This window comes from Bradyrhizobium jicamae (assembly GCF_018130695.1).
Lineage (GTDB): Bacteria > Pseudomonadota > Alphaproteobacteria > Rhizobiales > Xanthobacteraceae > Bradyrhizobium > Bradyrhizobium jicamae_B.
In genome coordinates this window covers 1-111959 of the sequence record NZ_JAFCJX010000009.1, presented here as the reverse complement: position 1 = coordinate 111959, position 111959 = coordinate 1, and the positions used below count along the sequence as shown (strand labels likewise).

Genomic DNA, 111959 nt, shown 5'->3' with positions numbered 1-111959 from the left:
CCCGAGGTGAGCCATGGCCAGCGATCAGACCAGAACCGCGATCCTCGCCGCCGCCGAGCGGCTCTATGCCGACCGCGGCTTCGGCGACGTCACGCTGCGCGACATCGTCGCCGAAGCCAACGTCAACCTCGCGGCGGTGAATTATCATTTCGGCTCCAAGGACGAGCTGATCGCCGAGCTGTTCGTGACACGCTCGATCCAGACCAACCGCGAGCGTCTCAATGAGTTGAAGGCGGCGGAAGAACGCGGCGGTGGCCGGGCTGCGATCGACGACATCATGCGCGCGCTGGTCGGCCCGCCCCTGCGCGGCTGCCTCGGCCCGAACCGCGAGGGCTCGACCGCGGCGCGCTTCATGATCCGCGCGTCAATTGAATCGGTGCCGCCGATCCGCCGCATCAAGAACCGCGAGGTCGACCATTTGCGCAAATTCGCCGCCGCGATGCGCCGCGCCCTGCCCGGCCGCGACGAGGCCGAGCTCTATTGGGGCCTGCATTTTGCGCTCGCGATGGCCCACCACACCATCCGCGAGAAGGAACGCCTGCTGCGTTTGTCCGAGGGCAAATGCGATCTCGACGATGTCGCAGGAATCATCGACCGCGTGGTCACGGTGTCGGTGATGGCGCTGACGCATGGCGAGGCGCCGAGCAAGCCGGTCGTCCGGCCGATGGTCGCGCACGGACGGCTGACGCGGCAGGATTTGTGATCACACCATCGCGATGCAGTCGATCTCGATGTCGAACGGGCCGGTCCATTCCGGGATGCAGACGAAGATCCGCGCCGGCGGATTGTCCGGGAAGTAGCGGCGGTACACGGCGTTGACCGCCGCGAAATGCTTTGACGAGGTGCAGAACATGTTGCACTTCATCACATTGTCGAAGGTCGCGCCGGCCGCGGCCAGGCACAGCTTCATTTGTTCAAGCACGAGCTCGGTCTGCCGCTCGATCGGAACGCGGGCGATCTCGCCGGTCTCGGGATCGAATGGCGGCAGCCCCGAGACGAACACCATGTTGCCGGCCCGCGTCACCGGCGAACCCGGAGGCGATCCCCAGCGTTCGACATAGGTAGAGATCGGTTCGACACGGAGCGCTTCTCGTTTCATGGCCGGCACCTTCGAAGAGGGATCGATGGTGCGCAGCCTAGCGTGGACTCTCTATATCATGCTTCGAAGATGATCGAAGTGTGATTACAAAATCCCCTGCGCCTTCAGCCCTTCGACCTTGGCCTCGTCGTAGCCGATGGTCGCCAGCACGTCCTTGGTGTCGGCGCCGAGCAGCGGCGGGGCGCGGTAGTCGGTGATCGGGGTGCCGGAGAAGGTCAGCGCGTTGCGGATCAGCGAGAGGTTCGGCTCGAAGGGATGCTTGACGTTGACGCGCATGCCGCGCGACTGGACGTGCGGATCCGAAAACACCTGCTCGAAATTGTTGATCGGGCCTGACGGCACGCCCGCCTCCTCCAGCCTGTCCAGCCAGTAGGCCACCGGCTGCTTCAGGAACAGGCCGGCGAAGATCGCCATGATCTCCTTTCCATGCACGACGCGGTCGTTGTTCTTGACGAAGCGCTTGTCGGTCGCAAGCTCCGGCGCGCCGAGCACCGCGCAGGTGCGCTGGAACTGGCCGTCATTGCCGACCACCAGCATCAGCTCGCCGTCGGTGCAGCGGAACACGCCGGCCGGCATGCCGCCATTGCCCCAGGTGCCGCGCCGCGGCGGCGTCACGCCGTTGACGAGATAGATCTGCAGCCAGTGCGATAGCGACGCGATCACGGTGTCGAACAGGCAGACGTCGATGTGCTGCCCTTCCCCGTTGTTGGCATCGCGATGGTAGAGCGCCGAGAGAATCCCGATCGAGGTGTTCATGCCGGTCATGTAGTCGACGATGGAGGGGCCGACCTTCATCGGGCCCTCGCCGGGCTCGCCGTCGATATGGCCGGTGACACTCATCAACCCGCCCATCGCCTGCAGGATCGCGTCATAGCCGGCGCGCGGCGCGTAGGGGCCGGTCTGGCCGAAGCCGGTCACGGAACAATAGACGATGCCGGGGTTGATCGCCTTGATGGTCTCGTAGTCGAGGCCGTAGCGCTTGAGGTCGCCGACCTTGTAGTTCTCCATGAAGACGTCGGCGTCCTTGGCGAGCTCGCGGATGATCGCCTGCCCCTCGGGCTTGGCGATGTTGACGGTCACCGACTTCTTGTTGCGGTTGGCGCAGAGATAGAACGAGTTGTTGTTGTTCGCCTTGCCCTCGGGGTCTTCGAGATAGGGCGGGCCGAAGGCGCGGGCGTCATCGCCGCCGCCGGGGCGCTCGATCTTGATCACCTCGGCGCCGAGATCCGCCAGCATCTGGGCCGACAGCGGGCCGGCCAGCACGCGCGTCAAATCGAGAATCTTGATGCCCGACAATGGCAGAGCCGACATGAAAGCTTCCTCCGAATTCTTCATTCTGCGGCGCGGGATTAGGCGCCCGCGCATCTCTGCCCAGCGGATACACCATTTTCGGCAGTCGAGCACTGCATTGTCGGCATGAAGCCATCCGCCCTGCGGCGGAGCACCGACCCGGATCGGAGGAACCCAGGCTTTAGGACGCGATCGCCTGCCGCATCGGCGCGGTCGCCGCGATCAGCTTGTTGAGCTCCGGCTTGCAGCCGCCGCAATTGGTGCCGGCCTTCAGGCAGCGGCCGATGGCCTCGACGCTGTCGGAGCCCTTCTTGATCTCGGCGGTGATCTGGTTGCGCCCGATGCTGAAGCAGGAGCAGACGATGGCGCCCTTGTCCTCGCCGTCGCCGAACGGTTTACCCGCGAGCAGCGACATCCGCGCATTCGCCGACAACTCCTGCTCGGCGAACAGGCCGATCAGCCAGGCCCGCGACGGCAGCGTGTGGTTCGGCGCGATGAACACGCAGCCTTCGAGCCGGCCGTCGCGCACAGCGGCGTAGCGGAAGCGGCCGGCGGTCGGATCGCGATAGGCGATCCATTCGATCTCGACGCCGTCGAGCCCGAGTTGGGCCCGCGCCCAGTCGCGCCAGCTCTCGGGGCGCTCATTGCCGGTCACCTCGAGCCGCCAGCAATCGCCGGCCTTGCCGTGCACCCAGTAACCGCTGTCGGGACGCTTGATCTCGTTGCGGCTCAGGATGAAGGCCTGCCATTTCGGCTTGTAGGGATCGGCCTTGATCGGCGTGTGCTTCGACTCCGGCTGGCCCGACAAAGGATCCACCGCCGGATTGACCAGCGCGTTCACTCTGCCCTCGCCCGCGAATTCCTCGTTCCAGTGCATCGGCACGAACACGCAGCCGCGCTTCTGCTCCGCGGTCACGACGACGCGCGCCACCATCTTGCCCCAGGCGCTGGTCAGCAGCGCCAGCCCGTCCTGCTTGACGCCGGCGAGCCGCGCGTCCTCGGGATGGAATTCGGCATAGGGCTCGAAGATGTGCGACAGCAGGCGCGCGGTTTTGCCGGTGCGCGTCATGGTGTGCCACTGGTCGCGCACGCGGCCGGTGTTGAGCACCAGGCGATATTCGCGGCTGGTCGGATTGCGCGCCGGCCGCGGCACGATCGGAATGAAGCGCGCCTTGCGGTCCGGCGTGAAGAACTCGTTGGTCTGGAACATCCGCGCGGTGCCTAATGGCTGCGCCGCCGTCACCGGCCATTGCACCGGCGCCATCGCCTCATAGGCGCTGTCGTCGAGACCGGCCATCGCGGAGATGTCGAAGTCACGCTTGCCTGCGTTCTCGAAGCCGGACAAGTCGGCATGCTCGCGGAACACGTCGGCGACACCGGCATAGTCGAAGCCGGCATAGCCCATGCGGCTCGCGACGTCGCAGATGATCCGCCAGTCGGCGCGCGCTTCACCGGGCGCCGGCAGGAACGAGCGCTGCCGCGAGATGCGGCGCTCGGAATTGGTGACGGTGCCGTCCTTCTCGCCCCAGGCCAGCGCCGGCAGCAGCACATGGGCATGGCGCGTGGTGTCGGTGCTGCGCATGCAGTCGGACACGACCACGAGCTCGCAGGCCTCCAGCGCGGCACGAACACGATCCGCATCCGGCAGGCTGACCACCGGATTGGTCGACATGATCCAGATCGCCTTGACCTTGCCGGCCGCGACCGCATCGAACATGTCGACGGCCTTGAGTCCGCCCTTGTCCGCCATCACGGGCGCGCGCCAGAACCGCTGCACGATGTCGCGGTGCTCGGCCTTCTCCAGCTCCATGTGCGCGGCGAGCTGGTTGGCGAGCCCGCCGACCTCGCGGCCGCCCATCGCGTTGGGCTGGCCGGTCAGCGAGAACGGCCCCATGCCGGGCCGGCCGATGCGGCCGGTCAAGAGATGGCAGTTGATGATCGAATTGACCTTGTCGACGCCGCTGGTCGACTGGTTGACGCCCTGCGAATACAGCGTGACGACGCGCTCGGTTTTCGCGAACCAGTCGAAGAACAGGCTGACGGTGCCCTCGGTCAGGCCGCAGATCGCAGCCGTCCGCGCGACCGTCTGGCCGGCGACTTCCGCGAGCGCGTCGGCAACGCCGGTCGTGCTGCTGCCGACGAACTCACGATCAATCACATTGTTGCCGGCAAGATAGGCGAGCAGCCCGTTGAACAGCACGGTGTCGCTGCCAGCGCGCAGCGACAAGTGCAGATCGGCGCCTTCGCAGGTCGCGGTGCGGCGCGGATCGATCACCACGATCTTGCAGTTGGGGTTCTTCTCCTTCGCCGCCAGCATGCGCTGATGCAGGATCGGATGGCACCAGGCGGCGTTGGAGCCGACGAACACCAGCAAGTCCGCCTGCTCGAGATCCTCGTAGCAGCCGGGCACCGTGTCGCTGCCGAAGGCGCGCTTGTGGCCGACCACGCTCGAGGCCATGCAGAGCCGCGAATTGGTGTCGATATTGGCGGTGCCGACAAAGCCCTTCGAGAGCTTGTTGACGACGTAATAGTCCTCGGTCAGCAGCTGGCCGGAGACGTAGAACGCCACCGCATCCGGCCCGTGCTCGCGGATCACCTTGGCGAAGCCATCAGCGACGATGTCGAGCGCATCGTCCCACGTCGCAGGCGCGCCATTCACCATCGGCTCGAGCAGCCGCCCGTCAAGATCGATGGTCTCGGCGAGCGCCGAGCCCTTGCTGCACAGCCGGCCGAAATTGGCCGGGTGCTCCTTGTCCCCTTCGACGCTGACCGTGCCGTCGGCGCCCTTGCGCGCGACGACGCCGCAGCCGACACCGCAATAGGGACAGGTGGTCTTGACGGACATGCCCTGTGCTCAGCTCACCAAAGCGGGCTGGCGCAGCGACAGCCACACGATACCGTTCTCGACCTTGGTGGGATGCGACGCCGTGCAACCCTCGTCGGGCGCCACCGCCTCACCGGTCTTCAGCTCGATGACGAAATTGTGCAGCGGGCAGGTCACGCGCTTGTTGTGCACGATGCCCTGCGACAGCGGCCCGCCCTTGTGCGGGCAGCGGTCGTTGAGCGCGAACACCTCGTCGTCGGCGGTGCGGAACACCGCGATGTCGCCGCCCGCCGTGCGCACCACGCGCGAGCCGAGCTTCGGAATGTCGGTCAAGGCGCCGATCTGGATCCAGTTGGTCATGCGAGCTCCAATTCGGCAAGCGGGGCGAATTCATTGCGGTCGACGCCCTGGCTGGCGCGCTCGGCCCACGGATCGGTCTGGGCGAACTGCTGCGAATAGGCGAAGCGGCCGAACAGCGCCTTGCGGTTCGTGACGTCGTCGAGCACGCGCTTCCTGATCTGCTCGAGGCCGACCCGGTCGCACCATTTGTACATGCGCTCGAGATACCAGCCCTCCTCCCGGTACAGCTGGGTCAGCGCCACGATCACTTCGAGCGCCTCGTCCTGGGTCTCGACCTTGCCGAGATACTCGGTGCCCTTGATGTGCAGGCCCGCTGCTCCGGCGAAGTGGATCTCGTAGCCGGAGTCGACGCAGATCACGCCGACGTCCTTGCAGGTCGCCTCCGCGCAATTGCGCGGGCAGCCGGAGACGCCGAGCTTGACCTTGGCCGGGGTCCAGGAGCCCCACATGAACTTCTCGATCTTGACGCCGAGGCCCGTGGAATCCTGGGTGCCGAAGCGGCACCATTCCGAGCCGACGCAGGTCTTCACCGTGCGCAGGCCCTTGGCGTAGGCGTGGCCCGACACCATGCCGGCGTCGTTGAGGTCGGCCCACACCGCGGGCAGATCCTCCTTCTTGACGCCGAGCAGGTCGATACGCTGGCCGCCGGTGACCTTCACCGTCGGGATCTTGAACTTGTCGGCGACGTCGGCGATCGCGCGCAGCTCGTCCGGCGTGGTGACGCCGCCCCACATCCGCGGCACCACCGAATAGGTGCCGTCCTTCTGGATGTTGGCGTGGACGCGTTCGTTGATGAAGCGCGACTGCTGGTCGTCGCGGTATTCGCCGGGCCAGGTCGCGAGCAGATAATAGTTCAGCGCCGGACGGCAGGAATGGCAGCCGTTGTCGGTCTTCCACTCCATGAAGCGCATCACATCGGGGATGGTCTTCAGGCTGTTCTCGACAATGACGCGGCGGACGTCGTCATGGCTGTGATCGGTGCATTTGCAGATCGGCTTGACCTTCGGCGCCGCCGAATAATCGCCGCCGAGCGTGAAGGCCAGCACCTGCTCGACGAGGCCGGTGCAGGAGCCGCAGGACGACGACGCCTTGGTATGGGCGCGGACGTCGTCCAGCGTGAACAGCTTCTTCTCGGTGATCGCGTTGACGATCGTGCCCTTGCAGACGCCGTTGCAGCCGCAGATCTCGGTCTCGTTGCTCATCGCGGCGACCGAGTTCTGGCCGGCATGGCCGCCGTCGCCGAGATTGGCGGCGCCGAACACCAGGCGCTCGCGCATGTGGGAGACGTCGGTGCCGTCGCGCAGATGCTGGAAGTACCAGGGGCCGTCGACGGTGTCGCCATAGAGCACGGCGCCGACGATCTTCTGGTCCTTCAGGATGATGCGCTTGTAGACGCCGCGATGGGCGTCCTGCAGCACGATCTCCTCCTTGTCCGGGCCGGGTGCGAAATCGCCGGCCGAGAACAGGTCGATGCCGGTGACCTTCAGCTTGGTCGAGGTGACCGAGCCGTCATAGGTGGCAAAGCCCTTCATCGCCAGATGATTGGCGCAGACCTTGGCCTGCTCGAACAGCGGCGCCACGAGGCCGTAGACCTGGCGGCGATGCTGCACGCATTCGCCGACCGCGTAGATGCGGCCATCATAGGTCTGCATCGTGTCGGAGACGACGATGCCGCGCTCGCAATGCAGGCCGGCCTTCTTGGCGAGCTCGAAATTCGGGCGAATGCCGACCGCCATCACGACGAGATCGGCCGGCAGTTCGGTGCCGTCGCCGAAGCTGACCCCGGTGACGCGGTCGGTGCCGAGGATCGCCTTGGTCTGCGCCGGCATCTTGAACACCATGCCGCGCTCTTCCAGCGACTTGCGCAGCAGGCCGCCGGCCACCGGATCGAGCTGACGCTCCATCAAGGTGTCGAGCAGGTGCACGACGGTCACGTTCATGCCGCGCTTCATCAGGCCGTTGGCGGCTTCAAGACCGAGCAGACCGCCGCCGATCACCACGGCATGGCGGTGGGTGGTCGAGGCTTCGATCATGCGATCGACGTCATAGATGTCGCGGAAGCCGATCACGCCCGGCAGGTCCTTGCCCGGCAGCGGCAGCATGATCGGGTTGGAGCCGGTCGCGATCAGCAGGCGGTCGTAGGGCACGCGCTCGCCGGCGGCGGTGACGACCTCGCAGGTACGGCGATCGATCATCGTGATCGTCTCGCCCTTGCGCAAATTGATGTTGTTCTCCTCATACCAGTCGATGGTGTTGAGCATGATGTCATCGACGGTCTTCTCGCCGGCCAGCACCGGCGACAGAAGGATGCGGTTGTAATTGCCGTAGGGCTCCGAGCCGAACACCGTGATCTCGTAGAGATCGGGCGCGCGCTCCAGCAACGCTTCCACGGTGCGGATGCCGGCCATTCCGTTGCCGATCACCACCAGCTTCTGCTTCTTTGTCTTGTCGAGCATGGTCTGCCTTTCAATTCCGACAACACCGCTCACCGACGCAACAGGCGTCGTCGATCGGCGTGATTCAAGGTTTAAGGTTTTCGGAAGCCCATCCGCGGGCGCAGACCATCATCGGTGACAGTCGGAATTCCATTGCAGACTGATATTCAAAACGCGTGCCAACTCGGCACGGTCAAATCTGTCTGCAAAATCAAGGGGATTTCGGGGCGTTCGGCGGAAGCACGTACGTCTACGGAGCAGCGCGCTGGCCAAATTATGAGCCGGACCGATCATCTCTTGTGCACCCCAGCAAAAATTGAGCGCCACAGGGATCGTCGGCGCAACACCGATTCTCCGGCGAGGCGACTCGCGTGCGCGCGCTCAAAAAAACACCAGCCTGCGCGTTTGCAGAGCGGCGTTTGCTGCCGAGGGCAGCAATCACTGCTTTTACGCCGTGACCCCAATCAGGCCGCAACACCTTGCGATTGCAGGCAAAGCGCACGCGTGCGACAGGATGGCACAGATATTGCTGCACTCTCATCAATCGAGTGCGCCTCAACGACGAGAGCAGCTCTCGCTTTCACCAACATATCAACCCGTCATGCCAGCAACCAACGCGACATCGCGTCGGCGCTGGCTGTGCGATTGCGAGGCTTGCAATGAAGTTCGCTGAATTCAAGAAGGCAGGTCACTGGCCGACACTGCTGGCTGCGTTCCTGTACTTCGACATCTCTTTCATGGCGTGGGTCGCGCTCGGACCGCTGATCGTCTACATCGCGCGCGACATGAATCTGGCCGTGAACGAGAAGTTCACCCTGGTCGCCATTCCCGTGCTGGCCGGCGCGCTGCTGCGCGTGCCGATGGGCCTGCTCGCCGACACCATCGGCGCCAAGCGCACCGGCATCATCGCGCAGTTGGTGGTGATCGCGGCAACGATCGCGGTCTGGTACTCCGGCTTGCCGAGCAAGCTTGCGATCGAATTGTTCGGCCTCGTGCTCGGCATCGGCGGCGCGTCGTTCGCGGTCGCCCTGCCCCAGGCCAGCCGCTGGTACCCGCCGCAATATCAGGGCGTGGTGATGGGCATTGCCGGCGCCGGCAATATGGGCGTCGTGCTCGACACGCTGCTCGCACCGAGCATTGCCGAGCATTGGGGCTGGCAGGCCGTGTTCGGCTGCCTCCTGATTCCGATGCTGCTGGTGCTGGCCTATTACGTCGTCGCGGCCAAGGACGCACCGGGTGAGCGCAAGCCGATCTCGCTGAAGGCCTATGGCGCGCTGTTGAAGGATCCCGACAGCCGCTGGTTCATGTTCTTCTACTTCATCACCTTCGGCGGCTTCGTTGGCCTCGCCAACGCATTGCCGCTGTATTTCACGGTGCAGTATCATGTCTCCGGCGTCGCCGCCGGCATGCTGGTGGCGCTGATCGTCGCGTTCGGCTCGGGCTTCCGCCCGGTCGGCGGCATGATCGCCGACCGCATCGGCGGCATCCGCTCGCTGTCGATCCTGTTCGGCGTCGTGGTCGCGGCCTATGTCGTGATCGCCTTCATGCCGGAAGGCCCTGCCGCGGCAACGCCGGCCGGCTGGGCGCTGATGGAGCTGCCGCGCATCGCCTGGATCTCGGTGCTGCTGTTCTCGATCGGCACGCTCGCGCTCGGCATGGGCAACGGCGCCGTGTTCCAGCTGATCCCGCTGCGCTTCCGTCACGAGATCGGCCTGATGACGGGCCTCGTCGGCTGCGCCGGCGGCGTTGGCGGCTTCTTCCTCGCGCAGACGCTCGGCACCGCCAAGGGCTGGACCGGCGGCTTCGGCGCGGGCTTCCTGTTCTTCGGCGGCCTGGCATTGCTCGGCTTCATCGGACTTGCGATGGTCAAGGTCCGCTGGCGCACCACCTGGGGCGCCGTGTCAGGAGCGCGCGTCTAGTCGACCCGCGCCGGGATTGGTCGGGCGTGGCGAACGGGTCGCAGCGTGATTTGGGAGTGCGGGTCGGTTTCGCCAGCGAGACCGGCAAGCGCGAGGCCAATGAAGACTACGTCGCGGCCTCGCTCGGCCGGCCGGGCGCGCTGAGCCGCGACGTCGTGGCTGCCGTCGCCGACGGCGTCGGCGGCCACAAGGGCGGACGCGAGGCCGCGGAAGTCGCGGTCCGCAGCTTTCTCGACGCCTATTACTCGCTGCCTGAGACGCTCGGCGTTCGCCGTCGCGCCGCACGGGCGCTGGAGGCCGCCAACAGCTGGATCCACAGCCAGGGCCGCGTCGATGCTGCGCGCAGCGGCATGGCCTGCGCGTTCTCTTCCGTGATCCTGTCGCGGCGGCAGTGTCACGTCATCCATATCGGCGACACCCGCGCCTATCGCCTGAGCGAGGGACGGCTGGAGCAACTGACGCAGGACCACATCGCCGGCCGCGGCGATCTCGCCCACGTGCTGAGCCGTGCCATCGGCTTCGAGGAATTCGCCCGCTTCGACTACACGAGCGTGGGCCTGCGCCAGCATGACCGCCTGCTGATCTGCAGCGACGGCGTGCACGGCGTGCTCAGTGACCAGCGCATCCAGGACCTGCTCGGCGAGCGGACGCCGCCCGAGGACTCCGCGCGCACCATCGTCGACGCCGCGCTCGATGCCGGCAGCCACGACAACACCACGGCGCTGGTGCTCGACGTCGTCGACCTGCCGCCGGCCGATCGCGACGAGCTGACGCATGCGATCGCGACCTTGCCGATCCTCGATCTGCCCGAGAGCGGCGACGCCGTCGACGATTTCGCGCTCGGCGACATCCTGTCGGACGGCCGCTACAGCCGCCTGTTCAAGGCGACCGACAAGCGGCAGGGCCGCGAGGTGGTGCTGAAATTTCCGCATCCGCGCGTCGCCAGCGAAGGCTCCTACCGCCTCGCCTTCGTGCGCGAGGCCTGGGTCGCCGCGCGCGTGCGCAGCCTGTGGATCGGCGAGATCATCGAGCAGCCGGCGGATCGGCAGACCAGACTCTATTCGGCGATGCCGCTCTATGAGGGCGAGACGCTGGAGCAGCGCCTCAAGCGCGCGCCGCGGCTGTCGCTCACCGAGGGCATCGGCATTGCGACCAAGCTGGTCCGCGCCGTGACGGCGCTGCATCGCGCCGGCATCATCCATCGCGACATCAAGCCCGACAACGTGATCCTGCTGAAGGACGGCGGTCTTCGTCTGGTCGATCTCGGCGTCGCGCGCGTGCCGCTGCTGGAAGACTTTCCCGCCGAGGACATTCCGGGCACCGCAAGCTACATGGCGCCGGAGCTGTTCGGCGGCAAGGCCGGCGACGAGGCGTCCGATTTGTTCGCGCTCGGCGTCACCGTGTACCGCATGTTCACCGCCAACTATCCCTTCGGCGAGATCGAGCCGTTCTCGCGCCCGCGCTTCGGCAAGCCCGCGCCGCTGTCGCGCTACCGGCCGGACCTGCCGGCCTGGCTCGACGCGGTCATCGGCAAGGCGCTCAGCATCGACCCCGCGCAGCGCTTCGGCGACGTCATCGAATTCGCCCACGAGCTGGAAAACGGCGCCACCTGGGCCGGCCCCGCGGCAATCACTCGCAAATCGCTGCACGATCGTGATCCCGTGACGTTCTGGAAGGTGCTGTGCGCGATCATGGCTGTCATCATCGTGATCCTGCTCGCGCGGCATTAGGGCGGCCCCGACTTCGCCTAGCATCGCGCATGGCCGCCACCGAACTCGACACGCTCCCACCGCGCCTGCGCGATGCTGCGTATGCCGCGCTGACCGAGGTGCTCGGCTCTGCGCCCATGGAGGCGGTGATCCCCATTTCCGGCGGCATGACGGCGGCACGCTTGTTCCGGATCGATGCGAACGGCCATCAATATCTGTTGCGCCTTGAAGGAACGGTGAGCCCGCTGGAGCGATTGGGCTTCGAGCCGCTGGAAAGCCCGCTGCGCAATCCGCATCAATATGTCTCGCTGCGCATCGCGGCCGAAGCCGGCATCGCACCGCGGCTCCATCACGTGAATGAAACGTCGCGCGTCGCCGTGATGGACTTCGTTCGCCGCCGGCCGCTCGACACTTACCCCGGCGGCCTGCCCGCGCTGGCTAAGGCGCTCGGGGAATTGCGCGCGCGACTGCAGGCGACGCCGACCTTTCCGCATTTCGTGCTCTATCCCGATATCGTGGCCCGGCTCTGGGCCCATGTCTGCCGCACCGGCCTGTTCGCGTCAGGCGTGCTCGATCCCGCCACCGCGCATCTCGAACGCATCCGCACGGCCTATCTCTGGGATACCGGACACTCGGTCTCCAGCCACAATGATCCCGTCCCGGGCAACATCCTGTTCGACGGCGAACGGCTCTGGATGATCGACTGGGAGTCCGCCTACCGCAGCGACCCGCTGGTCGACATCGCGATCATCAGCGACGGCATCGCGCGGACACCGGAGCTCGAGACCATCCTGCTGCAATCGTGGCTCGGCCGCGCGCCTGACGACGCCCTGCTAGCCAGGCTTAAGCTCGTCCGCGCCCTTACCCGCCTCTATTACGCCGACGTCATGCTCAGCGCATCCGCAATTGCGCCGCGCGCTGCGCCTGACACGGATGTCGCGGCGCCGACACTTGCGGAATTCAGCGAAGCCTATCGCGGCGGCCGGCTCAAGGCCGGCACGGCCGCGAGCCTGCATGTGCGCGGGAAGATGTATCTCGCCTCGTTCCTCTCAGAAGTGGCGACGCCGGGATTTGACCTCTCGGTCTGACCGTGTCGTGTGACCGCCTACTTCGTCAGATGCGCCGACGCCACCGCCTTCTGGAACAGCGCATTCAGTGCGGCCGAGATGCTGCTGTCGCTCGACACCTCGTAATAATATCCCGACGTTGCGCAGGCCTGCATCTTGGTCGCGATCGAGCTGCGGAACGGCGCGATATAGGTCGTGTACCAGCTGTTGTTGGTGATCGCGAGATAGGTGGTGTAGAGCACCGCGATGTTGATGCCGCGCGCCTTGATGGTGTCGCAGATCGTCGTCGTCAGCGGCTCCTGGCAGCGGCCGCTCGAAGAGATCACCGTCTGGGTGCAGGTCGAGGGATAGTAGTAGTCGGCGACGCCATCGGCGACGAAGAACAGCCATTTCTGCGGCGACGAGGCGGTGCCGGTGCCCGAACTCGGGATCGTTGTGTTTGCGGACGCCAGCACACCGTCGAAATCGGTGCACATGTCGTTGTTGTAGTTGGTATAGGGGATCGTCATCAGGTCGAGCGAGGAGACCAGGGTCTTCACCGAGGACAGGCTCGAGGACAGCGCCGCGATCGTGGTCAGGCCGACCGCACTGCAGTCGGAGCCCATGCTGTAGACCGCCATGCGGAACTGGTTGCTGACCAGTTGGCTCGCAGTGGCTGTATCCGTCAGCGATTGGGTCGCCGTGCGCACCACGTCGATCCGCATCGTGATCCCCAGACTCTTGGCGATCGAATAGTAGCTGTTGGTCTGCAGCGTCTTCTTCGAGCTCGACGTGTAGGTGTCGTGGCAGGCGAAGGCGCAGCTGTCCGAGGTGGCGTTCTGCAGCGCCGTCATGTCGGCGGTGGTGGCCCCCAGCCCCTGCGAGGGCGAATTGTCGAGCACCACGTAGAAATCCATGTAGGTCGGCATCGACGCCGCAGCCGTCGAGGTCGCCGACACCGACATGGTCTTGAAGCCGAGCACCCTCATGAAAGTGGTGGTGATGCTCGCCGACGCCACGCCGACCACGGTGCGCGTGGTCACGCTGTCGGTGGCGGTGATCGTCACCGAGCTCGCCGTCATGTTGTAGGCGCTCATATGCCCGTTGAACATGTTCAGCGCGTCGGCCTGGACGGTCGCGGCGCTCTTGGAGATCTCGGTCGAGGCGGTCGCCAGCAGCACCGCCGAATCCAGCGACGCCTGCACCTTGGTCCGGGCCCGCACCGCCAGCGAGTAATCGACGGCGGCGCCGACGAAGGTCAGGATCGGCAGCAGCGCCAGCGCGAAGATGACCGCGATGTTGCCGCTGCGCGCGCGGCGGAAGCGCGACAGGCACGCGATCAGACGCGCCATGGGGAAAGGTGCTTGCATCGAATGGACGTACCGGTCAGGCTGTGTAGTTCAGCAGCAGCGAGGAGTTCGACGCGGCGCTCGTGCCGCCGTTGGCGGTGTAGGCTCCTGACGATCCCATCTGGTTCTGCAGCGCGCTAAGCAGCTTCTTCAGCAGCTGATCGATATCGTCAGACGAGGACGAGGAGTCGCTGGAGGATGACGTGCTTGAACTGGCCGAGGTCGCGTCGGTCGACGACGTGCCGTCGGAGGACGATGCCTCGCCGGGGCCTCCGGAGAAGGTGTTGGCGAACACCTGCTTCAGCTCGGTCGCCTGGTCGCTGGTCAGCTTGCCGTCGGAGACCTCCTTGTCGATCAGGCTGTCGATCTTCGACTGCGCTTCGTCCGGTGGCGGCGGCGCGCCGCCACCGGCGCCGCCGGCCTTCATCGCCGAATCGATATCGTCGAGCGCCGACGACAGCACGCTCTGGTCACTCGAGCTGATGGTGCCGGACGAGATTTCCCTGGCGAGCTCGGCCTTCAACAGGCTGAGCGGTGACGTGGCGCTGCTCGACGCAGCGGAGATCGTCGTCATGCTTTGCTCCTTGCACTCGACAACAATTGCGTTGTTGCAAACAGGCTAGGAGCCGCGTCGTTAACGATAACTTGTTTTACAGATTCAATCGGGTTTCAGTTGTTTGCCGAACCCGAAATGGAAAGGCGCCGTTACAAATTTCGCCGCGAGCCGCAATCGATCGGCGGCGAATGGCATTTTTCCGCGAGAGCCACGCCGGCCGTCTGATCGCGGGCGAATCGATCCGGCCCCGGCTGGCACAATATGTCTGGATGGAAAAGCTTGATTCGGAATGCTCCGAATATTTGTCACGCAGGCAATGCGCGTTCCGGCGATGCACAGCCAATTCTTTATCCCGCAGAGATCACCACAGGATTTCCACGACTCAGCGCCGACACAAAACGCAATGCGCTCGACGGAGCGCGAGCGCGTTGCTAAGCCGCTTGCCTCTGGGGGTTCGAGTCGAGACATGACCGTTGCGATCGAGATGGGGCAGACGACCGCGGGCGGTTCGGCAAATCTCGACCTCGAGGAATTGCTGGCGACCCGCCTGCTGGTGCAGGGCAACTCGGGTTCCGGCAAATCCCATCTGCTGCGCCGGCTGCTGGAGCAGAGCGCGCAATGGGTGCAGCAGACCATCGTCGATCCCGAAGGCGACTTCGTCACGCTGGCGGAGCGCTTCGGCCACCTCGTGATCGACGCCGAGGATCACACCGAGCGCGGCCTGCAGGTCGCAGGCGAGCGCGCGCGCATCCACCGGGTTTCTACGGTGCTCAATCTGGAGGGGCTCGACGCCGAGAACCAGATGCGGCGTGCGGCGGCGTTCCTCGGCGGTCTGTTCGACGTCGCGCGCGATCACTGGTACCCGATGCTGGTCGTGGTCGACGAGGCGCAGCTGTTTGCGCCCGCGGTCGCCGGCGAAGTGTCCGACGAGGCGCGAAAACTTTCGCTCGGCGCCATGACCAATCTGATGTGCCGCGGTCGCAAGCGCGGACTCGCCGGCGTGATCGCGACGCAGCGGCTGGCCAAGCTCGCCAAGAACGTCGCCGCCGAAGCCTCCAATTTCCTGATGGGCCGCACTTTCCTCGACATCGACATGGCGCGCGCCGCCGATCTGCTCGGCATGGAGCGGCGCCAGGCCGAGGCGTTCCGCGATCTGGAGCGCGGTCAGTTCATGGCGCTCGGCCCCGCCCTCTCCCGCCGACCGCTGGGCCTGCGGATCGGCGCCACCGAGACGGCGCCGCGCAACGCCACGCCGCGCCTGATGCCGCTGCCGGGCGCAACGCTGGAGGACGCCCGCGCCGTCATCCTGGCGGAGCCGCCGCCCGACAACATCCGACCGCAGCGCCGGTTGGCGCCGGACCTGCTGGGACAACTGATGGCGGCAAAATCCGCGGCGCTGGAGATCAGCCCTGATCCCGTCGCGCAGCCGCTCAGCGCCGAAGAAGTGGCGGCCCGGCGCGAACGGCTGGACCGCATCCTGTCCGCCATCCTGGCCGAGCCCGATGCCGGCTTCCGCGCCATCGGCGTGCTCTATCAGGAGTTCGTGGTGCGCTGCCGGATCGAGGGCCTCGGTGCCGATGTGCCCGATCTCACCGACTTCCGCCGCATGCTGACCCGCGCCCGCGCCGGCCTCGGCGCCGGCGAGGCCGAGGATGACGCCTGGCAGGACGTCTCGCTCCGCGCCGGCATCTTGCCCGAGGACATGCAGGGCGTCTTCATGATGATCGCGCGCGCGGCCAAGGAGGGCCAGCCCTGCCCGAGCGATGCCGCGATCGCGCGCGCCTATGGCACCCATTCGTTCCGCCGCGCGCGGCGCCTGCTGACCTATATCGAGGAACAGGGCCTGATCGTCTGCCAGATCGACGGCATGGGCCGGCGCATCGTGACGCTGGTCGAGCTCGCCTGGGCCACGGCGCCGGGCGCGCCGGATGCGGAGGAAGTGACGGCTTAGCGAGCTTGAGGCCGCGCGCTCCCCGCCCAACTAATCATGACGCGCCGTCTCGCGGTACGACACGATCGCCATGTGCACGAAATGCAGCTTGCCTTTCACGATCGGCGAAAGGTCGAAGGGATAGGCGTCGCCCTGCCCGACTGACCGATTGAGGTCGTTGAGCGCTTCCGAAATCGGGCTCCACGACGCTAGCAGCGCGTCGAAATCCGCCTCGCGATAGGGATCATGCAAGGTTTGGCGGGCACGTTCCGTCAGCAGCAACGGCAGCGATGCCGCGGTGTCGAGCGTCGAAACGATGTGCAGGAAGTGCGCGAAGGTCTCCGCCCAATCCTCCCACGGATGCGATGTGGCGTATTCGCTGATGAAGCCGTTTTGGTCGAACGAACGGTCGGCACGCGCGTGGTAAGTCTTGAGCGCGGCTTGATAGTCGACGCTCTCGTCGCCGAACACCGCGCGGAATGCCATGCTCAGCTTCGTCTGCGCGATCAGCAGGTCCCAGTAGAAATGACCGACCTCATGCCGGAGATGGCCGAGCAAGGTCCGGTAGGTTTCGCGCAGCGCGATCCGGCGCGACTCGCGCTCGGCATCGTCGGCCTCGACGAGATTGAGCGTGATCAGTCCGGCCGCGTGGCCGGTCATGATCGGGACGCCCGCAACATCCTCCGAGAGGATATCGAATGCGAGACCGGCGCCGCTGGTCGCCGTGAGCGGCAGCCCGAGCCGCACAAGATCATAGATCAGGCGGCGCTTGGCTTCCTCGACCTTCCGCCACAGGATGACGTTGCGCCGCGATCCGAGATTGGGAATGGTGCGGGTCAGGCGGCACGCGGCGCAGAACCCGGTGCGGTCCTCGATGGCCCAATTGCAGGCGATGAGATTGCGGTTTGCGCATGGCACGATGTCGCTCAGCGCGCACATACGGAGCCGACATGCGTCGAAGGCAAGCTCGGTGCCGCAACGGCCGCACCGTTCATCCTCGAATGATGTGGGCTGCTGGCACGTCGGACAGGGAAATCGCTTCATGCTTTCAATAGTCCAGGGCGACCAATAGTCGAGGGCTGCGACGCGATCGGGCCACTATCGGTTGGAAAATATGCGATGGCTCAATGACGGAGATCGCCACACGTTCCTCGCGCGATCAATGCCGACTCCCGATCGCCATCTTAAGCAGCCTCGCTTCTAGCCAACATGATCAAAGTGTAGGCATTCACCACAAAATTGACGGCACACGCCGTGGCCAATTCGGTTCGGCGCGGATCAAGCCTGCGAACCCCCACGGCCGCGCGCTGCCCCGAAATCTGGCTCGGTTCTTGCGTGCTTGTGTGCAACAGGCTCCCCGGGCGTGACCTCTCAAGCGTGATTCAATGGCTCTTCATGTCGCTCTGACCCACGAAACGCGCTACCGCTACGACCGTCGGATCAAGATGGGTCCCCAGGTCATCAGGCTCAGGCCTGCCCCGCACTGCCGGACTCCCATTCTCAGCTATTCGCAGACCCTCGAGCCCAAGGATCATTTTGTCAATTGGCAGCAGGATCCGTTCGGGAATTTCCTCGCGCGCATCGTGATTCCCGAGCCGACCGACAGCTTTGCGGTAACCATCGACGTCGTTGCCGACATGGCGGTGATCAATCCGTTCAACTTCTTCGTCGAGGACAGCGTCAAGGGATGGCCGTTCGACTATGGCGATGAGCAGCGGCGCGACCTTGCGGCCTATCTCGAGATCGAGCCGCCGGGCCCGCTGCTGCAGCGCTACATTGCGAGCATCGAACGCAAGCCGCAGAACACGATCGACTTCCTGATCGGTGTCAACCAAAGGCTCCAGAGCGACATCAGCTATCTCGTGCGGATGGAGCCTGGAGTCCAGACCCCGGAGCAGACGTTGCAACTCGCCTCGGGCTCGTGCCGGGACAGCGGCTGGCTGCTGGTTCAGCTGCTGCGTCACTTCGGCTTCGCGACCCGCTTCGTCTCCGGATATCTGATCCAGCTCACGCCGGACGTGAAATCACTGGATGGGCCGACCGGCACCGATGTCGACTTCACCGATCTGCATGCCTGGACCGAGGTCTACGTTCCCGGCGCCGGATGGATCGGGCTCGACCCGACCTCGGGCCTGCTGGCGGGCGAAGGACATATTCCGCTCGCGGCCACGCCGCATCCGACCAGCGCGGCGCCGATCAGCGGCGGACACGACAAGGCCGAGGTCGACTTCAGCTTCCGCATGGAGGTGAAGCGCATCCGCGAGACGCCGCGCGTCACCAAGCCGTACACGGAAGAAATCTGGAGCGACATCCTGGCCGCGGGGCATGCGGTGGATGAGAGGCTCGTGGCGGGCGATGTGCGCCTCACCATGGGTGGCGAACCCACCTTCGTCGCCGCCGACGACATGGAGGGAGCCGAGTGGAACACCGCAGCGGTCGGCCCGAACAAGCGGCGCTATGCCGACGATCTCGTCCGCCGTCTCGAACGGCGCTTCGCGCCGGGCGCGCTGCTGCACTACGGTCAGGGCAAATGGTATCCGGGCGAACAGCTGCCGCGCTGGGCGTTCGCGCTGTACTGGCGCTCCGACGGGCAGCCGCTGTGGGAAGACAAGAGCCTGCTGGTGCGCGAGACCGCCGCCACGGCCGCAACCAGCACCGACGCCGAACGCTTCATGGCAGGCCTCTGCAATCAGCTCGGACTGCCCGAGACCAGCGGCATTCCGGCCTATGAGGACGCCGCGCATTTCATGCTGGTCGAGCAGAAGCTGCCGATCAACGAAACGCCGGCGACCAACACACTCGAGGATACCGCCGAACGTGAACGCATCATCTCGGTGTTCGATCGCGGGCTCGGCAACCCCGTCAGCTATGTGCTGCCGATCCAGGCCTGGCAGACCGCCGATCGCGGCCGGCGCTGGGTGACCGAGCGCTGGGGCCTGAGGCGCAGCAAGCTGTTTCTGGTGCCGGGCGACTCGCCCGCCGGCTTCCGTCTGCCACTCGGCTCGCTGCCGTCCTTGCCGGCGGCGTCATTCCCGCACGTGTTGCCGCGCGATCCCTTTGCCGGCGCGCCGCCGCTTCCCGAACGACGGATCCTGATGCAGCGACGGCGCACGGTGGCGCTGGAAATGCCGTTCATCCCGACCTCGAGCCAGAACGAAGTCGCAGGCTCGGTGCGCACCGCACTTGCCATCGAGCCGCGCAACGGCCAGCTCTGCATCTTCATGCCGCCATTGTCGGACGCCGAGGACTATGCGGCGCTGGTTGCAGCCATCGAGGAGACGGCACGCGTCACGGCGCTACCGGTTCTGATCGAGGGCTACACGCCGCCATCCGATCCGCGCATCAACAGCGTCAAGGTGACGCCGGATCCTGGCGTGATCGAGGTCAACATCCACCCGTCCCGCAGCTGGGACGAAACCGTGACAATCACGACCGCGCTCTATGAGGAAGCGCATCTCAGCCGGCTGAGCGCCGAGAAATTCATGCTCGACGGACGCCACACCGGAACGGGCGGCGGCAATCACATCGTGCTCGGCGGCCATACGCCGGCGGACAGCCCGTTCCTGCGGCGCCCCGATCTGCTCGGCTCGATCATCGCCTATTGGCAGAACCACCCTTCGCTCTCCTACCTGTTCTCCGGCCTGTTCATCGGGCCGACCAGCCAGGCCCCGCGCCTCGACGAGGGACGGCACGAAGCACTCTACGAGATGGAGATCGCGCTCGATGCGCTGCCGCGTCCCGGCTCCAACCAGTACGTTCCGCCTTGGCTGGTCGATCGCATCCTCCGCAACCTGCTGGTCGACGTCACCGGCAACACGCATCGCGCCGAGATCTGCATCGACAAGCTGTTTTCACCGGATGGACCGACCGGACGCCTTGGCCTGGTCGAGTTTCGCTCCTTCGAGATGCCGCCGCATGCGCGCATGAGTCTGGCGCAACAGCTTTTGATCCGCGCGCTCGTCGTGATGTTCTGGGAGCGGCCCTACCGGCAGGAGCTCGTGCACTGGGGCACCAGCCTGCACGACCGCTTCATGCTGCCGAAATTCGTCTGGTCCGACTTCGGCTCCGTCATCACCGATCTCAAGGAGGCAGGCCTGCCGGTCGAGCTCTCATGGTTCGAGCCGCATTTCGAGTTTCGCTTTCCGCGCTGCGGCGTCGTCCACGCCGGCGATATCGAGCTCGAGATCAGGCAGGCGCTGGAGCCCTGGCATGTGCTCGGCGAGGAAGGCGTCATCGGCGGCACGGCACGCTACGTCGATTCATCTCTGGAGCGCGTGGAGGTCAAAGTGCGCGGCATGACCGGCAGCCGCTACGTGGTGACATGCAACGGACGCCTGCTGCCGCTGACACCAACGGGCACCCAGGGTGAGGCCGTTGCGGGCGTGAGGTATCGGGCGTGGTGGCCGCCCTCGGCGCTGCATCCGACCGTCCCGCCGCACGTCCCGCTCACCTTCGACGTGGTGGATACGTGGTCACAGCGCTCCATTGCGGGATGCCGCTATCACGTCTCCCATCCGGGCGGGCGCAACTTCGAAATCTTTCCGGTCAACGCCTACGAGGCGGAAGGCCGCCGCCTGACCCGCTTCGAGCCCTACGGACACACGGCAGGCCCGATGTCGCCGAGATCCGCGCCGATCAACCCGCAATATCCGCTGACGCTCGATCTGAGGCGGATGAACTGAGGGACGGGATTCTGGCTTGCCGAGCCGTAGCTCGCGACCGCAAAGCCCGCCTTCGCCGAAGGCTCCGGCGCTCCAGCCTTCTCTCGCTTCGCGAGCGAAGGCTGGAGCGGGTGAAGGGAATCGAACCCTCGTATTCAGCTTGGAAGGCTGCTGCTCTACCATTGAGCTACACCCGCGTCTGGCGATCCCCTAACACGGCCGGGCGGCGGCCTCAACCGGCTCCCCACGGGCTTATCGTCTTGACAACAAGCCTAGTTCCCGTGCCGCGGGCGGATTCGAGGGGCCCGGGACCGGCCCACTTAACGGCGGGGCATTTGCCGCCTATATTAAAGGCCCCCTTAACCAACGAAAGGAGGTGATCCAGTGTCTTTTACCAAGCGCTGTCACCTCGCTGGGATCGCCCGCTGAGCTCCGACTAACAGCTCGGCACCAGGGGCGCTTCCAGCCCTGGACCAGCGAGACAACAAAGCGGGCGCGACGGGGTTTTCCCCGCCGCGCCTTTGTCGTTTGTGAGCGCCTGCTCTTGATTCCAAATCAGCTTCAGGTTGCCGGGGCGCCCGACAGCACCTCGCGGATCTTCCGCGACAGGTCCGATTTCCGGTACGGCTTGCTCAGCAGCGTGATGCCGGGATCGAGGTGGCCTTCATGCACCGCGACGTTGTCGGTATAGCCGGAGGTGTAGAGCACCTTCATGCCGGGCCGGCGCTTCATCACGGCGTCGGCGAGCTCGCGGCCGTTGAGGCCGCCGGGCATGATCATGTCGGTGAACAGCAGGTCGAAGGCCGCGCCTGAATCGACCATGGCCAACGCCTTGATGCCGTCGCTGGCGACCAGCGTGTGATAGCCGAGGCTGCCGAGCTGGGCGATCACATAGCCGCGCACCAGGGCGTCGTCCTCGACCACCAGAATAGTTTCATGGCCGCGCGGCAGGTCCGGGATCGCAAGCGGCACCGCCTTCGCCGCCGCCTGCCCGGCCGCGCGCGGCAGATAGAGCCGCACGGTCGTGCCCAGCCCCTCCTCGCTCTCGATCCTCACGGCGCCGCCGGTCTGCCGGGCAAAGCCGTAGACCATGCTGAGGCCGAGGCCGGTGCCGCGGCCGACGCCCTTGGTGGTGAAGAACGGCTCGAACACACGGTCGCGGATGTCGGCCGGGATGCCCGAGCCGGTGTCGGTGACCGATATCATCACGAACGGACCCGGCTTCACGCCGCCGAGATCGATCGCGAGAGCCTCGTCGACGACGAGATTGGCGGTCGTGAGCGTGAGCTTGCCGCCGCCCTTCATCGCGTCGCGGGCGTTGACGGACAGATTGATGATCGCGGACGAAAGCTGCGAGGGATCGGCAAGCGCCGACCAGGCATCGTCGGCGAGCGCGGTGGCGATTGCGATCTGCTCGCCGAGGACCGGATTCAACAGCCGCGCGGTATCGGTGACGAGCCCATTGACGTCGATCTCGCGCGGCTGCAGAGGCTGGCGTCGCGCGAAGGTCAGGAGCTGCGAGGTGATGTCCGCACCGCGCGCGGCCGCATCCTCGATCAGCTGCGCGATCGCCGCGAGCTCGGGCTTGTCGGCGACGCCCTCGCGGAGGATCTCGATCGTCCCCGTGATCACGGTCAGCACGTTGTTGAAGTCGTGCGCGACGCCGCCGGTGAGCTGCCCGATCGCATCCATCTTCTGCGACTGGCGCAGCCGCTCCTCGGCCTCGTGCTGCTTGGTCAGGTCGGTGGCGGTGCCGCGATAGCCCATGAAGCGGCCGTCGGCGGCAAACACCGGCAGGCCGTTGACGCTGAGATGGCGCAGCCGGCCGGCCGAATCGTGGCGGGTGTACTGGAAATTGCGGAACGGCTCGTGCCGCTCCAGGGTCGCCATGTGCTCGCGCCATTTCTGCGACTCGGTGTCCTGGTCGAGCGCCACGTCGAGCCGGCGCTTGCCGATCATTGCCGCGCGGTCCATGCCGAACGCGGTGAGCCGATCGGAGACATAGGTGAAGACGTGATCTGGCCCGGTCTCCCAGAGCCAGTCGGACGCGGTCTCGGCATAATCGCGGAAACGCTGCTCGCTGTGCCTCGCGCTCTCCTCCGCCTCGCGCCGCACCACGAGATCCTGCTCCAGCTTGAGATTGGCCTCACGCAGGTCGCCATAGGCGAGCTGCAGCGTGGCGCACATCCGGTTGAAGGCATTGATGACGTGATCGAGCTCGTCGGCCGTGTGCGGCGGCTTGCGATCGAGCGTGAGCGGCGGCGGCGGCCGCGCCGGATTGTAGCGGCTGACGAACGCCGCGATGTCGGTCAGATGCCGCGTCACCAGCCAGTGAAACATGTAGAGGATGAAGAACGACACCAGGAAGGTCTTTGCCGCCTGGCTCGCCAGGATCACCAGCCCCCGGTTCAACAGCTGCCGATACACTTCCGTCAGCGTCGCCTCGACATGCAGCATGCCGATCCGGTGCTTGGTGCCTTGCCCGAAATAGTCGAGCGGATAATCGCGCGCGACCACGGACGCGGTGCCGCGCTCGCCGAGACTGATCAAGATCGCATTCGGCCGGGTCGAGCGCTCGCGCAGCTCGACCGCGCTGATGTCGGGCAGGCGCAGGATGCCGGTGAGCTGCAATTGCAGCTGGTTCTGGTCGAGATTCCACAGGCTCTCACCGATGCTGCCGAGATAGCTGCGGCCGACCTCGTCGAGCCGGCTCTCGATGACGTTGACCTCGTGATGATAGTCCAGATAAAGCTGCACCGCCGTCAGCGTCAGCGTGACGATCGAGCTGAACAGCAGCACCGCGGCAAGCAGCCGCGGACCGATGCCGCCGCCGAGCCATTTGAACATCCGCAGCAACGGCGGCCCGAGCACGGGCGGCGTCAACGGGGATCGGATGCCGTCGAGATCGTCCCGCGCAGCCGCTGATACCATCACCAGCTGGCGGCCGAGATCGCTATCGCCTCTATCGCCCACAGCACTCCCCTGACATCGCGGTACATTCCGCTGCGGCGCGCCCCTATGGCCACAGCCGTCCAACAAGCCTGCACTGTCCGTCTGACCGGCCCCGCCTGCGCCAGCTGCCCGCCAACCTCCGGGCGATGTCGATGGATGCGGGGTAATTGTCCGCCCAGCAGCAGGAAGCGCGGACAAATTAGCACCGCGCCCTGCAAAGGACATCAGTAAAACTCCGGAGAGCGCCGGCGCGAGCGCGCCCTTTTCCAACGGCAATTCGAAAGCTACACCATGTCCAGGTGATCGCGTCGATCCTCGAATCCGGTATTGGGCTGGGACAAACCAGGAGAAGCGTGATGTGGCGGGCAATTGTCGTCTGCATGGTGTTGTGCATTGGCCCGGCGCACGCGCAAACCGTGATCCGGCTGTCGCGAATCGCCGACATCCCCGACCAGTATGTCGGCGGCGAGATGCTGCGGGCGGTTTATGCGAAGCTCGACATCAAGCTCGAATTCGAGGACGTCCCCGGCAAGCGCGCGCTGGCGCTGAGCAGCAGCGGCGAGCTTGACGGTGAAATCCAGCGCATCGGCAATCTGTCGCGCGACTATCCGACGCTGGTGCAGATCACGCCGCCGATCAACTACATCGAGCCTTCAGTGTTCTCCAAGACGCTGCATTTCGACGTCCGCGGCTGGGACTCGATCCGCGACTTCAGCATCGGCATCGTGCGCGGCGTCGGCTCCTCGGAGGCCGGCACGCGCGGCATGGCTGATGTCACCGCGGCCACCAGCCTGGAAAGCTTGATCCGGATGCTGGATGCCGACCGCTTCGATCTGATGGTCACCGACCTCTTCAGCGGACGCGTCGCGGTGAAGAAACTCAACCTGGACTCACGCATCCGCGCGCTGTCGCCGCCGATCGAGCGCATCTACATCTACCACTACCTGCATGAGCGGCACCGCGATCTCGCCAAGCGCGTCGGCGAGGTGATCGGACAAATGGAGGCGAGTGGTGAATTGGCGCGGTTGCGCGAGAAGCTGGTGAAGCAGGTGTTGGGGAGCAGTGAGGCGATCAAAGCCATAAACAGAACAAACAGCCAGAGACCGCTCATGGCGTGGACGCCGAAAGGCGCGTTCAGAAGCCGAACAGGCTGAGCCAGCGCGGACGCCGGCCACGGCGGCTTTCGACGATGCGCTCACCGCCGTTGAGGGCGGACGCGCCGTAGTAGCGATGATGGTTGGAAGCGGCGCGGCTGGCGGCATCGTGCCAATCGCCGGTTTGCGATGCAGGCGCCCGTTCGGCGTCGCAGATGATCCTGACGTAATTGTTCGACATGACGCTCTCCGTGCCGTGGTGCGCAGGTTCCTGCATTCTGCCCATCAGTCGTGCAAGCTTCGCGGCGGGTTCGAGTCTGGTTCGAACTATCGTGTTTCCGGACGGTTTCGCGGATGGGGCGGCCGCGACACAAAGGCGCGATCGATGCGGGGCGAAATTGACTTTGTCGGATTCGGCCCAGCCTGTACGTCCTTGGGACTGGAAGACTGGAAAACCGGAGGAAAATCGATGCTTTATGCCATCCTGGCCTACCATGTTGAGGCCGAGGTCATGTCCTGGACCGCCGAGGAAGACGCTTCCGTCATGACCGGCCTCAAGCAGGTCCACGGCCGGCTGGCCAAGCAACTCGGCCCGGCGGCACGGCTTGGCGACACCGCAAAGGCCAAGACCCTGCGCGGGCCCGGGCAAGGGATGGTGATCGACGGCCCGTTCGCCGAAACCAAGGAGCAATTGCTCGGCTTCTACGTGGTCGCCTGCGCCGACGAGGCGACTGCGATCGCCGCCGCACGCGACCTGCGCAGCGTCAACCCGTCGGCGGTCTACGAAATCCGCCCGGTCAGGGTGTACCTGCCGGGGACTGCGTTGCCCACCTTGGAGGAACACAAGTAGCGGCGCGCGCATCAGGAACGGGTTCGTCGCCGATGTGTTGAACGATATCCCACATTCCCAACAGCCACGCGAGGCAGCCATGGAGCACCTTCGCTACCCGAACGAAAGTGCCGAATATCGTGCGGCGCGGAACGCGCTGCTCGACGAAGAGATCGCGCTACGGGCGCACATCGAAGCCGTCGCGGCCAAGCGCCGCGCGCTACCCATCGGTGGCGAGATTCCGGAAGACTATGTGTTCGAACGGATCAGCGGCGATCAGCGGCCCGAGAAGATCAAGATGTCCGAACTGTTTGGTCGGCACGACACGCTGATCCTGTACAGCTTCATGTACGGACCAGAGCGCGATCTCCCCTGTCCGGGCTGCACGCATCTGCTCGACGGCATCGACGGCGCGGCCAGGCACATGGACCGACGGGCCGCGATGCATGTCGTCGCGAAGTCGCCGATCGCGCGTCTTGCCGCTTGGGCGCATGCACGCGGCTGGAATCACCTGTCGCTGTTGTCGACAGCCGGCAACAGCTATGACGCGGACTATTTTGGCGACACGTCGAAGTTCCCTCTGGCCATGCGCGCGCAGCACAAGGTGCCGGATGGTGAGAACTGGGACGAGACGATCTTCAACGTGTTCCGGAAGACGGGCGGCGTGATCCGTCACTTCTGGGGCTCGGAGATGAGCTTTGCCCCATCCGCGCCCAGACAGCACCACCGCGCCGGCGATCTCGCTGATCCCCTGTGGGGACTGCTCGACATGACCCCGGAAGGCCGCGGCGACTTCTTTCCGAAGGTGAACTACGACTAGCGGCCGTCAGGCCGCCAGTTCGGGCCGCTCGATGTGCGACAGGCGCGCTTCGTCCATGAACTCGAACGCGCCGTCCTTCTCGACGGCATACATCTGCTGGCCATCCTTGCTGACAAAGACCGCCCTGACGACGCCAAGCCCGCCTTTGTCCTTCTTGACGACATCGCCGCGCGTGAATTTCGCCATCGTTCAAGTCCCTTTCAGCTCATGCGACCGACTCTGCACGAGGACGAAATCCTCGCGCGGAGTTGGTTAACGAGCTGTTAACACGAGACACTGCGAGTCGGTTCAATCAATGTTGCTTGCATGGGAACCCGTGTTCCAGCAGCGAATCCGAATCACCGAATCGGTTCCCGAGGGCTCAGGGATAGACCTTGCCGGGATTCATGATCCCGTTCGGATCGAGCGCGTGCTTGATGGCCTTCATCAGGGCGACACCCTCGCCGTGCTCGGTCTGCATGTGAACGATCTTGTGCAGGCCGATGCCGTGCTCGCCCGAGCAGGTGCCGCCCATCGCAATGGCGCGGCGCGAGGTGCGGAACGCCAGCGCCTCGGCGCGCTCGGTCTCATCGGGGTCGTTGGGATCGTAGAGGATGCCGAGGTGGAAATTGCCGTCGCCGACGTGGCCGACGATCGGCGCCAGCAGGGCGGACGCGACGATGTCGGCCTTGGTCTCCAGCAGGCAGGCCGGCAGCGCCGAGATCGGCACGCAGGCATCGGTACCCATGTTGCTCTTGCCGGGTGCGAGCGCCCTCACCGCCTGATACGAATTGTGCCGCGCCTTCCAGAGCCGATTGCGATCCTCGGGCCGCTCGGCGAATTGAAACGCGCCGCCGCCGTTCTCGTCTGATATCGCCTGCATCATCTCGACATCCTCGCGCACGCCGTTCGGCGAGCCGACGAATTCGAGAAACAGCGTCGGCGTCTCCGCATAGTCGAGCTTTGAATAATTGATCGCGGCGCGCATCTGCACCTCGTCGAGCAGCTCGATGCGCGCGAGCTTCAGGTTCGACTGCAGCGCGGTTACCACGGCGGCCACCGCGCCTTCGAGCGAAGCAAACTGGCAAACCGCCGCGACGATCGATTCCGGCAGGCCATAGAGTTTCAGCTGAATCTCGGTGATGACGCCGAGCGTACCCTCGCTGCCGACGTAGAGATGGGTGAGATCAAGCCCGGTGGAGGATTTTCGCGCCCGGCTGCCGGTGCGCACGATGCGGCCGTCGGGCGTGACCACGGTCAGGCCAAGAATATTCTCGCGCATCGTGCCATAGCGCACCGCGTTGGTGCCGGAGGCGCGCGTCGAGGCCATGCCGCCGATCGAGGCATTGGCGCCGGGATCGACCGGAAAGAACAGCCCGGTGTCGCGGATCTGCGCATTCAGCGCCTCGCGCGTCACGCCGGCCTGCACCCGGCAATCCAGCGACTCCGGTGAAACGTCGAGGATCCTGTCGAACCGGCTGGTGTCGAGCGAGACGCCGCCGGCCAGCGCCGCCAGCTGGCCTTCGAGTGAGGACCCCGCGCCGAACGGCGTCACGGGGACACGATGCTCATTGCAGAGCGAGAGAACGAAGGCGACTTCTTCATTGGTCTCGGGGAACACCACGAGATCGGGCATTCCGACCGCCGGCAGGCCCTCGCCGTGACTGTGCTGTTCGAGAACAGACTGCGAGACCGAGACGCGCGCGCCGAGGCGCTCGGTCAGCTTCGCCCGCAGCGCGGCGATGGTGTCAGGCTCCGGGCGTGGCAGGGCGTGCGCGTTCATGGCGTTCTCCGTGGTGACCCTGCCTCCATCTGCACCACGGCGAGGCTGCGTTCAAGCCGAGACCGCGGCGTGGAGGCAGGAAAAGCAGCCTCGAACCTCGCGCTCTATTCCGCAGCTTCGCCGTGACCGAGATAGGCGCCCATCAGCCGCGGATCGCGCGCGACCTCGGCGGCGCTTCCCTCGACGACGACGCATCCCGAGCTGAGCACATAGCCGCGGTGGGCGACCGACAGCGCCATGCGGGCATTCTGCTCCACCAGCAGGATCGCCGTGCCCTGCCTGTTCACCTCGACGAGCTTGCCGAACACCTGCTCGACCAGCAGCGGCGCCAGGCCCAGCGACGGTTCGTCGAGCAGCAGCAAGCGCGGGCGGCTCATCAGCGCCCGCGCAATTGCCAGCATCTGCTGCTCGCCGCCGGACAGCGAGAATGCGAGCGACGCCGACAGTCGCCTGAGGTTCGGAAACAGCGTGAGCATCTCCTCGATCAATCCCGCGAGTTCGGCCTGCGGCCGCCCATACGCGCCGATCTTGAGGTTCTCGATCACGGTCAGGCCGCCAAACAGGCGCCGGCGCTCGGGCACCAGCGCCAGCCCCATGCCGACCAGACGTTCGGTCGGCTCCCGGGTCAGTTCATGACCGTTGAAACGCACCGACCCGGAGGCCTGCGTGAGCCGCGCGATGGCTTTCAGCGTCGAGGATTTTCCGGCGCCGTTGTTGCCGAGCAGCGCCACGAACTCGCCCACGCCGACCTTGAGCGAGACCCGCCGCACCGCCTCGATGTCACCGTAGCGAACCACGAGGTCCGAGACGTCGAGCAGCGGCGCGCCGGTCCCTTCGCTGGCCCGACCAATCTCTGCGTGGAGTTCCACCTCGCGTTCGGCGCGGCCGAGATAGGCCTCGATCACGGCGGCATTGCTTTGGATTTCACCTGGCGTCCCCTCGGCCAGTACCTTGCCGAAGTTGAGCACGGTGATCCGGTCGGCGAGCGTCATCACCACTTCCATCTCGTGCTCGATCAGCAGGATCGTCATGCCCTGCGCATGCATCTGGCGGATCACCTCGATCAGCCGCGCCGTCTCGGCGTGATTGAGACCGCCATGCGGCTCGTCCAGCAGCACGAGACGCGGTTCGAGCGCCAGCGCCTTGGCGATTTCGAGCAGCCGCCGCTGCCCCTGCGGCAGCGACGCCGCGCCGGTATCGGCGACGTCGGCAAGGCCGACGAACCTGATGATCTCGTCGACCCGCCGCGCATTCGCCTGATCGAAGCGCCAGGGATGGGACCGCCCATGCCGCGCGGCCAGGACGTTCTGGCGCACGGTCATCGAACCGAACAGCCGGGTGTTCTGGAACGTCCGCGCCAGCCCCATGGCTGCGAGCTGGTGCAGCGGCTTGGAGGTCACGGCGGCGCCCTCGAAGCAGACCTCGCCTTCGGTCGGCGTGTAGATGCCGCTGATGATATTGAAGAGCGTGGTCTTGCCGGAGCCGTTCGGACCGATCACCGCATGGATCGTGCCTTGCGCCACCGAGAGCGAGACATCTTCGAGCGCGGTCAGTCCGCCGAAGCGTTTGGTGACGCCGGAAAGTTCAAGCAGCGCGTTCATGACGGGTCACATCCGATCGAGCGTAGGATTTCTCGCGCCGGCGAAGATTTCGGAACACGGAGAGAACCAATCCTGCGAGACCTGCGGGGAAGAAAGTGATCACCAGGATCACCATCGCTCCGAACACGGCGAAGTAGTATTCCTGCATGAAGCGCAGCAGTTCGGGCACGAATGTGTAGAGAATCGCGCCGAGCACGGCGCCAAGCGAGCTGCCGAGGCCGCCAACCACCGCCATGGCGAGATACGAGAAGGTCGACTGCCAGGAGAACACATCGGGGCTGATGTAGCCGCGCAGCAGCACGTAACAGATGCCGGCAAGACCGCCATAGGCCGCGGAGATCACGAACAGCATGATCTTCAGCCGTGAAATGTCGATGCCGACGGCCTGGGCGGCCAAGGGATCGTCGCGCAGGCCGCGGATGCGCAGGCCCAACGGCCCGTTGGCGATCCAGACCTGCAGCAGATAGGCGGCGGCGACGATGGCGAGCAGCACCCACAGCATCTTGTCGTTCTCGCCCGCGAGCCCGATGCCCGGGATCGCAGTGATGCCGTTGGCGCCGTTGGTCAACCCCTCCCAGTTCACCAGCAGCCGCTCGACGATGAGCGCGAAGGCCAGTGTGCACAGCGCGAGATAATGGCCCTTCAGGCGCAATGTCGGCCAGCCCAGCGCCATGCCCACCGCAGCCGAGAGCGTGACCGCGCCGATCGCGGCGACCGGCACCGGCATGCCGGCGGCCTGCAGCAGCGTGAAACCGTAGGCACCGATGCCGAAGAACGCGCATTGCGCCAGCGACATCTGTCCGCCGAAGCCGAGAATGAAGTTGAGCCCGAGCACCAGCAGGATATTGATCAGCGTGACGTCGGCCACCTGCAGGTAATACACCGACAAGAAGCGCGGCAGGATGATCCCGCACAGAACGCAGACGCCGATCACCAGCGGGGCGAGCGTGCGCATCGGCAGATTGGCTTGATGGCCGGTCATCACGGACGCTCCAGCTCGAGTTCGCCGAAGATGCCTTGCGGGCGGAACATCAGCACCGCGATCAGCACGCCGAATGCGATCACGTCGATGTATTCCGACGAGATGTAGAACGATCCGGCCGACTCGATGACACCGAAGATCAGCCCGCCGACGAGCGCGCCGGGTATCGAGCCGAAGCCGCCGAGAATGGTCGCCGCAAAGGCGCGCAGCGACAGATTGACGCCCATGTCCGAGGAGACATAGGACAGCGGCGCGACCAGCCAGCCGGCGAGTGCCGCCAGCATGGTGGCGTAGGCGAAGATGAAGGCGATGATGCGCGCGGTCGGGATGCCCATCAGCCGCGCGGCTTCGGCGTCCTGCGCAGTGGCGCGCATCGCCCGCCCGAGCGCCGTGTGCTGGAACAAGCCGTGCTGGATCGCCATCATGACGGCGAGGGCCGCCAGGATCACGAGGTACTGGGCGTAGATCGTGGAGCCGAACAGGTGCACCGACGTCGTCCCGAGCGGGCCGGCGAAGTTCAGCGGCTGCGGTCCCCAGACGATGACCGCGATGTTCTGCAATGCCATCGACAGGCCGAGCGTCGCCACGATCGCCGACAATTGCGGGGCGTTGCGCAACGGATGGTAGATCCCCCACGCCAATGCCGCGCCGAACAGGCCGAGGATCACGAGCATGGTCACGAGATTGAGCCATAGCGGCATGCCGAGGCGGTTGGCGAGCCATCCGACCGACACGAACGCACCGAGCATCACGAGGTCGCCCTGGGCGAAGTTGACCAGCGACACCGCATTCCAGATCAGCGTGTAGCCGAGCGCAACCAGCGCATAGGCCGCGCCGACCGCCAATCCCACCAGAACGATTTGAACAAATGTCTGCAACATCGTGCGATCCCTTGGCGGCCCGTCCGCTGGACGATCCGGCGGCACAGTCCTCAGCTGCTGATGACCTTGACGATCTCGGGCTTGCCGGCGGCGACCCGGGTGATGATGCCGGAATGGGTCATGTCGCCATTGCCGGTCCAGCCGTAGCGCGTGACAATGCCCGGGAAGTCGCGGATCGCGGTCAGCGCCTGCTGAATCCCCTCGCCGCTGATGGTCTCAGCGCGCTCCATCGCCGCGATGATCAGCTTCGCCGCGTCGTGGTAGACGGTGGCGTAGAGCTCGGGCTCGTCGCCGGGATAGGCCGCGGCATAGAGCTTCTTCCAGCTCTGGACGCGCTCGTCGGGATTGTCGTTGACGAATTCGCCGATCGCCATGCAGCCGTCGGCGCCCTCGCCGGCAAGACCGAGGAAGATCGGCTGGGAGAACGCCGTGTTGCCGGCGATGCCGAACTTGGCACCGAGAGTCTTGCTCTGCTTGGCGATCAGCCCGGCCGGCTGATCGTCGGTCCAGACGATGATGCCGTCGACACCGGCCTGCTGGAAGGCGAGGATCTGCGAGGTGTAGTCCTTGGTTGCATCGGTGTGGGCCTGGACCAGAACCGGCTCGATGCTGCGTTTGGACAGCGATGCCTTGACCACGGCGATGCCGGACTGACCGAAGGCGGTGTTGACGTAGCCGAGTCCGATCTTCTTCCACTGCAGGTCTTCGACGACATACTTGACCAGAAGATCCGCGCCGATCGCGTCGTTCAGGCGCACGCGAAACACCCACGCGCTGCCCTGCTGCGTCACCACCGGCCCGGTCGCTCCCGTCAGGCACGGCACCTTGTACTTCGCCAGCAATGGCACATTGGGCAGGATGCCGGGCGTGTAGTGCGGGCCGACCAGCGCCACCACCTCGTCCTGGGTGGCGAGCTTGGTGACGGCATTGCCGGCCGCAGTCGGATTGGGACCGAGATCGTCGGCGATGCGCACCTCGATCAGGCGTCCCTTGATGCCGCCCTTGTCGTTGGCCTGCTTCACCGCGATCGCGACGCCGTTCTTCATCCACTGGCCGTTCTGGGCGAACTGCCCGGTCATCGGGCCGGAAATTCCGATGCGGATCGGATCGGCGGCGCGCGCACGGCCGACGATCGCGGGCATCGCGAGGGGCGCAACAGCAAGACCCTTGACCAGGCTGCGTCGAGAGAAGCGCAAGGCAGAGACCATGGCAGTTTCCTCCGGTGGTTTTGCAACGCCGCCTCGTCCGGGCGGCTGACATCGAGAGCGGGACCGGCTCAATTGCCGGCGCGAAGCGGACGCAGGCCGAAGGCGCAGGCTGCCGAGAGCAGTGCCATGGCGACCATGTAGCCGGCGACCCATGATGGCGAGCCGTGCTCGGCCAGCAGCGCGGTGGCGACCAGCGGCGAGAGACCGCCGCCGAGGATTGGACCGAGCTGCTGCACGAGCGACAGGCCGCTGTAACGTATCCGCGCAGGAAACAGCTCCGAGAAATAGGCGCCCTGCGCGCCATAGACCGAGCCATGGCCGATCGCGAGACCAAGCGCGATCGCGAGCCAGATCATTCCGGTATGTCCGGTGTTGAGCATCTGGAAGAAGACCAGCGCCAGTGCGACCTGGAAGATCATGCCGCCGACATAGACCGCACGCCGCCCGATCCGGTCCGACAGCGCGCCGAACAGCGGCAACGTCAGGCACTCCAGCGCGCAGCCGACGAGAACGCCGTTGAGGATGGTCTGGCTCGGCAGTCCGAGCCTGGTCTTGCAGTAGGTGATCGCAAACACCGCATAGATGTTGAACAGCCCGCTCTCCGCGATCTTGGCGCCAATCCCGAACAGGATGTTGCCGGCGTGGTTGCGCACCGCCTCGACCACCGGCGCGCTCGCTGCGCCCTCCTCGCTCAGCACGCGCTTGAAGGCCGGCGTCTCCGCGATCTTGAAACGGATGAACAGGCCGATGCCGACCAGCACGATCGAGAACAGGAACGGGATCCGCCATCCCCAGGACAGGAAATCCGCCTCGCTCATCGACGTGGAGAGAATTCCGAGCAGCGCGATCGGGATCAGAAATCCGCCGGGCACGCCGACATGCACCAGCGAACTGAAGAAGCCGCGCCGGTCGGCCGGCGCATGCTCGACGGTCATCACCATGCCGCCGCCATACTCGCCGCCGATCCCGATGCCCTGCAGCAGCCGCAGCCCGATCAGGCAGATCGGCGCGAACACGCCGATCTGCTCGTAGGTCGGCATCAACCCGATCAGGAATGTGCCGAGCCCCATGATGAGGATGGTGAGCAGCAATGCGGTCTTGCGGCCGACCCGATCGCCGAAATGGCCGAACAGCACGCCGCCCAGCGGCCGCGCGCAATAGCCGACGAAGAACGTCGCGAAGGCCAGCAGCGATCCGACCAGCGGATCGGAGCTCGGAAAGAAGATCTTATTGAACACGAGCGCAGTCGCGGTCGCATAGAGCGTGAAGTCGTAATACTCGATCATGTTGCCGATCGCGCTCGCGACGGCGACCTTGCGGATATCGCTGGACTCGCGCCCCGCCGACGAGGCGACGGCACTGTCCGCTGTTGCGGATCCGATGGATCCAACCATTCCGCTCATGAGAATTTCCTCCGGCTTCGGCGGGCGACCATCCACGCCTTCGGACTTATGTCCGTATTGCGGACATCATGAGCAACGACTTATCCCACATGTCAAGCCTCTTTTTTCTTCCGACGACCATTCTTCACGGCATAGCAGCTGCATCGATAGCGCAGATTTGCGTCATCTTGACGCCGTACGATCATTCATCGTATTTGATTGTCCACATTCCGGACAATTAAAGGAGGATAACGTGCCAGCAAAGATCACCGGGATCATTCCGCCCCTCACCACGCCGTTCGATCAGAACGGCGACATCGACGAAAAGGCGTTCCGCCGACAGGTAAAATTCCTGCTCGACAAGGGCGTGCACGGCGTCTGCGTCGGCGGCAGCACCGGCGAAGGCCACACGCTGACGGCCGACGAGTTTCGTCGCCTGATCGAGGCCTGCGCCGAGGAATTGAACGGCAAGGTGCCGCTCGTCGCCGGCATCATCGCCAACTCGACCCGTGAAGCGATCGCGCGCGCGCGCTCGATTGAATCCGTCAACGTCGCCGCGCTGCAGATCACGCCGGTGCACTATCTGTTCAAACCGGACGAGGACGCGACCGTCGGCCACTTCAAGACGCTGTCGGAATCGGTCAAGCAGCCGGTCATCATCTACAACGTCGTGCCCTGGAACTACCTCAGCCCCGCGCTGCTGCTGCGCATCATGCAAGAGCTGCCCGGCGTGATCGGCGTCAAGCAGAGCGCCGGCGATCTCAAGCTGATGGCCGACCTGCTGCTCGGCGTCCCCGAGGGCAAGGTGGTGCTGACGGCGGTCGACGCGCTGCTGTATCCCTCCTTCGCGCTCGGCGCACATGGCACGATCGCGGCGAACCCGGCGGCCGTTCCGGGCCCGTGCGTGGCGTTGTGGAACGCCGTGCAACGCGGCGACCATGTGACCGCGCTCGAGATCCACAAGCGCCTGCTGCGGTTCTGGAACACGATCGTCGGCGACAATTTGCCGGCCTGTGTCAAGCACGCCCTCACCCTGCAGGGTTCGCCGAGCGGTCTGCCTCGGCAACCGATGCCGGCGCCAACCACCCGGCAGAAGGAAGCGATCGCCGCAGCCCTCAAGCCGCTGCTCGAGGTCGAAGATGGCCAGAGGCTGGTCGCAGCCGAGTGAGCATTCGCCAGCGGGCGCGGCCGCATTGCCGCCGCGCCCGATTCCGTTTAAGTCGGGTGTGGTTCGTGGCTGGCGTCTCGCATGGCCGCGTCACCTGGAAGGTCCCGACATGACCAGCGCCGACGGCAGTCGACAAAGCGTGAAGTCGCTGTTCAAGATGCTCGAGGTGCTCGAGGCGTTCTCCTCGACCGATCCCGAGCTCAGCGTCGTCGAGATCGCGCGGCGCACCAGCCTGCCTCGCACCACCGTTCATCGCATCGTCGACAGCCTGCGCAGCGTCGGCTTCCTCGAACAGGATGCCAGCCGCGACCGCTACCGGCTCGGCCTGAAGCTGTTCGAGCTCGGCGGCAGCGCGCTGATGAACCTGCCGCTCTATCGGGAAGCCCCGCCCTTCGTCGACACGCTCGCCAAGCTCAGCGGCGAGGACGTGCATTTGTGCATCTTCGACGGCGCGCAGATGGTCTTCGTCAGCCGCCGTAACCAGATCGCGCGCCCACACAACACCGTCATCACGATGGAGAACTCTCCCTGCCATTCGACCGGCGTCGGCAAGGCCGCGCTGGCTTTCCAGAGCGAGGCGGCGATCGACCGCGTCATCCGCGGGGGCCTCGCCCATTTCACGCCCAAGACGATCACCGATCCCAAGCGGCTGAAGGCCGAGCTCGCCGCGATCAGGGCGCGCGGCTATTCGATCGACGACTGCGAGCACGAGCCCGAGCTGCGCTGCGTCGGTGCGCCAATCCGCAACAGCGCCGGCCACGTCTTCGCCGCGATCAGCGCCAGCGGGCCGAGCAGGCGCGTCACGCCGGAACGGGTGCCCGAACTCGCCCGCATCGTGATGACCCATGCCGAAATGCTGTCGATCCGGCTGGGCTATGAACCAACGCCGCAAAGCCGAGCCGCAGGACCGGCGCCCGAACCCAAGAGGCGATCGGCTTCGCCGACGAGCCGCGTGAAGAAAGCGCGCGCGTCCCTGCGCGCGTCAGGCTAGAGCATGATCCGGAAAAGTGCGAAGCGGTTTTCCGAAAAGATCATGCTCAAACAAAGGGCTAAAGCGCGATGACGATTCAACGTAATCGCATCGCGCTTTAGAGTCCGAGCCGGTCCCGCACCCTGCCCGTCAGCACGGCCGCGGTGACGCCGACCGGCCAGAACGCGTGGAACGGGATCGGATTGATACCGGTCACGGGCATGTCGATCTCGGCCTTGGCTCCGCCGATCAGACGACGCGCGAGCTGCGCGCCCATCGCGGTCGACAGCGCGACGCCGCGGCCGTTGCAGCCGAGCGAGATCATGAGATTCTCCGCGGGCTCATGCACGTGCGGATAATGGTCCTTGGTGATCGCAAGCCGGCTGTTCCAGCCATGGGTCCAGCTGACGCCTTTGAGCTGCGGCCACAGCCGCTCGGCGTAGCGGATCAGATAGGCGACGTCGGACGGGCTGTTGATCCAGCGCATCGGGCCGCGGCCACCCATCAGCAGGCGATTGCGCTGGTCGATGCGGTAGTAGACCGTGATGTGGCCGCTCTCGTAGAGCACCGGTCGCGATGGCATGATCGACTGCGCGACCGCGTCCGAGAGCGGCGCGGTGCAGGCGATCGACGAAAACACCGGCACGATGGTGCGGCGAAGCGCCGGCCAGAGATCGTCCGTAAAACCATTGGTCGCGAGCAGCACCTTGTCGGCATGCACGACCGCGCGCGGCGTCTCGATCCGCCATTTGCCGCCGTCGCGCTTGAGCGAGAGCGCCGGCGTCTCGCCATGCACCGCCACGCCTGCGCTGATCGCGGCACGCGCGAGACCGCGCGCGTAGCTCAGGGGATGCAGATCGCCGCCGCGCGCATCCAGCATGGCGCAGAGATAGCGATCGCTGCCGGTGATCTCCCGCGTCTGCGCGGCGTTGAGAAGGCTCACTGGCATGCCGCGCGCGATGCACTGCCTCGCGGTCGCCGCAATCGCCGCCGCGCTGGCTTCGTTGTAGGCGGCGCGCAGCGTGCCGTTCTGCCGGGCTTCGCAGGGGATCTGGTAGCGACGGATCAGATCGTGGGTGAAGGTCGTGGTGCCGTAGGAGAATGCGATCATGCGGCGGCCGAGTTCGGCGCCGAAATCCGCCTCGATCTGATCAGGGTCGTGCTTCAGCCCGGGATTGGTCTGACCGCCATTGTTGCCGGAGGCACCCCAACCCGGCTCCTGCGCTTCCAGCACGGTCGCCTGGACGCCCTGCTCGGCCAGATGCAGCGCGGTCGAGAGCCCTGTGAAGCCGCCGCCGATGATCGCGACCGGCACGGTTTCGTCTGACGTCAGCGGCGGTGTCGGCGTCGGCGGCACCGCGGTGTCGGCATAGAGGCTCGGCGGCAGCGGTAAACGGGCGGGTGCGGTCATGGCCAGGACTCAGAGCGGATGCAGCACGCGGCGCAGAAAATCCTGCGTGCGCGGGTGCTGCGGCTGGTTGAGAACGGACTTTGCGGCGCCCTGCTCGACGATCACGCCGCCGTCGATGAACAGCACGCGGTCGGCGACGTCACGGGCAAAGCCCATCTCGTGGGTGACGACCACCATGGTCATGCCGTCATCGGCGAGCTTGCGCATCACCGACAGGACGTCGCCGACCAGTTCCGGATCGAGCGCCGAGGTCGGCTCGTCGAACAGGATCGCCTTCGGCTTCATCGCGAGCGCACGCGCGATCGCGACGCGCTGCTGCTGGCCGCCGGACAGCTGCGGCGGATGGACGTTTTCCTTGTCGGCAAGCCCGACCTGCGCCAACAGCGCCCGGCCGCGCTCGCGCGCCTCGGCCGGCGGCTCCTTCTTTACATAGAGCGGGCCCTCGATGACGTTCTCGAGCGCGGTGCGATGGGGAAACAAATTGAAGCGCTGGAACACCATCGACACCTGCGTTCGGAGCGCGACGATCGATCGGTCGTCACGATCGACCCGCGCGCCCTCGATCCTGATATCGCCGCGGTCGTAGCTCTCAAGCCCGTTGATGCAGCGCAGGATGGTCGACTTGCCCGAGCCCGAGGGACCGATGATGCAGACCACCTCGCTCTTGGCGACGGAGGCGGTGATGCCTTTCAGCACCTCGACCTTGCCGAAGCTCTTGTGGACGTCGGACAGCTCGATCATTTGTGGTTCGCCTTCTTCTCGAAATGGCGAACCAGCAGGATCAGCGGAATGCTCATGGTGAGGTACATCAGCGCGACCAGTGTGAACACGCTGGTGTTCTTGAACGTGGACGACGCGATCAGCTTGCCCTGCAGCGCGAGCTCGGCGACCGTGATGGTCGAGGCCTGCGACGAATCCTTCAGCATCATGATCATGACGTTGCCGTAAGGCGGCAGCACGATCCTGATCGCCTGCGGCAACACCACGCGGCGCATGGTCAGCCAGCAGCCCATGCCGATGGTCTGCGCCGCCTCGATCTGCCCTTTGTCGATCGCCTCGATGCCGGCGCGGAAGTTTTCCGCCTGATAGGCCGAGTATGCGATGCCGAGACCAAGGATCGAGGCCTGCAGCGCCGTCAGCGCGATGCCGAAGTCGGGCATCACGAAGTAGAGGTAGAACAGCAGCACGATGATCGGGATGCCGCGGATCACGTTGATCAGCGAGGACGACAGGCCGACCAGCACGCCGATGCCGGACACCCGCATCAGCGCCCAGAGCAGCCCGAGCACGGTCGACAGCGCGAGCGAGCCGAAGGTGACGATGACCGTCAGCCAGACGCCCTGCAGCAGGATCGGCACGAACTCGACGGCATCGCTGTAAAACTTCTGCATCGACTCAGATCACGCGTTCGCCGGGCATCTCAGGAGGCATCGGCCTTCTGGCCCCACTTCTCCAGGATCTTGCCGATCGTGCCGTCCTTCTTCAGCTTGGCGAGTGAGGTGTTGATCTTGGCCAGCAGTGCGCCGTCGGATTTGCGGACACCGATCGCGACGGTGCCGACGGTGACGGGCTTGTAGGAATCGACCAGCCGCACCTCGGCGAAATTGCCCTGCTTGAGGTTGTAGGCGAGGATCGGATAGTCGGCGAAGCCGGCCTTGAGGCGGCCCGCATTCACGTCGCGCAGGATGTCGGGAATGGTGTCGTAGACCTTCACCTCGGAAAACAGCCCGGTCTTCTTCAGCGCGTCGACGAAGGCGGTACCGACCTGGGCGCCGACGGTCTCGCCCTTCAAATCCTCCTGCGAGGCGTAGTTCTTGCTGTCGGCCTTCGGCACCACGAGGCCTTCGCCATAGGTGTAGACCGCGTCGGAGAAGTCGATCACCTCTTTCCGCGCAGCGGTGGCGAACATCGCGGCCGAGATGACGTCGATCTTGTTCGAGGTCAGCGACGGCACCAGCGCCGAGAACTGCATCGGCTCGATCTGCACGGTGAAGCCGGCGTCCTTGCCGATCTCGGTGATGAGATCGACCATGATGCCCTGGATGCTATTGGTCTTGGTGTCGAGGAAGGTGAAGGGAATGCCCGTCGGCGTCGAGCCGACCTTGACGACCTGCTGGGCCGACGCCGGCGCGCTGGCGGCAATGGCAAGCGCTGCGAACGCGGCCTGGACGAGACGCTGAAACGACATCGCAAACCCTCCTGTGATGCCGGTTCAGGCGCGCCCTGCTCATCCACTGCGACAAGAGGTTGCGGGCGGCGCCAATCCGGCCTATTTTCACCAATATGAAATTGTGGTCACGAAATCGCACGCGATGCAAGCGATTTTCATGCACATGAAGGAAGCGGCCTGACGTGAGCGGTGGCAAAAGAATACGCAAACCGGCCGGCGGCAGGCCAGCCAAGAAGCGCAAGGCCGCCGCCAAGCCGGCGGCGAAGCCCGCCGAGCCGGCGATGGATCTCGCCGTCGGCCGCCGCATCCGCGAGTTGCGCCGGACACGCGAGATGTCGCTGGAGACGATTGCTGATCGTACCGCGCTCTCGATCGGCTTCATCAGCCAGATCGAGCGCGGCCTCTCCTCCCCGTCGCTGCGCGTGCTCGCCACGCTCGCCGACGTGCTCGGTGTCGGCATCGCCGCGCTGTTCGGCGCGTCGCCAAGTGACAGCAACGGATCGAGCGGCGTCGTGACGCGTCAGCCGCAGCGTGCCGAGCTCAAACTGTGGCGCACCGGCATCTCAAAACAGCTGCTGAGCCCGGCCGGCGCCGACAACCGCCTCAACCTGTTCCTCGTGCATCTGGACCCCGGCGGCAGCACCGGCGACGAGCTGTACACCCATGACGGCGAAGAGGCCGGCCTGGTGCTCGAAGGCGAAATGATTCTGACGGTCGATGCCGAGACCTGGACGCTGCAGACGGGCGACAGCTTTCGCTTCGCGAGCCGCCGTCCGCACCGCTTCTCCAACCCGGACAAGGATGCAAAGGCCGTTGTGCTCTGGGTCAATTGCGTCACGCAGGCGGGTTAATTCTGTCCGACGCGTTGGCCTGCGGCCGATGCGACCTCACGGATCGCACCGATCAGCACCGCATTGAACGCAGCGGGATCCTCGATCTGTGGAATGTGTCCAACATCCTTCATCACGTGCAGCGACGCCGATGGGACCAGCGCGCGCAGATCATTGGCTTGCGCCAGCGGCGTGACGTCGTCGCGGTCGCCCCAAATCATCGCAACGGGCACCTTGATCTTCGAAACATCGGCGCGCGATGCGCTCAGCGCCGTGCGGTCGGAGCCCGCGAAATAGAGCAACCAGTCGGCGATACAGAGCGTGGTGCCGCCGACGCGCATCGGCGCCTTCAGGATATCGAGCGTCTCGTCGCTCGCCGCCTCCTGCCGGTAGATCAGTTTGGAGAGCAGGAAGCGCGTCGCCAGCGGATTGGTCGCCGTCGCCGACACCAGCAGCTCGCGCAACGGCGCAAGCTCGAGGATGGCCGGCGCGTCGGATGGTGGCTGCGTCAGACCGAGCGCCGCGTCGACAAGGACGAGCCCGATCACGCGATCCGGATGCTGCAGGACATATTCGAGTGCGGCCCCCGCGCCGAAGGAGTGGCCGACGATAACAGCGCGCCCTGCCCCGAGCGTCGTCATCATGCCGTCGATGCGCGCGGCCTGCTCGGAACGGGTGTAGCCGCCCCGCCGGTCGGAATAGCCGAACGGCGGCAGGTCCGGGGCGATAGGCCGATAGCCGTCGTTCTTCAGCGCAGCCGTCGTGCGCCACCACAATTTGCTCCAGGCGGCGGTGCCGTGAAAAAGCACCACGGGAATGCCGTTGGCCGGTCCGGGGTCCAACACGAACATCCGTCCATGGCCGCTCTCGACGAATTTGCCGTCAGCGGGTGCCGCCGCTGAGGCGGACTCGGATTCTCTCAGATGCGCCGCGACACGCAGCGCGCCAAGGCCCGCGACGACGACGCCGATGAGGATGACAAAGGCGCGCGCGATGCGGCGGAGCCAGCGCATCATCGGCGGCCACATCCGGCCGTCAGCACCGGCCAGACCAGCCAGGCGCCGTTCTGGTAGAGCGCCTTGACGGTGTCGGTGCTTCCCGTCCGCATCGCGAGGAAGCCGCGGCCGGAGGCGAGCAGATCGCCGTCGGCGCCGGCAAGCCGGCCGGGATCGCCGAATGCGACGACCACGGTTGGCGTCACGACCAGCGCAGCCGCTGCCATTCCGACGAACCAGACCGTGAGCACGGCCGCGGCTCCGCCGGCAAAGCGCAGAAGACGATGGCGTGCCCTAATAATCATAGGCGTGTTCGAATCTGGCTCCCTTCGCCTCGACCGCGGCCGGCAGCGCGGCCACGGCCGAAACCTCGGTATCATACCCCACTCTTCGCCATCCCGGCATCGACTGTACGTCGGTCTGAAAGATCGGCTTTGCGCCGTTCGCCGGCGGCAGGTTTCCGGGCGGAACCAGGACCGTCGTCAATATCCGGGTATTGCCGGCGATCTCGGCAAAGGCGAGACCTTTGGCGGCGAGCTCGCGGATGATCCCGGTGAACTCGCGGTAGCGCGGCGTGACCATCAGCACGCCCTGTCGCCCGTCGCTGGCGCGCACCTCGCGCGCGGATTTGATGCGGGCATCAGTCGGCAACCCCTGTGCCGACGGCGCCAGCACGACACTGCCGATCTCGAGATCGGCCGGCGACAGACCAGCGAGCGCCTCGATCCCCTTCGCATAGAGCGACTTGACGCCGTATTGCAGCGACAGCGAGAAGCGCCGCTCGATCGAACGCAGCGAAAACTCGAACGGCACGTCGTGCCAGAGCGCCGACAGCTTATCGGCAAAGGGATAGCGGTACCACGGCGTCTGCTCGAGGAACTTTGCGTAGTCGTCGAGCAGCGCCAGGTTGAAGTCATCCTCCTTGGTACGAACAGCGCCGCGCCAGGCAACCGTGAGCGCACCGATGGTGCGCTCATAGAGCCCCTGCACCGCCATCTCGGCCATGAAGCTCGAGCCGATGATGTAGTCCGTGATCATCTGGTCCTGCGTCGGCGGCCGCGCCAGCGAGGTCGACTTGCGCGCGCCGCACAGACTGGACCAGAAGCCGCCAATGCTGCCGAAGTAATCGAACGAGGATTCCGAGGACGCGCGCGTGACGCCCGCGAGATCGGAATAGGCGTAGACGATGTACCATTCCGGATAGGTCAGGAAGCTGTCGCCTTCCGCGCGCCTGTATTTGGCATCGTCGATGCCGAAGCCCGTGCCCGCGTTCGCAGCCGAGCTCTCGGGCTTGCAGCCATACTGGACGTTGAGGATCTGCCAGGCGCAGGCCACGACGAAGACGACAAGCGTCAGACCGATGACGGCCGCGATGCGCCGGAGCCACTTCATGCAAGGCTCTTTCGCGCCGAAAATCCGGTCGCGATGCCGAAGGCGCCGAGCACGAGATGCGGCACGCTGGAGGCGATCTTGACGAAGGTCGAGGTCGAACGGATACCGTCGATGAAGATGCTGAGGTCGAGATAGCCGGAGCCCGTGAACACGCCCATCACGCCGTCAAGGAAATACAGCGTCCCGAACACCTTCAGGAAGAAGATCGACGCCGAGCGCGAGATCAGCGCCGCTGCGAGCGCCCATGCCGCGGAGGCCAGATGCAGCGCGTCCTTGTAGATGTCGAGATGGAACAGGCCGAACACCCGCCCCTCTGCATCCATGAAGGCCGGGATGTAGTCGGTCGCCGCGGCAAACAGCAGCGCGGCTCCAAGCAGGCAGGCGGCCAGACGAGATCGGTCCATCATTCCATCCTCAGGCGAAATAGGCGTCCCACATCGTGTTGCGGAACACGAGCTGTGGGTCGAGCTTGCGTTTGGCAGCGACGAATTCTTCGGAGCGCGGATAGATCGACCGCACCTGGTCGCGCCGCGCATGCAGGCGGTACGGCAGATAGAACGCGCCGCCGAGGCCCTTGATGCCCTCGATCAGCGCCTCCGTCATCGTCATCATGTCGACCTCGCCCTCGGGGCTGATCTCCTGCGAGAACGACATCACCGCGGCGATGCGCTTCTGCGGCGCATAAGCGAGCACCGCAGTCGCGTCGGCATCGACATAGCGCAGGGTGACGTTGAGGAATTCGGCCTTCGCCTTCGGAATGACGGCGCGGCAGAGATCGACGAAGTCCTTGAACCGATCCGGCGGCACGAAATATTCGTGCAGGATATCGGTGCGGGTGCGATCGCCCGAGGCCAGATTGACCACCGGCTCGACCATCAGCGTGTTGCGCGTGGCGGCGCCTGCGATCGTCGGGCTGATCGAGGCTTCCATGAACCAACGGAAATCCTTGGCCCATTCGTGGCCGGTCTGCAGCCGGTAGACGTTGCGCGAGAAGCCGGTCAACGCGCCGTGATCGACCACGGCCGGCAGCGGCGACGGCTGTGTCGCGGCCGGGCGATAGGTGATCAGCAAGGCCTCGTCGAACAGGGCCTCGCGCGCGACCGAGAGCCGGCCATAAGCCATCTTGACCGCAGGATCGGTCTCGACCGCCTTGAGGAAGGCGTCGGCAAAGCGCGACGGGTCCATCCGGACATAGGTCGGTTCGAGCGACACATTTGGCACCATGTCGAGCTCGGCCTCGACGATGGCGCCGAACAGTCCGTAGCCGCCCATCGCCAGCGCGAACAGCTCGGCGTTCTTGCTGCGCGAGCATTCGACGAGTTGCCCGTCGGCCATCACGATCTTCACAGATCGAACCGTCGCGCCGAACGGGCCGTAGCGTGTCGGCCAGCCGTGTGAATTCACGCAGAAGGTCGAGCCGACGCCGAAGTCGCTGTTGGACTGCATCACCGCCGGCGAAAAACCCTGCGGATCGAGCGCGCGGATCACCTCGAACCAGCGCATGCCGGCGCCGACGCGATAGGTCATCGCGGCCTTGTCGAGCTCGATGTGGCCGCCGGTCAGCGTGATGGCGACGCCGTCCCTTGGAATTGATTGGCCGCCCATCGAGTGACGCGCCGTGCCGATCGCAAACGGACGTCCCTCCGCGGCCGCGGCGGCGATCTCCTGGCGAATACGGCCGACCACATCATCGGTCGGCGCCGCCTTCAACGCGATGTGCCGCGCCACCGAGGTCGGGTTGAGGCGGCTGGCATCGTTGATAACAGGCCTCGGAGCGAACTCGGCGCGGGCCGGCATCGCGCCCGTGACCGCCAGTGCCAGTCCTCCCTGGAGGACGGATCGTCGCGACAACGTCAATGAAATTCCTCGATCAGAATCGCCTCGGCCGATACTACCGGAAAAATCGCTCGCGCGGCGTGCCGAGGCCTCTGTTCCAATCAGGCGGAGGCCTGCGGCGCAAAGCGCCGCAGGGCGAAATGGGTCGGGATGAACGCGAGCAGCGGCAGGCCGATCATCAGCCCGGCGAGCCAGACCAGCGGCGGCACGAAGCTCTGTGGCGCCGTATCGCTCATGCCGAACACATAATTGATGTTGACCGGCGTCATGCCGGGATCAGGCCGCGGTCCGGGCATCACGAAGTAGCAGAGCAGCAGCAGCGCCCATGCCAGCACGCTCCAGTTCAGGAACGCGCGGCGGTCATAGCCGAGCCGCCAGACCAGATACAGCAGCAGGAACGGCAGCCAGCCATGGAAACCGGACAGGAAGCGCAGGAAGAACGAGTGCTCGGAGATGAACATGTAGTCGGTCATCCCGGTCGGCGACAGCCCGGCGAAATGCGCGAGATAGTCGACCACCCAGAACGCCTGCGGCAGCAGCAAACCGACCGCACACATCGAGATCAGCAGCGCGCTTTCGCTCCAGATCCCGATCAAGGTGAGGATCAGGCTGACGTCGCAGAAATAGAGGAAATTGGTCGGGCCGTACCAGTAGGTATAGACCGGCACCAGCACGGCCATGAAGGCGGTGAAACCGATCTTGACGGGAAGCGGGATGCGCCCGGACGACGGCGCGGCGGAAACGGCAGCAATGGACATGGCGGCAACCCTTTTCGAGGCAACCAGCCATCCCTACGCGTGATCAGGTAAACAGAGCTTACCTCCCGCAACCTTCAATTGAAGGCAATTCCGCCATTCGCCCCGATTTTGGTTAACGCCGGTAAACCCGGCGGCGACAGAGCCGTCACACCGTTCTGCCCTGCTCCATCGCAAGCTCGGCCTTCAGGCTGTCGACGTCCCGATAGATCGAGGCAACCGCCAGCACGCGGCCGTTCTGCTTGTAGCGCAACAGGCAATCCCGCCGCTTGATGTCGCCGTCGACCGCGATCTCGTCCCATTTCTCGGCGTGGCCGACATAGTTGATCGGGACGTCGTAATGCTGGCTCCAGAAGAACGGCACCGCATCGAATGCTTCACGCCCGCCGAGCATGTTGCGCGCGGCGGTCTGGCCCTGGCGTTCGGCGACCACCCAATGCTCGACGCGGATGGTCTCGCCCGAATGCGGATCGGGCCAGCGCGCGATGTCGCCGGCGGCGTAGATCCCGGGCGCGCTGGTTTCGAGCTGCGCATTCACCGCGACGCCGCGATCGATCCTCAAGCCCGCCTGCTCGGCCAATGTCAGCCGCGGACGCACGCCGACGCCGACCACTACCAGGTCCGCCTCCAGCGTTCCGCCACTCTTCAACGTCGCTCTCTTGCCGTCGATCGCGGTCACGGTGTCGCCGAGATGGAAGATCACGCCGTGCTCTTCGTGCAGGTTGCGCACGAAGTCGCCCATGTCGGGGCCGAGGATACGTTCCATCGGCCGCGCCTCGGGCGCGACGACGTGAACCTCGATGTCGCGGGCACGCAGGGATGCGGCGACCTCGAGGCCAATGAAGCTCGCGCCGATCACGATCGCACGCCGCGCATCCCCGGCAGCGGCGATGATGGCGCGGCTGTCGGCGAGCGAGCGCAGGATATGAACATGAGGCTGATCGGCACCGGGGATCGGCAGCCGCACCGGCTCGGCGCCGGTCGCGAGCAGCAGGCGGTCATAGGGCACAGTCTTGCCGCCGGCGAGCACGACCTGGCTTGCCTTGGTGTCAACAGCGGTGACGTCGGTTGCCAACCGCAGATCGATCTTCGCATCGGGATAGAATTCTTCCGGCCGCAGCGGCACCCATTCCTCCGGCGCGCTGCCGGCGAGATAATCCTTCGACAGATTGGGACGATCGACCGGCGCCGCCGCATCATTGCTGAGCATCGTGATGCCGCCTTCAAACCCTTCCCGCCGCAGCATCTCGGCCGCGGCAAAACCCGCGGCGCCGCCGCCGACGATGACCATGCGCTTCGGCGCGTTGGCTGGGGCTTTCTTCGGTGCCGCCTGCTCCTGCTTCTTGCTGACGACGATGCGGCCGTCCTTCTGCTCGACAGCCCAGACCGCGAGCGACGACAGCGCCGGTGCACGCGTGGCCTCACCGGTGCGCAGATCGAAACAGGCGTGATGCCAGGGGCAGCGGACGGTCTCACCGACCACGAGCCCATCGGCGAGCGGGCCGTGGTAATGGCTGCAATAGGCATCGATGGCGAATATCTGCGCACCCCTGCGCACCAGCAGCACGTCGTCCTCGCCGACATGGCCGAGCAGCATGTCGTCCTTGAAATCGCCGGCGTTGACGCCCTGGGTGAGATCGGGACCGGCAGGCGCTTTTTTCTCGTCAGCCTTTTTCTCGTCAGCCATGGCGGCGTCCTCCCTTGCGAGAAGCCCCTCAGCCATCAAACCACGCCGCAGCGATCCGTTCCATCGCAAAGCGGTCACTCATAAAATTCCGCGATAGCTCCTAGAAGCAAGTGCTGATATCGCGCGCGGACCGGATCGGCTAAGACCAGTGCCACCGTCCCTTCTCCCAAATGGAGTGTCCCGATGCGACTGCCTGCGATCATGATTGCGGCTGCCCTGACTACATTTTCCGCACAGGCGGCCGAGCTCACGGGCACGCTGGCGAAGGTCAAGGAGACCAACAAGATCATCCTGGGCATCCAGGAGGCCGCGGTCCCCTTCAGCTATCTCGACAACGACCAGAAGGTGATCGGCTATGCCGTCGACATCTGCATGAAGATCGTCGATGCGGTGAAGCGCGAGATCAACGTCTCCAACATCGCGGTCGAGACGCTGCCGGTCACCTCCTCCAACCGCATCCCGCTGATGGTGAACGGCACCGTCGATCTGGTCTGCTCCTCGATGACCAACAATGCCGAGCGGCAGCGTCAGGTGTCCTTCACCAACTCGCATTTCCTGTCGGCGACGCGCTTTGCCGCGCGCAAGGCCGACAACATCACCACCATCGATCAGCTGAAGGGCAAGACCGTCGTTGCGGTCGCGGGCTCGACCAACATGGTGCAGCTCAACCAGGTCAACACCGCGCGCAACCTCGGCATCACCGCGGTGCCTGCCAAGGATCAGGCCGAAGCGTTCCTGATGCTGGAGACCGGACGCGCCGCGGCTTACGCGCTCGACGACGTCCAGCTTGCGGTGGCGATCGCGCGATCCAGGGATCCCGCTGCCTACATGATCAGCGAGGAAGCCTTCTCCAAGGCCGAGCCTTTCGGGATCATGCTGCGGAAGGACGATGCGCCGTTCAAGGCCGTGGCCGACCGCGCCACATCAGCACTCTATGGCAGCCCCGAGATCGAGACGCTCTACAAGAAATGGTTCGAGCAGCCGGTTCCGCCGAACGGCCTCAACTTCAAGGTTCCGATGTCGGCCGTGCTGCGCAATGCCTTCGCGCACCCTTCCGACAATCCGGATCCCGCAAGCTACGAGCGCTGATGCGGCGAGTTACAGGCTGACGGTGATCCCGCCGTCGACATAGAGCGTGTGGCCGTTGACGAAGGACGAGCCGTTGCCGGACAGGAATACGGCGGCGGCGATCAGCTCGTCGACATTGCCCCAGCGGCCGGCCGGCGTGCGCTTTTCCAGCCACGCCGAGAATTCGGGATTGTCGACCAGCGCCTGGTTCAGCGGCGTCTTGAAATAGCCCGGCGCGATCGCGTTGATCTGCAGGCCGTGTTTGGCCCAATCCGTGCACATGCCCCGCGTCAGGTTCTTGATCGCGCCCTTGGTCGCGGTGTAGGGCGCAATGCCCGGCCGCGCCAGCTCGCTCTGCACCGAAGCGATGTTGATGATCTTGCCCTTGCCGCGCGCAATCATGTGGCGTGCCACGGCTTGGCCAACATAGAAGGCGCTGGAGACGTTGGTGCGGAACAGTTCCTCCCACTTCTCGGCCGGAAAATCTTCGAGCGGCGAGCGAAACTGCATGCCGGCATTGTTGACGAGGATGTCGATCGCGCCGATCGCCTGTTCGACCTGCGCAACGCCGTCGCGGACCGAGTCCGGCGCGGTGACGTCGAAGCCGGCGACAGCGACCTCGTGCCCGGCGCTCTTCAAGCTTGCCGCTGCAGCGTCGAGCTTGGCGCGGTCACGGCCGTTGAGCACGACGGCAGCGCCATGCTCGGCCAGGCCCCGCGCGATCGCGAGGCCAATGCCCTGCGACGATCCCGTGACGAGAGCGCGCTTGCCGGCGAGGTTGAACAGTTCGAATGCCACAGGAGTTCTCCGCGCGTAGTGGGAATGGTTGTTTGTGACGCTGGCCGGCCCGATGCGCAAGGACGGTGCTGCAAGTGGGGCGATACGGATATTGTATGGCAACAGTCCGTCTTCGCTTTCGCTTCGCTCAAGCTACGGACACCTACGTGCCTTGCCTTAGCCCGCCTACGCCCTTTGGGCTTCGGCGCGGCAGCCTTCGCTCACTTCGCTACGAGAGATTTTGCCGGGCTTGCCGAGCCGTAGCTCGCGAAGCGAGCGAACCGCTGTTCCCTTGAATTTACGTTGTGTGGCTTGCCTAGCCGTAGCTCGCGGCCCCGGCCCGCCTTCGCCCGTTGGGCTACGGCGTGGCAGCCTTCTCTCGCTTCGCGAGCGAAGGCTGGTGGGGGAGGCAGGACTCGAACCTGCGAAGTCATAAGACGGCTGATTTACAGTCAGCTCCCTTTGCCACTCGGGACACTCCCCCGTCCAACAGCGCCAGACCGGCCGCGCGAGTGGCGGCGGACCGGGTCATCGAGATGACGCTGATAACCGCGGGGCCGGGATCGGCCTGCGCGGTCGGGCGCGTTTATGGGCGAAGCGCCCCCCTGAAGTCAACCAAGGGACGGTCAATTTGGCATGCTTTTGCGGACCAAATTGCCATATCCCGGAACCCGTGACACAAGCCTCACATGAATGATCGCGACCGCAAACCAGATTTCCGCCGAAACAGGCCTAAACCCTTCCAAAAAGGGCAGAAATTCGGCCGCGCGCCGGCCCGGCGGGACCGCGACGGCGGCGGCGACGCGCCGGTGATTCTCTATGGCTGGCACTCGGTGTCGATGGCGCTTGCCAACCCACAGCGCCGGATCCGCAAGCTTTACCTCACCGAGAACGCCGCCAAGCGGCTGGCGGACGAAAACATCGAGACCCGCGTCACCCCGGAGATCGTCCGCCCCAGCGCAATCGACCAGCGGCTCGGCCCCGACGCGGTCCATCAGGGCCTGCTGGCGGAGGCCGAGCCCCTGCCCTCACCCGACATCGATACGCTGGACCCGGACGGCATCGTGCTGGTGCTCGACCAGATCACCGACCCGCACAATGTCGGTGCCATCCTGCGCTCGGCAGCAGCGTTCGCAGTGAAGGCGATCGTGACGACCGCCCGGCACAGCCCGGAGGCGACCGGCGTGCTGGCAAAATCAGCCTCCGGCGCGCTGGAGCTGGTGCCCATGGTCACCGTGCAAAATCTGGCGCGCGCGCTGACCGAGCTGAACGACCGCGGCTTTCAGACCGTCGGCCTCGATAGCCAGGGTTCGGAGAATCTGGCGCAGGTGGAGTTGCAGCAGCCGCTGGCGCTGGTGCTCGGCGCCGAAGGCAAGGGCCTGCGCCAATTGACCCGCGAGACCTGCCGCACCGTCGCGCGCCTCGACATGCCCGGCGAGATCAAGAGCCTCAACGTGTCGAATGCCGCCGTGCTGGCGCTCTACATCGGCGCGAGCCGGCTGGGGCTGATGAAGTAGAAAACGCCCGCTCGCTGTCGCGAACGGGCGCTCCAGATCTTAGCGCGTCTGGATCAGTAGTAGCGGCGCAGCACGCGGTGGCCGTAGTGGTACGCTGCCGGGCCGTAGGCGCGGCGCGGGGCGTAGCCGTACCGGTAGCCGACGCGCGGACGATGATAGTAGCTCGTGCGCGGATACCACGGACGATAGTGGTGATGGCGATAGCCGTAGCCGTAATACGGGCGGGTCAGCGTCGGCTCGTAGACCGGACGCGGCGCCCAGTTGCCCGGGCCGGTGTAGGTCGGGCCCTGGTTGACGTAGTAATACTGCTGCACCGGGTCGGGCAGACGCTCGACGGCCCAGCCGCCACCGCCGCAGGGGTTGCAGCCGGAATTGACGTAGCCGTAGTTCACGATCGGCGCCGAATAGCCGCACGGGCTGTAGCCGCACGCCATCGCGGGCGCAGCTGCGGTCATCGCAACGGCTGCGACCATTCCTGCAATCATCTTACGCATTACACTCTCCTGTTGGGTCTCTTGTCGTCGTTTCTTGCTTCGTGAAAACTTCAGCGCGGGCGTGGACGCGGCGGGCGTGGACGCGGCGGGCGCGGACCGGGCGTGCGGTTGTTGATCTCAGGCGCGTAGATCACCGCGGGCGGGTCGACCGGCGGCGTGGATTGCGCCGGCAGTGGCGCCGATTGCGACGACCATGATTGATAATAGCTCTCGGCCGGCTGCGGCAGCCGACGCTTGGCCGGCGGCTCGATCTCGAGGCGGCCGTAGCCCGGCATCTGGCCGGCGCTCGGATAGTAGTGGCCGACATTCGGCGGGCCATCGATGTAGCGGCCGCCATAGATGGTCGGCTGCACCTGCTCATTGCGGCCAAGGCCCCACTCGCCCTCGATCGCGGCGTAGGAGGCATCGATGCCGTTGATGATGATGGGAACGCCCGGACGGTTGGGCACGACGATGTCGAAACCGCCGCCCGCAAGGGCCTGCGCGCTCATCGCTGTCAAAAACGCCAATGCAACGCCAATGCGCATTGTCACCCGAAGCCCCGGTTGGTCCGACTGCAACCTAATCCAACGCGTGCACGCATGGGTTAAGGAGGTCGGCCTAACTGCCGGTAAGCCTAACGCGCAAGGTGGCGCGCTCACTCAACTGCGAGGCAATGGCATCAGGAAGCGTTAACGGCTGTGGCGGGGCTTTTCAGACCCTCATGGTGAGGAGCGCGAAGCGCGTCTCCGGACGATGCTTCGCATTCGCCGGGCGAACCATGAGGCCCCAATGGGGCCGCATCCTTCGAGACGCCCGCTTCGCGGGCTCCTCAGGATGAGGGTCTGGACGTTGACGGACGCGGTGAGGTCAAGCGAACGCGTTCTCGATGATCGCGTGAATGCCGATCGCGATCGTGATGAGGCCGACGGCGGCCTGCAGGCCATGATTGGCCCAGGTCAGCCAGCGCGCCGAGGCCGCGAGCGGCACCGCGATCACGCTCGATAGCGCGCCCATGCCGATCATCGAGCCGACGCCGAACAGCGCGACATAGCCGAGCCCGATCGCAGGATTCGGCGCCTGCGTCACCGTCAGCACCAGGAGCGCTGCCGATCCCGCCATGCCGTGCATCAATCCGACCAGCAACGTGCGCCAGCGGAAGCCGTGGCTATGCGCATGCGCGGCGCGGGCATGCGGCACGGTTTCGCCCGCATGGCTGTGCGCATGAAAATGCTGGGTGCCGTCGGCATGACCATGGCGATGAAAATGAATGCGGTCGCGCCACAGGCGCCACAGCACATGCGCACCGAGGCCGACCAGCATGATTCCAACAGCGGTCTCGATCGGCTGCGAGATGGTCTCGGGGATCGCGCGTCCCAGCAGGATCGCAGCGCCCGCGAATACGAACAGGGTCAGCGTGTGGCCAAGCCCCCAGGTCAGGCCATGCTTGACGATGTCGCCAACCTGGCTGCGCCGCGCCGCGATGCTGGACACCGCCGCGATGTGATCGGGCTCCAGCGCATGCTGCATGCCGAGCAGAAAACCAAGCCCCAGAATTCCGAACATCAATCCCCTGCCCGCGTGATCAGAGCATGATCCGGACCCGGAGGGCCGCGTTAGCGCAAAGTGCGCAGCGGTTTTCCGATAAGATCATGCTCAAAACGTAGAGCCATCAAACACCAGATCGAGGCACTTGTCAGGCCAGCACTTCGGCAAGCAGCCCATGCATTGCGGCCCAGGAGCGGCGATCGGACTGCACATTGTAGAGCGCGGTGCGCATCATCGAGCCGTCGGCGGCCGGATTGGCAAAGCCGTGCAGCGTGTTGCCGTAGGAGACCACCTGCCAGTCGGCGACCCCAGCCGCACGCATCTCGTCCGCGAACGCCGCGACCTGGTCCGGCGGCGCCAGCGGATCCTCGGCGCCTGTCAGCACCAGCACGCTCGCCTTCACCGCGCCCGCGGCCGCCGGCAATTTCGTCGTGAGCACGCCGTGAAAGCTGACGGCCGCCCTGATGTCGGCGCCGTCGCGCGCGAGCTCGAGCACCACCGAGCCGCCAAAGCAGTAACCGATCGCCACGCATCTGCCGGCATCGACCTCCGGCAGCGCCGACAGCGTTTCCAGCGCCGCGCGCGCTCGTGCCCGCAAAACCAAAGGCTCGGCACGCAAGCCACCAACGACGGTCGCGACCTCCTGCAGATTGGTGGCCTGTCGCCGCGCGCCGAACATGTCGGCGGCGAGCGCGACATAACCGGCCTCCGCAAGCTTGCGCGCGCGCTCCATCGCAAACGCGCCGAGCCCGAGTCCCTCGTGAAACACCAGCACGCCGGGCCGCGTGCCGCCGGCCGCGTTGAACGCGAGATAGCCGCGCAGATCCGCGTCCCCGCAGCGGTAGTCGACGTCGCGCGTCTGCATGCAATCTCTCGCTGTCAATCCAAATGCGCGCGGAACTTCACACTGGTTTGAATGAAGCACAAGCCGGAATCGGAACCTCGCGTCACGCGGGCGCTTAGGCTCCTCATCATCTGCAGGAGAAGCCTCATGACACCCCTCAAGATTCTCGGCGCCGCCGCGTTGCTTGCATCTGCCTTCGCGAGCCCCGCGATCGCGCAGGCCGTGATCGAAGACCCCGCCTATTGCGCGAACTTCTACCCGAATGCCAATTGCCAGAACTACGGCCCGGGCAATCCCTACACCGGCCGCTATCAGCACCGCGTCTACAGGCACGATCGCGCCTGGCGCGACAGCTACAACAGGTATGACCCCGGCCCTTTCGCCCCCGCCGCGGCCGCCGCTGACACCGCCGGCGCCATCGTCGGCGGCGCCATCGGCACCGCGGCTGCGGTCGCCACCGCCCCGATCGGCGGCGAGGCATATGCGAAGCAGAACGGTTTTGTGTGCACCCCCGGCACCTGGTTCCGCGGCACCGACAACCTCATGCATCCGTGCCAATAGGCCTGAGCAGCGGGACTGAAAAGGCGATGCAAGACATCGAAAAGGCGGCCCCGGAGCCGCCTTTTTTGGGCCTGTTCAACGCTGGAGGCATCCCTCCTGGTTCTGGCCCTTGCGATCCAAGTCTGCTATGCGAGCGGCCGATCCCAAGAGGTCGCCGGCTTAGCTCAGCGGTAGAGCAGCGGTTTTGTAAACCGAAGGTCGGGGGTTCAATCCCCTCAGCCGGCACCAGGAATATCCGCTATATCGGCCAAGGGCCCTACTCGAACATCCGCACCGACATGACATCGCGCGGAGGCCGCCTCAGTCGGTCCTTCTTGCTCTCGTCCCATCGTGACTCAGGCCATAACATCCGAGCCGCAACGGATTGAGAATTTGCGTGACCGCGGGCGTGCTCTGACGGTGCATGCGAGCTCGCCGGCTCAGCCGCCAAACGAGGCTAATCCTCTTCGAGTTCGGGAACATTCCACAATAAGAACGCCATGAGGATGAGACCTGGAGTCCAAGCCAGCATGGCCCCAAGTGCCAACGTCTGCACTGTTGTCATGATTCGCCCCGGGATTGTTCCTACCCTGAATCCTCGTAACTCGGCGCGCCGGCGCTGGACAGCGGCCTTTGAGACTACCCACCGAAAAATGTTCTTGAGATGAAACGCCCTGCCCCAATGCCGCCATGTTTGGCAGCGCCGCGGCGACCCAATATCCCGCCGGCCTCGGCGAATGATGACGCGGCCGATGGGTCACGCAGGCTCGGCCCGTTCCATTGAGCGTTCGGATTCAACGATGCAGCGCCGACGATTTGCTGCGCCGCCTTAGGGAACCTCCCCCGCCTTCCGCCATTATCCCTCCCATGAAGATGGCCAAGGCAATCCGCCGCCAGGCGGACACGGCGGAGCGGGTCGCGGCGACGACGGCGGACGCCCGTGTGGCTGACCAGATGCGCTCGCTGGCGCAGGCGTTCAGGAGCCAGGCCGACATCCTGAAAAAGAAACAGCAGAAAAAGAAGAAAGAGAGATGAGTTTTGCGATCCGGGCCAAGAGCAGGCACGGCGAGCTGGTCCACCGCAGGAAGACCGCCGATGCCGCGCTGAAGGAAGCGCGCGAGATGTCGCGCAGTGGATGCTACGACGTCACCATCACGACGCCCGAAGGGCGCGAGTATCACTCGTCGGAATTCTCGGACCTGCCGCGGTCGCGCGCCGCCGAGCGGTCTGCCGGGCCCGGCCGAGCGATCTCACGCCTGTCGCGATAACCAGACCGTGATGCGCGGCGGTGCGACAAATGGAACCCGACCTTGAACGCGAAGCGACGGCCACAGACAAACCGTTCGCTGGGGATTTCAGGGCCCAGCATTCAAGGCAGCGCCGCGCGACGAAGATACTCCGTCGACGCGGCGCTGTTGCTTTTTGCGGATACAACCTTAAGTTAGTGTCTAACAGTTGACGGCTCACGCCCTAGAATCCCCAGTCCGTCAGCTGGGAAAGCCCCGCATCCAGCCTGCGGGGCTTTCCGTTTTTTGGCGCGCGCGATTCGCCGGAACGCGATAAACGTCATCGCGCTCTAGCTTCTTGTTTAGGCATGCTCTTTTCGGAAAACCGCTCCACACTTTTCCGGATCATGCCTGGTCTCCGTGCGGCGATGGGCCGCGACGGCGCCCGTCCTGTTTCCGCCGGGAACCCGATCTGTTATCCCACGTTACAGTTCGGCAATCGGGAGGAGAGACACGTGATTCTGCGCATGGCGGCACTGGTATTGATGGCAGCGGCACCCTTGTCGGCCGCGACGGCCCAGGATGCCACCGTCCACCAGATCCAATTTCGCGGCAGCCCGGGCGGCGGATGCCCGGATGGCTACGACTTCAACTTCTCGGACGGCCGCTGCTATCCCAACGGCTACCGCGCCCCCGGCACCTATCGGGCGGATCCCTATGCCGATGACTACCGGCGGGAGCGCGGCTATGAGCGCGGCTATGGAGGTCGCGGCTACTACCGCGGCGACGGCTACGGCGCCTGCCCGGACGGCTGGGATTTCAACTACGATCGTGGCCGCTGCTATCCGCAGGGCCGTCGTCCGCCCGGCACCTACGCGCGCTGATCGGCGGCGATAGATTCGGCCGCGACGACCCGGGTCCCCGGTGCCGTCGCGTTCCTCACCAGGCGTAGCGCACGATAATCGGCGCCGGCCACCGTGCCGAACACACGGCTGGTGGTCGCGCTCGAGCCGAGCACGGTGTTGGCGTCGGTGGTCTGCGATCCGCCGAAGGCCGCCGCCCACACGCTCCAGCGCGGGTCGTAGTTGCGCGCGATCGGCGCCTTGTCATACAGCGCGGCAAAGGCATCGCGCGCGGTGCCAGTTCTGTTCGAAGCCCCCTCCGCCGCTGCCGAAATTGCAGGCGACACAGGCATTTGCGCCGATCTTTTCAGTTGAGATGTCGCTTCACGCCGCGTGATGTCGCTGCAGTCCAGGCGCCGCGCGTCGATCACGATGTCCGAGGCCGCCGTCGGCGGGCTCATTCGGCGCCAACCTCGCATGAACATGCGCGCTGCGTATCCAATTGTTGCTGTTCGTGCCGGCCAAAGCGGTGTACGCTTGTAGCGGGTGGATGCAGCCAATGACCTACTTGATCCTAGCGCGGGACGGCACCAGCCAGATTGTCCTGAAGCGCGACAGCGAGGACGCTGCCGAGAAGAAGGCGCGCGAGCTGAAGGATATGGGCTGGTTCGAGGTCGAGATTCGCGAAGACAAGCACGGCGACAGCCCCGCCGCTGCGTAAAGTCCTCACGAACGCGTCAATCATCTGCCGACCGATGAACCTTTGATGACCGGACCAAACTCACCTGATGAGGTGACACATGTCCGACACTGCCCACTACCGCTTCCAATCCGATCAGGCGAAACGGCTGGCCCGCCAGGTCACCGATGCCACCGTCCGTGAGAAGCTGCTCGAAATGGCCGAGGAATACGGCCGCTATGCCGACCTGATCGAAGCCCGTACCGCCGAACGGATGAGCGCCGAGGCCCTTACCCATTAGGCGAATTCCCCCGGGGAACGATCGCCGGGCTCCCGCGGTTCTCGGGGTATGAGCGCCCCTGAAGACAACCGGAATGTGACTCTGCTGGGCGGCATCACGCTGGTCTGCGCCGCCGTCGCCGGCATCGCCTGGCCCATGCCGCCAACCCAACCGACCTCCGGGGCGTCGGTACCCCCGTTCGTCCCCAACACCAATCCGCGCGAGCGTTAACCCTATCCCGCCCGCTTTCGGTGTCACCCAGATGTCACCGGGCCGGCAAAACGCGCGTCGCCGTCAACCATCATGATCGCAGCCGCTTGATTTCGTGGGATTCCTTTGCTGAAATCCTGAAACATTCAGGTGCGCCATGAAATGGATGAAGGAACGCGATCTCCTGATCGCGCAAACGATGGCTTTCGTGCAGTCGGTGACGGGCAAGCGGCCCGACTTCGATACCCTCCCGGCTACCTCCGTTGCGGCTGCTTCCGGCACGCCTGTCTCCATCGCGCCCGTGCCGCCGGCGGCCGCGCTCATCCCGTCTGCGGCGGCCCTCAAGCCTGACGACGCCGTCACCCCGCCGCCTGCCGTGATCGCGGCAGCCATCATTGCCGCCCCGTCCAGCCCGCCACCGGTCAGCCCGCCACAGTTGACCCCAGTGGTCGCGATCGAAGTCCCGCCGGCCCCTGTCGCCGCCGCGCCCGCCCCCATCGGCGAGGCGCCGCCGCCCGCCCCGGCCCAGCCGGCAAAGTTTGCAAAGCTCGATATCCGCGGCGACTTCCAGTCCGAGGTCCGCGCCCGCGTCGCCAATTTCCGCGCCAACCAGGCACGCTTCCTGAAGGAGCGCGAGGACTATTGCAGCTCCACCATGGACAAGGTCCGCGCCGCGCTCCGCGACGGCACCGACCTGCCGCGGTCTTCGGGCAAGTAACGCGGCCCGCTGCGCGGGCAAATGTCGAACCCACTCTTCCGGATGTTCATGCGGATGTTGATGCGGCTGCCGTTGTCGAAACAACAGCAGCCGACGCCGTTCAGCCCTTCATCGGCTTGCAAGGACCAGATTGCCGGCGGGCGCCAGGCCCTACGATGCCGCCAACACCCGTCATGTTACTGCCACCCGTGACCTTGCGTGCCTTGCCTGGACCACAGGACACGTAGACCACCTGCCCCGGCTCAAGCGCGCCAGGCGGCGGTTCACTCGGCAGTACGGTTTGGGCGGATGCGGCTTCAGCAAACAGCAACAGCGCGGCAGCGATGCCGATTGATCTCAGGGGCGTCATTCCAATCTCCACTAATGAACAGGCGGAGATTAGCCAGCCCCCCTGAAACGACAAGGGGTCCCTGCCCAGCCGTCGACGTTCTTCGCTTGAGTCACGACGCGCGGCACGGTCGCGTCTCGCGCCGCCGTTTCGCGTCTCAACGTCCGTCGATCTTCTCCAGCACCGGCAGCAGGTGTTTTAGAAACTCATCCGGATTCTCGCTCATCGGAAAGTGCCCGAGGCCCTTCATGATGGTGGCCTCGCAGCCGGGAATGCTGTTCGCCACCGCCAGCGTCTCCTCCGGCGTGCAGGAATAATCGTATTCGCCGGACAGCAGGAACAGCGGACAGCGCCGCGTGTCGATCTCGGCAACGCGGGTGCGGATGTCGCCGTCGATCTTGTAGAAATACAGATCGCCCTTGAACACGCCGGGACCGCCCTGCATGTAGTGCCAGAGCGTCTCCCACTTCTCCTTGTCGGGCGCATCGGGGCCGACCAGGCCGGAGACGATAGCGCCGCAGACCTCGCCGCCATGGACGTCGGCGCGATGCAGGAAATTCAGATCGTAATAGGGATCGACATGCGCGCCGGCCTGCAGGCCGATGATGGCGCGAAACGCCTCCGGATGCTCCAGCGCCAGATGCAGCGCGATGCGGCCGCCGATCGAGCAGCCGATCAGGATCGGGCGGTCGAGCTCGAGCGCGCGCATCACCTCGAGGATCATCGCCGTGTAGTGCGCGGAGGTCAGCTGATACTCCTCGTCGTGCCAGCCCGCCGGCGGCGACGATTTGCCGTGCCAGGGCATGTCGAAGGCGATGACGCGGTGATGGCGCGTGATGCGCGGATCGTTCATCAGCGCGCGATATTGCCGCCCGTCGCTGCCGGCGGTGTGCAGGCAAAACAGCGGCGTGCCCCGGCCTGCTTCCTCGACATAGATCCGGTGCGGACGGCCAAAGAGATCGAGCTGCATGTAGCGGCCGATGATCGGCTCGAATCTTGCGCTCATGCGGCGGCTCCTTCCACCGCGCGCAGCTTGGCGAGCACGTCCTTGAAGTAGCGCAGATTGGCCATGAAGATTTGCAGGTCGCCATCGACCCTCAGCACGCGACGCTTGATCAGCGCCATCAGGTCGTTGGCACCCGGCGGCGGCCGTTTGCTCCAGAATTTTGCCCACTCCTCCGCCGGCGCGCGCAGCGCGAGCGACGAGGACGGCATCACGAACGGACCCTTCGTCACCGCGCTGATCCGCCCCTGATGGATCGCGATCAGCCACGCCGTTGCGCCGACCTCGAGCAGCACCGTCGTGGTGAGATAGCGCCCGCGCCGCAATAGCGCAGCGTCGGCGTTGACCCGTTCCTGCAGCGACTCGATCATCGGCACCATCCCATGCACCTGCGCCCCGTTGATCGGCGCGCTCGTTGTTGGCGGCAATGATGAAGAGAATGAGCGGGCCGTCAATCGGCCCGAGACGACAGGGCTAGAGCCACGCCCAGACCAGCGCGACATTCGCGGCGCAGGCCGCGAGCAGCGCAACCGTCAGCGTGAACTGCACGCGTTCGTTCGGGGTTGGCAGGATCGCTCTCATGGGCTGGAGCATCCGGCGATTCTACCTCGGGAGTCCCGAGGATTCTTTTTTCGGGGATTCACCTCTCGTTAAAGACTCAGGGCACCCCGTAAATGGGTCCGAAATGACTCACATTTTCAACGGGTTGCTCACGGTTCCGTGAACGACGGACAGCCCCGGCCGCCGGAAACCAGTTCCCGGGGCTTGGCGTTATCCGCTCTCTCGCAGGAAACCGACCGATGCCCTACGCCCTCTTCAGCCACGACGCCCGGATCAGCAAGGCCTACCCGACCGAGGCCGACGTGTGGATGATCGCCCGCAAGAGCGGCCTCGTCGTCGACGCCATCTCGGAGGAGGAAAAGGCCACGCCCCGCCCGGTGCTCGACAATGAATATGAGATCCGGCCGTGCCAGCTCGAGCCGCACGAGGACCCCGCACGCAACAAGGCGGAGGCTGAACGCGAGGCCCAGACGGAGCCGGAGCTGATCGCCACCCAGACACAGCACTAAAGCGCGATGAGATCATCGCGCTCTAGCTCTTTGTTTGAGCATGATCTTTTCCAAAAACCGCTGCATGCTCTTCCGGATCATGCTCGAGCGCAATCCGCTCGCGGGCAAGCGAGGGCGTTGGGCAGAGCTCTTGATTTTGGGGGGAGCAGACTCCACGCCCCGGTGCGCGGTTGGCGGACCGGGTCAGATATGGGGGTGTCGCGGCCTTACGGCGACGCGGTCGCGAGCGACGCCTGCTCGCCGGAGAGCGACACGCAGACTTTCCGGCGGTGCAGCCCCCGGATCGCGCCGGTCACCTTGAGCACCTTTCCGGTCGGGCAGGAGAAATCCTGCACGAAGGCGATCTCATAGGGCGCCAGGATCAGAGGTTCAGACTTCAGGATGGTCTGGGCGACGCACGGCACTGAAGCCGCAGTGACCGCAGAGACGATCAGCCCTAACGCAATTGCACGCATGTTTGTTTGTCCACCAGCCCCGGCGACTGCATAATAGCGCATCAACGGTGAAGGTTCCGTGCAATGCGGAAAATATTTTTGCATTGCAGCTGCGACAGACTGTCATGCGTGTCGGCGCAAAGGGCAGCGCCCAAACAAAAAGGCCGGCGAAGACGCCGGCCTTTCGTATTCAGCTCCGAGGCGATCAGTACCGGCTGCCGGTCGGGCCACCCCAACCGAAGCGATAGTTGACGCCCAGCTTGACGGTGTGTTCGTCGTTCTTGAGGCTCGCGCCGACGATGTCAGCCGGGCCGCCCGTGAACGTCGTCTTGCCGAAATTGTAATACTGGTACTCGGCCTTGGCCGACCAGTTCGGCGCGAACATGTATTCGAGGCCGGCGCCGACCGTGTAGCCGTTCTGGTTGTTGCCGCTGGTGGTGAAGGCCGTCGGCACGCCGGCGACGGCGACGCCGATATTGTTGTTGTCGCGCCAGGCATAACCGCCCTTGGCGTAGAGCAGCGCCGGACCCCAGGTGTAGCCCAAGCGGCCGGTCACCGAACCGAGCTGGTCCGAATTGCCGGTCACGACCGTACCGGCCGGGAACACGGTGTTGCTGCTGCCGCCGCTGAGCCAGGAGTACTGGGCTTCGATACCCATCACCCAGTTCGGCGCGAACTGATAGTCGAAGCCGCCCTGCACGCCGCCGAGGAAGCGCGTGTCCGCGCCCATCAGGTTGGTGCCGTCGGTGAAGGCGCCACCGACATGGCCGCCGATGTAGAAGCCGGTCCAATTGTAGACCACCGCCGGTGCGGTGTAGGGCGGCGCCTTGGTGTAGGTGCGGGCCGGCATGTCCGCCGCAAACGCTGGGCTCGCAAGGGCGGCCAAGGCGGCGGTGCCGAGCAGAAACTTCTTCATTTTCAATCCCCGTTACTGACGCTGCGATATCAATCCAAACAACGTGACCTCAATTGGGTTGCTTTGAGGCGACGCCGGGTGGCGATGTTTCCGAACTGTGATAGCCGCGCCACAAAGCCGTTTTGTTCCATCGCATGGCGAGCTTTTTCAGTCGGTTAAATGACCGCATTCCGGCTGAACATGTAGTCATCCGTGGCAAAGGTTCGGTTCAAAGCTCCCTGAAAAGTGATCGGATGGTGATAACGATCCGCTCACCTTTGAGGTGGCCTACCGCGACATCTTTTCCAGGTCGGGAAAGGCGGCATAGGCCGCGCCGGCGCAGGGCTCGCTGGCGTTCTCGAGCACGCGCTCGAGCCGGCCGTCGACGAACATGATCGCCCGCTCGCGCGCCGGGCGGTAATTGCCGTCGGAATCGCGGGCGCTGTAGCGCACGCACGCCACATAGCGCAGCCGCCCGCCGATGGTGCGCTGGACCGGATCGGCAATGCCAGCCTCGCGCACGCCGACCGGATTGTTCAGGTAGGTGTGCATGAACGCCAGGATCTCCGGACGATAGTTGTTCGGATAGGGCTGGTCGGCCACGCCGCGGTCGGCGGTGTAGGAAGTCGGGCTGCTGCCGTCGCCATCGCTGAGACAGCCAGCAAGCACGATCGGCAGCAGCAGCGCTGCGATCCCTGAAATGCCCCTGCGTCGAATTGTCATTCACGGTCCCCTGCGGTGTCTTAGACCGGCAGGCGCAGGAAGGGAATTCGCATCTAGGTTATCGCAGGCCGACAAACTCGGCCGAACAAGCCACCGGCCCGCCGCCATTGGGGAAGCAATGGCGGACGGGCCGGGTTCTAAGCCAGACGGACACGGGTGCGGGGGGCAATGTGGATGGGCCGCGCCCGTTTGGCTCAGTCTCAGCCGCGCTTCGGCTGCGCGATGTGCTTGGTCGCGACCTTCGGCGTCACGTGCTTGACGTGATGGGACGCGAATTTCGGCGCCTTCACCTTCAGCATGCCCATGTGCTTGTGGTGACGGTGATGGCGATAGTGCTTGTGGTGATGGCCGCCCATCCTGGCGTTGGCGTTCAGCACCTTGCTCGGCAGCTGCTCGCTCTTGATGATGGGCGCGGTCTTGCTGACCGGCGCGGGTGCTTTCGGCGTGGTCTTGACGGCCTCACCGGCGAAGGCGGGCGCGGCGATCATGGACACGGCGATGAGCGCTGCGGAAATCGTCTTCAACATGGTTGTCTCCTCGGTTCCTGATCGGAGGTCCCCGGCCGGGTGGTCGGCCTCGTCGATCGATGCATCCGAACTTAAGGAGGCGGCGCTGAACCCGTTCTGAAGCCCGCGTGCGGTTTGCGTTCATCTGCATGACATCTTGTTCATGCGGCGCGGCCGCGATCGATCGCGGCGAATCCCCTGGTCAAGCCGGGAATGTTCCCGCAGCGCGGGTGTTCAAATCAGCGGGCCCCGGTATAGGATGAACGGGCCGAGGGCATGACCGCGCTTTGCCCGCCCTGTGCCGCTTTGATTTAGCTTGCCTGCCTTCCAACTGGAGAGACGCATGAAGAAATTCACGATCAGGCTCTTGACCCTTGCGATGCTGTCGCTGACGCTTGCCGCAGCGCCGGTCTTCACGACGGTCTATGCCGCGCCGGACAACGATCCGCCGCCGCCGCCCAAGGACAAGAAGAAGAAATCGGAAGTGACCCGGCCCGACAGCACGCAGACCGCGTTCGCCGACGGCTATCGCGCCGCCTATGCCGCGATCTACGACCGCCACGATTACTCCGGTGCGATCACCCAGCTGAAGGCGCTCGGCCACGACGACATGGCCGCCGTCGCCAATCTAATCGGCTACTCCTATCGCAAGCTCGGCGACTACAAGGTCTCGCAGATCTGGTACGAGCGCGCGCTGAAGGCCGACCCGAACCACGTCAAGACCTGGCAGTATTACGGCCTGTGGCAGGTCGAACAGGGCAACCGCGACCAGGCGCAGTATCACCTCAACCGCATCGCGCAGCTCGCCGGCACCGGCAGCGAGGAATATCGCTCGCTGGCCGCGGCACTGGAGAAGCCGCCGGGCACTGGGCTGGTGTACTGAGCGAGCACGCGTTGAACGAATAGAAACGGCGCCGTCGCAACGACGGCGCCGTTTTTGTTTTGCGATTCGGCGCTCAAACTACCCGCCGTCGCCCGAGCAGCACCAGCATCCCGAGCGAACTGATCGAGCACAGCATCGTCAACCCCAGCAGCGCATCGCTGCCGACGCGGATCAACAGTGCCGCCAGCATCGGCGGCGACGCCGCGGCGATCAGATTCAGCGGCAGCGCGATCTGCGACATCGCCTTCGCGAAGGCCGTCTGGTCGTAGAACGCCAGCGGAATGGTCGAGCGCGCCACCGCCATCGCGCCGCTGCCGAGGCCGTACAGCAGGATGAAGGCCCCGATCGCCCAATAGGCGCCGTGGCCGAAGATCAGGACCAGCATCGCGGCCGGCATCAATGCGCTCGCCACCACGCCGGTGGTGACGCTATCCCAGCGTCCGCCGCCGAGGAAGTCGACGCCGCGCGCCGACACCTGCACGATTCCGAGCGACGCACCGAACGCGACGGCCTGCGGCGCAGGCAGCCCCTGCGCCTTCAACAGCTCCACCAGCACCGCACTGAGGCCGAACGAGACGAAGGCGCTCGACGCCAGTGCCGCGACCAGCAGCAGGAACGTGCTGCGATCGGCGGCCCGGTGCGGGCTCGGCCGCGGCGCCGACGCCGCAGCCGGGATCACCATTGTCCCGCGACGCGGCAGGCCGAACGCATAGAGCGGCAGGCAGATCAGCGCCAGCAGGCCTGCGTTGACCAGGCAGGTGCCGCGCCAGCCGACGTGCGCCGCGATAAACGCCGTGGTCGGCCAGAAGATGCTGCTGGACAATCCCGTCACCAGCATCAGCCCGCCGATCGCGCCCTTGGCGTTCTTGCCCGCAACCTCGTTGAGCATGATGTGCGCAGCCGTCGTCAGCGTCCCGCTGCCGGATAGCCCGAGGATCACCCAGGCGATGAAATAGACGATGGCGTGCTGCGCGAACGCCATCACGACGAAGCCCGCCGCCGCCACCACGACGCCCGTCATCATGACCCGCCGCGCGCCGGCGCGCCGGAACGGCGTTGCCAGCAGCGGCGCGCACAGCCCCATCACGACATAGAGCACCGACGTGCCGGCGAACACCGATGCGAGGTCGATATGGAAATCGTCGGCGAGCTGGTTGCCGACGATCGCCGGCAGGCCGAGCGTGCCCCACGCGATCAGTTGCCCGATGGCGAGCACGACCATGATGCCGGCCATCCGCCGGTCCATCCCCAACAACCGCCCCTGCCCGTCCATCGCCTGCCCGCGCCTCATCGACGCGTTTGGCTAGAGCATGATCCGGAAAAGTGTGAAGACGCGTTTGGCTAGAGCATGATCCGGAAAAGTGTGAAGCGGTTTTCCGAAAAGATCATGCTCAAACAAAGACCTAAAGCGCGATGATGATTCGACCCAATCTCATCGCGCTTTAGCCGATTTGGGGAACAGGGAGAAGTTCGGGAAGCGGGTGGCGGGATGCGCGCAGCGAAGGGATCGCGCCAATCGGCGCGCTTTACGGAAAATGCTCCCGGCGCGGCTTCGGCTTTGGCCCGTTCGAGACACCGACCGTGCCCGCCTCCGGCTTCGGCGCCCGCGCGCCATGGTCGATCGGCGGGCCGCTGTCGCCGGTCTTCTTGTTGGCGTTCTGGGCCTGCCCCGTCGTCGTGACGTTGGCCGCCTCCCCCGCTTGCGGACCGGAACTCTGCGCCAGCACCGTCCCGGAGACCATCAAGGCTGCCACCAGCAGTGTCGCGTTGAGCTTCATGGAGTTGTCTTTCCCGTCCGAAGAATTTGCCAACGCGTGAGCCGGACGGGCGTTCCATCAGGGGACTTCGACCTTGGTCAAATAGACCGGGCGACGTCGCCTGTGGCCGGCTTCAGCGACGACGGCCAGCCATGTCTCGCGGCCAGTGCGGTCAGCGTGTCCCTGGTCCAGCGATGCGCGGGACGTTCGACGAAACGCCAGACCGCCCAGGCCAGCAGCACCGCCGCCGCGACGATCGCCCCCGTGAGCAGGGCCGCGTGCTGCGTGGGCGCGATCGCCGCGAAGATCACGTAGCCGGTCTGCATGTGCAGCAGATAGAGCGGATAGGTGATGCCGCCGGCGGCGAGCACCAGGCTTGCCGGCAGCGGCACCCGCCGGATCCGCGTCGCGATGAACAGCACGACAATCGAGACCACGCAGATCGCAGCGACGATGCGCGGATCGAACGTCCCGCCGGTGTGCACGTCGAGGCGCTCCAGCTTGTGCACGGCCTGAAACACCGAGGTGGCCGACGCGAGCAGCAACAGCGCGTAGAGCCTGATATCGCGACGCCCGCGAAAATGCTCATAGAGCAAGAGGCCGACAGCGAAGAAGCCGCTGTCATCGGCCATGAAGAGTTTTTCCAGGATCGGCGCGTCGATCGTCAGCTCATTGGCAAAGGTGATGGCAAGCCACACCAGGATGATGGCATCGATCCGCCGCGGAAACAGCCCGAGCGCCAGCAACAGCGCGACCCAGCCGTAGAACACCACCTCGATCACCAGCGACCAGTACGACGTATCGACATAGCGCTCACCGAGCGCGGGCGCGGCGATGATCAGATTGGCCAGCCATTGCCGGATCGTCGCGTCGAAATGCGTGCCGCCGAACAGCACAATGATCGCGAAGGTCAGCGTCATGCAGATGACGAAGGTCGGATAGATCCGGCTGAACCGCGCGATCGCAAAACCCGCCGGCGTGCGCCCCTCCGCCGAATAGGCGATCACGAAGCCGCTGATGATGAAGAACACGGGGACGCCGAGGAAGCCGTATTGCGCGAAGCCGGCAAGCCAGGGCATCGCCACCTGCGGCACGCCATGCGATGCCGGTCCCCAGAACCCGTAGTGATAGAGCACGACCGCGCCCACGGCCGCCAGACGCAAGAGGTCCAGCACCGGCACTCGTGAGGCATCGCGTCGATCGTCGGCGTGGGGCACGCGGGCATTCCCTCAAGGAAATCCCGGCAATACTCCCCCGAACGGCTGAATAGGCCCTTAACCCGGCTGCAGAATTCACGATCAAGCGTCCTGGAAATGGGCATCACCGCCGAACGGTTTTCAAGCGGTCAGACTTCTCCGAAGGACGACCGTACCATTCCCCTCTCCCGCTCGGCGGCCCGGAACTCCACTCCCTTCACAACGGCAAAGATCGCAGGGATCACGATCAGCGTCAGCAGGGTCGACGAGATCATGCCGCCGATCATCGGAACGGCGATGCGCTGCATGATCTCCGAGCCGGTGCCGCTGCTCCACATGATCGGCAGCAGCCCCGCCATGATCGCCACCACCGTCATCATCTTCGGGCGAACGCGCTCGACCGCGCCTTCCATGATGGCACCGTTGAGGTCCGCCTGGTCGATCGCGCGTCCCTCGGCCTCACGTCGCGCGCGCACATCCGCCAGCGCGTGATTGAGGTAGATCAGCATCACGACGCCGGTTTCGGCGGCGACGCCGGCGAGCGCGATGAATCCCACGGCGACCGCGACCGACAGATTGAACCCGAGCCACCACATCAGCCAGAGCCCCCCGACCAGCGCGAACGGCAGCGACAGCATGACGATGACAGTCTCCGTCACCGAACGGAAGTTGAGGTAGAGCAGGAGGAAGATGATCACGAGCGTCACCGGCACGACGATCCTCAAGCGCGCGGTGGCACGTTCGAGATATTCGTACTGCCCGCTCCAGACCGCGTAGGTGCCGGCGGGAAAGCGGATCTTGTCCTGCACGGCGCGCTGCGCATCAGTGACATAGCCGCCGAGATCGCGGTCGCGGATGTCGACATAGAGATAGGTCGCGAGCTGTCCGTTCTCCGTCCGGATCGAGGTCGGCCCGCGCGTGAACGCCACATCCGCGACCTCGCCGAGCGGAACCGCGCCGCCGCGCGGCATCGGCACCAGCACCTCGCTCGCGATCGCCTTCGGATTGTCGCGGAGATCGCGGGGATAGCGCATGGTAACGACAAAGCGCTGCCGTCCTTCCACCGTCGTGGTCACGCTCTGGCCGCCGAGTGCCGACGCAATCGTGTCCTGCACGTCCTGCACCATGATGCCGTAGCGCGACAGTGCCTCGCGGTTGGGCGTGATCTCGAGGTAGTAGCCGCCGAGGCCGCGCTCCGCATAGGCCGACGAGGTGCCGGGGACCGTCTTCAGCACCTGCTCGATCTGCTTTGCCAGCCGATCGATCTCGACCAGGTCGGTGCCGATCACCTTGACCCCGATCGGGGTGCGGATGCCGGTCGAGAGCATGTCGATGCGCGCCTTGATCGGCATGGTCCAGGCGTTGGAGACACCGGGAAACTGCAAGGCTCTGTCCATCTCGGCGATCAGGCTGTCGGTCGTCACCCCGGCCCGCCATTCCTGCTTCGGCTTGAGATTGATCACCGTCTCGAACATCTCCGGCGGCGCCGGATCGGTCGCCGTCGCGGCGCGGCCGGCCTTGCCGTAGACCGAGGCGACCTCAGGAAAAGTCCTGATGATCCGGTCCTGGGTCTGCATCAATTCGGCCGCCTTGGTGACGGAAATGCCGGGCAGCGTCGTCGGCATATAGAGCAGCGTGCCCTCGTCGAGATTGGGCATGAACTCGGTGCCAAGCTGCCGCGCCGGCCAGACCGAGGCCGCGAGCACGGCCAGCGCCAGCACGATCACCAGCGTCTTGGCCCGCAGCACGCCTTTGATCACCGGACGATAGATCCAGATCAGGAAGCGGTTGATCGGATTCCTGTGCTCGGGGACGATCCTGCCGCGCACGAAGATCACCATCAGCGCCGGCACCAGCGTCACCGACAGCAGCGCTGCCGCTGCCATCGCGAACGTCTTGGTGAACGCGAGCGGGCTGAACAGCCGTCCCTCCTGCTGCTCCAGCGTGAAGATCGGCATGAACGACACCGTGATGATCAAGAGGCTGAAGAACAGCGCCGGCCCCACCTCGGAGGCCGCCTCGATCAGGACCGCAACACGCGGCTTGCCGGGCTCGGCCCGCTCCAGATGCTTGTGCGCGTTCTCGATCATCACGATCGCGGCATCGATCATGGCGCCGATCGCGATCGCAATACCGCCGAGGCTCATGATGTTGGAGCCGATCCCGAGCAGCTTCATGGCACCGAATGCCATCAGCACGCCGACCGGCAGCATCAGGATCGCGACCAGCGCGCTGCGGACGTGCAGCAGGAACACGATGCACACCAGTGCGACCACGAGGCTCTCTTCAAGCAACGTGCGCCGCAGCGTGTCGATTGCCGCCTTGATCAAATTCGAGCGGTCATAGACCGGCACGATCTCGACCGATTTGGGCAGGCTGGTCGCGATCTCCTTAAAGCGCTTCTTGACGCTCTCGATCACATCGAGCGCGTTCATGCCGAAGCGCTGCAGCACGATGCCGCTGGCCACCTCGCCCTCGCCGTTCAATTCGGCGATACCGCGCCGTTCGTCGGGACCGAGCTCGACACGGGCGACGTCGCGCAGCAGCACCGGCGTGCCATTGTCGGTCTTCAACACGACGTTGCCGAGATCGTTGATGCTCTTGAGATAACCGCGGCCGCGGATCACATATTCGAACTCGGAGAGTTCGACGGTGCGGCCGCCGACATCGGCATTGCTGGCGCGGATCGCATCCCGCATCTTTGGCATGGTGATGCCGAGATCGCGCATCCGCTGCGGATCGAGCACGACATTGTATTGCTTGACGAAGCCGCCGACGCTCGCGACTTCGGCCACCCCTTCGGCCTTGGCGAGTGCAAACTTCAAATTCCAGTCCTGGATCGTCCGCGTGTCCGCCAGGTTCAATTCCCTGGACATGATGGCGTATTGGTAGACCCAGCCGACGCCGGTGGCGTCGGGGCCGATCGTCGGCGTCACTCCGGCCGGCAGCCGCGACGTCGCGCCGTTGAGGAATTCGAGCACGCGCGAGCGCGCCCAGTAGATGTCGGTGCCGTCCTCGAAAATGACATAGACAAAGGAAACGCCGAAGAACGAGAAGCCGCGCACGACCCTCGACTTCGGCACGGTCAGCATCGCCGTGGTCAGCGGATAGGTGACCTGATCCTCGATCACCTGCGGCGCCTGGCCGGAATATTCGGTGTAGACGATCACCTGCGTGTCGGAGAGATCGGGGATCGCATCGAGCGGCAGATGCAGCAGCGCGTAAAGGCCGGCGGCGGCCGCAAAGCCGGTGCCAAACAGCACCAGCAGCAGATTGCGCGCCGACCAGGCGATGAGGCGGGCGATCATGGCTTGGCCCCCATGCTGCCAGCACGCTCAGAAGATGACGCGCTGTTGGCGTCGGCAAAGCCCTTCAACGCCGCCTTGAGGTTGCTTTCGGCGTCGATCAGGAAGTTCGCCGACGTCACGACGGCGTCACCCTCGGCGAGACCGTCCTTGACTTCGACATAGCCGCCGCCATGCCGACCGAGCTTGACCTCGCGCGGCTCGAACCGGCCCTCGCCCTTGTCGACCAGAACGGCCTGACGCGTGCCGCTGTCGAGCACCGCGCTGTCGCGGACGGCGAGCACCGGCTCGCTCGTCCCGGTCTCGATCTCCGCATCGACATACATCTCCGGCCGCAACAGCTCGTCGGGATTGGGCACCTCGATCCGGATGCGCGCGGTCCGGGTCTGGGCGTTGAGGTGCGGATAGATCAGCGACACGGTGCCGGCAAAACTCTGACCGCGGAGTGCGCGGGGCCTGATCGTCACCTTGGTTCCGACCGTGACCTGCGCCAGGTCGCGCTCGGCAACGTCGAGCAGCACCCACACCAGCCGATGATCGGCGATCCGGAACAGGACGTCGCCGGGCCCGGCCCGCATGCCGTTGACCGCATTGCGTTCGAGAATTTCGCCGTCCTGCGGCGCGAGCCACGGGACTGATAGGGAAATGTCGCGGGTGCGCTCCAGCTCCCTGATAGCCGGCTCCGGCGTCGCAAGATTCTCCAGCCGCCGGCGCGCGCCTTTCAGCGCCTGCCCTGTCGCGCCGGCATTGAAGGCGGAGAGATATTCGGCTGCGGCGCTCGACAGCGCCGGGCTATACACGTTCATGAGCACCTGTCCCTTGTGGACGTGCTCGCCGGTGGTGACGTTGGCGACGCTTTCGACAAAGCCTTCGAAGCGCAACGCGACCACCGAAATGCGCCGTTCGTCTTCCTGCACCGTGCCCGGCGCGCGGATGATCGATCGCACGGTTTGCCGCACGACCGGCTCGGATCTGGCGCCGGTGCGCTGGATCTTGCCCGGCGAAAGTTTCACGGAGCCGTCGTCGTTGTCCTCGCCCTCGTAGACGGCGATATAGTCCATCCCCATGGAATCCTTCTTCGGCACCGGCGAAGTGTCGGGAAGCCCCATCGGGTTGCGATAATATTTGACCTTGCGACTGACATTGGCCGTGGCGTTGCCTGCGGCCGAAGGTTCATCCGGCTTGTCGAAAGAGAGATCGGCGCCGGGCGGCACCGGCAGATAGTTGCGGCCATCGGTCGTTGTCTTCGGCATCAGCGAATAGAACGGCTTGCCGTCGGGATCGCGGAAATAGATCGGCGCCGCCGCATCGGCTGCGCGAATGGGAGACGCAACGAGGTTGGCTGCCAACCGTGGCAGGTCGCCACGTGCGACGAAAGAGGCGCCTGCCGCTGCGGCGATCGCAGCGGCGGCGCCAAGCCTGACCAGGCGGATCATTTGTCGGCCGTGATGACGAGCTTGTTGTCGACCGTGCCGGTCTCGCCCTGCACTTTTGCGCCGAGCGACAGCTGCCAGCGGCCCGCCATACTGAAGGTCGCCTTGAAGCGATAGGTGCCGGGCTCGGTGGCCGGCATGGCCATCACCTTGGTCAGCATTTCCTGCATGCCGTCAGGCGCCATGTCGAGCCGGGTTGCGAAGATCACGGCGTCGGAGACCGGTTTTCCGCTGGTCTTGTTAACCAGCCGCACCGTGACGATGCGATCGGCACCGGCCTGCACCGTCGGCTGCACGAGCTGGAATTCGTAGTTCTTGATGTCGGCGAGAGCCGGAGCAGCTGCGCTCATAATGGCAAAGCCGATCGACGCGGCCAGGATGGCGCGCGTAAAGCCAGAAGTTCTCATGATGCTGTTCCTCGATACGTCTGAGATGCCGCAAGGCGGCACGATGCGGCATGCGCCGGCTGGCGCACGCGTCAGCAGTCAGGCGCTTTCCGCGCCTTCAGACGTGGCTTCGAGGGGGATGGTCAGGCGGCTTGGCTGCAAGGCCGTCGGTCATCTGGTCATCATGCAAGGCAAGCACGCCAAGCAAGCGATCAGGCTCGATCGCGGCGCTTGCGCCCGAGGGGGCCGGCATCGAGATGGTGAGCATGCAAAGCGCGAACAGCGGACAATCGGCGCAAGCCTTGGTGCTGGTCTGATCCGGACAGCACGGCATGTCGTCAGCCATCGCCTGCATGTCGCTGGCCGTGTCCATCGGACCGGACCCCGGATTGGCCAACACCGGCCCCGCCAGCGGCGCAAGCAACAGCCCCGCGGCGACCAGCAGCATGATCCAGAGACTGGCGAACCGATGGAGACGCATGGGTCCTTTGTCGCATGTCGACGTGGCGGCTGCAAAGGGGGATGGCATCACGATTTTGCCAGCTTTCAGCCCTTCTCCATGCAGAATGGCAACCTGCGCCTCGCCCGGCAAGAAATTCTTCTCCTTTTCGTAATTTCGCTTGACGCGCAACCCAAATCAGTGATCTAATGCACGCACCTCACCCGACAAGAGGGGCGTTGCGCAACGTCAGGAACGCGGGTCGAGATGCGGTGGACGCCGAGCGTACAATTGACGTGTGTGCGCAAGGCGTACGGCGAAGTCGTGTGGGCCTGCCGCCCCGATGCTGGTGGTAAGTCCGTGAGAGGCCCAAAGCCGATCGCTGATCATGGTGGCACAAAAGCAGAGTCTCACCAGGGCGAGCACGTATAAGCCGTAAAGCCATCGCGCAGGGAAGGCCGGCGTGCCTCCGCTGCATTTGTATGCCCGTGTGCGCCACTTTCTACCCATTGCGCACGGGACCTCGGGTGCAGCGTGCACCCGGTCTTCCCTGCGCCCTCACTCAAGAGAGAGGGCGAAACGAACGGTAAGACTCGGACAAAACATGTCGCGAGAATGCGAAACTGTATCCTCACATTCAGTGTCATCGCCCGGCTCGACCGGGCGACCCAGTACGCCGCGGGTTCTCGGTTCTATCGCTGGAGTCTCTGGAATACTGGATCACCCGCTTTCGCGGGTGACGACACCGAGGATGTGGCGGCTTCGCGACGATCAATACGCCCCTCACTTCATCACCGCCTCGACCTCCTTCCGGAACGCCTGGCGCGAGCCATCGCGGGAGTAGAACATGTGGCCGCCGGGGAAGACGACGAGCTTGACGCGGTCGCCACCATATGGCGGCAGCTGGTCGAGGATGGTGCGCGAGGCGAAATATGGCGTGGCGAGGTCGAACAGGCCGTGGCCGATCAGGACCTTCAGCTTCGGATCGAACGCCAGGATCTGGCGGAGCTGCCCGACCGACTCCGCCGGATTGATGCCATGACCGAAATCCCAGCTCCGGTTCACGGCCCCGTTGAGCACCTGGTAGGAGCCGTCCGGCCGCCAGTTCAGCTTGCGTGTGGTGAGGTCGACGATGGCGCTGGTCATCGGCGCCATCAGGGGATCGCCGGAGGGATCGCCGAAGCGGAAGTAGAGCGAGTCCGGATGCGGATCGAAGCCTTCGACGGAGGCATCGTAGCGGCCGGTCACCTTGCCGTTCTTGCGGTCGAACTCCCGGCGGAATTCATTGATGTCGAAGCGCCCGGTGAGCCTCCGGCTGACCTCCTGGTCAATGCCGGTGAGCTGCGCGAACCTGTCGGCGACGCGCGTGGAGGCTTCCTTGTCGGCGACACCCTTCATGAGATCGGCCAGGAACTCGCCCCGCGCGTAACGCTCGACATCGGCCATATCCTGATGCGTCACCGGCCCCTTGGCGGCGCGCGCCACCGCCGTCATGCTCGGCAGGCTGTAGACATATTGCAGGATGCTGGTGCCGGTGTAGTCGCGGAAGTCGAGCACCGGCGAGACCAGGATCAGCCCGCGCACGCCGACACCTTGGTCGGACTGCAAATTGCGCACCACCTTGGGGCCGCGAATGCCGCCATAGCTTTCACCGGCGACATACTTCGGCGAGGTCAGGCGGTCGTATTTCTCCAGCCAGCGGCGGATCACCAGCGCCACCGAATTGACGTCGCCATCGACCGAGAAGAAGCGCTTGCGCACGTCTTCACCGCTGGCGACGAAGCGGCTGTAGCCGGTGCCGACGGGATCGATGAAGACGAGATCGGTGAAGTCGAGCCAGGTCTCGGCGTTCGGCAGCAGCTCGGGCGATGCGGACGAATTGGCGCCCTCGCCGCTCATCGCGATGCGCCACGGTCCGGCCTCACCGAGCTGCAGCCAGGCCGAGGATGCGCCCGGCCCGCCGTTGAACAGGAAGGTCACCGGACGGGTCGCCTTGTCGGCGCCGTCGAGCTGGTAGGAGGTGTAGGCGATATCGGCCTGCGGCTCGCCCTTGTCGTCGAACACGCGGATCGAGCCGACGGTGGCGGAGAAAGCAAGCGTGCGGCCGGGCAGCGCCAGCGTCTGCTTTGTGGTGGAATCGGGCGGCAGGCGGTGCTGCTCGGCGGCGCCAGGCGCCGGCGCATTGGAGGCAGCGTCGCCGCCCCGGCCGCCACCGCCGCGTCCCTTCTGGCCGCCGGGAGCCTGGTTGCCGGGCGCCTGCGTGGTTGGCGCCTGCGCGGTGGGCGACGGTTGCGGTGCCGGCTCCTCCTCGGCGCGTGCGGCGGTTGCCAATGTCAGCGCGAGCAATGCCGCGGCAAACCGCATCGCAATTCCGTTAGCCATCTCGCCTGCTCCCTGTCGTTCCCACGACCCTCGCGTCTTGCAAGCTCACGGGTTTACCCTGCAAACTGCGACACTCCGGCAACGCCCGCAAGCCTTGGACGTCTTGGGGGCATCTCGACAAGGCCGCAGGGGATGTATAGACGAGCGCGGCGCGATCAGGGCCCAACGAGTTCGTGAGCATGAGCAAATCCAAGCGATATGAACGGATCGCCTTCGTCGCGAGCCCCAGCGCCGAGGCGCAAAAGGCGCTGGAACAGCTCACGGACATCTATGGCAATCAACCGGCCGACGAGGCCGACGTGGTGGTCGCGCTCGGCGGCGACGGCTTGATGCTGCAGACGCTGCACGCGCATATGCGGACCAACAAGCCGATCTACGGCATGCACCGCGGCACCGTCGGCTTCCTGATGAACGAATACTCGACCCACGATCTGCGCACGCGGCTCGGCTCGGCGCGCGAGTCCCTGATCAATCCGCTCTTGATGCGCGCCACCGACGTCAATGGCGGCGTGCATCTGCATCACGCCATCAACGAGGTCGCGCTGTTTCGCCAGACCTACCAGGCGGCGCGGCTGCGCATCCTGATCGACGAGCATGAGCGGATGGCAGAGCTGATCGCCGACGGCATCCTGGTCGCCACCCCTGCCGGCTCGACCGCCTACAATCTGTCGGCGCAGGGCCCGATCCTGCCGATCAACGCGCAGCTCCTGGCGCTGACGCCGATCTCGGCGTTCCGGCCGCGGCGCTGGCGCGGCGCGCTGCTGCCTAACACCGCCTTCGTGGTGGTCGAGGTGCTCGAGGGCGACAAGCGTCCGGTGGCCGCGGTCGCCGACCATGACGAGGTCCGCGACGTCCGCCGGGTCGAGGTGCTCTCCGACAAGACGATTGCGATGCGGATGCTGTTCGACCCCGGCCATTCGCTGGAGGAACGCATCTTGCGGGAGCAGTTCGGCCATTGACCGCGTCCCTCCCCGGCAACCATTCATTAACCCCATCGGGGATATGGTTAACGTCGGGTAATACCGCGTTGGCCCGGTATGCCCTGCTCAGGGCCGGACCATGTATCGCATTGATTTCAACAAGCTGCGATTTCTGATTTGCGACGACAATCCGCACATGCGGCGCATCCTGCGCACGCTGCTGCATTCGTTCGGCGCGCGCGAAGTCTACGAATCCGAGGACGGCGCCACGGCGCTCGAGATGTACACGCATTATGTGCCCGACATCGTCATCACCGACTGGTCGATGCCGATCTTCGACGGGCTCGAGCTCGCGCAGATGATCCGGCAGCCGGAATCCAAGGGCAACCCCTACGCACCGATCATCATGCTGACCGGCCATTCCGACAAGCGCCGCGTCACTGTCGCGCGCGATGCCGGCGTCACCGAGTTCCTGGCCAAGCCGATCTCGGCCAAGGGGCTCTATCAGCGCATCCTCAACGTGGTCGCCAATCCCCGCCCCTTCATCAAGACCAAGACCTATTTCGGCCCGGACCGCCGCCGCAACACCAACAACACCTATATCGGCCCGGAACGCCGCGGCAGCGGCGAGATGGAAGTGATGCAGCAGCCGTCGCTGCTCGAAAAAGCCCGCTCGAGCATCTAGTCGCAGGGAACCAGCATGGCCGCCAAGGACAAGCCAGGTGCGATCGAGGTCAAGAATTTCGACACGCACTTCGTGATCACGCAGCCGAACCCGCTGCGCAAGATGCTGCTCCGCGTGCCGGACTCGACGCTCGACGATCCCGTCGCGCGCGCCGAGAAAGCGCTGGAGGGACTGTCCGGCGAGTTCAAGACCTGGATGGCAGTCGAGGCCGACCGCCTCTCCGCCGCGCATGCCGCGGTGAAGCGCGACGGCTTCAACGACGACACCCGTGAAGAGCTGTTCCGCGCTGCCCACGACATCAAGGGCGATGCCGCGACATTCGGCTATCCTTCCGCGGCCGCGGCCGCCGACAGCCTGTGCCGGATCATCGAGCACGCGCCGGATCTGGACGCGGTGCCGGCGGACCTGATCGGCCACCATATCAACGCGATCCAGGCGATCGTGCGCGAGCGCACCAAGCTCGACACCGTCCAGGTCGCCAGCGTGCTGAGCAAGCAGCTCCGCGGCATCGCCGACGAATTCCTGATCCGCGCCAACCGCGACCGCCCCGAGCATCTCGAAGCCGTGCTCGCGCCGAGCATCGTGCCGGGCGAATAAACGCAGCCGCTGCTATTGCAGCAGCGGCTTCGCAATCCAATATCGCTGAGTGTTACGCTGCGACGAGATCGTCGAAGTCGAACGCCGAGATCGCGTCTTCGGCGGCGAGCTCTTCGCAGAACATCCGCGCTTCTTCCCGCGCCGATTCCGTCGCAAACCGCCGCAGCAGGATCAGCAGCGGCTCGGCGGCGGAGCGATCGGTTTCGCAATGGGTCAGCACACGTTCGACCATCCGCCGATGCAGCCGCGCCGCACCGTCATAGGTTTCGACATAGCCGATTTCCTTGATGGTCTCGAGCGCCACACGAAACGCCGCGAACGTGGTTTCCGGCAGGCCGGCGCGGATCAAGAGTGCCTGCAGGCCGGCCGAGCCGCGGTCCTGCAGCAGCGCGGAGACGCGCCCATGCGGCAGTCCGGAGAGTTCGGCGAGCGCAGCTCCAAACAGTTCGAGATTGCCCGACAGCAGCGCGCGCAAAATGAGACCCGCGGTGAGCTGGCCGGTCGCGCGCAGATGCGCGATCAGGCCCTGCATGTCGTCGCCGAAGGATTGGGCTGCGATGTTGACGGTGGAGCGCTCGCGCGCCTCGTTGGCGATTCGGTCGGCGCGGTCGGCGCTGAGCCAGTTCCGCGCCACCACGAATTGCGAGAGCGTCTCAGAGAGCTTTGCCACCAGCGCCATCCGCGTCGCGGCGGGCAGATCTTCCAGATGCAGCAGCGACTCGCGGATCGCGGCGAGATGGCCGTGCCGCTCGACGATGCGGTCCCAGGAGAACGGCGCGAGCTCGGCATAGGGATTTTCGATCAGCTCCAGCGCCGCCGCGGCCGAGCCGACCTCGGCGATCGCGGCCGAGACCGACGGCGGCAGGCTGATGCGGCGCGCAATCGCGCATTGCATCTCGTCGCTGCCGGTCGCGACGATGTCGACAAGATCGGCGTCGATCAGCAGCGGGGAATGTTCCAGCACGGGCAGCGAGACGGACGCCTGGTCGAGCGACAGCGCCTGCACGATCGCCGGCGGCGCCTCGGCGCTGCGCGAAAACACCTCGGCCATCGCCTGGCGGACCAGCGGCGACGGATCGTCGAGCAGCATCAGCAGCGCGCCTTCGGCGGCGTTGCGATCCTCGTGGGTGAGATCGGAAATGAGCCAGGCCCGCGCCAGGGCCCGCGTCGCCTCGGCCCGCTCGCCTGCCGGAGCGGTCCTGATCCAACTAATGAACTGCCGAACGATCATGGTCTTTCCGGCTTACGCAACCGCTACGGCACCACGACGCGATGCCACTGCAACAGAAAATAAACCATGACGCTTAACAAAGGGTTCACCATAACCGTTTGGGATGATTGACGTTTCGTTAATGGAACAAAGGTGGCGCCGCCCGCATCGCAGCAAAATGCCGCTGCTCTCATCGCGCCTTAGCTGGAGAAGGTGCCGTTGCGATCGCTGAACAGATCGAGCCGGCCGGACGAGCCGACCGCGGGCGTCGCCTGTGCTGTCAGCGAGCCGGAATTGCCCCAGAGTTCCTGCACCGCGGGCGAGACCGGTTGGGTGCGATCGCCGGCCTGGAACAGCGAGCGGAATACGGGTGCAGACTGTTGCGCAAACGCCGTGGTCTGCGACGTCGCGGACACCGGCGTCACGGCGCGGGAGTCCGGGAAGGTGGAGAGGTAGGTGGCGTTGTCCATGGTCAGCGCCGGCGTCGGCGTCGCGCTCGCGACCATGACGCGGCTCATCGTATCGCCGCCGGCTGCGGCAAACGCGGTGCGCGTGTCCTTGGCATTGGCGGCAGCCGCGTAACGCGTGCTCAGCACCGAATAGACCTGCGAGACGCTGCGCGCGCTGCCGGAGCGATCATAGAAGATCGAGCGGTTGGCCGCGGCGGCATTCGGGAACATCGATGCCGCATTTGCGTTCGGATTGTCCTCGGCGCTTGAGATCAGCTTCGCCGCCCCGCCGACGCCCATGAAGTGCGCCATATAGAGTTCGGCATCGTTCGGCCGCCGGCCGATCTTGCCGGTGAGCTTGAAACTGTTCGACTGCGTCAGCACCGCAGCCATCTGCGACGCCGCATCAGGATCGTCGCGCAACTTCATGATGGCATTGCGCGCGGTGGGATCGCTGACCGAATAGGTGCCGTTGGAATTCCTGGTGATGGCGTCGGCATATTTGCCGTAGCCAAGCTGGCTTCCCGCCTCCTTCACCGTCCCGAGCCAGGTCTGGTCGATGAACTGAAACAGCCCGTGTGCCGACGACGTGGTGGCGCCGGCCTTCGGGTTGAAGTTGGACTCCATCTTCGCGGTGGTGAGCAGATATTCGAAGCTCGCGCCTGTCGTGGAGGCCGCCTGCTTGATCGAGGTCGCGATCTTCAGACGTGAGGGATCGACACCTGCCGCAGCCGTGGCGTTGAATGTGTCGACCGACATCTGTCCGGTGCCTTGGTCGGGCGCCGGCAATCGGCACCCATGTGCCGGTAACACTGCCGTAATTATGGTTAATGGCGGGTTAAGGCCTCCCGCCGGGTTGGGCTGCCCTCATTGATCTGGATCAACACCAACCGCCTGTTCGTGCTGGCGAATGCATTTCTGCCCTCACCTCTCGCAGGCGTCCCCATGATTGCCCAACTCACGCGAAATGAACGGCTGCACGCGATTCAGATCGGCCTTGTGGTCGCGGTCTGCGGACTGCTGCTCGGCCTGGCGGGACGAGACGATCCGATCGGCCTTCATGGCGGACTGATCTTCGTCGCCGGATTGCTCGCAATTTTCCTGGTCGGCCGGGACTATTACGCCCCCGAGCCGTCCGATGACCGGTTGACCCGCTATTACGACGATCCCAGCAAGGCCGGGGTCGTTCTCTCAATCGCATGGGCCGTCTTCGGCCTGGCGGTCGGCGATTGGGTGGCTTGGCAATTGGTCAATCCGGATCTGACCTTCGGTGGCGGCTGGTCGAGCTTTGGCCGGATCCGGCCGGTCCATACCACGTCGGTGATCTTCGGGTTCGGCGGCAACGGCCTGATCGCGACCTCGCTCTACGTGCTGCAACGGACGTCGCGCGCGCGGCTGCCCGACCAGCTCGCGCCGTGGTTCGTGCTGCTGGGCTACAATTTGTTCTGCGTGCTCGCCGTCACCGGCTACATGATGGGCATCACCCAGTCGAAGGAATATGCGGAGCCGGAGTGGTACGCCGACATCTGGCTGGTCGTCGTATGGGTGGTCTATTTCCTGATCTATTTGCGCACGCTGGCGCGGCGCAAGGAGCCGCACATCTACGTCTCGAACTGGTACTACATGGCCTTCATCCTGGTCGTTGCGATCCTGCACATCGTCAACAACCTCGCGATGCCCTTGTCCTTCGGCAGCGCCAAGAGCTACTCGGCGTTTTCAGGCGTCCAGGACGCCATGACCCAGTGGTGGTACGGCCACAACGCGGTGGCGTTCTTCCTGACCGCCGGCTTCCTCGGCATGATGTACTACTTCCTGCCGGTGCAGTCGGGGCGGCCGATCTTCTCCTACCGCCTCTCGATCATCTCGTTCTGGGGCATCACCTTCTTCTACATGTGGGCGGGATCGCACCACCTGCACTACACAGCGCTGCCGCAGTGGGTGCAGACGCTCGGCATCACCTTCTCGCTGATGCTGCTGGTGCCGTCCTGGGCCTCCGCCGGCAACGCGCTGCTGACGCTCAACGGCGCCTGGCACAAGGTCCGCGACGACGCCACGTTGCGCTTCATGATGGTCGCCGCGGTGTTTTATGGCCTGACCACCTTCGAGGGATCGTTCATGGCGATCCGGTCGGTCAATTCGCTGTCGCACTACACCGACTGGACCATCGGCCACGTTCATGCCGGCGCATTGGGCTGGGTTGCCTTCATCACCTTCGGTTCGATCTACGCATCCGTGCCCTGGCTCTGGAATCGCGACGGCATGTACTCGGCGAAGCTGGTCGAAGCTCACTTCTGGCTCGGGCTGGCGGGGACCGTGATCTACGTGTTCGCAATGTGGAATTCCGGCATCATCCAGGGCCTGATGTGGCGGACCTACAATGAGAGCGGAACGCTCGCCTATTCCTTCGTCGATTCGCTGGTGGCGATGCGTCCCTACTACGTCGCGCGTGCGGTCGGCGGGCTGTTCTTCCTGATCGGCGCGTGCCTCGGCGCCTACAACATCTGGATGACGATCAAAAATCCCGGCCTCGTCGCGACGCAGGGCGGCGGCCGGCCCGAGCCGAAACTTGCCGCGCAGCCGGCGGAGTAACGCACCATGTCAATCTTCGGATTTCACTACCGACTGGAGCGCAAGGCGATCAGCCTCATTCTTGGGATCGTCCTGGTATCGAGCATCGGCGGTCTGGTCGAGATCGCGCCGCTGTTCACCATCAGCCAGACGGTCGAGACTGCCCCGGACATGCGGCTCTACACGCCGCTGGAGCTCGCCGGCCGCAATATCTACATCCGCGAGGGCTGCTACGCCTGCCATTCGCAGATGATCCGCACGCTGCGTGACGAGGTCGACCGCTACGGCCCCTACTCGCTTGCGGTCGAATCCAAATACGACCATCCGATGCTGTGGGGCTCCAAGCGCACCGGGCCGGACCTTGCGCGGATTGGCGAGAAATATTCCGACCAGTGGCACGTCGCTCACATGATCAATCCCCGCGACGTGGTGCCGGTCTCGGTGATGCCCGCTTATGACTGGCTGCTCGCCAACGAACTACGGACCGACGACCTCAGCCTTCACCTGAAGGCCCAGCGCAAAGTCGGCGTGCCCTATACTGACGACATGGTCGCCAATGCCGCAGCCGACGCTTACGGCCAGGCCAATCCGGACTCGACACAGGCCGACGGCCTGACCAAACGATACGGCAAAGCCACCACGGTCCGCATATTCGACGGCCAGGCCGATCGCCTGACCGAGATGGATGCCATGGTCGCGTATCTGCAGGTGCTTGGTCGTCTCACGACAGCCGCCGGCAAATCGATGGCCCAGACGGGAGCAAGCCAATGACTGTCGAGCACGATTTCCTTGTCGGACTCTCCAAATCGTTCGGCCTGTTCTACCTGATCGCGCTGTCGATCGCGGTCCTCATCTATACGTTCTGGCCGTCCAACAAGCGGCGCTTCGATCGCGCGGCTCAATCCATCCTCGATGGTGAGGACAAACCATGGCGGTAGAGCAGCAGGAGCGCGACAGCCACACCGGCTATCTCACCACCGGTCACGAATGGAACGGCATCAAGGAATTGAACACGCCGGTGCCGCGCGCGGTCTATTTCTTCCTGACGCTGGCCGTGCTGTACGCGGTCGGCTACTGGATCCTGATGCCGGCCTGGCCGCTGGGGGCGACCTACACCAAGGGGCTGCTTGGCATTGATCAACGCAACGTCGTGGCGGAATCGCTGAAGGCAGCGGCCGCCGATCGCAGCGTCTGGACCAGGAAGATCGAGACCGAGAGCTTTGCCGCGATCCAGTCCGATCCGAAGCTGATGCAGATCGTGCGCAGCACCGGCAATACCCTGTTCGGAGACAATTGCGCGGCGTGTCATGGCCGCGACGCCATGGGTGGCCCCGGATTTCCCAACCTGACCGCATCCCCCATGCTCTTTGGCGACCAAGCGGAGCAGATCTTCAACACGATCCGCGTCGGCATCAATTCGCCACATGCCGACACGCGCGTCTCGCAGATGCCGGCTTTCGGGCGCGACAAGATGCTGCCGCGCGCGGACGTCCTCAAGGCGGCCACCTTCGTCTATTCGCTCTCGCACAAGGAGGCGAAGAACCTCGATCCCGCGACGGTCGAGGCCGGCAAGAAGATCTTTGCCGCCAATTGCGTCTCCTGTCACGGCGACGACGCCAAGGGCAATCCTGAACTCGGCGCACCGAATTTGACCGACGCATTCTGGATTTATGGCGGCGACCTCGACAGCATCGACACCACGATCTGGGGCGGACGGCAGGGTCACATGCCGACGTGGGAAGGCCGCCTGTCCGAGCTCGATCGCAAGATTCTCACGCTCTATCTGCTCGACAAGCGGAGGGCCTCGCCATGAACAAACGCGTAGAGCCGGACAGGCAACCGCGCGCCAGGCCAATGATCGGTGTCTGGCTCCTGCTCACAGTCGCGGCCGCCGTTCTCATCGGCGCCAACGCGCATCTCATCTATGTCGCGACATCATCGCAACCCGCCTGCGTCGCGCATCTGAAGCAGGGCGACGGCGACGCCGCCCGCGGATTGTTCAGCGCTGCGCAGTCGTCGTGTTCGCCGCCAGTGCCGGTCAGTGCGGATCATTCCTGAGAGCGGAGAAAACGCCATGCCGATGATCCCTCCGGTTGCCGCTCCCCTCGCCCCTCCCAATCGATGGGCACGGTCGCTGACACCTGCCGATCCTTCCCAATGGCTGGCGCGAGGCTGGCGAGACTTGATGACACGGCCTTCGCTGAGCCTCGCTTACGGCATCGTCATTCTGCTGATCTCGCTGGCTTTCGTCGGCACCCTGATTGCGCTCGGACGCGACTACATCCTGTTTCCGGCGTTCGCAGGTTTCCTGGTGGTCGGTCCGATCCTGGCGCTCGGCCTCTACGAAAAGAGCCGCCGGATCGAAGCCGGCGAGCCGCTGCACTGGCACGATCTGTTCTTCGTCAGGCCGCGCTCCGGCGGCCAGCTGCTGTTCACCGGCGTGCTGCTCAGCCTGCTGGTGATGGTGTGGATGCGCGCGGCCGTCATCATCTACGCCCTGTTCTTCGGTCTGCTGCCGTTCCCGGGTCTCGACCACATCGCGCCGATGCTGTTCGCCACCAAGGTCGGATGGGCGATGCTCGTGGTCGGAACCGCGGTCGGAGGCCTGTTCGCGGCGTTCTCCTTCGCCGTCAGCGCCTTCTCCATTCCGATGCTGCTGGATGAGGACGTCGATGCCCTGACCGCGATGGGCAGCAGCATGGCCCTGGTCTGGAACAATCTGCGCGTTCTCCTGATCTGGGCCGTCATCGTGCTCGCGCTGTTCCTTATCAGCCTTGCCACCGGCATGCTTGGCCTGGTCATCATCTATCCATTGCTCGGGCACGCCAGCTGGCACGCCTATCGCGCCGTGAATCCCGCGTCTGCCGAACGGCAGCGCGGCTGAGAGACGGAGCCGATCCATGAGTTGCTGCGCACCCGGCGCCGAACTCTGTTTCGATCAGACCAAAAGCTCTGACGAGGAAATCCTGCTGTCTAGCCGAGCGCTGCCGGATGGCCTGCGCCAGATCGATCTGTCGGCGCCGGACATCCACTGCGGCGGCTGCCTGCAAAGAATTGAGACGGCGCTCGGCAAGCTCGACGGCGTCGCCTATGTGCGCGCCAATCTGTCTGCCCGCAGCGTCACCGTTCAATGGCGCGGCGACACACTTCCGCCGCTGCTCCCGACGCTTGCGGCCATCGGTTATCAAGCCCACATCCGCGACGTCGGCACCGACGGCAAGGACCCCACGCTGGCGAACCTGTGGCGTGCGCTCGCGGTCGCGGGGTTCGCCTCGAGCAACATCATGCTGCTGTCGGCGGCAAACTGGTCGGGTGCGGAGGCTGCGACGCGCGACCTCTTTCACTGGATCTCCGCCGCGATCGCGCTGCCGACGCTGGCCTATTCGGGGCAGCCGTTCTTTCGTTCGGCGTGGCGCAGCTTGCGCCAGGGCCAAACCAATATGGACGTTCCGATTTCGATCGGCGTCCTGCTCGCGTTTGGCATGAGCCTTTGGGAAACCACCCTGCACGGCCAGCACGCCTATTTCGACGCTTCCGTGTCGCTGCTGTTCTTCCTGCTGATCGGGCGCACGCTCGACCACATGATGCGCGAACGCGCGCGTCGGGCGGTGGGCGGATTGGCGCGGCTCAGCGCCCGCGGCGCGCTTTGGCAAAGGCCGGACGGCACGCAAATCTACCTTCCCGTCGATGACATCGAGCCGGGAATGACCATCCTGCTGGCGGCGGGCGAACGTGTTCCGGTGGATTGCCGCGTGATCAGCGGCCGTTCCGAACTCGAACACTCGCTGGTATCGGGTGAAAGCGTGCCGCAACCGGCTGTCGAAGGCACGGAATTGCAGGCCGGACTCCTCAATCTCACCGCCCCGCTCACAGTCATGGCGACGGCTTCGGCAAGGAACTCCTTCCTCGCCGAAATGGTGCGGATGATGGAGACGGCCGAGACAGGCCGCTCGGCCTATCGCCGCATCGCCGACCGTGCCGCGCGACTTTATGCGCCGGTCGTCCACGCCACGGCCTTGCTGACCTTCATCGGATGGATGATCGCCACGGGCGATGCGCATCGCGCCATCACGGTTGCGATCGCGGTGCTCATCATCACCTGCCCCTGCGCGCTCGGCCTTGCCGTGCCGATGGTCCATGTCGTCGCCGCGGGGCGGCTGTTCGACCTCGGCATCATGATCAAGGACGGCAGCGCGCTGGAGCGGCTTGCCGATGTTGACACTGTCGTCTTCGACAAGACCGGTACGCTCACGGCCGGCCGGCCGCTTCTCACTCCGGGAAGCGGCTCTGACGCCACCGCGCTTGCGCTGGCGGCAGCGATCGCCGCGCACTCGCGTCATCCCTACTCCCAGGCGCTGGCGGCCTTCGGTGCCGGTGGCAAGCCGGTCCGGCTCGATGACGTCGCCGAATGTCCGGGGGCGGGTCTTGAGGCGCGGTCGGACGAAAACGTCTACAGGCTGGGTCGTCCGGACTGGGCCATCGCGGAACGTTCACGCGATCCCGTGGACCGCGATGCCAACGTCGTGTTGTCGCGCAACGGCGATTGCATTGCTACCTTCCGCCTCGTGGACTCCCTGCGCGCCGGAGCGCAGGACGCCGTCGCCGAACTGAAGGGTTCGGGCCTCCACGTCGAAATCCTGTCCGGCGACGGCGACGCACGGGTCCGCGCCATCGCCGATCGCCTCGGAGTAGGCTTTGCCGCCGCGGCGCGGCCGGCCGACAAGGTCGCTCGCATCGCCGCGCAGAAGGCCTCCGGCCGCAGGGTCCTGATGGTCGGTGACGGCTTGAACGATGCTCCGGCACTGATCGCGGCCGATGTCTCGATCGCACCGGGGTCGGCCGCCGATGTCGGCCGCAACGCCGCCGATGTCGTGTTCCTGCGCGAAAGCCTTCAGGCCGTGCCGCAGGCGCTCGCAATTGCGCGCGACGCGGCACCGCTGGTGCGGCAGAATTTCGGCTTGGCGATTGCCTATAATGTCGTCGCCATCCCGGTCGCAGTGCTCGGTCATGTCACGCCGCTGATCGCGGCGGTTGCGATGTCACTGTCGTCGGTGATCGTGGTGGCAAACGCCTTGCGTCTTCACCAGGGCTCACCGATCCGCCGGCCGATGGCACCGACATGTGATCGCACCGCAGCTCTCAACTATGGGCCGGTCAAATGATCGACTATTTCTTCCTTGTCCCCATCGCGATCGGAATGGGCCTGGCTGGGCTGGCATCGTTCATGTGGACGTTGAGGAGCGGCCAATACGACGATCTCCAGGGTGCGGCCGAACGTATTCTGTTCGAGGGCAATCAGGGACCCGTTGTCGAGAAGCGGCCCGTAGCAGGGCCAGATGATGGCTATGTGCGATAGACCTGCGCCGGATCGAACAGCCGGTCGGCATCGACGAAGGACAGGCTGACGGCGCCGCCCTCACCCTTGACCGCGCGATAAAAGCAGGAGCGCCGTCCGGTATGACAGGCCGCGCCGATCTGCTCGACGCGAATCCACACCGCGTCCTGATCGCAATCGAGCCGCATCTCGACCACGCGCTGGGTTTGACCTGACGTCTCACCTTTTCGCCATAAGGCATTGCGGGAGCGGCTGAAATACCAGGCCTCGCCGGTCGCGATGGTCTTGCGCAGCGCCTCGTCGTTCATGTGCGCAACCATCAGCACGTCGCCGGATGCAACGTCGGTCGCAACGCAGGTCACGAGACCTGACGCGTCGAATTTGGGCTGGAAGGCCAGCCCCTCTTCGCGCTCGTGATCGTGGGATGCAGACACGGATAACCTCGAAACGCTTGCGAGGTTACCGGTTCGGTCCTCGCACCAGGGACAGGAAGCGCTGCTGCTCCGCCGGATTATCGCGGAACACGCCGGTGAAGCGGCTGGTGAAGGTCATCGCGCCATGCTTGGCGACGCCCCGCACCGACATGCAGGTATGCTCCGCCTCGATCAGCACGGCAACGCCGCGGGGCTTCAGGATCTCATCGATCGCAGCAGCCACCTGGGCGGTGAGATGCTCCTGCGTCTGCAGGCGGCGGGCGAAGATGTCGGTCAGCCGCGCCAGCTTGGACAGGCCGACCACCCGCTCGACCGGCGTATAGGCGATATGCGCCTTGCCGTAGAACGGCATCATGTGATGCTCGCACTGCGAGGTGAATTCGATGTCGCGCACCAGCACGAAATCGTCGTAGCCGGCGGTCTCGCCGAAGGTGCGGTTCAGCACCTCGGCCGGGCACTGGTGGTAGCCCTGGTAGAGCTCGTCATAGGCCTCGACGACGCGGCGCGGCGTATCCAGCAACCCCTCGCGGCTCGGGTCCTCGCCGATATAGGACAGCAGCGTCTGCACCGCATGCTCGGCTTCGGCGCGCGACGGGCGCGGCTGGTCGGCGCGGACGGCGGCCGCTAGGAATTCGGAGGGATCGAGCTCGGCCGGACGCTCCTTCGGCTCGGATGGCTTGTTGGGGCGGATGGTCTTGATCAAGGCGTCCATGTCTTCTCCGTTCGACCGGCCTTCGGCCGGAGGTGTCACCGGGCAGACGGGGCAGCGCTCTTCGGCCGCCGGGCGCCTGAGTCCCTCACTTTGGTAGCACCGCTATGCCTGCAGGTGCTGCATGGCCGGACTATATTTCCGGCAATGCCGTTCATATATAGGACGGTCAGAACCAGCCGCCAAGGGCGCCCGGCCCTGCCGGAACCGAGCATCTGTCCCCATGCTGAACGACATCTACAACAAGCGGATCATCGAGTTGGCCGGCAATATTCCGCGCCTCGGACGACTGTCCGATCCCGACGCCAGCGCCACCGCCCATTCCAAGCTCTGCGGCTCGACCGTGAAGGTCGACCTCAAGATGGAAGGCCCCGTCGTGACCGACTTCGCCCATGACGTGAAGGCCTGCGCGCTCGGCCAGGCGTCCTCCTCGATCATGGCGAGCCACGTCATCGGGTCGACCGCCGAGGAGCTGCGCGAACTGCGCGAGACTGTGCGCAGGATGCTGAAGGAAAACGGCAGCCCGCCGCAAATCGGCAAATGGGCCGACATCGCCCTGCTCGAGCCCGTGCGCGACTACAAGGCACGCCACGCCTCGACCATGCTGACCTTCGACGCGGTCGTGGATGCGATCGGCCAGATCGAGGCCAAGGCCGGGCAGCCGGCGTAGCTTTCGGGCCTCGTCCTTCGAGACGCGCGTTCGCGCTCCTCAGGATGAGCGGCTACAGCAGCGCGCGAGATTGGAATCCTCGCCGAGGGGTTGGTGCTAGACCCTCATGGTGAGGAGCCGCGCAGCGGCGTCTCGAACCACGAGGCCGAGCTCACCCCAACAGGACAGGTAACTTACTGCGCTGGCTGAACCGGCGCGGGTGCGGCATGGCCGCCGGTCAGCGCTTCCGCCGTCTTGGTCGACTTCGTCGGCTGCGGCTGCGCTTCGCCGTCGACCGCGCGGCTCACAAAACGGTCCTGCGTCGGCTTCGTCTTCACCTCGGCCATCGGCACGTTGGCGTTGTCTTGCCGCGGCAGCACGTCGGCGATCGCTTCGGTCGTGATCAGGTTGGTCAGCCGCAGCTCTGCCGGCGACAATTCATGCAGGTCCTCCCACGGCGGAACGCTGAGGGAGAGCGACAGCAGATCGCCCGCGCCGCCCATGTCGAAGGTGTATTTGGCGAGACGGCCAATGTCGCGCTCGACGATCATGAGATCCTGCGCGCTGTAGCTCGCGGCACGCGCATCGTCAGCGCGGTCGCCCATCCAGATCTGGTGCACGCGAATACGTGCGGCCTCGGGCACGTAGCGCGTCTTGCCTGACAGCAGCAGGAACACGCACATCGACTCGCAATAGGCCTCGGGAACCACGGTCGCGCGCGCGCCCTGCGGCGTATCGATGGCGACACTCGTGCCCACGGTGGTCTTGAGATCGAGACCGCGGAACCGACGGCCGAGCGTGATCGCGTCATTGACCGAGCCGCCGCTGGAGTCGAGCACCACGGTCGTGCCGCGCAGGTCATGATTGCGCGCGAATGTTTCGAAGTCCTTCGGGCTGTCTGCCGTGATGATGCCGACCGCAGAGATCCAGCCCTTGCAATTCGGCTCGCAGGCGACCCAGCTGAACTTCATCGGCAGCTTGCGTTCTTCGAGGGTCGAGCCGGCGTGCGCCGAATTGCCCAGCGTCGTGACGACTGTGCCGGGCATTGCGATGCAAAGGCCGACGGCGCCGAGAAGCGCCCAGCCGCGCAATGAAAGCGACCTCACAAGCCTCAATTTGGTTCCTTCCCCCAAGCCACAAAAAGCAGCGATGGCCCCACTTCAACGCGACACGATTCTGTCATCGGAGCATTGGCAAAACGGTAGCTGTGCTGTCCTGGGCCGTCCATAATACCTTGGCTTGCTCCGTCGCTTTGCGGTGCGATAGTTGCGAACTGTGGCGTAAATATCTGCAAATACTGAGTTCCTCGCTTTGGAACCTCCGCAAGACTACGGTAGATTGTTTGCACATGCATCCTGCAGGCCCTTCCACGCCACGCGTCGAACAATGCACGCACTGTGCCAACAAGGTTCTGCGTCTGCCGCGTAACGCCGGCCGCGGGGTGATCTGGATCTACCGGCACACGCTGTCGCCGCTGGTCGGCTACAACTGCCGGCACCTGCCGACCTGCTCGGTCTATGGCGACGAGGCGATCGAGCGCTTCGGACTGTGGGCGGGCGGATGGATGACACTGGCGCGGCTGTTGCGCTGCCAGCCTTGGGGCACATCGGGCATCGACAACGTTCCGCAGGTGAAGCCATCGGGTGCGTGCTGGTACCTGCCCTGGCGCTACGGCCGCTGGCGCGGCGTCAACGCGGACTGAGATTCCAAACGCGCATTGCAGCCACGCGGAACTGTGGCCAAGCTGCGGCATTGTTTTCTTGCCCCGGTTGGGAGGAAACAACAATGCGCTGGAAAATCAGCCACGGAGGTCACGACCCCCGCCAGATCGATTTGCTGGCCGTGATCGCCCTGCTCGTTCTGATCGTTGCCGGCTTCGTTTATATGACCCACGATTCCATCGTGCCGCCAACAACGGCCTTCATCGTACCAAGCCAGAGCGTGCGATGGTGATGCGAGCGCATGATCCGGAAAAGTGTGAAGCGGTTTTCCGAACAGATCATGCGCAAACAAAAATCGCGCGTTAACGTCCGAACCAGAGGAAGCCGCCGCCCCGCCGCGGCTCCGCCGGGATCTCGGCCGGTGGACGCGGCTTGCGCGAGCGCGGCTTTGGCGCCGGCTCTTCTGTCGCCGACGTCGTCTCCGCCGCGCCGGTGCCGTCATCGGGCAATCTCACCGAGAGCAGCAGGTTGGATTCATTGGTGCGCCAGCGATAGCCGATGCCGAAATCGATCGGCTGCGCGCGCCGGAACAGTTCGGCATAGGATTCCTGGTAACGTCCGGGGAATTCGTTGATCGGGCCGAGGTAGCGGCCGAACGGGAAGAAGCGCCATTTCTTCTGGCCGTAATAGTGCAGCGGAATTCCGGAATCGTCCTGGATGATGGTTGAGCTGTTGTTGAGGATGAAGTCGCGCACCACGGTGAAACTGCCGGAGTGCAAGAGATACGACGCGCTCTTGATCAGGCTGTTACCGGGACCGAGCGTGGCGCAGAATTTCAGGAAGCCGCTCGACTTCGCGCCGGGATTGGAGAGATCGGTCGAGAAGTAATACAGCGTCTTCTCGACGCCATCGTCGCCCGCAAAGGTGATGCGCGCGCCGCGCACCGCACCCCGCGCATCGGCGCCGACCGTGAGCGTGCCGCTCTCATCGAGCGCGACCGGCTTGACGTCGCGGATCGTCTTGCCCGAGCGCGCCAGGAAGACGTAGAGGATCGGCAGGGTGCCGCTGATCTGCCCGGCATGCAGATCGACCTTCATCTGCTTGGTGATGAAGAAGGAGAAGCTCAGGATCGAGTTGATCGAGCGCTCGACATTGTAGAGCGCGGCACCGACGCCGCCGCGCGGCAGCCTGGTCAGATCGGGCACGTTGCCGGGCGGCTCCAGCGCGCTCAGCACATAAGTCGTGGCCTTGGAGTAGAACGCGTTGGCGTAGAGGAAGTCCGGCCCCGAGAACATGTAGAACATGGTCGGCTTCGGCGCGGCGAGATTGGTCTCCGACCAGGCGCGAACTTTCGCCAGCTGCCGTTGCTCGAGCTTCTCGAAGGCGGAATCGAAGAATTTGGCGTGACGCTGCCAGGACGGATCTTTTGTCAGCGGCATCAGCGGCGAATCCGCCGATGGCTGCATGCCGGCAAGGAAGCGCGCGGTGTCGTCAGCGGTCACCTCGGCGGCGCGCGCCGGAAGCGCCGTCGTGAGCAGGAGGCTCGTGGCGAGCAGCAATGTTCTGCGAGAAAGGATCACTGTCATTGACGGCGTCATTCGCGGCCCGGGCCTGCGGTCGCCGGGCTCACCTCCCGCTTGCGGAAAATCGCGTAAATCAGAAGGCCTGAAAGCATGATCAAAATACCGAGCGCCGACTGCAGCGGACGTTGTGTCAACAGATAATACATCATGAAGGCGGTCACGAGCAGGAAAACCGCGGGGGTGACCGGGTATCCCCAGGCGCGATAGGGCCGCGGCAGCTCCGGATGCGTGATGCGGAGCTTGATCACGCCCGCGACCGTGAAGAACGAGCAGAACAGCAGCGAGAACTGGATGAAGTCGAGCACGGCCTCGAAGCTGCGGGTGAACAGCATCAGGCTCGCCACCGTCAGCTGAAACAGGATCGCGTAGGCCGGTGCGCCATTGCTCGAACGCCGCGCGAACAGTTTCAGCGCCGGGATGTCCTCGCCCATCGTCATCATGACGCGCGGGCCGATCCACATCATGGCCGAGATCGAGGAGATCAGCCCGACGCAGATCATGGCGCCGACGATCCGGCCGCCGATCTCGCCGAAGATGTAGCTGCCGGAGATGCGGGCGACATCGAGCTGGCCGGCGAGCTTGTCGATCGGCGCGGTGTGCAGGAAGACCGCATTCAGCGCGACATAGAGCACCAGCACGATCAGGGTGCCTGACAGCATCGCCCGCGGCACGTTGCGCTCAGGCAGCTGCATCTCGCCGATGATGTAGGTCGCCGCGTTCCAGCCCGAGAACGAATACATCACGAACACGAGGCTGATCGCGAACGGCGCGCTCAGTACCTGCGACAGCGCCGCCGAGGACGGCGCAAAACTCACCGGCTGCGGCGTCGCCACGATGAAGCCGGTCACCAGGAAGGCTGTGATCAGCACCACCTTCAGGATGGTCGCGACCAGCTGGAAATTGGAGGAATGCCGGACGCCGGTGAGCTGCACGATCGACACCAGCCAGACCACGCCGACGGCGAGCGCGAGCGGCGGCGCGTCGGGCAGGATCGCGCGGCCGTACTCGCCGAACGCCATCGCGGCGAGTGCCACCGGCGCAGCAAAGCCGACGGTCGCCGAGACCCAGCCGGCGAGGAAGCCGAAGGCCGGGTGATAGGCGCGGCCGAGAAAGTTGTATTCGCCGCTCGAGCGCGGAAACATCGCGCCCAGCTCGCCATAGGAGAACACGCCGCACAGCGCGACGATGCCGCCGACGACCCAGAGCAACAGGATCGAGAAGCCGGACGGGATGTCGGTGACCTGGAAGCCGAGGCTGGTGAAGACGCCGACGCCGACCATGTCGGCAACGACGATTGCAGTCGCGGTCAGGACCGAGACGGTCGAGCCGCCGCCGGAGATCGGGCCGCGCAACGCTGCGCTGCCCGTAGGTGATGCCGCCATTTCCCAACCTTCAGCCGCCGCACGCCTGAACGCCGTCATGGTGCCGGCTCAGGCCATCCAATTCAAGCAGCGTTAACAAAGGTTTAAATTGGGCCGGAAATGAGGTATTTTAGTACCCAAGAATTCCGCACGACTACTGAAATGCCCTTGCCTCCCACAATCGCGACACGATTGGGTGGTTGCATCCTGCCCGTCCGGACATGGGGAGTTTGTTTGTCCGGAGGCTTAACGTGACCTAAACGCCGACAAGCTCAAATACGTCGTTTGCGAATGCATCGCTTGCCGGTGGGTTTTGGGGCAACGGGTGGATGGTCGGGGTACAACCGAGAAATGACAGTCGCGGGCGCGCGGGCTGGGTGAACGCACCCGGCCTGCGGCTCCGCGCGCGTGCCTTTGATGGCCGCTGGATCGCGGCGGCGATCCTGTCTCTCTCGCTGGCTCACTGCGGCAAGGCGCCGGAGCCGGGCATGCTGGCCGCCAACACCCATGCGACCAGCGGCGACACGTTCGAGGATCGCTTCCCTCAGCCGCAATTCCGCGATCGCTTCCCGACGGCGCAGGAAAGCTTGGTGCCGCTGCAGCGCACGGCCGCAGTCGCGCCGGCTCAGGCGCCGGCCGCCGCGCCAGGTCCAGCGCTCGCGCCTGCCCAGACCGCGCAGCGCGCTGCGCCCTCGCCGGTCCGCCTCGCCTCGATCTCGCCGACGCTGACCCTGCCGCGCCAGACCGAGCGCGACGAACTGACCACGCTGGTCAGCATGAAATCTTCTGCGTTCCCCTATTTCGGCAACAATCCGCGCACCGACGCGCCCTTCCTCAACGTCGGCAACGGCGACCGGCGCGGTCACCGCAGCTATGGCGGACGCGTGTTCTGGCAGAACGAGACCTACAATGACAGCCGCGTGCTGGTGCACGTGCCCGAGGCCTTCGACGTCACCAAGCCCGGCGTGATCGTGGTGTTCTTCCACGGCAATGGCGCCACGCTCGCGCGCGACGTCCGCGACCGCCAATTGGTGCCGCAGCAGATTACCGACTCCGGCGTCAATGCTGTTCTCCTTGCCCCACAAATGGCGGTCGACGCCGCCGACTCCAGCGCCGGCAAGTTCTGGCAGCCGGGCGGCCTCAAGCGCTTTCTCGACGAGTCCGCCTCTCACCTCGCCCGCCTCTACGGCGATCCCAAGGCGGCACAGGCGTTTGCCAACATGCCGGTCGTGATCGTCGGCTATAGCGGCGGCTTCCTGCCGACGGCCTGGAGCCTCGAGGTCGGCGGCGCCACCAGCCGCGTACGCGGCGTGCTGCTGCTCGACGCCGTCTATGGCGAGCTCGACAAGTTCGCATCCTGGATCGAGAAGAACCGCACCGGCTTCTTCGTCTCGTCCTACACCCGCTACACCAAGCCGCGCGACCGCGAGCTGATGTCGATGCTGCGCGACAAAGGCATTGCGGTGAGCGAGAGCATGGAAGGACCGCTGCGGCCCGGCAGCGTCGTGTTCGTGCAGACCCGCGACGGCATCACCCACCGCAGCTACGTGACGCAGGCCTGGACGCAGTACCCGATCAAGGAAGTGCTGACCAAGATGGCTGCCTCTGCGGGCGTCTCGCGGGTGGCGAGCGCGGCCGGCCCGGCCAGCCGCTGAGCCTCTCAATAATTCTGTCGATACTCCCTGAAGTGTGATGCACTTCACAAATCGTCCACCAACTGGCCCCCTACGCTCGCTCCGGGGATCGAAGCTTGGGGATGGGCGTTGAGGGACGGCTTATATCGGGTTGAATTCCATACAGTTCATGGCACAGGCACCGGCGTGATCTACGCCACCAGCGGCAAGCTCCGCGGTGGCAACTCGGCCTTTGCATTCGTCGGCAATTACAGCGATCGCACCGACGGCGTTCATGTGAAGATCTCGACCCAGCGGCACAATCCGGACCCGGCCTTCCGGCCGCTGTTCGGCACCGACAACATCACGCTGACGCTGAAGGGCGCCGACAATGGCGACATGGTCGACTTCGAGGGCGAGGCGCTGCAGCTGCCCGGCGTGAACTTCAAGGCGGTCCTGACGCGGATCGCTGACTAGATCCGCTTGCTAGATCCGCTTGGGTCTGGTCGCGATCACGATCGTCAGCGCCAGCGCGATCAAGGCGGCTGCGACATAACCCGCGGCATGGAGCTGCTCGCGCGCGTAAAGGAAGCCGCCGATCGCGGAACCGACGGCCTGACCGATGTAGAGCACTGATGTGTTGAGCGAGACCGACGCCGACGCCAGCGCCGGTGCCGCCGCGACGAGCCGCACCTGCTGCATCGAATTGGTCGAGGCAAAGCCAAGCCCCCACAGCACGACGCCGGCGGCCATCAGCGGGTAGATGCCGGCGCCCAGCGCCCAGACCGTGACCCCGGCCAGCATCGACGTCGTGAACAGCATCGAGGTGCGCCACGGGCCCCAGCCGTCGACGATCCGGGTCGCGATCGCGATCCCGACAAAGCCGAAGATGCCGTAGAACGCGAACACAAGGCTGATCGCATCGGGACCGGCGCCGGTCAGCTTGGCAAGCAGCGGCCCCATGAAGGTGAACACCACGAACTGGCCGGCCATCTGCACCATCGTGATCAGCAGCAACAGCAGGATCATGCGGTTGCGGCCAAGGTCGACCCACGTCTTGAGCTCGACCGGCGTGCCCTGCAGTCCGCGCGGCAACCGCCACCACAGCAGCATGAAGCTGATGAAACCGAGTGCGCCGATCCCACCATAGACCGTGCGAAAACCGTAGCGGCTCGCCACGAAGGTGATCAGCGGCAGACCGACGGCAGCCGCGAGCGACCAGCCGAGGAAGATGTAGGCGATGGTCGAGCCGCGCTTCTCGACCGGAACAATCAAGGCAGCGGTGCCGGCCGCCTGCGGCGTGTAGATCACGCCGATCGCGAGCATCAGCAGACGGATGATCAGCAGGCTCGCGTAATCAGGCGCGAACGCCGAGGCCACATTGGTCAGCGCCATCACCGTCAATGTCAGTGTGAGCAGTCTGCGCCGATCGATCCGGCTGGTCAGCCACGCCGTGACCGGCGAGCCGATACAGAGCACGATTGCGCCGAACGTGATGAGCAGCCCCGCGGTGCGGATCGTGACGTCGAGACTGCCGGACAATTCCGCCAGCATCCCCGCCGGCGCCAGCACCGCGCAGCCGGTGACGATATTGCCAAGCATCAATGCGGTGGGCGCGAACGAGCGGACGGCGGGCGGCGATTCCATGCATCTGCATGTAGGTCGCATCCTTCGCCGATGGAAGAGCCGCCCCGCGGGTTATTTCGCGGCGGCCTCGCGCGCGATGGCCTTCGGCGGCGGACATGTTCGCAGCAACGCATCGAGCGCGCCCGACAGTCCCTCACTGGAGAGTTTCGTCGTGTGCGGCACCTGACGACCGTCGGCGCCGCCCGTTGCTTCCGTGAAGTCGAGCTGCGGCTGGTCGATCAGCGAACGCAGCGTGTCGCGCGACAGACGAAGACCCCAGACCTCATCGGCGGCCGGCTTGGTCGGGCGCGAGGCGGTGAAATGCAGCGGAACCGGGCCCTTTCCAGCGATCGCGACTGTGGCAAAGGCCCCATTCGCCGCCGGCCGCTGGAAGTCCAGCTCGAACTGCTCGGTGGTGAAGCAGAACAGCCGCCATTGCGACATCCGGTAAGTCTTGCCGTCATCGCCCTTCTGCACCGCAATCTTGCGCACCATGCTGCTGCGCCCGCTGTTCTCGAACTGCCAGGGCGTCTCGACCTGCTCGCGCGTGTCGATGCCGAACCGCGTGATCTCGTCGCGCGTCAGCACGTGCATATTTTCATACGGGACAGTATTGGCGAGATGCAGCAGGCCGATATCGACCCCCATCCGCTTGATATAGGCCGTCAGCATCGTGTCGGCGCGCGCCAGACCGCGCTGGGTCGCAGCCGATCGCATCTCCTGGCTCGGAGTGCCGCAGTTCGGCACCGGCAGGTTGCAGCGGAAGTGCGGAATCACCTTCGGCGAATGCACGCCGAGCACGGCATCGGGTGCGATCTCGCGCGTGGTGGCCCCGAGCATCAGATAGGGACACGCCGAATTGCACATTGCATAACGGGTCCAGAGATCGGCGTGGACCTCGCGGCCGGATCGTTTCAGCTTCAGGCAGACCTCGCTGTCCTGCGCCTCGAAGCCGCAATCCCTGACCACCGTCCGCGCCACCCGCGCGACCGTCGGCTTCTCGCGCAGCATCGCGCCCATCGCCACCGCCTGGTCGAGATTGCCGCCCGGCGAGGAGAAATAGATCGGCAGGTTGCGCGCGCGCAGCGGCGCCAGGAACTTCTTGAACCGCGCCGCCGCGCCGCCGTCGATCTGCCCTTCGACCGCGATCCAGGTGTCGCAGCCGTGCCCGCAGGCGTCGGGCGCGCCTTTGGCGACGTAGAACACGACAGGTGGGGAGGCAGTGATTGGAGCGCGCGGCCGCACGGTATTGGCCGCAACCGCCGGTCCAACGAACAGGACGAGAAGTGCGACAAGCAGTACGCGCAAAGCCATGGAATGAACGGTGTGATGCGAACCAGACGACAATGGCGAAAGGCTAACAAGCGGTCGAACGCAAGTCCATCTGACAACAACCATCGGCTGTAGAATTTTTTCGACTGCATGCCGCATCGTCACGGCCCTTTCGTCTTCTCCGGAACACCTGTTTCCGTCGCTTGGACGCGGACAACCGTTCAGTCCAGAGGGGCTTTTCGGGCCGATTTTCTTGATATTGCCCGATTGCAGGGGCCGAATCCCCTGCTATACCCCTGCTTCCGCTTACCTGCGCTCGTTCGCAGGAGTGAGCCACAGGAGACATCAATGGCCGACACGCCTAAATCCGAATCCGGATTCCAGTACAGCCTTTCCAATCTCAAGCCCGCCGAACCCTTGCACAAGATCACCCTCACCTTCCCCGACGGGGCGAAGCGCGACTATCCTCAGGGCACCACCGGTCTCGACATCGCCAAGGGCATCTCGCCCTCGCTCGCAAAGCGCACCGTCGCGATGGCGCTCAACGGCACGCTCGCCGATCTCAACGATCCGATCGAGGCTGACGCGAAGATCGAGCTGGTCAACCGCGACGATCCGCGCGCGCTGGAGCTGATCCGGCACGACGCTGCGCATGTGCTGGCCGAAGCCGTGCAGGCGCTGTGGCCGGGCACCCAGGTGACCATCGGCCCGGTGATCGAGAACGGCTTCTACTACGACTTCTTTCGCAACGAGCCGTTCACGCCGGAAGACTTTGCCGCGATCGAGAAGAAGATGCGCGAGATCATCGCGCGCGACAAACCCTTCACCAAGGAAGTGTGGGATCGCGAAAAGACCAAGCAGGTGTTCCGCGACAAGGGCGAGGCCTTCAAGGTCGAGCTCGTCGACGCCATTCCCGGCAACGAGCCGATCAAGATCTATTTCCAGGGCGACTGGTTCGATCTGTGCCGCGGCCCGCACATGACCTCGACCGGCAAGATCGGCAACGCCTTCAAGCTGATGAAGGCGGCCGGCGCCTATTGGCGCGGTGATAGCAACAACCCGATGCTGACCCGCATCTACGGCACCGCCTTCGCCAAGCAGGAGGACCTCGATCTCTATCTGAAGCAGATCGAGGAAGCCGAGAAGCGCGACCACCGCCGGCTCGGCCGCGAGCTCGACCTGTTCCACTTCCAGGAGGAAGGCCCGGGCGTCGTGTTCTGGCACCCGAAGGGCTGGACCATCTTCCAGCAGCTGATCGCCTATATGCGCCGTCGCCTGACCGGCGACTACAGCGAGGTCAACGCACCGCAGATCCTCGACAAGGCGCTGTGGGAGACCTCCGGCCATTGGGACTGGTACCGCGAGAACATGTTCGCGGCGCAATCCGCCGGCGACGAGGCCGAGGACAAGCGCTGGTTCGCGCTGAAGCCGATGAACTGTCCCGGCCATGTGCAGATATTCAAGCACGGCCTGAAGAGCTATCGCGACTTGCCGCTGCGCCTCGCCGAGTTCGGCGTGGTGCACCGCTACGAGCCCTCGGGCGCGATGCACGGCCTGATGCGCGTGCGCGGCTTCACCCAGGACGACGCGCACGTGTTCTGCACCGAACAGCAACTCGCGGACGAGTGTCTGAAGATCAACGATCTGATCCTGTCGACCTATGCCGACTTCGGCTTCGACGGCGAGCTCACGGTGAAGCTGTCGACCCGGCCGGAAAAGCGCGTCGGCACCGACGAGATGTGGGATCACGCCGAGCGCGTGATGGCGACCGTGCTGTCGCAGATTCAGGCCTCGGGCAGCAACCGCATCAAGACCGCGATCAATCCGGGCGAAGGCGCCTTCTACGGGCCGAAGTTCGAATATGTGCTGCGCGACGCCATCGGCCGCGACTGGCAATGCGGCACGACGCAGGTCGACTTCAACCTGCCGGAACGCTTCGGCGCGTTCTACATCGACCATGACGGCTCGAAGAAGGCGCCGGTGATGGTGCATCGCGCGATCTGCGGCTCGATGGAGCGCTACATCGGCATCCTGATCGAGCACTTCGCTGGCAACTTCCCGCTCTGGCTTGCGCCGACGCAGGTGGTGGTCACCACCATCACCTCGGAAGGCGATGAGTATGCCAAGGTGGTTGCCGCTGCTGCGCGCCGCGCCGGCCTCCGCGTCGAGATCGACCTGCGCAACGAGAAGATCAACTACAAGGTCCGCGAGCACTCGCTGGCCAAGATCCCGGCGCTGCTCGTGGTCGGCAAGAAGGAAGCCGAGACCCATTCCGTCTCGGTCCGCCGCCTCGGCAGCGAGCGCCAGACCGTGATGCCGACCGACGAGGCGATCGCCGCGCTGATGGATGAGGCGACGCCGCCGGACGTGAAGCGGGCGCGAGCGGCGGCCTGATCTTCACAATCGGTCTAAACTGGCTTCCACCGAAAAGGTCGTGCCCCTATCTCTGGGGCACGACTGACACAAGGAAACCTCCGTGCCCGACGCGATTGAACTGTTGAAGACCCGCCGCTCGATGAAGCCGCGCGAGATGACGGGCCCCGGGCCCTCCCCGGCCGAGCTCGAGACCATCCTGACCATCGGGGCCCGCGTGCCGGACCATGGCAAGCTCGCGCCCTGGCGCTTCATCGTGTTCGAGGGCGACGCCCGTGTCCGCGCCGGCGACGTGATCGCCAATGTCTTCGCTAGGAAGCATCCGGGCGCACCGGCCTCCGACATCGAGGTCGAGAAGAAGCGGCTGACCGACGCGCCGCTGGTGATCGGCGTGGTCTCCTTCACCAAGCCGCATCCGAAGGTGCCGCCGTGGGAGCAGGAACTCTCCGCCGGCGCCAGCGCGATGAACATCGTCACCGCCGCGGCAGCGCTCGGCTACGGCGCCTGCTGGCTGACCGGCTGGTACTCCTTCGATCGCGACGTACTCGATGGTTTTGGCCTGAAGGCGGACGAAAAACTCGCCGGGCTGATTCACATCGGCACGCCGACCAAGCCGAGCGAAGACCGCCCGCGTCCGGCACTGTCAGACATCGTGACGCGGTTCTGATTTCAATGGTGCCGACGACGATACGCGTCTAAGCACTCTGCGCGTCGTCAGCGCGCGACGACCTCGACCTCGCCGTCGACGCCGTTGACGACGTTGAACGGACGCTCGAACACCTTGCCCTCGTTCTTGGCGATGGCGCGGTACTCGCCTTCCGAGAGCACGACGCGCGGGAAGGCGCCGATCGATTCCTTGATCACGTCGCCGCCCGGCGTGATCACCGACCAGGCGGTGTTGGCCAGCGCCTCGCCGCCCTTCTCGCTGACCAGCTTCAGCGTGATGACGGCGGCGCGGTGGGTGACGGTGACGTCGGTCAGCTTGCCGGCCTGGACGCGGATGTCGGAGCGCACCACCGAGTTGGCATCGCCGTAGTTGGAGATGATGTAGTAGGTGCCCTCGGGCAGCAGCGCGACGTCGCCGGCGGGGACGTTGGGGAGCATGGCGCTGCGCTCCGCGCCGTCGAACTGGCTGCCCTTGTAGATCGCGAACGAGATCTGGTTCGGCGGAATCTTGCTGCTGCCGACGCGGCCCTCGATCCGCAGCCCCCCGGCGGGCAGCACGAAGGCCTCGCGGTCGGTCTCCGACTTCAGGTTCACCGCGCGCACCGCGCTGACCAGGCCGAGCGCGACATGCACGACGTAGTTGCCGGGCGGCAGCACGATGTTGGGCGTCGCACCGCGCTCCTCGCGGATCAGCTTGAAGGTGCCGTTCTCGTCCGGTTTGTCGGCGAAGACGCGCCAGACCAGACCGCTGTTGATGACCGGCAGGTCCTTGCCGTAGCGCGCCGTCAGTGACAGCACGGCCTGGCCGGCGGTCGAGGCGCCCGGCGGCGGGACGACCGGCGGTGTGGTCGCAATCGAGGGCTGCACGATGGTCGGCTGGGTCAGCGGCGCCGGCAAAGCAGGCGGCCCCGCGCCCGGCCCGGACGGCGGCGCCAGATTGAGCGCCGGCCCGGACGGCACATCCGGCACCGAGGCCGGCGGCACCGGCGGCGGCCGGTCGCTGAACATCTGGGCCGAGACCGAGGCCGGCGTCACGAGCATGGCAAGCAAGAGCCACGGGATAAGCCGTCGCCTGCCCCGCCCGCATCCGTCGACGCCGTTGCCCGGTGATGTCATGGCCATGCTTTTCACCGAAAACGCGGCAAATTCAAGCCTCCGTAGGCTTACGGCCCCTCCGCCGGCGGCTTGTCCCCGGATTGGAACCCGCCATTCAAGCGGATGTTAATCCAGGCGTCGTGGTCAGGTCATATTCCCTGCCTAAGGCCGGCTTGGCCGGGGCATAAACCATGCATACGGACGATTCTGGCGGAGCCGCGTCGCGGGGCATAGTCTCGCCTCGGCAGGAGAGTTTTGTCGTGTTGGATAGCTGGATGGGTCGCGGCCAGAAGGCCGCCGATGGTCCCGACAAGGTCGGATTGGGCACGGTGCGCCGTCCCGTGATCGGCCTGGCGCTTGGCGGCGGTGCGGCGCGCGGATTTGCCCATATCGGCATCGTCAAGACGCTGCTCGCCCACGGCATCGTCCCCAATGTCGTGGTCGGCACCTCGATCGGCGGCGTGGTCGGCGGGGCCTATGCGGCCGGCCATCTCGACACGCTGGAGCAATGGGCGCGCAGCCTGCAGCCGCGCAGCGTGCTGTCCTATCTCGACATCCGCCTCAACGGGTCCGGCCTGATCGGCGGCACCAAGCTCGCGGCCGAGCTCGAGACCGCGATGGGGCAGAGCCGGATCGAGGACCTCGCCGTGAAGTTCGCGACGGTCGCCACCGAGGTGCGCACCGGGCACGAGATCTGGGTGACGCATGGTCCGATGGTTGAGGCGATGCGCGCTTCCTACGCGCTGCCCGGCATCTTCGCTCCCGTCCTGATCGGCGACCGCTGGCTGGTCGACGGCGCGCTGGTCAACCCGGTGCCGGTGTCGGCAGCCCGGGCGCTCGGCGCCGAGATCGTGATCGCGGCCAATCTGTCCAGCGACGTGTTCGCGCATTCGACCACGATCTACAATCACGGCCAGGCCGCCGCGCCCGAGGTGGCGGTATCGGTCACGCCCGAACCGGCGGTGCCCGACGCCGAGCCGCCGAAGCGGCGCTTCAGCCGCTTCTTCTCGGCCGAGCGCACGGTCAAGCGGGAGTTCTTCGGCAGCGCGACCCGGCCGGGCATCTCCAGCGTCATGGTCGACGCCTTCAACATCATGCAGGACCGCATCACGCGTGCCCGGCTCGCCGGCGATCCGCCCGACCTCCTGATCTCGCCGCGGGTCGGCCAGATCGGCTGGTTCGACTTCCACCGCGCCGACGATTTGATCGCGCATGGCGTCCGCGCCGCCGAGCGCGCCATCGACTCGATCCAGGAAGCGATCGACATCCTGGTGCCGCCGCCGCGCGACGCCGGCACCTCCGGCAAGTAACGAGCCTCAGGCCGTCTTGATGTAGTCGCGCAGCGCCTCTTGCTCGTTCTCGTATTCCTGCACGCGGCGCTTGACGACGTCGCCGATCGAGATCAGCCCGACCACCTTGCCGTCCTCGACCACGGGCAGATGGCGGAATTTGCCGAGCGTCATCATCTCCATGAGCCCGCTGACGGTGTCGGACTGCTTGCAGCTGACGACCTTCCTGGTCATCACGTTGCTCACGGGCTCATCCAGCACCGCAGCACCGCGCTCGCCGAGCACGCGGACAATGTCGCGCTCGGACAAAATGCCTTCCATCTTGCCCTGCGCCATCACCAGCACCGCGCCGATCTTGCGCTCGCCGAGCAGCTTGACCGCAGCCGCCAGCTTGGCGTCGGGCTCGACGCTCATGATCTGGTGGCCCTTGGAATCGAGAATGGAACGTACCGTCATTGTTGCCTCCCTGAATCCATGTCCCCTTATGAGAGGGCGTCCCCTTTGAGATAGGGGATCGATGTCGTTCGTCGAGTCTTCAATCAACAGTTCCGCGCCGATTTCGGTTCCGGGCGCGGGGCGCAGCACGGCTGGTCTGTGTGCCAGCGGGCTTATCGTTGCGTTACAACTTTCGTCGATGATGTATGAATTCGCGATGCGCCGCAAGCGGCGATCAGACGCGCCCCGACTGGTCCACTGACGACGCATCCGCAGCATCGTGGCGCGCGCGCGGGATCGGATCGAACAGTGCAAACAGCATGAGGCCGGCGAGGAAGCCGCCGATATGCGCCTGCCAGGCGACGCTCGCGCCCTCGCTTCCGATCGCGATCGAGCCGACGCCGAAGATGATGTTGACGCCGAACCACACCGCCAGAAAACCCAGCACGCGGCCGTCGCGCAGCGCGCGCGAGAGCGACAGCGCCGGCACCTTCGCCGCGCTGTCGGCGTCGCCGCGGTTGAACGACAGGAAGCTGCCCTTGACGAAGGCAAAGCGGATCGCCGCCGCCATGGTGCCGGAGACCGAGGCGGAGGCGCCGATCATCGGTGCGATTGCGTGCTCATGGGTGAGCAGATGCGCGAGCGCGCCTGCAGCCGCCGTCACCGCCATGAACACGAAGAATCTGACCGCGCCGAAACGCCGCGCCAGCGCGCTGCCGAACGGCAGGAGCCACAGCACGTTGAAACCGATATGGCTGAGATTGGCGTGCAGCAGCGAATAGGTGACGAAGCTCCAGACCTTGGCACCGCTGCCGCCCGGAAAGGTGATGTCGAGCAGCGTGGCATCGTAGCGCTTCGGGATGAAGCCGAACACGTCGATGGTCCAGATCTCCCACTCATCCGGCAGCAGCACCCGCAGATGGATCAGCGCGATCAGCCCGATATAGGCCGTCAGCGCTCCCGGCAGCGTCAGGATCGGCTCGCGCGGAGCCTCGGGCGGCGCGAGCGAGGTGTCGGATTGGGATTCCAAGGGATCGATGGCCTTGATAGCGGCGGTGTCCCTCAAATAGGCGGCTTTGGCGGCGTTGTGCAAGTGCACAATTCGGGGGTGGTCGCCGTGTCCCAAATGCAGCAATCGCCGATCCCCGAATCCTTCTGTAACTGCTTGGCACGTGGGCCCCGGATCAGCAGGGCACCATGCCGCGAGTGCGGCATGCTGCGCAGCATCCGGGGCACGAAAATTTAGCCAGGCACGAAAATCTCGTGTCCCGGACGCGACGCAGCACGCAGTGATGCGGCGCAGAGCCGGGACCCACGGGAAATGGCAAGCTGCCTCATTCTTGCGAGATTGGACGCGGTCCCTTTCCGTGGGAATCCAATGAGCAGGCAATTTTTTGTCTACATTCTGGCCAGCGGTCGAAATGGTACGCTGTATGTCGGCGTCACGAACGATCTTGCGCGCAGAATTGGCGAGCACAAAGCAAAGCTCGTTCCCGGCTTCACCCGACAATATAACGTCCATCTGCTGGTTTACTTCGAGACCTACGAATCGATCCTGGAAGCACGCGCACGCGAGCACGCCGTGAAGCGTTGGCGGCGCGCATGGAAAATCAAGCTGATCGAGGGCCTGAACCCCGACTGGCAAGATTTGGCGTACCAGTTGAATGCGTGAGCGCGCGGGCTCGATCCAGCGTTCCCCGGATGCGGCGCAGCGCGAAGCGATGCGCTGCTGGTCCGGGGTCCAGACGTCCGGGTGTAGCTGGGTCCCGGCTCTGCAGTGCACCGCCAAGAGGCGCTGCACTGCGTCCGGGACACGAAACTGATCCTGCAGATCAAAAAGAAAAAGGAGAGGTGCTGAGAACACCTCTCCCTGATCCGGCTGATCTTCTCGCGCCCTGTGAGGTCCAGGGGAAGCCTCCCCACCCCTCCCCGCGCGATGACCAAACTGTTTGACGCCACCTGTGTACGTGAGCGGCAGGGCCTTGGAGTACCCCGCCGCGAACGGGAATAGGCGGACCCTACCCGCCATCGCGGCCGGTGCCAAGCATATGCTTAAATTTACGTTAACGGCGCAAAGGCGCCGGCAAGCCGCCCAAAACGCGGCCGCGGCATGGACGCTGCACAGTCTTGCCTGCACAACAGAGAAGGGAAAGCGCGTGCACGAAAGCGGGACAGATGTGTCTCGCCAAGGCGGGCGCGGGGCAAGGTCTTTCGAATGAAGCATCCGTCCAGCCGCGAGTTCTTCGGCTACTGGAACAAGAAGCGCGGCGAGGCGCGCGCCCCGGAGCGCAGCGCGTTCGAGCCGTCCGCGGTGCGCGAGCTGCTCGCCGACATTTTCGTGCTGGCCTATGACGGCGAGGCCGGTCATCCGTTCCGTGTCGCCGGCACCCGCGTCTGCGCCCTGCTCGGCCGCGATCTCAAGGACCAGAGCTTTGCCGGGCTGTTTGCGCCCGAGAGCCGCCATGAGATCGAAGACATCGTCACCGCCGTCGCCGAAGAGACCCTGCCCGCGATCGCCGGCATCACGGCGACCGGCGAAGACGGCACCCGCGCGCATTTCGAATTGCTGCTGCTGCCGTTTGCCAACCGGCCCCACGCGCCGGTCAGCCTCACCGGGCTGCTCGTCCCCTTTGAAGATACCGCCGCCACGCTTGGCGATTTCACGCTGACCTCCTGGCGCTACCTGCACCCGCCGGAGCGGCTGATGCCGCGTGCACTGCGAAAGCTCGCCATCGCCCGCGGCTTCATGGTCTATGAGGGCCTGCGCTAAGTAGGATGGGTGGAGCGCAGCGATACCCATCATCTCACCGTGCGGCACGAAGGTGATGGGTATCGCTGCGCTCCGCCCATCCTACAGATCCTGCAGGCTGGCGTCCGCCGCCAAAGCGGATAGCATGCCTCCGTTCTGAACACCGGAGCATCGCATGGACGCCGTCACGCAAGAGACCGCCGGCACGCATTCCCACGTCGTTCGTCCCAAGAATATGGACTGGCAGAAGACCCGCTTCCCCGGTTGCGAGGCGAAGACGCTGCTGTTCGATCGCAAAACGGGATTGATGACCGCCCTGATGCGCTTCGCACCCGGCGCGGTGCTGCCCGACCACGAGCACGTCAACATCGAGCAGACCTATGTGCTCGAAGGGTCGCTGGTCGACAAGGAAGGCCCGGCCAAGGGCATCGTCTGCGGCGCCGGCGAGTTCATCTGGCGCGAGGCCGGCAGCCGCCATGTCGCCTGGTGTCCCGAAGGTGGCCTGATGCTGGCGATCTTCCAGGTGCCGAACAAGTTCTTCGAAGCCGACGGCCGCGTGGTCGATGCCACGGGTGCGGATTGGGACGAGGTTTGGGGCCATACCAGGAAGGGCTGAGCCTGCCCTTCCTGCCACGGTACCTTGCCTTGCCTGCCCTGGAACTCTATTAGCTGGTCCGCCGCCAGGACGGACCGCCATCGCGGAGCATGGCCGCCGCGGCCAGTCTGGGCGCAACGCATGTTTCGTAAATCCATCAGGCAGAAGATCGTCGGCATCGCCACTGGCCTGATCATCCTCGCCGTGATCACCTCGTTGCTGTCGATGGTGCTGGCGAGCCAGGTCGGCCACCTCCTCGACGAGCTCACCAACCGCTACATCCCGGCCTACGGCCACCTCGCCCGCGTCAACGTCCGTTCGCTGGAGCGCGCCTTGGCGATGCGCCGGATGATGGTCGCGCGGATGCAGGCCGACGAGGCCGGCTATGCCGCCGCGCAAAAGACGTTTGAAGAGATCGCGCCAATCATCAAGCAGGAGGCAGATGCCGCACGAAAGCTGATCGACGCCATCATCAATGACCCCCGCACCCCGTCCGACAATGCAACATTGGGGCGCATCGACGACCGGATTGACAACATCGTCAACGATCTCCTGGTCCGCCTCGAGGACGAGAATGCGACGCTGCTCCGGCAGATCGAGGCCAGGGACATTGCGGCCGCAAAGCAGACCACGATTCGCTCCGACGCGCTGCGCGACGAGTTCAACGCCAGGATCGACGCCGTTCGCGCCGACATGCTGTCCCAGGTCGCTTCCGCCGCGAAGACCGTGACGACCGCGCAGCAGCGCACCATCATCATCTCGGCTGTTGTCACCGGCATCGCTGCGATCCTCGGCTTCTTGTTCGCGATGCTGGTCGGAAGCGGCATCACCCGCCCGGTGATGAAGCTGCTCGAGGGTACCCGCGAGGTCGAGGCCGGCCGCCTCGACGGCAGCATCACGATCACGACGCAGGACGAGATCGGCCAGCTCTCGGCCGCCTTCAACCGCATGATCGAGACCTTGCGGCAGAACCAGCGGATCCGCGAGACTTTCGGCCGCTACATCAATCCGCGGATTGCCGAGGGCCTGCTCGAGCAGCCGGCGATCGCCGCGACCGAAGGCCAGCGTCGCATCATGACGGTGATGTTCTGCGACATGAAGGGCTTTACCCGCCTCAGCGAGGGCGTCACGCCGCGCGGCCTGGTCAAAATCATGAACCTCTATCTGTCGACCATGTCGGAGCCGATCCACGCCCAGCGCGGCATCATCGACAAATATATCGGCGACGCCATCATGGCCTATTGGGGCGCGCCGTTCATCGAGGAGAGCGAGCAGGCGCATCTGGCGTCTCTTGCTGCCATCGACATGATCGGCCGCGTCGCCCAGTTGCGCAAGGAGCTGCCCGAGCTGCTCGGGGTGCGCGCCATCCCCGCCGAGTGCGACGTCCGCATCGGGATTGCCACCGGCGAGGCGCTGGTCGGCAGCATCGGCTCCGAGTTCATGATGAGCTACACCGTGCTCGGCGACACCGTGAACCTCGCCTCGCGGCTCGAGGGCGCCAACAAGTTCTACAATTCGCGCTGCCTGATCTCGGAGGCGACCGCCGCCGCCTGCGAGCCGACCATCGCGCTCCGCGAGATCGATCGCCTGGTCGTGCTCGGACAGACCCAGCAGCAAACCGTGTTCGAGATCATGGGCAGAACTGAGGAGCTGACGCCGGCGCAGGCCGCGCTGCGGCAGCATTATTCCGACGGCCTCACCGCCTATCGCGCGCAACGCTGGGACGATGCGGCGAATGCCTTCGCGGCCGCGCTGGCGGCCGTGCCCGGCGACGGTCCCACGACGGCGATGATGGCGCGCGTAGCTGCGCTCAGGCAGCAGCCCCCGGCCGCCGATTGGGACGGCGCCTGGCATCTGGAACACAAATAGCAACGGCCTGTTGCGGACGCCGTCCCGACGCCGGATGATGTCGCCCACCCATTCGCTGGAGTGTCGCAGGTGCATTTCGTCGACAATGCCGAGGTCAATCGCGTCCTCACCTTTCCGATCCTGATCGAGGCGATCGCCGCGGCGCATCGCCGCCCGCGCATGCAGGTGCTGGACGGCTTTCTCGGCAACGAGAACGGCCAGTACGTCACCCGCAGCGCGGTCGACGCCGGCCGCTACATGATGACCAAGATGTTCACCAGCTTTCCCGCCAACCTCGCCGTCGGCAAGCTGCCGGCCGTGCAGGCCGTGTGCGTGCTGTTCGACGGCACGGATGGCCGCCCGCTCGCCGTGATTGATGGCACCGAGATCACGCATTGGCGCACCGCCGCGGACTCCGCGCTCGGCGCCCGATTGCTCGCCCGCGCCGACGCGGAGACCTTGCTGGTGGTGGGCGCCGGCGAGATGGCACAATGGCTGCTGCGGGCGCATCTGTGCGTGCGCCCTTCGCTCCGCCGCATCCTGATCTGGAACCGCACCGCGCAGCGCGCCCGGGACCTTGTTGCACTGCTGGCCGGAGAGAGCATCGCGGCCACGACGGTCGACGATCTCGACGCCGCGACGCGCGAAGCCGACATCATCACCGCCTGCACCAGGTCGCATACGCCCTTGATCAAGGGCGTTCACCTCAAGCCCGGCGCGCATCTCGACCTCGTTGGCGGCTACACGCCGCAGACCCGCGAGGCCGATGACGAGGCCGCGCGGCGCTCGCGCGTCTTCGTCGACCGGCGCGAATCCGCCTTCCATGGCGTCGGCGATATCCTGCAACCGATCGCAAACGGCGTGATCGGCGAGAGCGACGTGCTCGGCGACCACTATGATCTCGTGGGCGGAGCGGTCACCGGCCGGCAAACGGACGACGACATCACCTTCTTCAAGAATGCCGGCGGCGGCCATCTCGACCTCATGACCTGCGAAACAGTGTTTCAGCGGCTCGGCAAGAGCCTGCGTTGATTGAACGTGGATCGTAGCCCGCCTGCGCGGCTTGTTCGCCGAAGCTCGAAGAGCGAAGGCGGAAGCGATATGTGGGGAGAGACCTATCCCGCATGTCGCTGCGCTCATGCGAGCTTCCAAATCTCGCCTGTTCCGCATGTCCGTTTTTGCGGGAAATTCGCCATTTCGAGCGGCGGCCTCGACGATTAGCTTGCGCGCCGGGCGACGCAATCCGGCGTGAGATACGAGATCATGACTTGGCGGCTTGTTGCGTGGTGCGGGTTTGCCGTGGCCGCGCTGGTTCCGATCGTCGGCGGCCTCTGGCTCCTCACCCTGCCCCCGACACCGGGCGCGCGGGCCGCGCCTGCAATCGCGGCGGATGAGACGGCCGCAACGCTCAGCGCGCTGAAGCCACCGAAACGACAGCGTCCGTTGATCGCCATCGTCGGCATCAACGACATGACCGAGACCACCGACTATCTGATGCCCTACGGCATTCTCAAGCGCGCCGATGTCGCCGACGTCGTGACGCTCGCCACAGCTCCCGGACCGGTGACGCTGTTCCCGGTGCTGAAGGTCGAGCCGGATTCGACCATCGCCGCATTCGATCAGGCACATCCCGACGGCGCCGACTACGTCATCGTGCCCGCGATGAGCCGCGACGACGATCCCGTCGTCATCGCGTGGATCAAGCGGCAGGCCGAACGCGGCGCGATCATCGTCGGCGTCTGCGCCGGCGGCAAGGTGGTGGCAAGCACCGGCCTGCTCGACGGCCGGCGGGCGACCACGCACTGGTTCTATCTGAAGGGCTGGCGCAGCAAGCATCCGGCGATTCAGTACGCGGCCGACCGCCGGATCGTGGTCGATCGCGGCGTCGCGACGACCACGGGCATTTCCGCGTCGATGCCGATGTCGCTGACCCTGATCGAGGCCATCGCCGGCCGCGCCAAGGCGGAGACGATTGCCCGCGAGATTGGTCTCCCCCACTGGGATGCGCGTCATGACAGCAGCGCCTTCAAATTCACCCGGCCATTCGCGCTGACCGCGATCGCAAATACGCTGGCGTTCTGGAACCGGGAGACGCTCGGCATTGCGCTGGCGCCTGGTATCGACGAGGTCTCGCTGGCGCTGGTCGCCGACGCGTGGTCGCGCACCTCTCGCTCCCGCGCGGTGGCGTTCGCAGCAAGCGACGGCGCGCAGACGACGCGCAATGGTTTGCGGATCGTGCCGGAAAAAGTGGCGGGCGATTGGCCGGCTGATCGCCGCTTGCCGGCGATCGCGTTGCCGCCGGCCGAGGCGCTGGATCAGGCGTTGCACGAGATCGAGGCAAGGTATGGGGCGTCGACGGCGGATTTTGTGGCGATGCAGCTGGAGTATCCGCGGCAGGCGGCGCGGTGATGGTGGAGAGATTGGGCATCCTATCTCCACATCGTCGTCCTGACGAAAGTCAGGACCCATTACCACCGAATTTGGTCGTGAACGGGATCGTGGCCCCAGTGTCGCGCAGCAATTTGCATTTGGGGTAATGGGTGCTGGCTTTCGCCAGGGCGACGAATGTGTGGCGCGCTCCATCCTCAATCACCGAAGCCGTAGGGTGGGCAAAGGAGCGTAGCGACGTGCCCACCATTCCCGGCGTGCTCGTGATGGTGGGCACGTCGCTTCGCTCCTTTGCCCACCCTACGGCAGCTTGCCGTGCGTTCGCATTCTCGCGACACGATTTGTCCGAGTATTGCTTTTCGTTCCGCCCTCGCTCTGTAGCGAGGGCGCAGGGAAGACCGGGTGCGCGCCGCACCCGCGGTCCCGTGCGCCATGTGCACAAAAGAAAGTGCGCGCACGAGCATACAGGTTCGGCGGAGGCATC

The 111959-nt window shown here is 65.2% G+C and carries 108 protein-coding genes and 3 tRNA genes; 49 read left to right on the top strand and 62 right to left on the bottom strand.

Going from position 1 to position 111959, the window contains the following annotated elements:
- Positions 1-13 precede the first annotated feature (13 nt).
- Positions 14-703, top strand: coding sequence for a TetR/AcrR family transcriptional regulator (locus JQ604_RS14755; protein WP_212358137.1), 690 nt, complete (start codon positions 14-16; stop codon positions 701-703).
- On the opposite strand, the gene JQ604_RS14750 is transcribed toward JQ604_RS14755, so the two are convergent.
- The 5 genes from JQ604_RS14750 to nirB form a co-directional block, all read right to left on the bottom strand.
- Positions 704-1099 carry a RidA family protein gene (locus JQ604_RS14750; RefSeq protein ID WP_212358136.1) on the bottom strand — a complete coding sequence of 132 codons (396 nt, stop codon included), beginning with the start codon at positions 1097-1099 and terminating at the stop codon, positions 704-706.
- 84 nt (positions 1100-1183) lie between these two features.
- Positions 1184-2410, bottom strand: a complete 1227-nt coding sequence (locus JQ604_RS14745) for a CaiB/BaiF CoA transferase family protein (protein WP_212358135.1) — start codon at positions 2408-2410, stop codon at positions 1184-1186.
- A 160-nt stretch (positions 2411-2570) separates the two neighbouring features.
- Positions 2571-5234, bottom strand: coding sequence for a nitrate reductase (locus tag JQ604_RS14740; protein WP_212358134.1), 2664 nt, complete (start codon positions 5232-5234; stop codon positions 2571-2573).
- A 9-nt stretch (positions 5235-5243) separates the two neighbouring features.
- Positions 5244-5573 carry a nitrite reductase small subunit NirD gene (gene nirD, locus JQ604_RS14735; RefSeq protein ID WP_212358133.1) on the bottom strand — a complete coding sequence of 110 codons (330 nt, stop codon included), beginning with the start codon at positions 5571-5573 and terminating at the stop codon, positions 5244-5246.
- Positions 5570-8029 carry a nitrite reductase large subunit NirB gene (gene nirB / locus JQ604_RS14730; RefSeq protein ID WP_212358132.1) on the bottom strand — a complete coding sequence of 820 codons (2460 nt, stop codon included), beginning with the start codon at positions 8027-8029 and terminating at the stop codon, positions 5570-5572. Before nirB ends, nirD begins: the two co-directional genes overlap by 4 nt.
- A gap of 638 nt (positions 8030-8667) precedes the next feature.
- Here nirB and JQ604_RS14725 point away from each other — a divergent pair.
- Genes JQ604_RS14725 through JQ604_RS14715 form a run of 3 tightly spaced genes read left to right on the top strand, consistent with a single transcriptional unit; the run spans position 8668 to position 12724 of the window.
- The gene (locus tag JQ604_RS14725) at positions 8668-9927 is read left to right on the top strand and encodes a nitrate/nitrite transporter (RefSeq protein WP_212358131.1); all 1260 of its coding nucleotides are present in this window, start codon (positions 8668-8670) and stop codon (positions 9925-9927) included.
- Positions 9928-9983: 56 nt separating this feature from the next.
- Positions 9984-11657 carry a protein kinase domain-containing protein gene (locus JQ604_RS14720; protein WP_212358130.1) on the top strand — a complete coding sequence of 558 codons (1674 nt, stop codon included), beginning with the start codon at positions 9984-9986 and terminating at the stop codon, positions 11655-11657.
- A gap of 29 nt (positions 11658-11686) precedes the next feature.
- On the top strand, positions 11687-12724 hold the full coding sequence (locus tag JQ604_RS14715) for a phosphotransferase (RefSeq protein WP_212358129.1): 1038 nt from the start codon (positions 11687-11689) through the stop codon (positions 12722-12724).
- Positions 12725-12741: 17 nt separating this feature from the next.
- Here the strand turns inward: JQ604_RS14715 and JQ604_RS14710 are convergent, their stop codons facing one another.
- The gene (locus JQ604_RS14710) at positions 12742-14034 is read right to left on the bottom strand and encodes a TadE/TadG family type IV pilus assembly protein (RefSeq protein WP_212358128.1); all 1293 of its coding nucleotides are present in this window, start codon (positions 14032-14034) and stop codon (positions 12742-12744) included.
- 34 nt (positions 14035-14068) lie between these two features.
- Positions 14069-14605 (bottom strand): hypothetical protein, encoded by a 537-nt coding sequence (locus JQ604_RS14705; RefSeq protein ID WP_212358127.1) that lies wholly within the window; start codon positions 14603-14605, stop codon positions 14069-14071.
- Between the two features lie 448 nt (positions 14606-15053).
- Here JQ604_RS14705 and JQ604_RS14700 point away from each other — a divergent pair, with 448 nt between their 5' ends.
- Positions 15054-16538, top strand: coding sequence for an ATP-binding protein (locus JQ604_RS14700; protein WP_212358126.1), 1485 nt, complete (start codon positions 15054-15056; stop codon positions 16536-16538).
- Positions 16539-16568: 30 nt separating this feature from the next.
- Here the strand turns inward: JQ604_RS14700 and JQ604_RS14695 are convergent, their stop codons facing one another.
- Complete coding sequence (locus JQ604_RS14695; protein WP_212358125.1) at positions 16569-17561, bottom strand: zinc-binding metallopeptidase family protein; 993 nt, start codon at positions 17559-17561, stop codon at positions 16569-16571.
- Positions 17562-17902: 341 nt separating this feature from the next.
- Between JQ604_RS14695 and JQ604_RS14690 the strand changes: the two genes are divergently transcribed.
- Positions 17903-21199 carry a DUF2126 domain-containing protein gene (locus JQ604_RS14690; RefSeq protein WP_212358124.1) on the top strand — a complete coding sequence of 1099 codons (3297 nt, stop codon included), beginning with the start codon at positions 17903-17905 and terminating at the stop codon, positions 21197-21199.
- A gap of 102 nt (positions 21200-21301) precedes the next feature.
- Here the strand turns inward: JQ604_RS14690 and JQ604_RS14685 are convergent.
- Both JQ604_RS14685 and JQ604_RS14680 read right to left on the bottom strand, forming a co-directional pair.
- Positions 21302-21375, bottom strand: a tRNA-Gly gene (locus tag JQ604_RS14685).
- A 364-nt stretch (positions 21376-21739) separates the two neighbouring features.
- Positions 21740-24151: an ATP-binding protein gene (locus tag JQ604_RS14680; RefSeq protein WP_433996247.1), complete on the bottom strand. Its 2412-nt coding sequence runs from the start codon at positions 24149-24151 to the stop codon at positions 21740-21742.
- A gap of 335 nt (positions 24152-24486) precedes the next feature.
- Here JQ604_RS14680 and JQ604_RS14675 point away from each other — a divergent pair, with 335 nt between their 5' ends.
- Positions 24487-25284, top strand: coding sequence for a substrate-binding periplasmic protein (locus tag JQ604_RS14675; RefSeq protein ID WP_212358123.1), 798 nt, complete (start codon positions 24487-24489; stop codon positions 25282-25284).
- On the opposite strand, the gene JQ604_RS14670 is transcribed toward JQ604_RS14675, so the two are convergent.
- A complete protein-coding gene (locus JQ604_RS14670) occupies positions 25265-25465 on the bottom strand; it encodes a hypothetical protein (protein ID WP_212358122.1) in 201 nt (66 codons plus the stop codon). The two genes, JQ604_RS14675 and JQ604_RS14670, sit on opposite strands and share 20 nt — an antisense overlap.
- Before the next feature lie 228 nt (positions 25466-25693).
- On the opposite strand from JQ604_RS14670, the gene JQ604_RS14665 reads away from it, so the two are divergent.
- Positions 25694-26074: a YciI family protein gene (locus tag JQ604_RS14665; protein ID WP_212358121.1), complete on the top strand. Its 381-nt coding sequence runs from the start codon at positions 25694-25696 to the stop codon at positions 26072-26074.
- A gap of 79 nt (positions 26075-26153) precedes the next feature.
- Positions 26154-26873: a DUF899 family protein gene (locus tag JQ604_RS14660; RefSeq protein ID WP_212358120.1), complete on the top strand. Its 720-nt coding sequence runs from the start codon at positions 26154-26156 to the stop codon at positions 26871-26873.
- 6 nt (positions 26874-26879) lie between these two features.
- Here the strand turns inward: JQ604_RS14660 and JQ604_RS14655 are convergent, their stop codons facing one another.
- The 7 genes from JQ604_RS14655 to JQ604_RS14625 all read right to left on the bottom strand — a co-directional run bounded on the left by JQ604_RS14655 (position 26880) and on the right by JQ604_RS14625 (position 34710).
- Positions 26880-27059 (bottom strand): hypothetical protein, encoded by a 180-nt coding sequence (locus JQ604_RS14655; RefSeq protein ID WP_212358119.1) that lies wholly within the window; start codon positions 27057-27059, stop codon positions 26880-26882.
- 175 nt (positions 27060-27234) lie between these two features.
- Positions 27235-28635, bottom strand: a complete 1401-nt coding sequence (locus JQ604_RS14650; protein ID WP_212358118.1) for an FAD-binding oxidoreductase — start codon at positions 28633-28635, stop codon at positions 27235-27237.
- A 104-nt stretch (positions 28636-28739) separates the two neighbouring features.
- Entirely contained in the window at positions 28740-30236 is a 1497-nt protein-coding gene (locus JQ604_RS14645) for an ATP-binding cassette domain-containing protein (protein WP_212358117.1), read from the bottom strand.
- Entirely contained in the window at positions 30220-31218 is a 999-nt protein-coding gene (locus JQ604_RS14640) for a branched-chain amino acid ABC transporter permease (RefSeq protein ID WP_212358116.1), read from the bottom strand. The genes JQ604_RS14645 and JQ604_RS14640 overlap by 17 nt, the downstream gene beginning before the upstream one ends.
- Positions 31218-32099, bottom strand: a complete 882-nt coding sequence (locus JQ604_RS14635) for a branched-chain amino acid ABC transporter permease (protein WP_212358115.1) — start codon at positions 32097-32099, stop codon at positions 31218-31220. The genes JQ604_RS14640 and JQ604_RS14635 overlap by 1 nt, the downstream gene beginning before the upstream one ends.
- A gap of 50 nt (positions 32100-32149) precedes the next feature.
- Entirely contained in the window at positions 32150-33307 is a 1158-nt protein-coding gene (locus JQ604_RS14630) for an ABC transporter substrate-binding protein (protein ID WP_212358114.1), read from the bottom strand.
- 68 nt (positions 33308-33375) lie between these two features.
- Positions 33376-34710 carry an MFS transporter gene (locus JQ604_RS14625; RefSeq protein ID WP_249158270.1) on the bottom strand — a complete coding sequence of 445 codons (1335 nt, stop codon included), beginning with the start codon at positions 34708-34710 and terminating at the stop codon, positions 33376-33378.
- Between the two features lie 232 nt (positions 34711-34942).
- On the opposite strand from JQ604_RS14625, the gene JQ604_RS14620 reads away from it, so the two are divergent.
- Together JQ604_RS14620 and JQ604_RS14615 are read left to right on the top strand one after the other, a co-directional pair.
- Positions 34943-35857 carry a dihydrodipicolinate synthase family protein gene (locus tag JQ604_RS14620; protein WP_212358113.1) on the top strand — a complete coding sequence of 305 codons (915 nt, stop codon included), beginning with the start codon at positions 34943-34945 and terminating at the stop codon, positions 35855-35857.
- 109 nt (positions 35858-35966) lie between these two features.
- Positions 35967-36848 (top strand): IclR family transcriptional regulator, encoded by an 882-nt coding sequence (locus JQ604_RS14615; RefSeq protein WP_212358112.1) that lies wholly within the window; start codon positions 35967-35969, stop codon positions 36846-36848.
- Between the two features lie 97 nt (positions 36849-36945).
- Here JQ604_RS14615 and JQ604_RS14610 read toward each other — a convergent pair whose 3' ends face one another.
- The 4 genes from JQ604_RS14610 to JQ604_RS14595 are packed head-to-tail and all read right to left on the bottom strand — an operon-like array spanning position 36946 to position 40426.
- Positions 36946-38238, bottom strand: a complete 1293-nt coding sequence (locus JQ604_RS14610; protein WP_212358111.1) for an NAD(P)/FAD-dependent oxidoreductase — start codon at positions 38236-38238, stop codon at positions 36946-36948.
- Between the two features lie 9 nt (positions 38239-38247).
- A complete protein-coding gene (locus JQ604_RS14605; protein WP_212358110.1) occupies positions 38248-38979 on the bottom strand; it encodes an amino acid ABC transporter ATP-binding protein in 732 nt (243 codons plus the stop codon).
- On the bottom strand, positions 38976-39629 hold the full coding sequence (locus JQ604_RS14600; protein WP_212358109.1) for an amino acid ABC transporter permease: 654 nt from the start codon (positions 39627-39629) through the stop codon (positions 38976-38978). Before JQ604_RS14600 ends, JQ604_RS14605 begins: the two co-directional genes overlap by 4 nt.
- A 29-nt stretch (positions 39630-39658) precedes the next feature.
- A complete protein-coding gene (locus JQ604_RS14595; protein WP_212358108.1) occupies positions 39659-40426 on the bottom strand; it encodes an ABC transporter substrate-binding protein in 768 nt (255 codons plus the stop codon).
- 164 nt (positions 40427-40590) lie between these two features.
- Between JQ604_RS14595 and JQ604_RS14590 the strand changes: the two genes are divergently transcribed.
- Positions 40591-41259 (top strand): helix-turn-helix domain-containing protein, encoded by a 669-nt coding sequence (locus JQ604_RS14590; RefSeq protein ID WP_212358107.1) that lies wholly within the window; start codon positions 40591-40593, stop codon positions 41257-41259.
- Here JQ604_RS14590 and JQ604_RS14585 read toward each other — a convergent pair.
- The 7 genes from JQ604_RS14585 to JQ604_RS14555 all read right to left on the bottom strand — a co-directional run bounded on the left by JQ604_RS14585 (position 41256) and on the right by JQ604_RS14555 (position 47903).
- Positions 41256-42254 (bottom strand): alpha/beta fold hydrolase, encoded by a 999-nt coding sequence (locus tag JQ604_RS14585; RefSeq protein WP_212358106.1) that lies wholly within the window; start codon positions 42252-42254, stop codon positions 41256-41258. The two genes, JQ604_RS14590 and JQ604_RS14585, sit on opposite strands and share 4 nt — an antisense overlap.
- The gene (locus JQ604_RS14580) at positions 42251-42484 is read right to left on the bottom strand and encodes a hypothetical protein (protein WP_349631103.1); all 234 of its coding nucleotides are present in this window, start codon (positions 42482-42484) and stop codon (positions 42251-42253) included. Before JQ604_RS14580 ends, JQ604_RS14585 begins: the two co-directional genes overlap by 4 nt.
- A gap of 43 nt (positions 42485-42527) precedes the next feature.
- The gene (locus JQ604_RS14575) at positions 42528-43625 is read right to left on the bottom strand and encodes a hypothetical protein (protein WP_212358104.1); all 1098 of its coding nucleotides are present in this window, start codon (positions 43623-43625) and stop codon (positions 42528-42530) included.
- The gene (locus JQ604_RS14570; RefSeq protein WP_212358103.1) at positions 43622-44029 is read right to left on the bottom strand and encodes a DUF4383 domain-containing protein; all 408 of its coding nucleotides are present in this window, start codon (positions 44027-44029) and stop codon (positions 43622-43624) included. Before JQ604_RS14570 ends, JQ604_RS14575 begins: the two co-directional genes overlap by 4 nt.
- A gap of 10 nt (positions 44030-44039) precedes the next feature.
- On the bottom strand, positions 44040-45422 hold the full coding sequence (locus tag JQ604_RS14565; protein ID WP_212358337.1) for an FAD-binding oxidoreductase: 1383 nt from the start codon (positions 45420-45422) through the stop codon (positions 44040-44042).
- Positions 45423-45562: 140 nt separating this feature from the next.
- Positions 45563-46219, bottom strand: a complete 657-nt coding sequence (locus JQ604_RS14560; RefSeq protein ID WP_212358102.1) for a hypothetical protein — start codon at positions 46217-46219, stop codon at positions 45563-45565.
- Positions 46220-46364: 145 nt separating this feature from the next.
- Positions 46365-47903: an FAD-dependent oxidoreductase gene (locus JQ604_RS14555; protein ID WP_212358101.1), complete on the bottom strand. Its 1539-nt coding sequence runs from the start codon at positions 47901-47903 to the stop codon at positions 46365-46367.
- A 183-nt stretch (positions 47904-48086) separates the two neighbouring features.
- On the opposite strand from JQ604_RS14555, the gene JQ604_RS14550 reads away from it, so the two are divergent.
- On the top strand, positions 48087-48992 hold the full coding sequence (locus tag JQ604_RS14550; RefSeq protein WP_212358100.1) for an amino acid ABC transporter substrate-binding protein: 906 nt from the start codon (positions 48087-48089) through the stop codon (positions 48990-48992).
- A gap of 9 nt (positions 48993-49001) precedes the next feature.
- On the opposite strand, the gene JQ604_RS14545 is transcribed toward JQ604_RS14550, so the two are convergent.
- Together JQ604_RS14545 and JQ604_RS14540 are read right to left on the bottom strand one after the other, a co-directional pair.
- Positions 49002-49769 (bottom strand): SDR family oxidoreductase, encoded by a 768-nt coding sequence (locus JQ604_RS14545; RefSeq protein ID WP_212358099.1) that lies wholly within the window; start codon positions 49767-49769, stop codon positions 49002-49004.
- 377 nt (positions 49770-50146) lie between these two features.
- Positions 50147-50232: transfer RNA gene (locus JQ604_RS14540), tRNA-Tyr, on the bottom strand.
- Positions 50233-50437: 205 nt separating this feature from the next.
- Here JQ604_RS14540 and rlmB point away from each other — a divergent pair.
- Positions 50438-51265: a 23S rRNA (guanosine(2251)-2'-O)-methyltransferase RlmB gene (gene rlmB, locus JQ604_RS14535; protein ID WP_212358098.1), complete on the top strand. Its 828-nt coding sequence runs from the start codon at positions 50438-50440 to the stop codon at positions 51263-51265.
- A gap of 53 nt (positions 51266-51318) precedes the next feature.
- Here the strand turns inward: rlmB and JQ604_RS14530 are convergent, their stop codons facing one another.
- The 4 genes from JQ604_RS14530 to JQ604_RS14515 all read right to left on the bottom strand — a co-directional run bounded on the left by JQ604_RS14530 (position 51319) and on the right by JQ604_RS14515 (position 54151).
- On the bottom strand, positions 51319-51759 hold the full coding sequence (locus tag JQ604_RS14530; RefSeq protein WP_212358097.1) for a hypothetical protein: 441 nt from the start codon (positions 51757-51759) through the stop codon (positions 51319-51321).
- A 50-nt stretch (positions 51760-51809) separates the two neighbouring features.
- Positions 51810-52286, bottom strand: coding sequence for a hypothetical protein (locus JQ604_RS14525; RefSeq protein ID WP_212358336.1), 477 nt, complete (start codon positions 52284-52286; stop codon positions 51810-51812).
- Positions 52287-52608: 322 nt separating this feature from the next.
- Positions 52609-53304 (bottom strand): urease accessory protein, encoded by a 696-nt coding sequence (locus JQ604_RS14520; protein ID WP_212358096.1) that lies wholly within the window; start codon positions 53302-53304, stop codon positions 52609-52611.
- A gap of 130 nt (positions 53305-53434) precedes the next feature.
- Complete coding sequence (locus JQ604_RS14515; protein WP_212358095.1) at positions 53435-54151, bottom strand: dienelactone hydrolase family protein; 717 nt, start codon at positions 54149-54151, stop codon at positions 53435-53437.
- A 126-nt stretch (positions 54152-54277) separates the two neighbouring features.
- On the opposite strand from JQ604_RS14515, the gene JQ604_RS14510 reads away from it, so the two are divergent.
- The 5 genes from JQ604_RS14510 (at position 54278) to JQ604_RS14490 (ending at position 56780) form a co-directional block, all read left to right on the top strand.
- Positions 54278-54691 (top strand): hypothetical protein, encoded by a 414-nt coding sequence (locus JQ604_RS14510; RefSeq protein WP_212358094.1) that lies wholly within the window; start codon positions 54278-54280, stop codon positions 54689-54691.
- Between the two features lie 153 nt (positions 54692-54844).
- A tRNA-Thr gene (locus JQ604_RS14505) sits at positions 54845-54919 on the top strand.
- A 618-nt stretch (positions 54920-55537) separates the two neighbouring features.
- Positions 55538-55705, top strand: coding sequence for a hypothetical protein (locus JQ604_RS14500; protein WP_212358355.1), 168 nt, complete (start codon positions 55538-55540; stop codon positions 55703-55705).
- Complete coding sequence (locus JQ604_RS14495; RefSeq protein ID WP_212358093.1) at positions 55702-55938, top strand: hypothetical protein; 237 nt, start codon at positions 55702-55704, stop codon at positions 55936-55938. Before JQ604_RS14500 ends, JQ604_RS14495 begins: the two co-directional genes overlap by 4 nt.
- A 503-nt stretch (positions 55939-56441) precedes the next feature.
- Complete coding sequence (locus tag JQ604_RS14490; protein ID WP_249158268.1) at positions 56442-56780, top strand: hypothetical protein; 339 nt, start codon at positions 56442-56444, stop codon at positions 56778-56780.
- On the opposite strand, the gene JQ604_RS14485 is transcribed toward JQ604_RS14490, so the two are convergent.
- Positions 56768-57199, bottom strand: a complete 432-nt coding sequence (locus tag JQ604_RS14485; RefSeq protein ID WP_212358092.1) for a hypothetical protein — start codon at positions 57197-57199, stop codon at positions 56768-56770. The two genes, JQ604_RS14490 and JQ604_RS14485, sit on opposite strands and share 13 nt — an antisense overlap.
- Positions 57200-57297: 98 nt before the next feature.
- On the opposite strand from JQ604_RS14485, the gene JQ604_RS14480 reads away from it, so the two are divergent.
- The 3 genes from JQ604_RS14480 to JQ604_RS14470 all read left to right on the top strand — a co-directional run bounded on the left by JQ604_RS14480 (position 57298) and on the right by JQ604_RS14470 (position 58625).
- Entirely contained in the window at positions 57298-57459 is a 162-nt protein-coding gene (locus tag JQ604_RS14480; protein ID WP_212358091.1) for a hypothetical protein, read from the top strand.
- A gap of 79 nt (positions 57460-57538) precedes the next feature.
- On the top strand, positions 57539-57718 hold the full coding sequence (locus JQ604_RS14475; protein ID WP_212358090.1) for a hypothetical protein: 180 nt from the start codon (positions 57539-57541) through the stop codon (positions 57716-57718).
- A gap of 346 nt (positions 57719-58064) precedes the next feature.
- A complete protein-coding gene (locus JQ604_RS14470) occupies positions 58065-58625 on the top strand; it encodes a hypothetical protein (protein ID WP_212358354.1) in 561 nt (186 codons plus the stop codon).
- 485 nt (positions 58626-59110) lie between these two features.
- Here the strand turns inward: JQ604_RS14470 and JQ604_RS14465 are convergent, their stop codons facing one another.
- Both JQ604_RS14465 and JQ604_RS14460 read right to left on the bottom strand, forming a co-directional pair.
- Complete coding sequence (locus tag JQ604_RS14465; protein ID WP_212358089.1) at positions 59111-59959, bottom strand: alpha/beta fold hydrolase; 849 nt, start codon at positions 59957-59959, stop codon at positions 59111-59113.
- Positions 59956-60327: a hypothetical protein gene (locus JQ604_RS14460; protein ID WP_212358088.1), complete on the bottom strand. Its 372-nt coding sequence runs from the start codon at positions 60325-60327 to the stop codon at positions 59956-59958. Before JQ604_RS14460 ends, JQ604_RS14465 begins: the two co-directional genes overlap by 4 nt.
- Positions 60328-60756: 429 nt before the next feature.
- Between JQ604_RS14460 and JQ604_RS14455 the strand changes: the two genes are divergently transcribed.
- On the top strand, positions 60757-61026 hold the full coding sequence (locus JQ604_RS14455; RefSeq protein WP_212358087.1) for a hypothetical protein: 270 nt from the start codon (positions 60757-60759) through the stop codon (positions 61024-61026).
- 206 nt (positions 61027-61232) lie between these two features.
- On the opposite strand, the gene JQ604_RS14450 is transcribed toward JQ604_RS14455, so the two are convergent.
- From JQ604_RS14450 to JQ604_RS14435, 4 genes are all read right to left on the bottom strand, one after another.
- Positions 61233-61481 (bottom strand): DUF6719 family protein, encoded by a 249-nt coding sequence (locus tag JQ604_RS14450; protein WP_212358086.1) that lies wholly within the window; start codon positions 61479-61481, stop codon positions 61233-61235.
- Positions 61482-61665: 184 nt separating this feature from the next.
- Positions 61666-62376, bottom strand: a complete 711-nt coding sequence (locus JQ604_RS14445; RefSeq protein ID WP_212358085.1) for an outer membrane protein — start codon at positions 62374-62376, stop codon at positions 61666-61668.
- 267 nt (positions 62377-62643) lie between these two features.
- Entirely contained in the window at positions 62644-63078 is a 435-nt protein-coding gene (locus JQ604_RS14440; protein WP_212358084.1) for a hypothetical protein, read from the bottom strand.
- 200 nt (positions 63079-63278) lie between these two features.
- Positions 63279-63605, bottom strand: coding sequence for a His-rich protein BRANT (locus JQ604_RS14435; protein WP_212358083.1), 327 nt, complete (start codon positions 63603-63605; stop codon positions 63279-63281).
- A 322-nt stretch (positions 63606-63927) separates the two neighbouring features.
- On the opposite strand from JQ604_RS14435, the gene JQ604_RS14430 reads away from it, so the two are divergent.
- The gene (locus JQ604_RS14430; RefSeq protein ID WP_212358082.1) at positions 63928-64467 is read left to right on the top strand and encodes a tetratricopeptide repeat protein; all 540 of its coding nucleotides are present in this window, start codon (positions 63928-63930) and stop codon (positions 64465-64467) included.
- A 73-nt stretch (positions 64468-64540) separates the two neighbouring features.
- Here JQ604_RS14430 and JQ604_RS14425 read toward each other — a convergent pair whose 3' ends face one another.
- The 8 genes from JQ604_RS14425 to JQ604_RS14390 all read right to left on the bottom strand — a co-directional run bounded on the left by JQ604_RS14425 (position 64541) and on the right by JQ604_RS14390 (position 75365).
- On the bottom strand, positions 64541-65701 hold the full coding sequence (locus tag JQ604_RS14425) for an MFS transporter (RefSeq protein ID WP_349631102.1): 1161 nt from the start codon (positions 65699-65701) through the stop codon (positions 64541-64543).
- Positions 65702-65993: 292 nt separating this feature from the next.
- Positions 65994-66245, bottom strand: a complete 252-nt coding sequence (locus tag JQ604_RS14420; RefSeq protein ID WP_212358080.1) for a hypothetical protein — start codon at positions 66243-66245, stop codon at positions 65994-65996.
- A 77-nt stretch (positions 66246-66322) separates the two neighbouring features.
- Positions 66323-67441: an acyltransferase family protein gene (locus JQ604_RS14415; protein WP_349631101.1), complete on the bottom strand. Its 1119-nt coding sequence runs from the start codon at positions 67439-67441 to the stop codon at positions 66323-66325.
- A 128-nt stretch (positions 67442-67569) separates the two neighbouring features.
- Complete coding sequence (locus tag JQ604_RS14410) at positions 67570-70728, bottom strand: efflux RND transporter permease subunit (RefSeq protein ID WP_212358079.1); 3159 nt, start codon at positions 70726-70728, stop codon at positions 67570-67572.
- A complete protein-coding gene (locus JQ604_RS14405) occupies positions 70725-72161 on the bottom strand; it encodes an efflux RND transporter periplasmic adaptor subunit (RefSeq protein ID WP_212358078.1) in 1437 nt (478 codons plus the stop codon). The genes JQ604_RS14410 and JQ604_RS14405 overlap by 4 nt, the downstream gene beginning before the upstream one ends.
- A complete protein-coding gene (locus JQ604_RS14400) occupies positions 72158-72565 on the bottom strand; it encodes a FixH family protein (RefSeq protein WP_212358077.1) in 408 nt (135 codons plus the stop codon). The genes JQ604_RS14405 and JQ604_RS14400 overlap by 4 nt, the downstream gene beginning before the upstream one ends.
- A 97-nt stretch (positions 72566-72662) precedes the next feature.
- Complete coding sequence (locus JQ604_RS14395) at positions 72663-73175, bottom strand: hypothetical protein (RefSeq protein ID WP_249158267.1); 513 nt, start codon at positions 73173-73175, stop codon at positions 72663-72665.
- Between the two features lie 591 nt (positions 73176-73766).
- Positions 73767-75365 (bottom strand): S10 family peptidase, encoded by a 1599-nt coding sequence (locus tag JQ604_RS14390; protein ID WP_212358076.1) that lies wholly within the window; start codon positions 75363-75365, stop codon positions 73767-73769.
- A gap of 179 nt (positions 75366-75544) precedes the next feature.
- On the opposite strand from JQ604_RS14390, the gene JQ604_RS14385 reads away from it, so the two are divergent.
- The 3 genes from JQ604_RS14385 to JQ604_RS14375 all read left to right on the top strand — a co-directional run bounded on the left by JQ604_RS14385 (position 75545) and on the right by JQ604_RS14375 (position 77567).
- Positions 75545-76324: an NAD kinase gene (locus JQ604_RS14385; RefSeq protein WP_212358075.1), complete on the top strand. Its 780-nt coding sequence runs from the start codon at positions 75545-75547 to the stop codon at positions 76322-76324.
- Between the two features lie 100 nt (positions 76325-76424).
- Positions 76425-76970, top strand: a complete 546-nt coding sequence (locus tag JQ604_RS14380) for a response regulator (protein WP_212358074.1) — start codon at positions 76425-76427, stop codon at positions 76968-76970.
- 15 nt (positions 76971-76985) lie between these two features.
- A complete protein-coding gene (locus JQ604_RS14375; protein WP_212358073.1) occupies positions 76986-77567 on the top strand; it encodes an Hpt domain-containing protein in 582 nt (193 codons plus the stop codon).
- 52 nt (positions 77568-77619) lie between these two features.
- Here the strand turns inward: JQ604_RS14375 and JQ604_RS14370 are convergent, their stop codons facing one another.
- Both JQ604_RS14370 and JQ604_RS14365 read right to left on the bottom strand, forming a co-directional pair.
- The gene (locus JQ604_RS14370; protein ID WP_212358072.1) at positions 77620-78798 is read right to left on the bottom strand and encodes a DUF2336 domain-containing protein; all 1179 of its coding nucleotides are present in this window, start codon (positions 78796-78798) and stop codon (positions 77620-77622) included.
- A 179-nt stretch (positions 78799-78977) separates the two neighbouring features.
- Positions 78978-79985, bottom strand: a complete 1008-nt coding sequence (locus JQ604_RS14365) for a transglycosylase SLT domain-containing protein (protein WP_212358071.1) — start codon at positions 79983-79985, stop codon at positions 78978-78980.
- 186 nt (positions 79986-80171) lie between these two features.
- On the opposite strand from JQ604_RS14365, the gene ccoN reads away from it, so the two are divergent.
- Genes ccoN through ccoS form a run of 8 tightly spaced genes read left to right on the top strand, consistent with a single transcriptional unit; the run spans position 80172 to position 87150 of the window.
- Positions 80172-81815, top strand: a complete 1644-nt coding sequence (gene ccoN / locus JQ604_RS14360) for a cytochrome-c oxidase, cbb3-type subunit I (protein ID WP_212358070.1) — start codon at positions 80172-80174, stop codon at positions 81813-81815.
- A 6-nt stretch (positions 81816-81821) separates the two neighbouring features.
- On the top strand, positions 81822-82565 hold the full coding sequence (ccoO, locus tag JQ604_RS14355) for a cytochrome-c oxidase, cbb3-type subunit II (RefSeq protein WP_212358069.1): 744 nt from the start codon (positions 81822-81824) through the stop codon (positions 82563-82565).
- Positions 82562-82732 (top strand): cbb3-type cytochrome c oxidase subunit 3, encoded by a 171-nt coding sequence (locus JQ604_RS14350; RefSeq protein WP_212358068.1) that lies wholly within the window; start codon positions 82562-82564, stop codon positions 82730-82732. Before ccoO ends, JQ604_RS14350 begins: the two co-directional genes overlap by 4 nt.
- Entirely contained in the window at positions 82723-83607 is an 885-nt protein-coding gene (ccoP, locus tag JQ604_RS14345) for a cytochrome-c oxidase, cbb3-type subunit III (protein ID WP_212358067.1), read from the top strand. The genes JQ604_RS14350 and ccoP overlap by 10 nt, the downstream gene beginning before the upstream one ends.
- A complete protein-coding gene (locus tag JQ604_RS14340; RefSeq protein ID WP_212358066.1) occupies positions 83604-83852 on the top strand; it encodes a hypothetical protein in 249 nt (82 codons plus the stop codon). Before ccoP ends, JQ604_RS14340 begins: the two co-directional genes overlap by 4 nt.
- A 16-nt stretch (positions 83853-83868) precedes the next feature.
- Positions 83869-84678 (top strand): DUF2189 domain-containing protein, encoded by an 810-nt coding sequence (locus tag JQ604_RS14335; protein ID WP_212358065.1) that lies wholly within the window; start codon positions 83869-83871, stop codon positions 84676-84678.
- Positions 84679-84694: 16 nt separating this feature from the next.
- The gene (locus JQ604_RS14330; RefSeq protein WP_212358064.1) at positions 84695-86956 is read left to right on the top strand and encodes a cation-translocating P-type ATPase; all 2262 of its coding nucleotides are present in this window, start codon (positions 84695-84697) and stop codon (positions 86954-86956) included.
- Positions 86953-87150 (top strand): cbb3-type cytochrome oxidase assembly protein CcoS, encoded by a 198-nt coding sequence (gene ccoS / locus JQ604_RS14325; RefSeq protein ID WP_212358063.1) that lies wholly within the window; start codon positions 86953-86955, stop codon positions 87148-87150. Before JQ604_RS14330 ends, ccoS begins: the two co-directional genes overlap by 4 nt.
- On the opposite strand, the gene hisI is transcribed toward ccoS, so the two are convergent.
- Positions 87138-87563, bottom strand: a complete 426-nt coding sequence (gene hisI / locus JQ604_RS14320) for a phosphoribosyl-AMP cyclohydrolase (RefSeq protein WP_212358062.1) — start codon at positions 87561-87563, stop codon at positions 87138-87140. The two genes, ccoS and hisI, sit on opposite strands and share 13 nt — an antisense overlap.
- Positions 87564-87588: 25 nt before the next feature.
- Positions 87589-88275, bottom strand: coding sequence for a GTP cyclohydrolase I FolE (folE, locus tag JQ604_RS14315; RefSeq protein WP_212358061.1), 687 nt, complete (start codon positions 88273-88275; stop codon positions 87589-87591).
- A 220-nt stretch (positions 88276-88495) separates the two neighbouring features.
- Between folE and JQ604_RS14310 the strand changes: the two genes are divergently transcribed.
- Positions 88496-88942, top strand: coding sequence for an iron-sulfur cluster assembly scaffold protein (locus tag JQ604_RS14310; protein ID WP_212358060.1), 447 nt, complete (start codon positions 88496-88498; stop codon positions 88940-88942).
- 173 nt (positions 88943-89115) lie between these two features.
- Here the strand turns inward: JQ604_RS14310 and JQ604_RS14305 are convergent, their stop codons facing one another.
- Positions 89116-90036, bottom strand: coding sequence for a hypothetical protein (locus JQ604_RS14305; RefSeq protein ID WP_212358059.1), 921 nt, complete (start codon positions 90034-90036; stop codon positions 89116-89118).
- A 233-nt stretch (positions 90037-90269) separates the two neighbouring features.
- Here JQ604_RS14305 and yidD point away from each other — a divergent pair, with 233 nt between their 5' ends.
- The gene (yidD, locus tag JQ604_RS14300; protein WP_212358058.1) at positions 90270-90623 is read left to right on the top strand and encodes a membrane protein insertion efficiency factor YidD; all 354 of its coding nucleotides are present in this window, start codon (positions 90270-90272) and stop codon (positions 90621-90623) included.
- 83 nt (positions 90624-90706) lie between these two features.
- Positions 90707-90874 (top strand): hypothetical protein, encoded by a 168-nt coding sequence (locus tag JQ604_RS14295; RefSeq protein WP_212358057.1) that lies wholly within the window; start codon positions 90707-90709, stop codon positions 90872-90874.
- A 70-nt stretch (positions 90875-90944) separates the two neighbouring features.
- On the opposite strand, the gene JQ604_RS14290 is transcribed toward JQ604_RS14295, so the two are convergent.
- A complete protein-coding gene (locus JQ604_RS14290; protein WP_249158266.1) occupies positions 90945-92168 on the bottom strand; it encodes a hypothetical protein in 1224 nt (407 codons plus the stop codon).
- An 8-nt stretch (positions 92169-92176) separates the two neighbouring features.
- Positions 92177-93547 carry an APC family permease gene (locus tag JQ604_RS14285; protein ID WP_212358056.1) on the bottom strand — a complete coding sequence of 457 codons (1371 nt, stop codon included), beginning with the start codon at positions 93545-93547 and terminating at the stop codon, positions 92177-92179.
- A gap of 308 nt (positions 93548-93855) precedes the next feature.
- Here JQ604_RS14285 and JQ604_RS14280 point away from each other — a divergent pair, with 308 nt between their 5' ends.
- Both JQ604_RS14280 and JQ604_RS14275 read left to right on the top strand, forming a co-directional pair.
- Positions 93856-95181, top strand: coding sequence for an alpha/beta hydrolase (locus JQ604_RS14280; protein WP_212358055.1), 1326 nt, complete (start codon positions 93856-93858; stop codon positions 95179-95181).
- A gap of 165 nt (positions 95182-95346) precedes the next feature.
- A complete protein-coding gene (locus JQ604_RS14275; RefSeq protein ID WP_433996246.1) occupies positions 95347-95616 on the top strand; it encodes a hypothetical protein in 270 nt (89 codons plus the stop codon).
- 9 nt (positions 95617-95625) lie between these two features.
- Here JQ604_RS14275 and JQ604_RS14270 read toward each other — a convergent pair whose 3' ends face one another.
- Both JQ604_RS14270 and JQ604_RS14265 read right to left on the bottom strand, forming a co-directional pair.
- Positions 95626-96786: an MFS transporter gene (locus JQ604_RS14270; RefSeq protein ID WP_212358053.1), complete on the bottom strand. Its 1161-nt coding sequence runs from the start codon at positions 96784-96786 to the stop codon at positions 95626-95628.
- 51 nt (positions 96787-96837) lie between these two features.
- A complete protein-coding gene (locus JQ604_RS14265; protein ID WP_212358052.1) occupies positions 96838-98079 on the bottom strand; it encodes a hypothetical protein in 1242 nt (413 codons plus the stop codon).
- A gap of 306 nt (positions 98080-98385) precedes the next feature.
- On the opposite strand from JQ604_RS14265, the gene thrS reads away from it, so the two are divergent.
- Complete coding sequence (gene thrS, locus JQ604_RS14260) at positions 98386-100431, top strand: threonine--tRNA ligase (protein WP_212358051.1); 2046 nt, start codon at positions 98386-98388, stop codon at positions 100429-100431.
- An 82-nt stretch (positions 100432-100513) separates the two neighbouring features.
- On the top strand, positions 100514-101077 hold the full coding sequence (locus JQ604_RS14255; protein ID WP_212358050.1) for a nitroreductase family protein: 564 nt from the start codon (positions 100514-100516) through the stop codon (positions 101075-101077).
- Positions 101078-101124: 47 nt separating this feature from the next.
- On the opposite strand, the gene JQ604_RS14250 is transcribed toward JQ604_RS14255, so the two are convergent.
- Positions 101125-102192 (bottom strand): hypothetical protein, encoded by a 1068-nt coding sequence (locus JQ604_RS14250; protein WP_212358331.1) that lies wholly within the window; start codon positions 102190-102192, stop codon positions 101125-101127.
- A 239-nt stretch (positions 102193-102431) separates the two neighbouring features.
- Between JQ604_RS14250 and JQ604_RS14245 the strand changes: the two genes are divergently transcribed.
- Entirely contained in the window at positions 102432-103481 is a 1050-nt protein-coding gene (locus JQ604_RS14245; RefSeq protein WP_212358049.1) for a patatin-like phospholipase family protein, read from the top strand.
- A gap of 6 nt (positions 103482-103487) precedes the next feature.
- Here the strand turns inward: JQ604_RS14245 and JQ604_RS14240 are convergent, their stop codons facing one another.
- The gene (locus JQ604_RS14240; RefSeq protein ID WP_212358048.1) at positions 103488-103916 is read right to left on the bottom strand and encodes a CBS domain-containing protein; all 429 of its coding nucleotides are present in this window, start codon (positions 103914-103916) and stop codon (positions 103488-103490) included.
- 214 nt (positions 103917-104130) lie between these two features.
- Positions 104131-104934, bottom strand: a complete 804-nt coding sequence (locus tag JQ604_RS14235; RefSeq protein WP_433996249.1) for a rhomboid family intramembrane serine protease — start codon at positions 104932-104934, stop codon at positions 104131-104133.
- A gap of 339 nt (positions 104935-105273) precedes the next feature.
- Here JQ604_RS14235 and JQ604_RS14230 point away from each other — a divergent pair, with 339 nt between their 5' ends.
- The 6 genes from JQ604_RS14230 to JQ604_RS14205 all read left to right on the top strand — a co-directional run bounded on the left by JQ604_RS14230 (position 105274) and on the right by JQ604_RS14205 (position 111496).
- The gene (locus JQ604_RS14230) at positions 105274-105567 is read left to right on the top strand and encodes a GIY-YIG nuclease family protein (RefSeq protein WP_212358047.1); all 294 of its coding nucleotides are present in this window, start codon (positions 105274-105276) and stop codon (positions 105565-105567) included.
- 543 nt (positions 105568-106110) lie between these two features.
- The gene (locus JQ604_RS14225; protein ID WP_212358046.1) at positions 106111-106665 is read left to right on the top strand and encodes a PAS domain-containing protein; all 555 of its coding nucleotides are present in this window, start codon (positions 106111-106113) and stop codon (positions 106663-106665) included.
- A 154-nt stretch (positions 106666-106819) separates the two neighbouring features.
- Complete coding sequence (locus tag JQ604_RS14220; RefSeq protein ID WP_212358045.1) at positions 106820-107260, top strand: cupin domain-containing protein; 441 nt, start codon at positions 106820-106822, stop codon at positions 107258-107260.
- A gap of 120 nt (positions 107261-107380) precedes the next feature.
- Positions 107381-109108, top strand: coding sequence for an adenylate/guanylate cyclase domain-containing protein (locus tag JQ604_RS14215; protein ID WP_212358044.1), 1728 nt, complete (start codon positions 107381-107383; stop codon positions 109106-109108).
- Between the two features lie 69 nt (positions 109109-109177).
- Positions 109178-110119: an ornithine cyclodeaminase family protein gene (locus tag JQ604_RS14210; RefSeq protein ID WP_212358043.1), complete on the top strand. Its 942-nt coding sequence runs from the start codon at positions 109178-109180 to the stop codon at positions 110117-110119.
- A gap of 231 nt (positions 110120-110350) precedes the next feature.
- On the top strand, positions 110351-111496 hold the full coding sequence (locus JQ604_RS14205) for a DJ-1/PfpI family protein (protein ID WP_212358042.1): 1146 nt from the start codon (positions 110351-110353) through the stop codon (positions 111494-111496).
- The last annotated feature ends 463 nt before the right edge of the window (positions 111497-111959 follow it).

Excerpts from the sequence above, each read along its gene's own strand:
- JQ604_RS14755 (WP_212358137.1), top strand. The coding sequence starts at position 14 with ATGGCCAGCGATCAGACCAGAACCGCGATCCTCGCCGCCGCCGAGCGG.
- JQ604_RS14750 (WP_212358136.1), bottom strand. The coding sequence starts at position 1,099 with ATGAAACGAGAAGCGCTCCGTGTCGAACCGATCTCTACCTATGTCGAA.
- JQ604_RS14745 (WP_212358135.1), bottom strand. The coding sequence starts at position 2,410 with ATGTCGGCTCTGCCATTGTCGGGCATCAAGATTCTCGATTTGACGCGC.
- JQ604_RS14740 (WP_212358134.1), bottom strand. The coding sequence starts at position 5,234 with ATGTCCGTCAAGACCACCTGTCCCTATTGCGGTGTCGGCTGCGGCGTC.
- nirD (WP_212358133.1), bottom strand. The coding sequence starts at position 5,573 with ATGACCAACTGGATCCAGATCGGCGCCTTGACCGACATTCCGAAGCTC.
- nirB (WP_212358132.1), bottom strand. The coding sequence starts at position 8,029 with ATGCTCGACAAGACAAAGAAGCAGAAGCTGGTGGTGATCGGCAACGGA.
- JQ604_RS14725 (WP_212358131.1), top strand. The coding sequence starts at position 8,668 with ATGAAGTTCGCTGAATTCAAGAAGGCAGGTCACTGGCCGACACTGCTG.
- JQ604_RS14715 (WP_212358129.1), top strand. The coding sequence starts at position 11,687 with ATGGCCGCCACCGAACTCGACACGCTCCCACCGCGCCTGCGCGATGCT.
- JQ604_RS14710 (WP_212358128.1), bottom strand. The coding sequence starts at position 14,034 with ATGGCGCGTCTGATCGCGTGCCTGTCGCGCTTCCGCCGCGCGCGCAGC.
- JQ604_RS14705 (WP_212358127.1), bottom strand. The coding sequence starts at position 14,605 with ATGACGACGATCTCCGCTGCGTCGAGCAGCGCCACGTCACCGCTCAGC.
- JQ604_RS14700 (WP_212358126.1), top strand. The coding sequence starts at position 15,054 with ATGACCGTTGCGATCGAGATGGGGCAGACGACCGCGGGCGGTTCGGCA.
- JQ604_RS14695 (WP_212358125.1), bottom strand. The coding sequence starts at position 17,561 with ATGAAGCGATTTCCCTGTCCGACGTGCCAGCAGCCCACATCATTCGAG.
- JQ604_RS14690 (WP_212358124.1), top strand. The coding sequence starts at position 17,903 with ATGGCTCTTCATGTCGCTCTGACCCACGAAACGCGCTACCGCTACGAC.
- JQ604_RS14675 (WP_212358123.1), top strand. The coding sequence starts at position 24,487 with ATGTGGCGGGCAATTGTCGTCTGCATGGTGTTGTGCATTGGCCCGGCG.
- JQ604_RS14670 (WP_212358122.1), bottom strand. The coding sequence starts at position 25,465 with ATGTCGAACAATTACGTCAGGATCATCTGCGACGCCGAACGGGCGCCT.
- JQ604_RS14665 (WP_212358121.1), top strand. The coding sequence starts at position 25,694 with ATGCTTTATGCCATCCTGGCCTACCATGTTGAGGCCGAGGTCATGTCC.
- JQ604_RS14660 (WP_212358120.1), top strand. The coding sequence starts at position 26,154 with ATGGAGCACCTTCGCTACCCGAACGAAAGTGCCGAATATCGTGCGGCG.
- JQ604_RS14655 (WP_212358119.1), bottom strand. The coding sequence starts at position 27,059 with ATGGCGAAATTCACGCGCGGCGATGTCGTCAAGAAGGACAAAGGCGGG.
- JQ604_RS14650 (WP_212358118.1), bottom strand. The coding sequence starts at position 28,635 with ATGAACGCGCACGCCCTGCCACGCCCGGAGCCTGACACCATCGCCGCG.
- JQ604_RS14645 (WP_212358117.1), bottom strand. The coding sequence starts at position 30,236 with ATGAACGCGCTGCTTGAACTTTCCGGCGTCACCAAACGCTTCGGCGGA.
- JQ604_RS14640 (WP_212358116.1), bottom strand. The coding sequence starts at position 31,218 with ATGACCGGCCATCAAGCCAATCTGCCGATGCGCACGCTCGCCCCGCTG.
- JQ604_RS14635 (WP_212358115.1), bottom strand. The coding sequence starts at position 32,099 with ATGTTGCAGACATTTGTTCAAATCGTTCTGGTGGGATTGGCGGTCGGC.
- JQ604_RS14630 (WP_212358114.1), bottom strand. The coding sequence starts at position 33,307 with ATGGTCTCTGCCTTGCGCTTCTCTCGACGCAGCCTGGTCAAGGGTCTT.
- JQ604_RS14625 (WP_249158270.1), bottom strand. The coding sequence starts at position 34,710 with ATGAGCGGAATGGTTGGATCCATCGGATCCGCAACAGCGGACAGTGCC.
- JQ604_RS14615 (WP_212358112.1), top strand. The coding sequence starts at position 35,967 with ATGACCAGCGCCGACGGCAGTCGACAAAGCGTGAAGTCGCTGTTCAAG.
- JQ604_RS14610 (WP_212358111.1), bottom strand. The coding sequence starts at position 38,238 with ATGACCGCACCCGCCCGTTTACCGCTGCCGCCGAGCCTCTATGCCGAC.
- JQ604_RS14605 (WP_212358110.1), bottom strand. The coding sequence starts at position 38,979 with ATGATCGAGCTGTCCGACGTCCACAAGAGCTTCGGCAAGGTCGAGGTG.
- JQ604_RS14600 (WP_212358109.1), bottom strand. The coding sequence starts at position 39,629 with ATGCAGAAGTTTTACAGCGATGCCGTCGAGTTCGTGCCGATCCTGCTG.
- JQ604_RS14595 (WP_212358108.1), bottom strand. The coding sequence starts at position 40,426 with ATGTCGTTTCAGCGTCTCGTCCAGGCCGCGTTCGCAGCGCTTGCCATT.
- JQ604_RS14585 (WP_212358106.1), bottom strand. The coding sequence starts at position 42,254 with ATGATGCGCTGGCTCCGCCGCATCGCGCGCGCCTTTGTCATCCTCATC.
- JQ604_RS14575 (WP_212358104.1), bottom strand. The coding sequence starts at position 43,625 with ATGAAGTGGCTCCGGCGCATCGCGGCCGTCATCGGTCTGACGCTTGTC.
- JQ604_RS14570 (WP_212358103.1), bottom strand. The coding sequence starts at position 44,029 with ATGGACCGATCTCGTCTGGCCGCCTGCCTGCTTGGAGCCGCGCTGCTG.
- JQ604_RS14565 (WP_212358337.1), bottom strand. The coding sequence starts at position 45,422 with ATGCCGGCCCGCGCCGAGTTCGCTCCGAGGCCTGTTATCAACGATGCC.
- JQ604_RS14560 (WP_212358102.1), bottom strand. The coding sequence starts at position 46,219 with ATGTCCATTGCTGCCGTTTCCGCCGCGCCGTCGTCCGGGCGCATCCCG.
- JQ604_RS14555 (WP_212358101.1), bottom strand. The coding sequence starts at position 47,903 with ATGGCTGACGAGAAAAAGGCTGACGAGAAAAAAGCGCCTGCCGGTCCC.
- JQ604_RS14550 (WP_212358100.1), top strand. The coding sequence starts at position 48,087 with ATGCGACTGCCTGCGATCATGATTGCGGCTGCCCTGACTACATTTTCC.
- rlmB (WP_212358098.1), top strand. The coding sequence starts at position 50,438 with ATGAATGATCGCGACCGCAAACCAGATTTCCGCCGAAACAGGCCTAAA.
- JQ604_RS14530 (WP_212358097.1), bottom strand. The coding sequence starts at position 51,759 with ATGCGTAAGATGATTGCAGGAATGGTCGCAGCCGTTGCGATGACCGCA.
- JQ604_RS14525 (WP_212358336.1), bottom strand. The coding sequence starts at position 52,286 with ATGCGCATTGGCGTTGCATTGGCGTTTTTGACAGCGATGAGCGCGCAG.
- JQ604_RS14520 (WP_212358096.1), bottom strand. The coding sequence starts at position 53,304 with ATGTTCGGAATTCTGGGGCTTGGTTTTCTGCTCGGCATGCAGCATGCG.
- JQ604_RS14515 (WP_212358095.1), bottom strand. The coding sequence starts at position 54,151 with ATGCAGACGCGCGACGTCGACTACCGCTGCGGGGACGCGGATCTGCGC.
- JQ604_RS14510 (WP_212358094.1), top strand. The coding sequence starts at position 54,278 with ATGACACCCCTCAAGATTCTCGGCGCCGCCGCGTTGCTTGCATCTGCC.
- JQ604_RS14500 (WP_212358355.1), top strand. The coding sequence starts at position 55,538 with ATGAAGATGGCCAAGGCAATCCGCCGCCAGGCGGACACGGCGGAGCGG.
- JQ604_RS14495 (WP_212358093.1), top strand. The coding sequence starts at position 55,702 with ATGAGTTTTGCGATCCGGGCCAAGAGCAGGCACGGCGAGCTGGTCCAC.
- JQ604_RS14490 (WP_249158268.1), top strand. The coding sequence starts at position 56,442 with ATGGCAGCGGCACCCTTGTCGGCCGCGACGGCCCAGGATGCCACCGTC.
- JQ604_RS14485 (WP_212358092.1), bottom strand. The coding sequence starts at position 57,199 with ATGAGCCCGCCGACGGCGGCCTCGGACATCGTGATCGACGCGCGGCGC.
- JQ604_RS14480 (WP_212358091.1), top strand. The coding sequence starts at position 57,298 with ATGACCTACTTGATCCTAGCGCGGGACGGCACCAGCCAGATTGTCCTG.
- JQ604_RS14475 (WP_212358090.1), top strand. The coding sequence starts at position 57,539 with ATGTCCGACACTGCCCACTACCGCTTCCAATCCGATCAGGCGAAACGG.
- JQ604_RS14470 (WP_212358354.1), top strand. The coding sequence starts at position 58,065 with ATGAAATGGATGAAGGAACGCGATCTCCTGATCGCGCAAACGATGGCT.
- JQ604_RS14465 (WP_212358089.1), bottom strand. The coding sequence starts at position 59,959 with ATGAGCGCAAGATTCGAGCCGATCATCGGCCGCTACATGCAGCTCGAT.
- JQ604_RS14460 (WP_212358088.1), bottom strand. The coding sequence starts at position 60,327 with ATGATCGAGTCGCTGCAGGAACGGGTCAACGCCGACGCTGCGCTATTG.
- JQ604_RS14455 (WP_212358087.1), top strand. The coding sequence starts at position 60,757 with ATGCCCTACGCCCTCTTCAGCCACGACGCCCGGATCAGCAAGGCCTAC.
- JQ604_RS14450 (WP_212358086.1), bottom strand. The coding sequence starts at position 61,481 with ATGCGTGCAATTGCGTTAGGGCTGATCGTCTCTGCGGTCACTGCGGCT.
- JQ604_RS14445 (WP_212358085.1), bottom strand. The coding sequence starts at position 62,376 with ATGAAGAAGTTTCTGCTCGGCACCGCCGCCTTGGCCGCCCTTGCGAGC.
- JQ604_RS14440 (WP_212358084.1), bottom strand. The coding sequence starts at position 63,078 with ATGACAATTCGACGCAGGGGCATTTCAGGGATCGCAGCGCTGCTGCTG.
- JQ604_RS14435 (WP_212358083.1), bottom strand. The coding sequence starts at position 63,605 with ATGTTGAAGACGATTTCCGCAGCGCTCATCGCCGTGTCCATGATCGCC.
- JQ604_RS14430 (WP_212358082.1), top strand. The coding sequence starts at position 63,928 with ATGAAGAAATTCACGATCAGGCTCTTGACCCTTGCGATGCTGTCGCTG.
- JQ604_RS14425 (WP_349631102.1), bottom strand. The coding sequence starts at position 65,701 with ATGGCCGGCATCATGGTCGTGCTCGCCATCGGGCAACTGATCGCGTGG.
- JQ604_RS14420 (WP_212358080.1), bottom strand. The coding sequence starts at position 66,245 with ATGAAGCTCAACGCGACACTGCTGGTGGCAGCCTTGATGGTCTCCGGG.
- JQ604_RS14410 (WP_212358079.1), bottom strand. The coding sequence starts at position 70,728 with ATGATCGCCCGCCTCATCGCCTGGTCGGCGCGCAATCTGCTGCTGGTG.
- JQ604_RS14405 (WP_212358078.1), bottom strand. The coding sequence starts at position 72,161 with ATGATCCGCCTGGTCAGGCTTGGCGCCGCCGCTGCGATCGCCGCAGCG.
- JQ604_RS14400 (WP_212358077.1), bottom strand. The coding sequence starts at position 72,565 with ATGAGAACTTCTGGCTTTACGCGCGCCATCCTGGCCGCGTCGATCGGC.
- JQ604_RS14390 (WP_212358076.1), bottom strand. The coding sequence starts at position 75,365 with ATGGCTAACGGAATTGCGATGCGGTTTGCCGCGGCATTGCTCGCGCTG.
- JQ604_RS14385 (WP_212358075.1), top strand. The coding sequence starts at position 75,545 with ATGAGCAAATCCAAGCGATATGAACGGATCGCCTTCGTCGCGAGCCCC.
- JQ604_RS14380 (WP_212358074.1), top strand. The coding sequence starts at position 76,425 with ATGTATCGCATTGATTTCAACAAGCTGCGATTTCTGATTTGCGACGAC.
- JQ604_RS14375 (WP_212358073.1), top strand. The coding sequence starts at position 76,986 with ATGGCCGCCAAGGACAAGCCAGGTGCGATCGAGGTCAAGAATTTCGAC.
- JQ604_RS14370 (WP_212358072.1), bottom strand. The coding sequence starts at position 78,798 with ATGATCGTTCGGCAGTTCATTAGTTGGATCAGGACCGCTCCGGCAGGC.
- JQ604_RS14365 (WP_212358071.1), bottom strand. The coding sequence starts at position 79,985 with ATGTCGGTCGACACATTCAACGCCACGGCTGCGGCAGGTGTCGATCCC.
- ccoN (WP_212358070.1), top strand. The coding sequence starts at position 80,172 with ATGATTGCCCAACTCACGCGAAATGAACGGCTGCACGCGATTCAGATC.
- ccoO (WP_212358069.1), top strand. The coding sequence starts at position 81,822 with ATGTCAATCTTCGGATTTCACTACCGACTGGAGCGCAAGGCGATCAGC.
- JQ604_RS14350 (WP_212358068.1), top strand. The coding sequence starts at position 82,562 with ATGACTGTCGAGCACGATTTCCTTGTCGGACTCTCCAAATCGTTCGGC.
- ccoP (WP_212358067.1), top strand. The coding sequence starts at position 82,723 with ATGGCGGTAGAGCAGCAGGAGCGCGACAGCCACACCGGCTATCTCACC.
- JQ604_RS14340 (WP_212358066.1), top strand. The coding sequence starts at position 83,604 with ATGAACAAACGCGTAGAGCCGGACAGGCAACCGCGCGCCAGGCCAATG.
- JQ604_RS14335 (WP_212358065.1), top strand. The coding sequence starts at position 83,869 with ATGCCGATGATCCCTCCGGTTGCCGCTCCCCTCGCCCCTCCCAATCGA.
- JQ604_RS14330 (WP_212358064.1), top strand. The coding sequence starts at position 84,695 with ATGAGTTGCTGCGCACCCGGCGCCGAACTCTGTTTCGATCAGACCAAA.
- ccoS (WP_212358063.1), top strand. The coding sequence starts at position 86,953 with ATGATCGACTATTTCTTCCTTGTCCCCATCGCGATCGGAATGGGCCTG.
- folE (WP_212358061.1), bottom strand. The coding sequence starts at position 88,275 with ATGGACGCCTTGATCAAGACCATCCGCCCCAACAAGCCATCCGAGCCG.
- JQ604_RS14310 (WP_212358060.1), top strand. The coding sequence starts at position 88,496 with ATGCTGAACGACATCTACAACAAGCGGATCATCGAGTTGGCCGGCAAT.
- yidD (WP_212358058.1), top strand. The coding sequence starts at position 90,270 with ATGCATCCTGCAGGCCCTTCCACGCCACGCGTCGAACAATGCACGCAC.
- JQ604_RS14295 (WP_212358057.1), top strand. The coding sequence starts at position 90,707 with ATGCGCTGGAAAATCAGCCACGGAGGTCACGACCCCCGCCAGATCGAT.
- JQ604_RS14290 (WP_249158266.1), bottom strand. The coding sequence starts at position 92,168 with ATGACAGTGATCCTTTCTCGCAGAACATTGCTGCTCGCCACGAGCCTC.
- JQ604_RS14285 (WP_212358056.1), bottom strand. The coding sequence starts at position 93,547 with ATGGCGGCATCACCTACGGGCAGCGCAGCGTTGCGCGGCCCGATCTCC.
- JQ604_RS14280 (WP_212358055.1), top strand. The coding sequence starts at position 93,856 with ATGGTCGGGGTACAACCGAGAAATGACAGTCGCGGGCGCGCGGGCTGG.
- JQ604_RS14270 (WP_212358053.1), bottom strand. The coding sequence starts at position 96,786 with ATGGAATCGCCGCCCGCCGTCCGCTCGTTCGCGCCCACCGCATTGATG.
- JQ604_RS14265 (WP_212358052.1), bottom strand. The coding sequence starts at position 98,079 with ATGGCTTTGCGCGTACTGCTTGTCGCACTTCTCGTCCTGTTCGTTGGA.
- thrS (WP_212358051.1), top strand. The coding sequence starts at position 98,386 with ATGGCCGACACGCCTAAATCCGAATCCGGATTCCAGTACAGCCTTTCC.
- JQ604_RS14250 (WP_212358331.1), bottom strand. The coding sequence starts at position 102,192 with ATGACATCACCGGGCAACGGCGTCGACGGATGCGGGCGGGGCAGGCGA.
- JQ604_RS14240 (WP_212358048.1), bottom strand. The coding sequence starts at position 103,916 with ATGACGGTACGTTCCATTCTCGATTCCAAGGGCCACCAGATCATGAGC.
- JQ604_RS14230 (WP_212358047.1), top strand. The coding sequence starts at position 105,274 with ATGAGCAGGCAATTTTTTGTCTACATTCTGGCCAGCGGTCGAAATGGT.
- JQ604_RS14225 (WP_212358046.1), top strand. The coding sequence starts at position 106,111 with ATGAAGCATCCGTCCAGCCGCGAGTTCTTCGGCTACTGGAACAAGAAG.
- JQ604_RS14220 (WP_212358045.1), top strand. The coding sequence starts at position 106,820 with ATGGACGCCGTCACGCAAGAGACCGCCGGCACGCATTCCCACGTCGTT.
- JQ604_RS14215 (WP_212358044.1), top strand. The coding sequence starts at position 107,381 with ATGTTTCGTAAATCCATCAGGCAGAAGATCGTCGGCATCGCCACTGGC.
- JQ604_RS14205 (WP_212358042.1), top strand. The coding sequence starts at position 110,351 with ATGACTTGGCGGCTTGTTGCGTGGTGCGGGTTTGCCGTGGCCGCGCTG.